Consider the following 90,597-nt stretch of genomic DNA (forward strand, 5'->3'; position numbering starts at 1 on the left):
AGCGGGATCATCATCATCCCGCCGAACATGCCCATGCCGATCAGCACGGACATCAGGCTCATCTTGCTGAACACCGCGCCGCGGAACAGCCGCATCGGGATCAGGGCCTCCTCGCCCATGGCCCGTTCGACGAGGACCCACACCAGCAGGCCGACCGCGCCGACCGCGTAGCAGATGTATGCCTTCGGGGAGGTCCAGCCCCAGCTCTGGCCCTGCTCGGCCACGAGCAGCAGCGGCACCACGCCGACGGCGATGGTGAGCGCGCCCCACCAGTCGATGCGGTGCTCGCGCCGGGTGTGCGGGAGGTTCAGGACCTGGGCGACGACGAACAGCGCGATGATGCCGACCGGCACGTTGACCAGGAACACCCAGCGCCAGCCGGCGATGCTCAGGATGCTGCCGCGGCCCGCGAGGAAACCGCCGATCAGCGGGCCGAGCACGCTGGCGGAGCCGAACATGGCGAGCATGTAGCCCTGGTACCGGGCGCGCTCGCGGGGCGGCACGATGTCACCGATGATCGCCAGCGCCAGTGACATCAGACCGCCCGCGCCGATGCCCTGGAAGGCCCGGAAGGCGGACAGCTCCGTCATCGAGGTGGCGAACGAGCAGGCCGCCGAGCCGGCGATGAAGATCGTGATGGCCGCCAGGAAGAAGGGCTTGCGGCCGTAGAGGTCGGACAGCTTTCCGTACAGCGGCGTGCTGATGGTGGAGGTGATCAGGTACGCGGTGGTGACCCACGCCTGCGCGCTGAGCCCGTGCAGATCGTCGGCGATCGTGCGGATCGAGGTGCTGACGATGGTCTGGTCGAGCGCCGCGAGGAACATCCCCAGCATCAGGCCGCTGAGGATCGTCATGATCTGACGGTGCGTCAGCCTGCCGGCCGGCGCCGACGCGGATATCGCTTCGGTTCCCCCACGGGCCGGGGATGCGGACGTGGTCATGCGTGCGGATCTCCTTGCCTCGCCTCGCCGGCCGGGCCCGGCCCGGCTTCGAGACTCTGTGTGGGTGCGGTCGACCGGATCGTCGTCGAGGCGCGGCAGCGGACGGGTGAGACGGTCGACACGCACGTTCCGTTGCTTGCGGCTACCAACTGAGTGTAGATCCTGGCTGCGGCGGGCTGTGCCACACCCATGTCAGGTGGAGTGTCGCGCGCGGACGGCCCTTCCCCGTCGTGGTGGCGGGTGACCCGGTCAGCACCTCCCCGCGCCGGACAGTCCCCCCGGTCGCCCGCCCCCGCTCGCCCGGCGCGCACGAATTCCTCACTGCGGCATCCGGACGAGCCGCCCGACGTCAGTAGCGCTGGGCCTTGGCGAGGACTGCTGTCAGCTTCGTCTCCGGTGGCTGGTGGCTGGAGGCGATGGGTTGGTCCTTCTTCCCGGGTTCCAGGTGCTCCGCCCCGACGTACCGCGTCTCGACCACCTTGCCGGCCGCGTCCTTGAAGTCGACCTGTACCGCGTAGGAGGCCGCGCTGCCGGTCTTGTTGGTGATGGTGACCAGGACGGCGAGCACTCCGCCGGTCCGTGACCTGGGGATGCCCGTCATGGCGACCTCGGAGAGCGCGTTGCCCCGGCCTTTGACGTTCTTCAGCTCCTTTTCCGCCGCCGCACTCCTGCGCTGGGTCTCGGCGTCCACCGAGGCCTCGAACTCGGAGGCGCGAGCCGAGGCGGAGGATGCCGCGGCGGAGGCGGACGCCCGGGCCGAGCCGATCGCCGAGGAGGCCGAGGACGCCAGAGCCGACGGTGGCGCACCGGAGAACGACGAGACGTTCGGTGTACGGGGAGTGCCGGCCGGGGTCGCGGAGCCGGCGCTCCCGCCGTTGCCGCTGCCGCAGCCGACGAGACCGCCGGCAAGGAGCAGGCCGCCGAGCGCGCTTCCCACGATGATCCGGCGCCGGGCCCTCGCGGAGCCTTCGGGGCGAGTCACGGACATGGTGCCGTCCAAGGGGTCGATGGTCTGGGTCTTCCATCGTGAGACCCCGATTTACCCCTCGCGAGTCGACTCCGAAGCCCCGCCGGAGGGGCTCTGCGTGTGATGCCACCCATAGGAGCCAGATCACATCCTAGCGAGGGCCGTACCAGCTCCACTCAGCCGACCTGCATAGAAGTCACCATTTAACAGCTCATTTCGGACATTGCTACGGAGTTAGGTAGTACGTCACATCATTGCGCCGCGCTCAACCGGCCCGTAAACATTGCTGTCGTCGCCGGGACACACCGGCCGGACCGAGCGGGACACCGCCGGATCGGCCCGCTCGCGACGCAGCCCGGGGCATCGCCCCACGCCACCGCGACCGACAGCGGCCGGCACCGACTACGTCCTTTCGTGGAGAGTTCCTTCCGTATGACCATGATCAACCGCACCCGCATCGCTCGCCTGCGCACCCTCGCCCTCACCGGCATCACCACGACCGGCGCGGCGGCCGTCGCCCTCACTCTGATGCCCGCGAACGCCCAGGCCGCCGAAGCGACGCAGGTGTCGGCCTCCTCCGTGGTCAAGACGTCCTCGCACGACAGCAGCGCCGGCACCCGGTCCACGGCCGGCACCGCCAACAGCCTCGACGGCTGGATCAAGCAGTCTCTGCAGATCATGAAGGCCAAGGGCATCCCCGGCAGCTACGAGGGCCTCAAGCGCAACATCCTGCGCGAGTCCGGTGGCAACCCCAACGCCCAGAACAACTGGGACGTCAACGCCAAGCAGGGCACCCCCTCCAAGGGCCTGCTCCAGGTCATCGACCCGACCTTCAACACCTACCACGTCGCCGGTACCGCCAAGAGCGTCACCGACCCGGTGGCCAACATCACCGCGGCCGCCAACTACGCGGCCCACCGCTACGGCTCCATCGACAACGTGAACTCCGCGTACTGAGCCGACGCACCCCAGCACCGGAAGGCCGGTGCCGGCAGCGACAACCGCTGCCGGCACCGGCCTTCCCGCGTCACAGCGGTCAGACGTCGTCGGGTGTGCCGAGGCCGGTCAGGGCGCCCACCGGGTCCAGGTCGGGCGTGCCGCGGGGCCACCAGTCGTCCCGGCCCGGCTCCGACTCGTACGCGTACCACAGGCCGTCGCGGCCCAGCCGGAGCTGGACATGGCCGCGGGGATGGGTGAGGCGGTTGCGCCAGGGCCGGAACGCCGGAAGGTCGGCGGCGAGCAGCAGCGGGCGGGCCCGGTCGAAGCGGCCGGCCGGGGGGTCCCACGGCTCCTCCAGCACGGCCAGCCCGGCGGCCCCGCCCTGGCGCCAGGCCGCGACGGCCCGCGCGAGGTCGGCCGGGGGGCGGCCCACGGCCGTGGCGAGCGTGGCGTAGAGGGTGCGGGTGGTGGCCGTGAGGCCGGAGCCGGGGCGGGCGGCGGCCAGGCGCACCGCGTCCTGCCACAGGGTCAGCTCGCCCACCGGATCGCGTCCGGTGCCGAGCAGCGCGTGGGCGCGGGCGGCGGCGTCGGTCGCGAGCTGGTCCAGCGCGAAGGGGTCGGGACCGCCGGGCGCCGCCGGATAGACCGGGGGCTGCTCGGGGTGCGGGGGCGCCGGCAACGGCGGGGGCAGCGGCGGGAGTTCGCGCGGGGCCAGGACGTCAGCGGCGCGTACGCCCGGCAGGGACTGCGGCTGTCGCTCCTGGGCGGCGCGGGCCGCATGGGCGGCGCTGCGCCGGGACAGCGCGTCGAGCAGGCTTCTCTCGCCCCGGCCGCGCAGCAGGAGCAGCACGAAGGGGTCGGCGTCGAGCAGCCGCGCCGTCTGGTAGCAGAGCGCCGCCGCGTGTTTGCAGGGGTGCCCGGAGTCGGGGCAGCTGCAGCGCGGCACGAGGTCGCCGGGGCCGGGCAGCAGGGGCACCCCGCAGTCGGCGAGGGACTGGGGCAGTTCCTTGTCGAGCAGCGCGGCGATGTGGCCCGGCCGGTCGGCGGCCGCGTCCAGGAAGCGCGCCCAGTCCGCGTCCTCCAGCGTGCGGACCCGCACCTGCACCCGGTACGGGCGGGGCCGGCTGCCGCGGACGTACGCCAGCACTAGCCCCGGCGTCACGGTGATCGCGTCGACATGCCCCTGCTCGGCGTAACCGCGGCCCCGCGCCAGCCTCTTGGGGTCCAGCGCGCCCTGCTCCAGCGCGGCCACCCAGGCATTGCCCCACCAGGTCCCGGCGAACGGCGCGCCCTCGGCGGTGGCCTCACGGGGCGCGAACTCCGGGAAGGTGCGCCGCAGTTCGGAGTCGCGGTGCGGGGTGGCCATGGTGGCGGGCAGGTAGGGGGACGCCTGTGCGGGGGCCGTGTGGTGCGGTTCGGTGGGAGTGGCGAGGGTGGCGGGGGGTGTGTGCGGGGACACCGGCTCGTCCCGCGTCGGCCCCGATCCCGCGGGAGTGGGGTCCGGCTCGGCGGGGGCGGTGCCGGGGCGCGGCTCGGCGAGAGTCGTGCTGTCGTCGCTGCCGCTGGTGCCGGTGCCCGGGGGCTCGTCCTCCGGGGTGTCGGACCACGTCGGCATCCGGAAGGCGTTGGCCAGGTAGTGCCGGATCTCCTGGGCAGCCTTGACGCGGGCCGCCGCGGATTCCGGTCCGGGGCCGGTCGCGGGGCGCGGCACCGCGGCGGCGGTGCCACCGGTCGCGCGCGTCCCGCGTCGGGTACGGGGGTCCTGCGACCGCTTGCCGCGCGCCTCGGCCTCGGCCTCGGCACGCAGCGCCTCCCGGCGGGCGGCCCGGAGCGCTTCCCTGGCCACGTCGGCGGGACGCGCCCCGGGCCGTCCTGCCCGGGCGCCCCCGGACACGTCTCCCTCACCGGCACGGGCGGCGCCGGGCACATCTCCCTCTCCCGCACGGCCAGGCTCTGGCACGTCCCGGCCCCCTGCAGGGACGCCCCCGGGCAAACCCCCCTCTCCCGCACGGCCAGCACCGGGCACATCTCGCGTCCCAGCACGGGCGCCCCCGGGCTCGTCCCCCTCTCCCGCACGGCCAGCCTCTGGCACGCCCCGGTCCCCCGCAGGGGCGCCCCCGGCACCCGCATCCGCGGACCGCTCCGTGGCACGGGTCCCGCCTTCGTCGGCGGGCCGCGCGGCGGCACCGAGTGTGCCTTCGTCGGCAGGCTGTGCCCGGGCCTCCGCTGGCCTGCGGTCTGCGGCGGCGGCGGAGTCGCCGGGGCCGTCCGGCGTGCCGGGCGTATCCGACCCGGCGGGCACGGGGGGCATGGCCGTCGCCCGGAGGGCGGCGCGCGCGAGGTCCGCGGGCCTCGGTTCCGCGGTGCCCGTCCCGTCGACCACGCGCCCGGACGCCGCCTGCTCCTCCGCGGTCTCCCGCCCTGCTTCCGCCCGCTCGGCCTCCGCGCGCTGCCGCGCCTCCCGCAGGGCGCGGCGCGCGGCGTCGCCGGGGCGCTGTTCGCCGGTCGTCACGACGGCCTCCGCAGGGAGACGAGGTCGGACAGTTCACGGTCGGTCAGTTCGGTGAGGGCCGCCTCGCCGGAGCCCAGGATGGCGTCGGCCAGGGCGCGCTTGGCGGTGAGCATCTCGGCGATGCGGTCCTCGACCGTGCCCTCGGTGACCAGGCGGTGGACCTGGACCGGCTGGGTCTGGCCGATGCGGTACGCGCGGTCGGTGGCCTGTTCCTCGACCGCCGGGTTCCACCAGCGGTCGAAGTGAATGACATGGCCCGCGCGGGTGAGGTTCAGGCCGGTGCCGGCGGCCTTCAGGGAGAGCACCAGGACCGGGGTCTCGCCGCTCTGGAAGCGGTCGACCATGCGCTCGCGCTCCGGGACCGGGGTGCCGCCGTGCAGCAGGTCGATCGGGATCGCGCGTGCGGACAAATGCGCGGTGATCAGGCGGGCCATGCCGACGTACTGGGTGAAGACGAGCGCCGAGCCGTCCTCGGCGAGGAGGGTGTCCAACAGTTCGTCCAGCAGGGCGAGTTTGCCGGAGCGGGCCAGGAGCCGGTCGGCGTGCGGGTCCTCCTTCAGGTACAGCGCCGGGTGGTCGCAGATCTGCTTCAGGGCGCCCAGCAGCTTCAGCACCAGGCCCCGCCGGGCGATGCCCTCGGCGGTCTCGATGGCCAGCATCGACTCGCGCACCACCGCCTCGTACAGCGCGGCCTGTTCGCGGGTGAGCGGCACCGGGTGGTCCGTCTCGGTCTTGGGCGGCAGCTCGGGGACGATGCCCGGGTCGGACTTCTTGCGGCGCAGCAGGAACGGCCGTACCAGACGGGCCAGGCGCTCGATCGCCTCCTGGTCCTCGCCGTTCTCCACCGCGCGGGCGTGCCGGGCGCGGAAGGACTTCAGGGGGCCCAGGAGTCCGGGGGTGGTCCAGTCGAGCAGGGCCCAGAGCTCGGAGAGGTTGTTCTCCACGGGGGTGCCGGTCAGCGCCACGCGCGCGGGGGCCGGGATGGTGCGCAGCGCCTTGGCGGTGGCCGAGAAGGGGTTCTTCACATGCTGGGCCTCGTCGGCGACGACCATGCCCCAGGCCTGTTCGGCCAGGCGGGCCGCGGCCGAGCGCATGGTGCCGTACGTGGTGAGGACGAAGCCGCCGTCGAGGCCGTCCAGCGTCCGGTCGGGGCCGTGGAAGCGGCGGACGGGGACACCGGGGGCGAACCGGGTGATCTCCCGCTGCCAGTTGCCCAGGAGGGACGCGGGGCACACGACCAGGGTCGGCTCGGTGCGGGCGCGTTTCAGGTGCAGGGCGATGAGAGTGACGGTCTTGCCGAGGCCCATGTCGTCGGCGAGGCAGCCGCCGAGGCCGAGGGAGGTCATCAGGTCCAGCCAGCCGAGTCCGCGCAGTTGGTAGTCGCGGAGGGTGGCAGCCAGCCCCGCGGGCGGTTCGGCGGGGCGCAGGCCCGCGGTGAGCCGGTCGCGCAGGGCTGCCAGCGCGCCGACCGGGACGGCCTCGACGGTCTCCCCGTCGACCTCGGCGGTGCCGGTGAGCGCGACGGACAGGGCGTCCACCGGGTCGAGCAGGCCCAGTTCGCGCTTGCGGGCCTTGCGGACGAGGGCCGGGTCGACCAGCACCCAGCGGTCCCGGAGCCGGACGACCGGGCGATGGGCCTCGGCCAGGGCGTCCATCTCGGCCTCGCTGAGCGGATCCCCGCCGAGAGCCAACTGCCAGCGGAACCGGAGCAGTTCCTCGCTCTCGAAGAAGCCGGTGCCGTCGGTCGCCGAACCGGGCGCCGGGCGGACCACCGCGGCGGCCGTCAGGTCGCGGGCGAGGTCCCGCGGCCAGTGCACGGCGACGCCGGCGGCGGCCAGTCGCGGGGCAGCGACGCCGAGCAGCTCGCCCAGCTCCTCCTCGGACAGGGCGAGCACATCGGGCACGTCCTGTCCGGCGAGCCGGTCCAGGGGCGGCCACACGCGGGCCGCGCGCCGCACCGCGAGGGCGGCGTCCACCCGCGAGCGGGGCCCGAACGCCGTGTCGGCCTCCCCCGCCCACAGGGCCGCCGCGTCGGCCACCAGGGTGGGGTCGGCGAGGCTGTGCACCTGCACGATCGCGGCTCCGGCGGCGCGCGCGCCGTCGTGCTCACCAGCGTCGAAGACGTCGTAGGCCGACAGGTCCAGGCGGAGCGAGATCCGCACGCCCGCGTCCATGCCGGCGGCGACCTCGGCCGCCCATTCATGGGCCTGGGGCAGCGCCACGGGCTCCCGGGCGGCGAAGGGCCGGCCGGAGGTGTAGGGGGCGGCCGGGGTGCGGGGCAGGGTGTCGGCGACCGCGTCCAGGAAGGAGCGGATCAGGGCCTCCGGCTCGGGCAGCCGGAGCGGGCCCGGGTCCGGGAGCGGCACGGCGTGGCCTTCCGGGGGCAGGGCCGCGGCGACCGCGCGCAGGTGGGCGATGTCGGCGGGCTCCAGTGGGCCGGCCCGCCAGGCGTCGTGGCCGGCCGGGGTCAGGCCCGGCAGCAGGCGGCCGCGGGCCACCAGCCGCAGCGCGTGCAGTGCGGCGGCGCCCCAGCAGGCCGTGGCCGGATGGGCGGCCGGGTCGCGGCGGGCCCGGACCAGCAGCGGCAGGGCCTCGGCGAGCGGGAGGGCCAGCGCGGGCACCTGCCGGCGGCGCACGCCCGCACCGTGGCGTCGTACGACCGTGATCTCGGTGGTGTCGCCCTCGACGGACCCGCCGTCGGGGTCCCAGAAGGCGATGCGGCCCTCGCGCGGGAGGGGCGCCGGAAGGTAGACGGACGCGAGGCGCACCGGGAGCCGGTCCCCGGCCTGCCCGGATCCTCCCGCGCGCTCCGCCACCGCTGCCGTGCCGCCGCTCATACGTCCGCCATCTCCCGCCCGTGCATCGGATCAGACGTCTTCGACTCTACGGGCGGGGTCTGACAATCGGCCCCGGGGCCGCCCAGGGCCCGCGACTACGGGACCGTGCGGGAGACGACGTAGACCATCGGGTTCTTCGGGTCGGACATGTTCACGACCACGTCCTGGGTCGGCGCCGGGTTCTTCTGCCGGTGGGTCAGTCCCCACCAGGGCCCGGTGCCGGTGAAGCGCCAGCCGCTGACCTTCTGGTCGCGGGCGCCGATGGCGATGTCGCTCTTCTTCAGTTCGTCCCGGCGTGCGCCCATGGTCTGCAGGAAGCTGTCCAGGCCGGCGGCGTTGGTGCGGAACTGCACGTAGAGGCGGCTGGTCTTCCAGTTGTTCGTCTCGTAGGAGGCGATGTAGTCGGCCGGGTGCGGGACCGTCACCTGGTAGAGGCGGCGCTGCACGTTCGACGGCCAGCCCGAGGTCAGGCCGGTCGCCGAGTACTTCGCCTCCTTGTCCTTGCCGCTGTTGCGGCTCTGGTTCGCGGAGATCACCAGATAGCCGGCCGGGACGCCGATCAGCAGGCCGATGATCAGCAGGGTGAGCGCGCGGCGCCTGGCCTTGTGCCCGGGGTTCTCGGCGGGGCGGCGCGGCTCGTCCGGCGGGGCGGCCTGGCGCGGCAGGGAGGCGGTCATGCGGTGTCCCGGTCCCGGCGGGCCTGGGTGTACCGCTCGTAGCGTTCGAACCGCTCCACCCGGCGGCGCTTGGCCCGGCGGAACCGGCGGGCGACCAGCCGGGCCAGGTCGGCGGCGCCCACCATGCCGGCCTCGGGGCCGAGCTGGGCGCGGGTGATGCGGGCCTCGGGGCGGTAGCCGCGGCCGGTGAGGTGGCGCTTGAAGGCGTCCCGGGCCGGGCCGATGAGCAGGTCGTCGGCGGCCGAGACCCCGCCGCCGATGACGAAGCAGGAGGGGTCGAGGGCGGCGGCGAGGTTGGCGATGCCGACGCCGAGCCACTGACCGATGTCCTGGAGCAGCTCGACGCACATCGCGTCGCCCTCGCGGGCCAGCTCGGTGATCATCGGGCCGGTGATGTCGCCGATCTGGCCCTTGACGTGCTCGATGATGCCGTAGGCCACCGGGGAGTCGGCGGCGGCCAGCTCCTTGGCCTCGCGGACCAGCGCGTTGCCCGAGCTGTACTGCTCCCAGCAGCCGCGGTTGCCGCACGGGCAGCGGTGGCCGCCGGGCACGACCTGCATATGGCCGAACTCGCCGGCGACGCCGTACTTGCCGCGCTTGACCTGACCGTCCTCCAGGATGGCGCCGCCGATGCCGGTGCCGAGGGTGATCATGACGAGGTGGTCCTCGCCGCGTCCCGCGCCGAAGCGCCACTCCGCCCAGGCGGCGGTGTTGGCGTCGTTGTCCACGAGGACCGGCACGGAGAGGCGGCCGCTCAGGCGGTCGCGCAGCGGTTCGTTGCGCCACGACAGGTGGGGGGCGAACAGGACGCGGTTGCGGTCGGCGTCGACCCAGCCGGCCGCGCCGATGCCGACCGCGTGCACGTCGTGCCGGTCGGACAGGTCCAGGACCAGCTCGACGATGGTGTCCTCGACGACCTTGGGGCTCTTGGACTTGTCCGGGGTCTCCGCGCGGAGCTTCTCCAGGATGTTGCCGTCGGCGTCCACGACGCCCGCCATGACCTTGGTGCCGCCGATGTCGATGCCCACCGTCGGCACCCGGGGTGCTGTCAGATGGGAGCGGCGTTCCCTGGTACCGACCGTACGGAGCACGGGGGCCCTGCGGGAGCCGATGGGGGCGGTGAGGTCGCGGTAGGTGCTCATCGTTTGTCGATTCTGCCTCACCGTGGGTGTGGGTCGCGTACGGGACGGGAGAGGCTGGTGCGCGAGCGTCGCCGACCGCGGGTGCGTTGTGGCTCGTCGCACGGTTCCCCGCGCCCCTCAACCACGCTGCAGTTCATGGCGCAGGGCGTCCAGGTCGGATCCTCCCGCCATCTGCCGGGTCAGCTCGTCCAGAGTGATCTCGTCCCGTGTGCAATTGCCCACCATTGTGCCGCGGCGCAGCAGGACGAATCTGTCGCCGACCAGGTACGCGTGATGCGGGTTGTGGGTGATCAAGACAACGCCCAGGCCTTCGTCGCGTGCCGCGGCCACATATTTGAGGACCACACCGGACTGCTTCACCCCCAGTGCCGCCGTCGGCTCGTCCAGGACCAGGACCTTCGCGCCGAAGTGGACCGCGCGGGCGATCGCCACGCACTGGCGCTCGCCGCCGGAGAGGGTGCCGATGGGCTGGTCGACGTCCCTGAGGTCGATGCCCATGCGGAGCAGTGCCTCGCGGGTGGTGCGGCGCATGAGGTCGGTGTCCAGGCGCTTGAAGGGGCCCTTGCCCTTGCGGGGCTCGGAACCGAGGAAGAAGTTGCGCCAGACCGGCATGAGGGGGACGACCGCCAGGTCCTGGTAGACCGTGGCGATGCCGCGGTCGAGGGCCTCGCGCGGGGAGGAGAAGGTCGTCTCCTCCCCCTCGATGCTCAGGGTGCCGCCGTCGTGCCGGTGCAGACCCGCGACGATCTTGATCAGGGTGGACTTGCCGGCTCCGTTGTCGCCGAGGACGCAGGTGATCTCGCCGGGGTGGACCTCCAGCGAGACGCCTTCGAGGGCGCGGACGGTGCCGTAGTGCTTGCTGACGTCGGTCAGCTCAACCAGAGTCACTTGCTGACCTCCGCGCGCTTCTTGACCCAGGCGTTGAGCAGGGTCGCGAGGAGCAGCATCGCTCCGAGGAAGAACTTGAACCAGTCGGGGTTCCACTCGGCGAAGACGATGCCCTTGCTGGTCATGCCGAAGAGCAGGGCGCCCACGGCGGAGCCGATCGCGCTGCCGTAGCCGCCGGTGATCAGGCAGCCGCCGATCACGGCCGCGATGATGTAGATCAGCTCGTTGCCGACGCCCTCGCCGGACTGGACGGCGTCGAAGGAGAAGAGCAGGTGCTGGCCGGAGATCCAGGCGCCGAAGGCCACGCCCATGTAGAGCCCGATCTTGGTCCTGGCGACCGGGACGCCGACCGCGCGGGCCGCGTCCTGGTTGCCGCCGACGGCGAAGATCCAGTTGCCGGCGCGGGTGCGCAGCAGGATCCAGGAGGCCATCGCCACCAGGCCGAGCCACCACAGGATCGTGACCTTGAAGTCGACCCCGCCGATCGTGAGCGTCGAGGCGAAGAGCGCGTGGGCGGAGGGGAAGCCCTCCATGTCCCCGATGGTCTTCGTCGACACCGTGCCGTCGATCAGCTTGGTGAAGCCGAGGTTCATGCCGGTCAGCATCAGGAAGGTGCCCAGCGTCACGATGAAGCTGGGCAGCTTGGTGCGGGTGAGCATGAAGCCGTTGAACGCGCCGATGGCCAGCGTCACGAGGAGGGACACCCCTACGCCGACCCAGGTGTTCGCCGTCATCTGGTAGCTGAACATCGAGGAGACCAGCGCCGAGGACGTCACCAGGACACCGGCCGACAGGTCGAACTCGCCGCCGATCATCAGCAGGGCCACGGGTACGGCCATGATGCCGATGGTCGAGGAGGCGTACAGGATCGTGCTGAGGCTGGCGGCGCGCAGGAAACCGTCGGCGGCGCAGGCGAAGAAGACGAAGACGGCGAGGGCGCCGACCACCGAGCCCAGTTCCGGCCGGGAGAGCAGCTTCTTCGCCGGCGAGCTCTGCAGAACCCTTTCATCAATGGTTGCGCTCATCGCGTGCCCCGCTCGGTGTACGCGGCCAGCGCGGCGGCCTGGTCCTTGGTGATGATCTGCGGACCGGTCAGCACCGGCCGGCCGCCGCCGAGGACGTCGCCGTTGTACTTGTAGGCCCACAGCAGGTCGACCGCCTCGTAGCCCTGGAGGTACGGCTGCTGGTCCACGGCGAAGCCCAGGGTGCCGTTCTTCAGCTCGGCGGCGACCTGTGCGTTGAGGTCGAAGGTGTCGATCTCGGCCTTGCTGCCCGCGTCACCCCTGGCCTTCACGGCGGTGTCGGCGTACGGGGCGCCCAGGGTGACAACCGAGTCGATGGAGTCGTCGGCCTGGAGCTTGGCCTCGATGGCGGACTGCACGTCCGGCATGTCGGTGCCGTTGACGTACAGCTTCTGCAGCGTGCCGTGGAAGGTCTTGGCGACGCCGTCGCAGCGCTGCTCGTGGCCCACGTTGCCCTGCTCGTGCAGCACGCACAGGGCCTTCTTCCTCCCGCGCTTGTTCAGCTCGTCGCCGACGGCCTCGCCGGCGATCGTCTCGTCCTGGCCGATGTGGGTGAGGGCGCCGAAGGCCTTGGACTCCGCGGAGCCGGAGTTCACCGTGATCACCGGGATTCCGGCCTTCTCGGCGCGGGCCACGGCTGCCTTCATGGCGTCCGGCTTGGCGAGGGTGACGATGATGCCGTCGACCTTCTTGTCGACCGCCGCGTCCACCAGCTGCGCCTGCTGCTGGGCCTGGTCGTCGTGCGAGTACAGGAAGTTGATGTTGTCCTTGACGGCGGCCTGCCTGGCGCCGCTCTGCACGATGTCCCAGAAGGTGTCGCCGTCTCCCGAGTGGGTGATCATCGCGAAGGTCCAGCGGGGCGTGTTCACCGCCGCCCTCCCCTGGGCCGCGGCGGCCTTGCGGGCGTCCTCGGCCCGCTTGCCTCCCGTGCTGCTGCATGCCGCGAGGGACAGCGAAAGTGCCCCTGTCAGCGAGATGACCGCCCAGGTCCTGAACCGTGCCACGAGGCAGTGCCCCTTCTTGCTGTGTTCGTACGTGCGGAAGGGGCCGGTGATCAGCTCAGCGGCCCCAAACGCTCCAGTATCGAACACAGGTGACACTCATGACACAGCCGGGGAGCACGCACCCGTCCGAATGTCCGGACATTACAACGAACGCGGTCGCCGGTCAGGGCCGGACGAGCAGCTGGAACTCGAAGGAGTAACGCGTCGGCCGGTAGGTGTGGTCGCCGAACTCGACCGCGCGGCCGGTGTCGTCGAAGGTGGTGCGCTGCATGGTGAGCAGCGGGGCGCCCTCGTCCTCGGCGAGCCGCTCGGCCTCGGCCGCCGTGGCACCGCGGGCGCCGATGGACTGGCGGGCGCTGTGCAGGGTGATCCCGGCCGAGCGCATCAGCCGGTACAGGCCGGTGGCCTCCAGCTGGGCGGTGTCCAGGTCGAGCAGGCCGGACGGGAGGTGGTTGATCAGGTACGCCATCGGCTCGCCGTGCGCGAGGCGCAGCCGCTCGATGCGGTGCACGTCGCCGCCCTCGGGCACGCCGAGCGCGGCGGCGACCTCGGCGGAGGCCGGTACGACGGTGTTGACCAGCACCTTGGTCGCGGGGCGCTGACCGGCCGCCTCCAGGTCGTCGTACAGACTGCTCAGCTCCAGCGGGCGCTTGACCTGGCTGTGCACCACCTGTGTGCCGACGCCGCGGCGGCGCACGAGGAGCCCCTTGTCGACGAGGGACTGGATGGCCTGGCGGACGGTCGGCCGGGACAGACCGAGCCGCGCGGCCAGCTCGATCTCGTTGCCCAGCAGGCTGCCCGGAGTGAGGCTGCCGTGCTCGATGGCGGCTTCCAGCTGCTGGGAGAGCTGGAAGTACAACGGCACCGGGGAGCTACGGTCCACATGGAGGTCGAGCGACACGGTGGGGTCCACATCTGGTTTCGGCACGGCCCGAGCGTAGTCCCGTGGCCGGTTGACGGGAAGTTGTGTAGTCCGATTGTCCGGACATACGCATTGACAGGGCACGGGCTCCGCCCTCACTTTGTTTCCATGCGCATCGGGGTCATCGGTACGGGCCGCATCGGCAGCCTCCACGCGAGAACGCTCAGCCGCCACCGGGAGGTCGGGTCACTGATCCTGACCGACGCGGATCCGGCGCGGGCGCAGGGACTGGCGCACCGGCTGGGTGAGACGGCGGCGCCGGGTGTGGACGAGATCTTCAAGTGGGGCGTGGACGCGGTGGTGATCACCACGGCGACGTCGGCCCACGCCGAACTGATCGGTCGGGCAGCCCGCTCGGGCCTGCCGGTCTTCTGCGAGAAGCCGATCGCGCTCGACCTGCCGGGCACACTGCAGGCGCTCGCCGAGGTGGAGACGGCGGGCACGATTCTGCAGATGGGGTTCCAGCGGCGCTTCGACGCGGGATACGCCGGCGCCCGCGAGGCCGTGCGCTCGGGACGCCTCGGCCGACTGCACACCGTGCGCGCGATGACCTGCGACCAGTCCCCTCCCCCGGCCGACTGGCTGCCGCTGTCCGGTGGGCTGTTCCGGGACACGCTGATCCATGACTTCGACGTGCTGCGGTGGGTGACGGGCCGTGAGGTGGCCGACGTCTACGCCACCGGGTCCGACGCCGGGCCCGCGATGTTCCGCGAGGCCGGGGACGTCGACACGGGCGCGGTACTGCTCACGCTGGACGACGGCACGCTGGCCACGGCCACGGCGACCCGGCTGAACGGCGCCGGGTACGACGTGCGCATGGAGCTGGCCGGGGAAGCGGACACGGTCGTGGTGGGCCTGGACGACCGTACGCCGCTCGCGTCCACCGAGCCGACCGGGCCGCCGCCCGCGGACAAGCCGTGGCCGGGCTTCCTGGAGCGGTTCGGCCCCGCGTACGAGGCCGAGCTGAACGCCTTCCTGGAGGTGGTGCGCGGCGAGCGCCCCAACCCGTGCGACGGCCACGAGGCCCTGCAGGCTCTGCGGGTGGCCGAGGCCTGCGAGCTCTCCCGCCGGGAGCGGCGCCCGGTGCCCCTGGCCGAGATCCCGGACCGGGCACGGCCCTCGTAGCCGATGCCCGGCACGGGTGCCCGGCGGCCGAAGAGCTACCAGCGCACCGGCAGGGTGCGGACGCCTCTCATCAGGAGGCCCGGAAGCCACTCGCCGGGTGCGCCGTCGAGGGTGAGGTCGGGGGCGCGGCGCAGGAGGGTGCCGATGGCCGTGCGGCCCTCCAGGCGGGCCAGGGGTGCGCCCAGGCAGTAGTGGACGCCGTGACCGAAGGCGAGATGGCCACGGGGGTCGCGGCGGATGTCGAAGCGGTCCGGCTCGGCGTAGCGGGCGCCGTCACGCTGGGCCGCGGTGAGGCCGATCATCACATGCTCGCCCCGCTCGATCCGGATGCCGCCGATGTCCAGGGGCTCGGCGGCATACCGGAAGGTGGCGGTCTCCACCGGGCCCTCGTAGCGCAGCATCTCCTCCATCGCGCCGTCCAGCAGGCCCATGTCGGCGCGCAGGGCGGCGAGTTGGCCGGGATGAGTGAGCAGCGCCAGGACGCCGTTGCCGATGAGGTTGACCGTGGTCTCGTGGCCGGCGATCAGCAGCACGTAGGCCATGCCGCGCAGTTCTTCCGCCGAAAGCCGGTCGCCGTCCTCGGCGGTGGTGCGGATCAGGTCGCTGAGCAGGTCGTCGGCCGGACCGGCGCACCGCTTGTCCTCGATCAGCTCCGTCAGGTACTCGGCGAGGCTGACCACCGCGTCGTACTCGCGCTGCGAGCTGGTCGGGGCGACCACCTCCGTCGACAGTTTGCGGAACTCGTCGCGGTCCATCTCCGGGACGCCGAGGAGTTCGCAGATGACGGTGATGGGCAGCGGGTAGGCGAGGGAGCCGATGAGGTCGGCGCGGCCGGCCGGGAGCATCTCGTCCAGCAGGTCGTCGGTGATCTGCTGGACGCGCGGGCGCAGCCGCTCGACCCGGCGCATGGTGAAGGCCCGGGCGACGAGGCCGCGCAGGCGGGTGTGCTGCGGCGGGTCGGTGGCCAGCAGGTGCCGGCCGATCAGGTCCTCGTCGAGGAAGGTCACGCCGATCCTGCTGCCGTCCTTGGCCAGACGCGGGTCGGCGAGCGCGGCGCGGGCCTCCTCGTACCCGACGACGAGCCAGGTCTCGTAGCCGTCGTCGGAACCCGGTGGCCGGACGCGGTGGACCGGGCCGCGCTCCAGCAGGCGCGCGTACACCGCGTGCGGGTCGCGGCGCAGTTCGTCGCCGTACTCCCCCAGATCGATCAGCTCCATGACCTTCCCGTCCTCCCCTTGCGGCCCCCGAGGCCAGGACAGCAGCACCCTGTGTGCGGACAACGCCCCGGACGCCCGGTTAGTGCCCGTCGTCCCCGAGGAGCCCGGCGTCGTAGGCGAGCAGGGCGACCTGGACGCGGTTGTCGAGGCCGAGTTTGGCGAGGATGCGGGAGACGTGGGTCTTGACGGTGGCCACGCTCATGAACAGCTCGGTGGCGATGGCCGCGTTGGGCAGGCCGCGGCCGACGGCGACGGCGACCTCGCGTTCGCGGTCGTTGAGGACGGCGAGCCGTTCACGCGCGCGTGCCTGGCGCGCGTCGGCGGCGCCGCCGGCCGCGTGCCGCATCACCTGCCGGGTGACGGCGGGCGACAGCACGGGGTCGCCGGCCGCGACCCGGCGCACGGCGTCGACGATCTCGGTGGGCGGGGTGTCCTTCAGCACGAATCCGGCGGCGCCCGCGCGCAGGGCGTGCAGCACCTGCTCGTCGGCGTGGAAGGTGGTGAGCACCACGACCTGCGGGGCGTCGGCCCGCGCACGCAACCGCTCGGTCGCGGTGAGCCCGTCCACCGACGGCATCCGGATGTCCATGAGGACGACGTCCGGCCGGGTGCGCGAGACGAGCTCCTCGGCCTCGGCGCCGTCCGCGGCCTCCCCGACGATCTCGATGTCCTCGGCCCCGCCGATCATCAGGGCCAGTCCGGCCCGTACGAGCGGATCGTCGTCGACGAGGAGCAGTCTGATCGGGGTCATGGGCCATACGTAACCACGGTTGGGCGCCCCGCGGTGCCGGGCCTCGGCACCGGGGCGGGGCGGCGCGACCGGATGCCGTGCCGGGGCGGGTACGACGATGACGGCAACCTGGTGCGCGAGGTCACGGTCGGCACCCACCGGCCGACAGTCACCACGGCCACGCCGGGCTGCGGCGGACCGGCGTACGAGGGGTAAGTACGCGGGGCGTGCTCAGGCCGTCGGTGCCGGCCGGTCCCAGGGCAGCCAGGCCCGTACCTCGAAGCCGCCGTCCGCCGTGGTGCCGTGGTCCAGTCGGCCGCCGGTGAGGGTCGCGCGTTCGGTGAGGCCGATCAGGCCCTGGCCGGAACCCGGCACGGGCGTGGGCTCGTCGGTGGGCGGCGGGTTGGTGACCGTGACGGTGAGGCCCTCGCCCGGTGCGCCGGTGAGGTGCAGGGTGACCTCGGCGCCGGGGGCGTGTTTGCGGGCGTTGGTCAGGGCCTCCTGGGCGATGCGGTAGGCGGTGCGGCCGACGGAGGCGGGAACGGCGGCCGGGTCGGCGACGCGGTGCTCCAGGGTGACCTTCATGCCGGCCTCGCGGCACTCGGCGACCAGGTCGTCCAGCGCGGCCAGCGTCGGCCGGCGCCGCTCGCCGGCGGCGTCCTCGGCCTCGCCGGCCCGCAGCACGCCGATGATCTCCCGCAGGTCCTGGAGCGCCTCGTGCGCGCTCTCCCGGATCACCCCCGCGGCCCGGGCGACCTCCTCGCGCGGCGCGTCCGGCCGGAACTCCAGCGCGCCCGCGTGCACACTCAGCAGCGTGAGCCGATGGGCGAGGACGTCGTGCATCTCCCGGGCGATGGCCTCGCGGGCGAGCCGCTGCGCCTGCTCGGCACGCAGCCGTGCCTCGGTCTCCGCCCGGCGGGCCCGCTCCCGCAGACTGAGCATCAGCAGCCGCTTGGAGCGCACGAACATGCCCCAGCCGATGACGGACACCGCGAACAGCACGGCGAACACGACGGAACCCGCGTAGGGCAGATCCCGGTCCGGGCGCAGCCAGTAGTAGACGGGTACGAGGGCGAGGTCGGCCCCGCCGATCCAGGCGACGTGGCGGAAGGGCCGGTGCACGGCGAGGGTGAACAGGGCGACCATGGCGGCGCCGCCCGCAGTGGAGGACACGAAGCCGACGACGACCATCGCGGCAGCGAGGCCCACGGGCAGGCGTCGGCGCAGCCAGACGGCGCCGCAGGACAGGGCGCCGAGCAGTACGTCGACGGCGGCGAGGCCCCGGGGCGTGTGCTGTTGCCGGAGCAGGACGGTGGCGGTCGCGAGGAACAGGAACACCGCCAGCAGGAAGCAGCAGGTGTCGACGACCCAGTCCCGTGCGGTGCGCCGGGGCCGCCGGCCGGCCGGGCCGGAGTCCGGGTCGAGCCCGTGCAGCAGCGCGGAGGGCAGCATCCACCGGCGCAGCTCCGCCCCGCGCGCCACGGTGTGGTCGAGCCCGTTGTCTGTCACGGTCGACAAATCTACGGTCGGCGCGGGGTGCCTGACGCGCCGTGGACGTGATCGGCTACCAAAGTCGCGGACTCATGGACTTTCGGCGGACGTGGACACAGCAGAGCACACACGCCGCGCCTGGTTCGAAACGATGTGTGGGAGCGACGTGGTGACGCCAGGTCGCAAGTTAACTCCGCGAAAACTCATCGGACTGGACGGGAAACTCTCGGAGTTGTCATTGACATGCCACCTTCTACGCGCGTCATCATGGCGGCATGAGATTCCCCCCACGAATCACCCCCATCGGCGCCGCAGCCGCCGTCCTGTCCGCCCTCCTCATCGGCGGCACCGTCACCGCCACCCCGGCGTCCGCCGCAGTCGGCAGCATCTGCTATAGCGACCTGCCCTCCCAGGCGCACGACACGCTCGACCTGATCGCGTCGGACGGCCCGTTCCCGTACTCGCAGGACGGCACCGTCTTCTCCAACCGCGAAGACGTCCTGCCCAGCCAGCCGTCGGCCTACTATCACGAGTACACCGTGATCACGCCGGGCTCCTCCACGCGCGGCGCACGTCGGATCGTCACGGGTGAGGAGTCCCAGGAGGACTACTACACCTCCGACCACTACGCCACGTTCGATCTCATCGACTTCGGTTGCTGAGGTCTGGCCGTCCGTCACCAGAACCGGCTGGAGGCCCGGTCTGCGCTCAGCCGGGCCACCAGCTCATTGCTCTCAGCGGGGCCGATGACGCTACCGGGGCCCTCCGTGGTCATGGGCCCCGGTCGGTGTGCTGCCGTGGGGCCGGGTCAGCTCGACAGTTCCATGAGACGGCTCATCAGGCGCTGTTCCTCCTCGGCGGCCTCGTGCACCAGCTTCGACGCGCTGTGGAGGGATTCCCGCGACGACGCGACTCCCGTCTCGTGCAGAAGCGCGGCCACCCCGGTCCACTTCTCCGACACCTCACGGTACGCGTCCGAGATCTCCCGGAACCCGGCGACACCGGTGAGTTCGGCGGTCTCCGCCAGGAACTCCGCCCACATCATGCGGAACAGGCCCCCGCCCGTTCCCGCGTCCTCCATGATCGTGGCGATCTCGGGAAGGCTGTCCGCGGGCGATTCCAGGTCGTCGAGCCACTGCGGCATGAGGTCGGCGACTTTGTGCATGCCCTTGAACCCGAAGTTGGAAATCGGCGGATTCAAAAAGTCCTCTGCCGCCCTTTTGACGCCTTTGCGGGCGGCTTCCCCCAGGTCAGGAAGGCCGCCCTTCAGACGATGGAGGGTGAAGGCGCGGTTACGTGAACTCATCGGGCCGCGTGCGTTTCGCGCGGTCGCGAGGGATTCGCCGGAGGCCCATTTCAGGCCGAGCGGCTGAGTTTCGACCAGGGCGAAACGATCGTCGTCGTGCCCGACGCAGGCGACATAGTGCGCCGCGAAACGGAAGTCGTCGGTGGAGTAGTCGAGGAAGTAGCGGTCGAGCTTGAGCCCGACAACGGTTCCGGAATCAAGCTCTGCCAGCAGCTGTTCCCTCGCCCGTTTCACCGAGGAGGTCTCGTGAACGGACAGCCGCAAGTTCAGCGCATTCGCGAGATTGGCGGAGAGCGTGTCGGGTTTGATGCGGCCACCGACGAACGGCGTCGGCATCTGCTTCGTCCGCCAGTAGATGAACGACAGGCCACCGGCGAGGCCGAAGACGAGTGACTCCGACAAGTTGATCTCTTGCTGCCGCAACAGATTCACGAGGGTGGTCGACTCGCAGTGTTTGCCGACGAACGGATCTGCCTCTAAAAGCGACACTTGCTCACCTGTCCCTTCCTTCGCGTGGATCGTAGCGCAGCCTCCTTGAGTGCGGTTGCGGGTGGCCAGTACCGGAAGGGATTTCACTCGCTCACATCGCGCGCGACACCAGGAAGTTGCCGAGGAACAGATGATCCATCTCCGTCTTGAGGAAGCAGGCCAGAGCATCCTCGGGTGAGCAGACGATGGGTTCGCCGGCGACGTTGAACGACGTGTTGATCAGACAGGGAATCCCGGTGAGCTCGGTGAACTCACGCAGCAGTTCGGCGAGCAGCGGATTGCTCTGCTCGGTGACCGTCTGGATCCGCGAGGTGCCGTCGACGTGGCAGGCACCCTGGATCATCTCCTGGTACTCGGGCCGCACCGGAACCACGAAGGTCATGTACGGCGAGGACTTCTTCTTGCCGAGTTCGAAGACGTCGGACGCCAGGTGTTCGAGGACCACGGGGGCGAAGGGCCGGAACTGCTCGCGGTGCTTGATGCGTTCGTTGATGATGTCCTTGATGTCGGGGAACTTCGGATTGGCCAGGATGCTGCGGTTGCCCAGGGCGCGCGGTCCGTACTCAAGACGCCCCTGGAACCACCCGATGACGCATCGCTCCTGCATCAGCGTCGCGGCCTCCCGCGGCACGTCCTCGGCGTCCAGTTCCCGCCAGGTGACTTGGCCGGCGTACTGCCGGAGGGCCGCCCGGATCTCCTGGCCGCCGTAGCTGGGGCCCAGGTACGGCGATGTGCTGACCCGGGGCGGTGTGCCGGCCTGTTGGCTGGCGAACAGAGCCGCCCCGATGGCCACGCCGACGTCGCTGGCGCCAAAGCTGACGTCCATCTCGGTGAAGCGTGAACGCTCCAGCAGCTTGCTGTTGTTGACACAGTTCAGGGCGAGTCCGCCCTCGAAGATCACACGTGGGAGGTCGCTCCGGGCTTCGAGCGTGCGGATCTGGCCGGCGGTCACCGTTTCGAGCATGTGCTGTGCCGCACTGGCCACGCGCACCCGGTAGTCGAAGTCCTCCCGGCATTCCGCGTCTCCGCCGAAAATACGATCGAAGAGTTCGTAGTAGGCGGGTACGGCGTTCGCCGGATAGGGAATCCGGTAGGTGCCGTCGGGGCACACCTCGACCACGTGGGTGAGGAACGGGTTCGGCTCGGGAGGCGCGCCATAGCCGGCCAGCCCCATCACCTTGTACTCGTCGTTGTTCGGGACAAATCCGAGGTATCGCGTCACCACGGAGAAAAGCATCGCCAGCGAGTGCCGCGAGTCGATGGTGACGTCGTCGAATATCTTCGCCTCGCCTTCGCGTACCTCGCCCATGATCGACGACAGCCATTCGGCGCGACCGTCACTGACCAGGAACGCCGCGTCCCCACCGCCCGACAGGTGGTAGCCGGTCATCAGGTGCGCGATGTGGTGCGGGACCCGGACCAGCTTCTCCGGGTTCAAGCTGTGGCCCGTGTGCTCGAGGAAGTCGGCCTGCGTCGCGTCCTCGCTGAACATCGCCGCATGGGTCTCCGCCAGGCGCTGCAAGCGCGCGAACTTCTGTTCCACGGTCGCCGCGCCGTCCTCGGTGATCTCGGCGATCATCTTGTTCACCACGTCCTGGGAGAACTGCCAGGAGAAAGCGAAGGTGTCGACGTCGTCGAAGGAGAGCCCGGCCGATTCCAGGCACCAGCGCATCGCCTTGACCGGGAATTTCGACGTCTTCTTCTCCCGGTTGAGCCGTTCTTCCTCGACGGCGGCGACCAGCTTTCCGTCGATGACGAGGGCGGCGGACGAGTCGTGGCCGTACAGCAGGTGACGGTCGATGCCGGTGGCGCGAAAGAGGCGCCCGAAGATTTCCGCAGACTTGCCAAATCCGTTGTAGCCCAGAATGATCACGAGGGGCTCCTTTCGCTATGGCCAGATCGTGAGGTAGTCCGATATCACAGCCGACCGCCGGAAACTCGCGTCCAGCACCGCGCCGGTCAGATCAGCACCGCTGAGGTCCGCGCCCTCCAGGTTCGCGCCGACGAGCCGGCAGTCGTTCAGCTCGGCCAGGATGAGGTACGCCTCGCACAGATTGGCGCCTTCGAGATTCGCGCCCCGCAGGTCGGCGGACATCAGGTACGACTCCGTCAGCACGGCGTCGGTGAGGTCCGCGCCGGCGAGTTCGGCGCCCCGCAGGTCGGCGCCGTGCAGCGCCGCCTTGCGCAGGTCGGGCCGGAAGGGGCCCTGCGCCCGGCGCCGGCGGGCATGTTCGTTCCAGCGTTCGGGGCCCTGGAGCAGTACGGACTCGTCCTCGGTGGGCATGTCTCGACCTCGCGGCTACAGGGTGGTGAGCGCGGTGAGCGCCCGCTTCTCGATGTCCATCGCGGACCGCGCCGTGTCCGCCACGGCGTCCACGAGCGTCTTGAGATCGTCGCGCGCGGTGGCGGTTGCCCCAGCTGTCAGCAGGGCGGATCCCAGGTTCGACCACAACCGGCCGCTTTCGCGGAACTGCCCGGCCGCATCGGCGTAGCGTGCGTCGCCGGTGCTGTCGGCCATCCTCGTCAGGTACCGGCCGATCATCGGGCGGAACAGCCCGCCGCCGGTGCCGAACGACTCGATCTGCCGTCCCAGATGCAGTAGTTGACGTGCCAGTGCGTCGGTCCGCACCACGTGGCCGGCCAGGTCCACGTCCTCGACCTCGCCGTGCTTGGACTGCGGCCATGACGCCGCCGTCGTGGCCAGCAGCCTCATCCCGGGAATGCCCAGGTGCCGGCTGCCCGGTCTGAGGATCTCGCGGCACAGGTTCCGGACGGCCACCGGCCCGACGAGGTTCAGCTGCGGTGTCCTCCGCGGCGCGCCGAAGACGTACACCTTCCAGTCCGGGGTCAGCGGCGGCGAGTTGCGGCTGGACCGGGCCGCCTGCAACTCGGCCGCACTCACGGACACGGGCTCGTCGAACGCCGGATCCGACACCTCGAACGCGTCGGCCCCGAGGGGGCGGACCACGTTGACGAAGTACCCGCCGAAGGAGGAGCGCCCGTCCAGACCCCAGTACGGGAGCAGACCGAGGTCCACCCGGGTCATGACGGCCGGCGCCGACTCCAGCAGCTTGGCCAGGCCCGCGCCGGACTTCGGCGTGTGCACGGCGACCTCGACGCCCATCAGCCGCGCCGCCCGAAGCGGCATGATCGCCTGCTTGCCGACGGCGATGTCCGGCGCGTTGCCGTTCGCCGGGAAGAACGAGAAGCCGAAGCCTCCGTCCAGTCCGAACACGACCTCCTCGTCGACCGTGTATCCGCCGGCGGCGAGAAGGGCGCATTGGCAGGCCGTCTCGCAGTGGATGCCCCGACGGTGGACGTAGCGGCCGGTCGCGTTCATCGCGTCACCCCTGTCCCAGTGCCATCAAGGACCGCCGCATCCGCGGGTCCATCTTCTCCACCGCGTACCGGAAGGTGTCGCGGGGCATCTCGGTGTGCCAGGTGCGCAGGAACTCGGCCACCTCCGCGGGATGGACCTCTGCTGTGACCTTGAGCAGCCAGCCGCAGCCCTTTTGCACATAGACGTCGTGGTCGTGCATCAGCCGGACGCAGTTGTCGAAGACGTGCGACGGCGGCAGTTCGAAGACCGTCCGGCCCACCTTGCGCCGGACGAACTTCACGACCGCCACGTTCGCGGCACGCCTGGCCCACGGGGAGGTGGACTGGACCCAGCGCCGCGTCCGCGGGATCAGTTCCAGATGCCCGAGGAAGAACGGATACAGCAGTTTCAGGCACATGTCGTCGCACTGCGCCCAGTTGGACACGTAGGTCTGCAGCCAGTGCTCGCAGCGGTCCAGCAACTCGTCGCCGAATCCGGTCCTGGCGACCTTGTGCAGGACAGCGAAGCCCAGCAGCACCTCCTCGTGGTGCTCGGCGCGCGCCAGCACCGCCTCCGCCAGGAGCAGCCGCGTCGCCGCGGAGATGTCGCGCCGGTCACGGAAGTAGTCGGTGGCGATCTCGGCGACCGCGGCGTTGCCGACCCCGAGCGCCCGGATCTCGTGCGGGAAGTACCGCTGCATTCCCGCCGCGAAGTCCGGGTCCGCTCGGTCCGTGAGCGTCTTCAACAACTCTTCGGCGATCGCTGGAACGTCTGTCATGAGGTGCCGATCGTGAGTTTGAGCGGCTGGGTGGTCATGGGCCGTGGTGCGCGTTCCAGCCGCGGCTTGCTCTGCATGACGTACTCGTACTCCTGCTGCATCTCGTCCACGGCCCGGATCGTGTCCTGCGAGCGGTCCGCCAGGTTCTGCCCGCCCAGGCCCCACCACAGGTACCAGTTCTTGTGGCTCAGGTAGGCGTTGCGGACGAAGTCGAGCGTGTCCCGATCGGCGAGGATGGCCGGCTCCACATAGAAGGCGGGGACGAAGGTGCCCTGCCCCTCCCGCAGGATCCCCGCCTTGACGGCCTGGCGCTGCAGCTTGGTGCCGCTGAGTATCCGGATGCCGAGGTTGGCGTAGATCTGGGCCGGATTCAGATGCCGCTCGGTGAACCGGATCGACTCCCTCAGCGCCTGGGGGGTCTCCCCCGGCCCGCCGAGGAAGATGCAGTGGGTGTGCTCGATCGGGCTGGCCGTGAAGAGGCGGTCGATTTCGAGGACCCGTGCCATGTCGAAGCCCTTCATCAGGTCCGACAGGGCTTCGTCGGTGAGCGCGTCGGTGCCGAGGTCCACCCGGATGCAGCCGGCCGCGTGCAGCAGCTCGACGAACTCCGGCGTGACCGCGTTCGGCGTCAACTGGCAGTACCAGGGCACGTCGAGCTTGGCGCGGATCATCTCCTCGCACACTTCGGCCGCGTACTCCATCGGGTAGTTGAAGGTCGCGTCGACGATCTCGAACTCCCGCACGGCCGGGTTGTCCGCCATGGCCCGCTGAATCTCGCCGACGACCTCGGCCGGGTCCTTGAACCGGTCGCCCTTGCCTTCGGTCTTGCGGATGATGCAGTACGAGCAGAACAGCTTGCAGCCCCGCTTGGTCTGCAGGGTCTCGATGGCCGGCTGGTGGTCTCGGGTGAGGTCGGAGGCCGCCGAGACGCCCTCCTCGAAATACCGGGGGTCGTAGACGGACCGGTCGGGCTCCAACGCCCCTAGGTCGAAGGCGGAGTTCGACTGGTTCTGGCAGAACCTCCCGTTCTCGTCGAGGTAGCAGAGGCCCGAGATCGACTCCAGACGCCCGCCGGACTGGAGGTAGTCGAGCAGTTGGACGATGCCGGCCTCGCCCTCACCCGCGATGCCGTAGTCCGGCTGGGCGTACTCGAAGAACGACAACGGCTCCACCGAGAAGCCGGATCCGCCGAGGACGACCGTGGCACTGGTGTACTTGCGTACGCACTGGACGATCTTCTCGGTCATCGGGCCGAAGAAGACCGGGTCGATGAACGTGAGGTTGTCCAGGTTGCGTACGGCGATGCCGACCACGTCGTAGGTGCCGGTGGTCAGCCTTTCCCGGACCGCCTTCAGCTCCCGGGACTCCCAGAGGAGGTCCAGGACGTCGACGTCGTGTCCGGCGTGCTTGAGGGCGGCGCTGATGTAGGCCATGCCGATCGGCAGCGCCGGCCGCGGCACCCTGATCTTGTTGGTGGAGATGAGCAGCACTCGCATGGGATGTCACTCTCGTTCGAGCTGCCAGTACGTCGCCGGCTGCAGATCGCCGCGCAGGGTGGCCTTCGTGCGGTAGCGGCGCATGCGGTCCAGGTCGATCTCGACGACGCCGACGCCCGCCTCCTTGCCGAGGTCCACCATCCGTTCGTCGCCGTCGACGAAGTCGAAGCGTTCGGCCTCGAGGAACAGCGGGTCCGCCAGGATCTGACTGCACCCCATGTAGCCGAATCCGGCGTACAGATTGGTGCCGATCCCGGACGCGAACGCGACGATGCATTCGGCGTCCACCGCCCGGACCGGCAGTCGCATGTTCGCCACGTACGCGAACATCTCGGGCACCAGCGCGGAGCACACGATGATGTCGACTCCTCGGCGGCAGTACTCCCGCGCGACCTCGGGGAAGTTGATGTCGTAACCCTGCATCAGGCCGAGGCGCCCGAACTCGACGTCGAAGACCGGGTATTCGGATCCGCAGGCGAGGTAGCGGGCCTCCAGTTCGTGGCAGTGCACGCGCCGGTAGCGGCCGAGCAGGGTGCCCTCCGGGCCGACGAGAACCGATGTGCTGTAGTACTTGCCGTCGTCGCCGCGCTCCAGCAGACCGGCCACGATGTGCACGCCCGCCTGCTTCGCCTGCTCGCACAGGAAGTCGGTCTCCGGCCCCGGGATGGGCACGGCCACGTCCGCCACCTCGAGGATGTTGCCGGAGGTGGAGAAGGCCTCGGGCAGGCAGATCAGGTTGGCCTTCCGCTCGACGGCCTCGCGGATGTACCGCTCGGCCCGGCGCAGGTTCTGGGCCGGCTTGCCGAGCTTCGACTCCATCTGGATGACGGCGATCGATGTCCCGGGCATCACGGGCTCACCGGCTCTAGGGGGCGCGAGGAGATCACCAGGCCGAGGTCCTCCTCCACCACCTGCCAGTCGGTCAGGCCGGCCTCCCGGAGCAACTCGGCCGCCTCCTCGCGGGTGTACGCGGCCTGCAACGACCGCATGAACTCGTCACCACCCTCCTTCACGAACTGCAGGATGAAGGTGATGTGCCCCTCCTCGGCGTGCCGGTTCATGTCCTCGATGATCACGACGCCGTCGGGTTTGCAGATGCGGGCGCATTCCTTCAGCGTCTCGACCGGCCTGCGCCAGCGGTGCAGCGAGGAGAACGAGAACACGATGTCCGCGGAATCGTCCGGGAACGGCAGCCGGTTCAGCTTGGCCATCTCGAACTCGACGTCGCCGGCGGTGTTCGCCCACACCGCCAGCGTCAGGTTGTCCTCGGCGACGTCAACGAGGTTCTGGTTCTCCTCCACCCCGGACACGGCCAGGTCCGGCAGTTTGCCGGCCACGTGCAGCGACAGCAGGCCGGTGTTGAAACCGACCTCGACCAGGTCGGTCATCCCGTCGCGGACGTTGGCCAGGATGCGGTCGCTGGGCCGCTTGTACGCCATCAGCGCGGACCGGCGCATGCCCAGGTCGTAGAAGCGCACCTTCTCGATGTCCTCGTGCGGGGACGGCTGCGGCACTCGGTCGGTCAGGTTGAGCAGTCGGGTCTCAGTGGTCATGGCGGGCCTCCTCGGCCTTGGGCCGGGGGGTGATCTGCACGGGGATCGGCTGCTGGGCGATGAAGTTGGAGATGTCCGCCCCCAGATGCTGCGGGTAGCGCCGGTACTCCGGCGAGTAGAACGCCTTGGAGATGTTGTCCAGGTAGTACCAGCCCTTCGGGCCGGTCACCTCGATGCCGTCCTCGTCGGCGGTGATCAGGCCCTTCTCGATCAGGTCGTCGATCTCGGCGCGGAACATCTCCATGAAGTCGACGCCGTGGATCCGGCGGAACCGGTCCCGGTTGACCCGACCGGCCTTGACGCCGAGGACCATCGATCGCCGGATCGCCTCCGACTTGGTGATGTGCTTGCCCATGGAGATCGGCAGCCGGCCCTCCATCACCGTCTGGATGTAGCGGCCGATGTCGGGCTCGTTGAAGTACCAGTGGTCGCGCAGGTGCCCGGTCGCGGTGGGGCCGAGCGGGATGATGGGGACGTCCTCGCTCCACGACGTCTCGCCGTACTTCGGCTGGTAGCCGGGTTTGGCGAAGCAGTCGCCGTAGTAGCCCAGGAAGCCGCTCTTGGAGAGCTTCTCCGCGGCGAACAGGAACATCTCGTCGACCACGGCCTTCTCCGGGACCGGCGGCAGCTTCCTGCGCTTCGTGGAGACCTGCGCGAACTCCATGTACGTGTAGAACGAGATGCAGGTGACCCCGAGCTCGATGGCGGTGTCGAGGCTGTGCTCCCAGCTCTCCATCGTCTGTCCGTTGATGCCGTGCATGAGGTCGATGTTGATGTTCTCGAATCCGCACCGGCGCAGCAGCCGGATGCTCTCCTTGAGCATCTCCGGGTCGTTCGGGCGGCCGATGTTCTTCAGTTCCTCCGGCACGAAGGTCTGCACGCCGAGGCTGATGCGGCGCACTCCGCGTTCCAGCAGGACGTTGGCCTTGCGCTCGGTGATGTCGACCGGCGTGGTCTCGATGGAGAAGTCGGCGTCCTCGTCGACGTTCAGGCTGCCGAACAGGTGGCCCAGCAGTTCGTCGAGCTGCGGGGCGGTGAGCGCGGTCGGGGTGCCGCCGCCGATGTAGCCGAGGGTGATGACGTGGTCCTGGATGTACGGCCGGTCGGCGTAGTTGGTGATCTCCGTCTTCAGCGCTTCCAGGTACGTGCGGGTCAGGTCCCGGTCGGTCTGGTGCTTGATGTACGGGCAGCTGAAGCAGAGCCGGTTGCAGAACGGGATGTGGACGTACACCCCCATGGGCTTGCGGGCGAACACCTCCTCCTCGTTCACCGGCACGTGCTTCGTCGGGTACTGCCGCACCCACTCGTTGTCGCGCTCCGGGTATTCCTTCCAGAACGGCATGCTCGTGGTCGTGGTGGTGATGCTCATGCGATGTCCCCCAGTTCGACTTGATCGACGATGGAACGGACGACGTCCGCCAGGGTGGGCTGGAAGTAGGACGCGGAGCGCAGTGCGAGGCCGGCGGCGTGGGCATCGGCGACCATCTCGGCCAGAGTGCCTTGGTGATCACCGTCGGACAGGTCGAGCTTCACGCCGTGATCGACGTCGTGGACGGAACGGATCAGGCCGCAGGTCGTCGCCTGCCGCTGCGCCCAGTCGTGCAGCTGCGTGAGATGCGCGTCGGTGAAGGCCTCCAGGATCAGGCTGGAGCGCTCCCCCCAGCGGGTGACGGCGTCGAGCGAGGCATCCTCGACCTGATGGCCCTGGTGCAGAACCACGACCGAGTCGGCGAGCGCGAGGAGTTCGTCGCGGTGATGGCTGGCGAACAGCACGCCGACGCCGTCCTTCTTCAGGCCCCGCAGCAGTTCCAGCAGCGTCTCGCGGGCCGTCGGGTCGAGGCCCGTGGTCGGCTCGTCGAGGATCAGCAGGTCGGGCCGGTGCGCCACGGCGCAGATGACGTGCAGCTTGCGCTGGCTGCCGCCGGAGAGGCTGCGGACGTACTGGTGGCGGTACTGCTCGAGGTCCGCCAGCGCGATCAGCTCCTCGTAGCGGCCAGGGTCGGCCCGTCGGAGCTTGAGCTGATGCTTGACGTACGTCTCCACGGTGACGCCGTCCGGCAGGTCCTTGGCCTGCTGGACGTACCCGATGTGGCGGCTGACCTGTCCCCAGCGGCGGGGCGGGGTGCCGCAGATGCGCACCGCTCCGTCGGCCGGGCGCAGCAGGCCGGCCACCAGCCGGATCAGTGTGGTCTTGCCGGCGCCGTTGGTGCCGATGATGGCCACGCCTTCGCCTGCGTCCACCGTGAACTCGACGGAGCGCAGGGCGAAGTCGGGGCTCACCCGGTAGTCGAGTCGGGAAACCGACAGCACCGGAGTTCCGGCGCCCGTGGTGTCAGCCATGGCCGATCCTCCTGCGAAATGCCCATGAGGCGACGCCGACGGTCAGGAACGAGTAGACGACCGCGAGGGCCGTCGACGACCCGGAGGCCGAGACGTGCGGCGAGGTGGCGGCGCGGAAGATCTCGACGTGCACCGCGAGCGGAAGCTTGGCGAAGACGTCGCCCAGCGTCCCGAGGTTGGCGAGCGGGAAGAAGATCCCGGCGAAGTACATGAGCGGGATGACGATGATGTTCACGACCGCCGGGAAGGAGATCTCGTTGGTGTATGTCGCGACGAGGATCCCGATCCCGGCGAAGGCCGTGCACGCGGTGAAGAAGCCGAACAGGAACAGCGGCACCGACTCGATCCGGGCGTCGAAGACCCCGACGCCGAGCACGACCACCAGGACGAACTGGAACAGGCACTTGAGCACGACGCCGACGACCCGGGCGAGCAGGAACCCCGAGTAGGACAGGGGCGACAGGATCAGGTCCTCGATCGTCCGGCGGTTGCGGTCGATGATGACCGTGTAGCCGACGGTGTAGGTACAGCTGAACATGATCCCGGCGCCGATGATGCCGGGGAAGACGAAGCCGAAGTAGTTGGCGGCCGTCGGCGCCGGACTCACCATCTGGTCGGTCGCTGCCCCGAAGGCCAGCACCATCGACACCGACGTCAGCAGCGTCGAGATCGCGAACAGGCGGTTGTCGAAGAACTGCCGCATGTCGATGGCGACCAGCCCGAGCACGTCGCCGAGCCAGCTGGACTCCGGTTGCACACGCATTGCTGTCATCGAACGCGACTCCCGTGGCTCGTGGTCCAGGTCGAGCGCAGGTCGTCGTGGAAGGGCAGGGCAGCGCGGATCTTCCGCCGCTGCCGCCAGTGCACTTCCGCATCGATCACCGTTTCGCGCGTGCCCGGGCCGGCTTCGGCGAGGATGTCCGCCTCCGGGTCCTGCCGGGCGTCCTGCACCAGACCGTCGACGATCATGCTGCGGCCGAGGTAGCTCATGTTCGCGAAGCGGTTCTCCCCGACTCCGCTGGCGAACACCAGCGCGCACTCGTTGTCGGCGGCCCGGGCGCGGCAGATGGAACGCAGTGGGTGCGAGAACGGCCCGAAGAGGTTCGCCACGCAGACGACGAGGTCGGCGTCCTGGGCGAGGTAGTGCCGGCTCGCCTCCGGGAACCGCAGGTCGTAACTCACCAACAGGCCGATCCGCCCGACCGGGGTGTCGATCACCTCGCCCGGAGAGCCGGTGGACACGTAGGCGGACTCGCCCGCCCACACGCAGGCGCGGCGATACCAGCCGAGAGGATCGCCGGCGGGGCCGACGAGCACGGCGGCGTCGAAGACGTCACGCCCGGACGAGAGCAGCACACCCGCGGCGATGTGCATCCCGAGGGTGCGGGCCTGCTCGGCGAGGAACTGCACGACGGGACCGTCCTCGGCGGTCGCGTCGGTGCGCAGCGTGGGGAAGTTCAGGCCGGTGGCGAACGTCGCCGGCAGACACGCCAGGTCGGCCTCGCGTTCGCGCGCGGTGGACAGCAGCTTGGCGGCTCGCGCCAGGTTCTCGTCCCGCTGCCCGGGCTCGATCCGCATCTGCAGGGCGGCGAGCCGGGTACCGGGGCCACGGAAGAGGCTCATCGCAGCGCCACCTCGGCCGTGACTTCCCGACGGGCCCGTTCCAGCACCGGAAGGAACTCGTCCACCATTTCCGCTGTCACGTGCCGGGTGACGACCAGGCGCAGGGTTTCGCCGAACCGCTTCGAGGTGGAGACGATCCAGCCCCGGGATTCCAGCAGCTGCGAGATCCGGGCCGCATGCGGCATCTTGACCACCACGATGTTCAGCTGCGGTTCGGCGAACAACTCGTGTCCGGCCGCGCGCAGCCCGGCCACCAGGTGCCTCGTCACCTCGAAGTTGGCCCGGGTGATGGCCCGGAAGCCATCACGCCCGAGGTGCTCCAGGACCGCGTAGGTCGACACCGCGGCGGAGCCCGGACGGGTGCCGAGCAGCGTGTTGTGCACCGGTGTGTCGACGAAGAACGAATCGACCGCGAACCGTCCGGCGTCCTGTGCGCCCCGGAACAGGATCGCGCCGGCCGGGACGTTGGCCAGTCCGTACTTGTGCGGGTCGATGGTGATCGAGTCGACGCCCTCGACGGTGAAGTCGAACTGGGGCAGGTCGTGGCCGAGTTCGCGGGCGAACGGGATGATGAAGCCGCCGGTGGCCGCGTCCACGTGCAGGTGCACGTCCCGTCCGGACACCGCCGGTCCGATCTCGTCGACCGCGTCGACGACCCCGAACTCGCTGCTGCCCGCGGTCGCGACGACCGCGACGGTGTGCTCGCCGATGCGCCGGGCGGTTTCGTCGGCCGGCAACCGCAGACAGTCGTCGACCGGCACGACGACCGGGGTCAGCCCCAGCAGGCCGAAGACCTTGGTGAAGGAGAAGTGCACGGTGCTGCTGACGACGACTTCGGGCCGGTCGGTCAGCCGCCCCCGGGCGCGCGCCGACTCGCGGGCCACCAGCATCGCGATCAGGTTCGCCTCGGTTCCTCCGGACACCAGACTCCCCGACCCGCCGGGACGGCCCAGCAGATCGAGCAGCAGCTGGACGACCTTGCGCTCGATCCGCTTGGTACCGCGGAAGATACGCACGTCGCCGAGGTTGGTGTGCGCCGCGGCGGACGCCATCTGAACACCCAGCGGGTGGGGTTCGGTGCAGATGGAGTTGAGCACCCGGTTCCACGGCACGTCGTCTGCGAGCTCCGTCGCGATCCGTCGTCGGACGTCGGAGGCGGGAGCGCCGGCCATTCGCATCTCAGCTCACCTGCGCCGTGAGGTCGGTGTACAGCTCCGTGCGGCGCGCCCACAGTCCGAACCAGAGCGTCTGCTGGAAGCGCAGGTCGGGTTCGCGCAGGTGCCGGATCCTCTCGACGTCCCAGGGCGTCTCGAGGATGCCCTCGTGGGTGCCCGCCTCGGCGACGAATCCCTCGGGCATCGCCACCGCGCTGCCCCCGCCGCAGCGCTCGCTCAGCGAACCGGCGAAGGCGACCGCGACGGTGTTGAGGGTCGCGATACCCCACACCGCGGCGCGCTGCGCGGCCTGCTGCGTGCCGTCGAGGGACCCGGCCACCAGCAGCAGTTCCGCGCCGGCCAGGCATTGGATACGTGGCGGTTCGACCAGCCAGAAGTCGGGTCCGAGGAGCACTCCGACATGACCGAACGGCGTCTCGACGACCGGGAAGTCGTCGCCGGTGCCGGTCGTCCGGTCGGGCAGGACGGCCCGCTCCACCTGGGCGCACACCGATCCGCTCGGGTCCAGCAGCCGGGCCACCTGCGTCAACCCGCCCGGCCGTTCCTCCGGCCAGGAGCCGGTGAGCACGTAGGCACCATGGGTGCGCGCCAGTGCCGTCAGGCGGTCCAGGCACTGCTCACGCAGCCGCGGGGGCAGCGCCGAGACGTCGTCGCCGGTGGTGAACGCGTTCTCGGGGAGGACGACGAACGACGCCTCGTCGGTCACCCGGCTGTCGAGATCGTCGAGCACGGCAGCGGCCGTCGCCTCGGGGTTCGCCCGGCGGGCGTGTTGCGCTACGAAGATGGTCACGGACGGGTCCCCTCACTTGCACTGGTCGCGGCGACGGTCCGGCCCCGATCCGGGCCGCCGCCCCCGGTCAGGCTCGCCCGCAGTTCCGCGGCGAGATCCCGGTTCACTCCGATGTACGGGGTGAGCAGCGCCTGGTAGGCGTCCGGCCGGCGCAGCTGCTGCCAGCGGCGGCCGTCTCCAGCCGCGGGCTCGTCGATGTCGACGACGAGCACCTCCGGCTTGTCGCTGCCGGCCTGCGCGATCACGCCCTCCGGGAGGGCGACCAGGCTGGTGCCGGCGAAGTGGATCTCCACCAGCCTGTCTCCGCGCTTGCCGCGGACGACGCCGACCGAGCTCGCGTAGACGATGTTGACGTCGTTCAGGTACGCCGCCGTGCGCAACGCGTTCACCATCAGCGGCTGGTTCTGCCCCAGCGTGCCGCCCGGCACGAAGATCGTTCGGGCGCCGGCCAGCGCCAGCATGCGGATGACCTCCGGGATCCAGAAGTCCGAGCACACGGCGATGCCGATCTTCCCGAACTCGGTCGACATGACGCCGAGCGAGTCCGCCTGACGGCACACCACCATCTCGTTGCCGAAGGCGTGCGCCTTGATGGCGCGTCCGGTGATGACGCCCTGCCGTCCGATCAGCAGGGACGTGTTGCGGTACATGCCGTCCTGCAGGTCCTCGACGATCGAGCCCAGCAGGATGTGGGTGCCGAGCTCGCGGGCCAGAGACTGGAAGCCGTCGACGACCGGCCCTGGGATCGGCGTGTCGGTGCGCCCTTTCAGGCCGTCCTGGCCCGGCATGTACCACGGCGGGCCGAGCAGGAACTCGGGAAAGCACACCAGGTCGATGTCGCCGCCGCTGCAGACGTCCTCGATCGCCTGGTACGCGTTGCGCAGGCCGTCCTCATGATCGTCGACCCATTGGGTCTGTACTACCGCTACCCTCATACGTCTTGTCTCCTCGAGATGCCACCGGGGGATCGGCCACCGCGACGGCTCGCCGCGGCCGGGTGCAGGTCATGACGTGGCGGTACTCCAGTCCTTCGCGTCGACGATCGTGACCTCGGCCTCGACGCCGAGCGCGTCGACGATCTCGCTGCGGAGCAACCGCTGCATCGCGCCGTCGGCGACCGATTCCGGGTCGGCCACGGCGCAGGTCACATGGAAGGTGCCGTCCCGGACCTCGCAGGCGAAGTGCGGCGCGAGCCCGGCGTGGCCGAACACGATCCGCTCCACGTCCACCGCCGAGACCGGGGCGTCCGGTCCGGGCAGCGCCGCGGCCACGCTCCCGAGCGGAACCAGGACCCGGCTCGCGGCACCGCAGTCACATCCGCGGTCCGCCGGCCACAGCTCGACGAGTTCGCCGGTCGGTGAGCCCTCCAGCACCAGCTCGCCGCGCCGACCGCCACGGACCTCGGCCCGTAGCCGGTTCTCGCACAGGTGCAGTGCGCCGTACTCGCAGGCGACGGCCGCCGTCGGCGTCGACGGCGTCCCGTAGAGGGCGGAGGTCTTCGCCGCCCAGGCGGCGCCGATGCGATCGAGGCGCTCGGCGGAGCATGCCTCCCCCGCGCAGATGATGGTCCGGATCGCCGAGTGCTGCGGCCGGTGCCCCAGCGAGACCGCGAGGCTCGCCAGCTCGGCGGCGAAGCTCGGCGAGCACACCAGGGCCGTCACCTCGTACTGCTCGATCAGCCCGAGCAGCCGCTCCATCGGGCAGATGGTCCCGCTCGTCCCGACGCTGATCACCGAGGCGCCGACCATCTCGATCACGCGGTCCATCTCGGCGCCGACGAAGGACAGCTCGTACGGTACGGCCGAGACCACGACGTCGTCCTCGGTCAGCAGCCGGCCCAGCGCCAGCGCCAGGTCGATCTGATTGCGGATCCACTCGTCGCGGCTCATCACGATCGCCTGTGATCCGCCCGAGGAGTCGACCCGTTCGCCGTAGCGCGCGTGGACCGCGCCGCGGCCGTCCGCCGTGTCGCCGGTATCACGGGTGAGCAGTTCCAGGAACTGCTCGTAGTGCGTCGCGATGGGCGTGGTCGTCGTCACCTGACCTCCGTTTCCCGGGCGAATCGGCGCCACCCGTGGTCGTCGAGAGCGCTGTCGTCCCGTTCGGCGCGAAGCAGGGGCCGGCGGTCGGTGCCGGCGTCGATGTCGACGTCGAGGACCTTCGCCAGGACGAACTGGTGGTCGCCGATCTGATAGGTCGACTCCACGGCGCAGTCGATCGTGCCGACGGCGCCGGGGAGCCGGGGGCAGCCGTTGGGGGACGGGGTCCACGAGAGGGTGTCGAAGCGGCTGTCCGGCCTGCCCTGCGAGAACGCGTCGGACAGGTCCTTCTGATCCTCGCCGAGGATGTTGACGCAGAACCGGCCGGTGTCCGCGATGGCGACCCAGCTGGTGCTGCGCGAACGTACCAGGAAGCCGATCAGGGCGAGTTCCTCGGAGACGACGGTGAGCGAGCCGATCACCAGTCCGTACGGCGACGGCCCGTTCTGCCCGGACTGAGGCGCCGTGCCGGCGACCACCGTGACGGCTCGCGGCAGGAGCTCGCCGATGACGCCGAGGTCCGGCACCGCACTCGGCTGCCCGCCTCCGGCGGGTTCGGGCCCGGGCGTGATCGCGCCGGGTTCGTCGCGAAGCCGACGTACGAACCGGCCGGTCACGCTGGCCGGGTTGTCGGCGAGTTCCTCCGGGGGCCCGCTGTGCACCACCCGGCCACCGTCGCGGCCCGCACCGGGCCCGAGATCGATCACCCAGTCGGCGATGGCGATCACCTTCACGTTGTGCTCGATGACCACGATGGTGTTGCCGGTGGAGATCAACCGTTCGAACAGGGCCAGCAGATGGCGGATGTCGGCGGCGTGCAGGCCGCGCGTCGGCTCGTCGAAGATGAACAGTGTGCGGCTCCGGCGTTGCTTGAGCAGTTCGCCGGCCAGGTTGAGCCGCTGCGCCTCGCCACCGGAGAGCGTGGTCGTCGAGCAGCCGAGCTGCAGGTAGCCCAGGCCGAACTCGCCCAGCACGCCGAGGGCCTGGACGACCTTGGGGTAGCTCTTCGCGTCGAACCATTCGAGGGCGTCCTCGACGGTCATCGACAGCACGTCGTAGATGTTCTTGCCGCCCAGCCGTACCTCGAGGACGTGCTCCTGGAACCGGCGGCCGTCGCACTCGGGGCAGACGATGAACTCGCTCTTGAACAGGGTCATCTCGATCTCGGCCAGCCCGAGTCCCTTGCAGGACTCGCACCGCCCGCCGGCCACGTTCGGGCTGAACTCGGCGCGGCCGAGGCCGCGTTCGGCCGCGTCGGGGCTGGCGGCGAAGGCGTCGCGGAGGTGGTCGCTGATGCCGATGTACGTGACGAGTGTGCTGCGGCTGGAGCGGCCGATCGGGCGCTGCTCGACGTAGATGACGTCGTCCAGGGCTTCGGCTCCGTCGATGCCGGTGCTGCCGGCCGCCGTGCCCGTCGACCGCTGGGCGATGGCCCGGGAGACGGAGTCGTGGATGCCGGCCACCAGTGAGCTCTTGCCCGCGCCGGACACGCCGGAGACGCAGGTCAGCCCGCCGAGCGGGAACTTCGCGGTCAGGTCCACGACGTTGTTGCGCGTGATGCCGCGTACCTCGAGCCAGGGTGCGCCGGTGAGGTCGGCCTTCGCCCGCGACGGCCCGTTCGACAGCATCGCGGTCGCCGTCGGCGAGTCACCGGAGTTCAGCAGGTCGGCGTACCGGCCCTCGAAGACGATCTCGCCGCCGCGGGTTCCGGCCCCGGGCCCCAGTTCGACGATCCAGTCGGCGGCACGGATCACCGACTCGTCGTGCTCGATGACGATGACGGTGTTGCCGAGATCGCGCAGCCGCCGCAGTGAGTTGAGGATCTTCCCGGTGTCGGCCTCGTGTAGACCGGCGGTCGGTTCGTCGAGGACGTACATGACCCCGGTCAGGTCACTGGCCAGGTGCTGCGCCAGCAGCAGCCGCTGCAGTTCACCACCGGACAGGGTGGTGACCGGCCGCCGCAGCTGGAGGTGGCCCAGGCCGACCTCCTCGATGTTCGCGCTCTGCCTGGCGATCGCGGAGGCGAGCTCGCGGACCTGCGGCGGCAGGTCACCGGTCGAGAGCGCGTCGCGCAACCGGCTGATGGAACTCGACAGTTCGTCGCTCTGGAAGTCGTGGAAGGTGTGCCCGGCCACCGTCGCCCTGAGCGACTCGGGGCGCAGCCGTCCTCCGTTGCACGCGGAGCAGACCTCCCGGCCGAGGTAGTTGGTGAAGGCGTTCTTGCGGGCGGCCGACGACGCGTTCCGGTAGGCGCGTTCCAGGAAGTCCAGGATGCCCTCGAAGCGGAAGTCGTTGGTGACCTTGCGGATCTTGAGCGTGTAGATCGTGTCCGAGCCGTGCAGCACCCGCTCGGTCTGCTCCGGGCTCAGCTTCTCGAAGGGCAGGTCGAGGTCCAGGCCGATGTCCGCGGCCATCGCCTCGAAGGCCTTGCGCACGTTGGGAACGGCGAACGTGCCGGGGTCGGCGCCGTCCCAGATCTCGGTGAGCGTCTTCGACCGGTCCGGGATGATCTTGTCCAGCGAGAAGCCGACGAGTTCGCCGATGCCGTCACACGGAAGGCACTTGCCTTCCTTGCGGTTCGGGCTGAAGTGCTTCGCGGAGTGTGGTTCCGCGAAACAGCCGCAGTCGTCGCAGAACAGGTCCGGGCCGGTCGGGCCGAGACAGGCCGGGCAGACCGGCCGCGAGCCGGCGCCGAACAGCAGCCGGTACAGCCCGTCGAGGCCGGTGAGCGTCCCCACGGTCGAGCGGGGATTGGAGTAGCCGCCGTCGCGCTGGCGCAGGGCCACCGGCGGCTGCGTCCCCGCGATCCGGTCGAACTGGTAGTCGCCGTCGCCCATGTCGAGGGACTTGCTGGACAGGGCACCCAGGTACAGCGTCTTGGAGTGTTCGAAGAGGGTGTCGATGACCAGGGACGACTTGCCCGATCCCGAGACGCCCGCGGCGACGACCAGCTTCCCCTTGGGGAAGGAGACGTCGACCGACTTCAGGTTGTGGGTCGTGACTCCCTCGAGTCGAATGCTGTCGAGACTCATGTGTTGTCGTTCCGCCCTTCGGCCAGCTTTCGGGCCTGGGTTTCGCAGCGCTGCAGGTCGGGATAGCGGGCGTAGAGCATCGAGCGGACCCGGGCGGGATCACCGCGGTTCCACGTCTCGTAGAGCTCCTGGCGCATCCCGAAACGGTCGACGACCAGATCGGCGGCGAGCCGGAAGAGCCTGGCCTTCTCCGCCACCCGCATCTCGCGCCCGCACATGTAGGTGTCCAGCACCGTGCGCAGCTCGGGCGTCGCCAGATCGGCCTCCGAGGGCTGCACGATCAGACCCGACGCGCCGATCTGCCGGATGATCGCCGAGCCTCGCGTGGAGAAGCCGCCGGCGACGGCGTCGAGCGCAGCCGTCGAACCTGGGGCGAGCAGCCCCGAGGGGGTGGGGCGGCACTCGGCGTCGATGGCGGCCAGGCCGAGCCGTACGATCTCCACGTACGAGGTGAGTTCGCCGAGAAGGTCCGTGACCTGCCGGAACTTGTCGACACCGATCGCCTGGGCCAGCAGCGACGCGACGCCGAGCATGGTGCGCAGCCGGTGGTAGTAGCGCAGTTGGCCGGTGTAGAGCGACCACTTGTTCAGCTCGGCGAAGCCACGCACGGCCGTGTCGGAGTCGTCGAGCAGGAAGACCCGGTCCATCGGGATGAACGCGTCGTCGAACACCAGCATGGCGTCCTGCTCGTCGTAGTGCGCGGAGAGTCCGCCGGAGCCGTCGGCGTAGGACTGGCGGCACAGGACGCGAAGGCCCGGCGTCGCCAGCGGAGCGGCGAACCAGCAGACGTAACTGGGGTCTTCGCGCAGGTAGTTCGCGGGCGAGAGGTAGATGAGCACCTCGTGGGCGTACGGCGCCAGGGTGGCGATCTGCTTGGCTCCCCGCACGACGATCCCGTCGGCGCCGCGCCGCACCACCCTCAGCCCCAGTTCCGGCCGGTCGGTGAGGGTCGAGGAACGATCGATCTGCGGGTCACCCAGGCCATGGGTCAGCGTGAGGTCGTTCTCGCGGCAGTAGCGGTAGTAGTTCTCCGCGTTGCGCCCGAACCGCGGGTCCACCTTGGCCAGTTCGAACCGGAAGTCGTACAGGCCGACCACGACGTTCGACATGAAGTCGGGCACCCGGGAGAGCTGGCCGTAGGAGGACTCCACCCACCGGTGGGAGTTGACCCACTTGCGGCTGAGCTCGTCCCGGTCGGCCGGGGCCAGGTACGACAGGCTGACCAGGTTGCCGGAAGTCTCCGACCGGTAGAGCATCTCGTCCGCCCGGTCGGGCAGATGCTGGGCGTCGTAGAGGCCGGCCAGCGTGGACAGCATCGGCTGAAAGCTCGGGTCGCCGGTCACGTCGACCCGGCGCCCGTCGCACCAGACTTCCCGCTCGTCCTTGATGCTGGCCACGTACTCCGGCCCGCGCCAGGCTCCGCCGGAGAAGCCGGGCAGAAGGGCTGTCTCGTCAGTGGGCATGACGCCGTCAGAGGCGTGAGGTTCTCGGGTGGTCACCGTCCGCGCTCCTACGGGTTCCGCTCGGCCGCACCGGAACGGAACGGCTGATAGCTCTGCTCTTGCACCTGGGGGAAGTACTCGCGTGTCGCCTCACCCACGATCCGCATCAGCTCGGAGTCGAGCGAGCTCGGATCGGTGATGAGCTTGGCCAGTGGTGAGTCCGGCACGGCGTTGGCCAGGCTCGTCCGGCGCGCCCGGTGGATCGCGGCCAACGAGTGCTGGGCGTTGGCCGCGTCCCGCATCTTGTAGACCGCCTGGGGCCCGTCCGGGACGCCGATCATGGACTTGGTGCCGCCGCTGCCCAGGCAGTTGCGGGGCATGTGCAGATGCTCATGCCGCCACTGCTGGTGGGCGGAGTGCAGTTGGAACGCCTGGTCGACCACGGTGTGCCGCAGCCATGCCTCCGGGTCGTCGTGGCGGCGTGTGTCGATGTCCCGCACGGTCTCCTCCAGGGAGGACCCACCGAGCGAGCACAGCCAGGCCTGGAGGTCGTTCCACATGTGCTTGAACAGGTCCCGGAACATGTGCTGCTTGATCGACAGCGAGTGCGTGCCGCTCGCGGGTCCCAGATTGGTCCGGAACTCGTGGTACTCGCCGGTCGCCAGGTGCTCGGCCATCACGCGCTGCGCCTCGACCACCGGATCGAGCAGCCACCGGCAGGCCGTAAGGTGCTGCGCCGCCTGGCTCAGAGCCGACGCCCGGATCGCCCGGATGGCGACCTCCAGGTGGTCGTTCGCCTCGGCGCAGAGGATCTCCGGGACCTGGTGCAGGGCGACGAACTCGCCATGCAGGGTCCCCCCGTTCAACTCGGTCGCGGCGACCGCTCGCGCCAGCGTCTCGGCGGAGATCAACTCGTCGGTGCTCCGGCACACCCCGATGGGTACGGCGGTGAGGTCGCTCTCCCACTTGGTCGCGTCGTGACATCCGATGCGGATGCCGTGCAGCAGGCGGTACAACGAGTCGTCGATGCTCTTGGTGGCGATGGTGGAGCGGGTCACCTCGGGGGCGCCGGCCAGCAGCGGGCCCCTGGCCGCCTCCTCCAGCCCCCGCAGCGCGTCGACGTAGGCCGCGTAACCGGCGGACTCCGAGATGCTCAGGGCCGAGGTCCCGGCGGACACGCCGGATCCGAAGACGCTGCGGGCGTGGAACATCACGGTGCCGAGCTTGCGCAGCAACCGGTGGAACCCGACGGCCCATTGGACATACCGGGAGGCGGCCGGGATGTCGTCGGCCAGCACCCGCGCCTGGGTCCTGCCCGCCAGCCGGGCCAGGTTGAGCAGGCACACCTCCGACGCTTGGAAGACCGCGCACACCGTGGAGTCGTACGTGCCCTCCGGCACCGCTCGTGCGGCCCGCGCCTCGGCGAGCAGGTCGATGCGGTGCAGCTGGTCGTAACTTTCGGCCACCGGCCCCAGTTCGGTCGTCTGCCGCGGGCCGGCGCACGTGTCGGCCGTGGCCGGGTCGTCCAGGCTTGACATTGCGCCATCACTCCTCAGTAGGCCCCGCTGTGTACCGGATCGATTCGGTGGGGCAGGATTCGAATGCGTCGAGGACCCGCTCCAGCTCGTCGGGCGTCTCGGGCTGTTTGCACACGTAGTGGACGTCGTTGTCGAGGTCTGCGTCGAAGTTCTCGGGCGCCAGGTCGTTGCAGAGCTTGCAGTCGATGCACGTGTCGTCGATCTCGAAGCGGCCTGCGATCGGAAGGCGCGTGGGAAGCGGCAGCTCCACCCTCACCGTCAGCTCCTCCCTCCCACGTAGGCGCTGAAGTTGCGCATCGTCGGTTTGGCCGAGGTGCGCAGCGCCGTCTCGAACCGCTCGGTGTCCAGTCGGCGGAATCGTGTGGACGCGCCGAGGCGGTCACGGACACCGGCCGCGATCGATGTCCGGGTCGCGTCGTCGCCGCTCGACGGCGGCAGGGCGATCTCCAGGGCGTCCCCGTCGACGTCGAAGGCGAAGTAGTACGGCGCGGTGGTCATGGCGCCCAGGACGATGTCCTCGATCTCCAGCTGGGAGGTCCAGCGGTCACCGACCGGTATCCGGTCACCGATCCGGCCGCGGTGGCGCAGCCGGCGCAACGGGGAACCACAGCCGCACGGCGCCGCCTCGATCTGGCACACGTCACCGGTCCGGTACCGCAGCAGCGGCATGGCCCGGCTGGCCAGCGTCGTCACGGCCAGCTCACCGACACAGCCGTCCGGCAGCCGTTCGCCGGATCCCGGATCCACCACCTCGAAGAACGATCGTGTCTCGACCAGGTGCAGCTCACGGTCCCGGCAGAACATGGCCAGCGTGTTGGTCTCGGTCATGCCGAACATCGAGTACGCCACGGCGTCCCACTGATCGGCCAGGCGCCGCTTCTTGGCCGGCGACGCGCCCTCCCCCGCCATGAGGATCTTCGAGACCGCGAGGTCGCGGCGCGGGTCGATGCCGCGGCGGCGGGCGATCTCGCCGAGGAACAGGGCGCGCGTTCCGGAGCACACCAGTGCGGTGGCGCCCGAACGCAGCAGGGCGTCGACCATCCGGTCCGGAGTGCAGGACGGTGAGGCCGCGCCGAGCGGCACGATGGTGCACCCGAGGATCTCGATGGCGCGGTCGAGGTCCTGGCCCACCCCGGCGAGCTCGTACGGCACGGCGATGGCCGCGACGTCCCGTTCGTCCAGCACGGCGGCGAGCAGGCCGGCGACGGTGAGGTTGTTCTCCAGCCAGTCCGCCATCGTGAAGAACGCCGCGATCGGGCGTCCGTTGCCGGTGCCGGAACTCTCGTCGAACCGGATGACCTCACGCCGCGGCACGGCGAGCATGCCGAGCGGGTAGGCGGCGGAGAGATGTTCACGGGTTGTGAAGGGGATGGCCTCGAACGCGTGCGGACGGCCCTGCGCAACCGCCCTGGCGACATCGGCGGGAACGAAGTCGGCGTAGAACGGCGAGTTGTGGCACGCGTGCTCCACGGTCGCGGTGAGCGCCTCCGCCGCCCACGCGTCGAGCGCCTGCCGGTCCAGTGACGTCACCGCGGCGACCTTCCGTGCGATGTCGACGCGGGAGAGGAGGGTGTCGTGCAGCCTGCTTCGCGGGTCGTGGCCGGCCGGCCGGGCGAGCGTGGTCATCGGGACGCCTCCTCCAGCCGCATCATGGCCCTGCGCTCGTCGGCCGCGAGACCGTTGACGATCGACGCCGCCTCGTCGAGTGCTCGCCGGGCACTGGCGTCGTCGGCGTCGCGCAGCAGGTTCGCCACTTCCGTCCACCGCTTGGAGATGCGGCGGTACTCGACGGCGAGCTCGTCGTAGGCCTCGATGCCGGTCAGCTCGTGCGCCTCTTCCAGGAATTGCGCCCACAGCGTCCGGAAGAGTCCGCCGCCCGTTCCGCCTTCCTCCATGCTGATGCCGACGGTGCTCATCGCCTCGGCGGGACGGTCGAGCCGGTCGCGCCATGTCGGCAGGAGCGAGCCGGTCTTCGCGATCCCCTTGAATCCCATGTTGGTGATCGGCGGGTTCAGGAACTCCTGCGCGGTGGCCAGAATCGATGACCGGCAGGCCTTCGCGAGGATCGACTCGTCGTACCCGCGCGGGTCCACTCGGACCGACAGGCTGCGCGAGCACATCGGCCCCCTGGCGGACCGGGCCCGCGTCAGGCTTTCCCGCGATGTCGACTGAACGCCGAGCGATCGGGTCTCGACGAGGACGAACCTGTCGTCCTCGTAGCCGATGCAGGCGACGTAGTGCGCGGCGAAGTGGTGGTTCTCGTGTGCGTAGTCGAGGTGGTAGCGGTCGAGCTTGAGTCCCACCACGTCGCCCTCGTCGAGGGCCTTGAGCAGGGTGGCCTCGGCCTTCGACGGTGACGCCGTCTCCTGCGTCTGCAAGTCGAGGGTGAGGGCGTCCGCCACGTTGCGTATGAGATGGTCCGGCTTGACCCGGCCGGCGAGGAACGGGTTGGGCATCTGCTTGGAGTGCCAGTACAGGAACGACAGGCCTTGTCCCAGCCCGAAGATCAGCGGCTCGCTCAGCTCGATGTCATGGTTGCGGAGCATGTTGAGCAACGTGGTGGATTCGCAGTGGTCACCGGAGTACGGCGAGATGTCAATGACTGCCATCGTTGTGCCCCATCCCGCCGCGCGGCGACTCGTACACGATCTCGAGCACGGAGCTGCTGTCGTTGTTGCGCAGGTGCCCGTAGGTGTGGCCGAGTTCGTCCGCCTCGGTGAACGCGATGTTTTCCAGGTGGTCGACGCTCCGATGCAGGACCTCCAGGACGTAGCGGACGTCGGCGTCGGTGCGCACATCGATGGCGACATGCGACATGAGCCGTCCCCGCTCGTCGGCGGAACGCTCCGCCCACGGGCCGAATCGGCGGCAGGCGAACATCTCGATGGCACGTCCGTCGGGGAGGACGATCGAGTTCCACCATCCCGGCGTGCCGTACTGCCGGGGTGAGATGTACGACGGCCCCATCTCGATGGTGGCGATCCGACCGGAGGCGCGGAGGTCGTTGAGGTAGGCGTGCCAGTCGAACACCTCGTCGTCACTGTCGTAGTCACCCATGTAGATGCCGACGTGATTGACCCCGGCGAACCTCTCGACGACGTCGTCCGGCGCGTATCCGCACCATGCCGACAGGTACTGCCCGCAGTCGAGGTCCTGCCACGTGCTCGACGTCTCGAGGATCTCTTCCCAGGAGCGGCCGAATCCGGGACGGTCGGGGAAGCGCCCGTCACGAGTGGCGGTGATGGCCGGCAACCTTCCCGCGAGTGCATTCATGGCGCGTCCTTCCTGCCCGTGATGACGATTCCCATCTGCACTTCCGTCACGGTGGCCGTCGCGAGCGCGGTGCCTTTCAGCATTTCCTCGACCTCGCTCTTGATGTACGAGGACCGGATCGAGGTCCGGAAACCCGGGCGCATGTCGGCCGCGATGTTCGCCTTCATGAACTGAAATGTCGTCCGGTCGACGTCCCTGCGCAGATCGGAGATGACATACCGTCCGCCCGGCCTGAGCACGCGATGCATTTCCGCCAGGGCGGTCACCGGGTCCGCCCATTCGTGCAACGAGGAGGCGCTGATGGCGTGATCGAAGCGCTGGTCCCCGAACGGCAGCGCCAGCACGGTGCCGCATTCATAGGTGCATTGACCGGTGACGCCGTAGCCGTCCGCGTTGGCGCTCGCCCGCCGGAGCATCGCCGGCGAGATGTCGAGGCCGACGAGCCGGGCGGAGCCGTCGGCCTGGGCGATCCATTCCAGGCCGAGGTAGCCCGGACCGCATCCGAGCTCCAGGACCTCCCCGGAGTTGATCCCTGCCCGCAGGATGTCGTCGACCTTCTCCTGGAGCCAGCCGTTGTCCCGGATGTGGCGCTGCATCTCGTCGTACTTGAAGGCCAGTTCGTCGCCCTGCAGGCCTTCGTCGGTCTCCGGCACGCGGGCGTCGACGGTGCCTCGCGCCCTAGCCACGGCCGGGCTCCAGCCGCCGAATTCCCACTGCTACACCTCTCATCGTCGCGCTCCCCATATGCACGTCGGAACGGTCGTTGTTGGTCACGAGATTGACCGAGGATCTGAGCGACTCATCGACCGAGGACTCACTCGGATACCACCAGCCGGCATCCGCCATCACGACGTTCGGTGCGACGGAATCGGAGATTCTGACCGTCATGCGCACCCCGCGCGCACCGGCCCGCGAAAAGATGTCCACCTCTTCACCGTCTGTCAGTCCTTCCCGCTCCGCGGTCTTCGGATTGACGGTCACCCGCGCCGTCGTCTGAGTGCGCGATGTGGTCGGCAGCTGGTGGAACTCGGTGTTGTAGAACTGGCGCGGATGGGCGCTGGTCATGACGTACGGCAGATCCGGGTCCGCCTCCGGCGGAAATCGGAAGGCCGGGAACGGCTCGTAGCCCATGGCGCGCAGCCCGTTGTTCAGCAGGTTCACGCGTCCGGACCGGGTGGCGAATCCGCGGTCGCGATACTTGTGATATCGCTTTTCGTTGCGGATGTAGCCGATCTTCTTGAACTGTTCCCAGGTGAGTTCGAGGCCGGCCAGCTTGGCGTCGAGAGCGGCTTCCAGCGAGGGGAAGAAGTGCCGGCTCAGGCCGAGCCGCTTCGCGAGTTCGAGGATGATCTCCTCGTCCGAGCGGCAGCCGTCGACAGTGGCGATCTTCTGCCGGGCCGCGATGTAGGAGTTGAACTCGACGATCTGGTCCCGCTCGAGCCAGCTCGAGGTCGGCAGAATCACGTCGGCGTGCCGGGCGGTCGGCGTCATGAACAGGTCGCACACGACGACCAGGTCCAGCTTGGCGATCGCCTTGCGGACCAGCTCGGTGTTCTCGTGCGAGGCCAGGATGTTGCTGCCGAAGATCACCATGGAGGTGATCGGGTACGGCGACCCGGTCACGATGGCTTCGTGCAGGTCTCCCGGCGCGACCCAGCCCGACATCGACAGGATCTTGTGCTTGTCGCCGCCGATCCGCTTCTTCGACTGTTCCTCGGGGAGCAGATCCGAGCGGGGAAAGGCACGCCGGCCCTCGATCGGCATCGGGTCCCAGATCACATCGCCACCGGGAGCGTCGATGTTTCCGCAGAGCGCGGCGAGGATGGCGATCGCGCGGTGCGTGTCGAAGGAGTTCTCGTTCTGCGACAGCCCGGTTCCGGCCTCGATGCACGCCCGTGACGCGAGGGCGTAGGCACGGGTCGCGTCGTGGATGAGCTCGGGTGCCAGGCCGGTGATCCGCGCGACCCGGTCGAGGCCGTACGCCCGCACGTGCTCGGCGAGTTCGTCGAATCCGGAGGTGTGCGCGGCGACGAAATCGCGGTCGTACCAGCCCTCGTCGATGACGATCCTGATCATGCCGAGTGCCAGTGCGCAGTCGGTTCCCGGCTGGACGGCCAGATGCAGACTGGACCGGGCCGCGGTCTGCGTCCGTCGCGGATCGACAGTGATGACGCGGCTGCCCCGTTCCACGGCTCGCAGCAGCTTGACACCGATCACGCCGTCGGAGTGGGTGCTCGGCTTGTTGCTGCCCCAGAGCAGGACCACCTCGGGATCGCCCTCGTAGTCGCAGAAGGTGAATCCGCCGTACGTCATGATCGAGGCCATGACCCGGGGGTAGAAGCACACGTGGGCCGGACCGACCACGTTCGGCGTCCCGATCGCGTTCGCGAGCCGGAACACCCACTCCTGGTAGTTGCGGTCGGTCCCTTGGCCGAGGACGACGGACTCGGGGCCGTGCCGGCTGATGGTCGTGGCGAGTTCGCCGGCGATCCGGTCGAGGGCGGCTTCCCAGCTGACTGGCTCGAACGTCCCCGAGCCGCGCGGACCGGTCCGCACCAGCGGCGTCGTCAGCCGGTCCGGGCTGCGCAGCAGGTCGAGTGACGCCTTGCCCTTGATGCAGAAGTAGCCCTCGCTGGTGGGGTTGTCCGGGTCCCCGTGGATGTCGGTGGGGACGCCGTCCACGAGTTCGACGATGGCGCCGCAGCCGCCGTGGCACATGCGGCAGACGGTCTTCACCTGAGTGCTCGTCAAGCCGGCTCACCTGCCCATTTGGTGGCCGGCACGAGCAGCCTCTCGAAGACGGACTGTTCGGCGTCGGCGATGGTGTTCAGCCGGGCCGCTACGGCTTCCAGCTGCCTTCGCCCGTCGTCCGCACCGCGGTAGGCCATCAGCATCTCGATCGCCTGGTCCCACTGCCGCTGTACGTCGCCGAAGTCGTCGATGAACGGGTCGAGTTCGGCGTCGCCGCAGCGCTGCCGCGCCTCGAGCAGGAAGTCGCGGTAGAGCTTGCGGAAGTTCGCTCCGCCGGTTCCCGCGAAGCGCCAGAAGCGGCCGACGCCCGGCACCATCTCGTCGGCGGAGGTGAGTGTGTCGCTCCATTCGGCGATCTCGGAAGCGGCCCGCCGCAGGGCGCCGATGCCGAAGCGCGGTCCGCGGTCGGCGATCATCCTCTCCGCGGTCGGCCGGATGGCCTTCCAGATCTGCTCGCGCAGGACGGCATCGGTCGCGGTGGTCAGCCGCGCCGGCAGTTCCTCCACGTACATCTGCAGATTCGGCGACGGCATGAACCCCTCGTCGGAACCGCGGGCCCGGCGCAGCGACTCCGCCGGAATCGTCTGCGCCCCACCCTGCTGATCGGTGTCGACCACGTAGGCGAGGGAGTCGTCGAGCCCGTACAGCGCGATGTAGTGCGCCGCGAAATGGCTTCGGGAGGAGAAGTAGTCGAGGTAGAAGATGTCGACGGACATTCCCACGACATGTCCGGCTTCGAGCAGCTTCGCCGCCGCGGCGCGAGCCGATTCCGGGTCGGGCGCCCGCGATTCGCGCAATTCCACACCGAGGGCCGAGCAGGCGTTGCGGGACAGCAGGGCAGGACCGATGCGGCCGGTGAGCATGGGTGTGCTTCGCCCAGGATCGGGGGCATCCCAGTACTGGAAGTCGATGCCCTGGCCGAGGCCGAACAACATGGGTTCGGAGATGTCGACGCCGGCATGGTGGATCATGTTCCGAAGGGTGGTCGTCTCACAATGAACGCCGAGCTGGGGCTGAAATGTCGCCAAGTGCATATGGCTTCCCAATCGCAAGGTGCGAAGACGCCGTGAGATGGTGGCGCGGCCACGTGTGGCGTGGCCACGTGTGGCGTGGCCACGTGTGGTGTGGCTACGCGTCGAGCAGAACTTCGTCGTAGCCCTGCAGATCGAGGAAACCGGAGCCACTGGCCAGGACGACGATCACCGGTTCGAGGTCTTCCGCGTCGGCCTTGGCCACGACATCCAGGGCCGCGGCGACCGCGTGACTTGCCTCGGGTGCGAGCAACAGGCCCTCGGTCTGCAGCAGGAGCCGACCGGCCTCCAGCGCCGTCCGCTGGTCGAAGGCGACGGCATCCAGGACGCCCTCGCGTCGCAGCAGGCTGACCAGGGCGGAACTGTGATGGTTGCGCAGGCCGCCGACGTGGTTGGGCGGTGGGATGAAGCTCTCCCCCATCGTGTAGCCCAGCACCTCGGGCGTGAATCCGCCCAGGTCGGTGCGGCCGTACTCGTATACCCCCCGGGTGAGCCGGGGCGCCGCGGTGGATTCCGCGGCGAGGAAGCGAAGGTCCGCTCCGTCGGCCCTGGCCCGCAGGTGAGGGCCGATGAGACCGCAGAGATTGCTTCCGCCGCCCGAGCACGCGATGAGGTGGTCGCCGCGCCCTTCGACGCCGAGGTCCTCGCCGTGGGTCTCCTTGAGTTGCTGCGCGACCTCGAGCCCGAGCAACGTCTGGTGGAGGTAGACGTGCGGCATCCCGCTGCCGGCGAGATACGCGGCGGACGGAATGCCCAGGGCATGCTCGATCGCGTCGCTGATCGCGGTGCCGAGGCTGCCGGGGTGGCCCGGGACCTCGCCCAGGATCTTTCGTCCGATCGCCGTGTGCGTCGACGGCGACGGCCGCACCTTGGCCCCCAGGAGCTCCATGTAGTGACGCCGGTAGGGCTTTTGCTCGAGCGAGCACCTCACCATGAAGATCTCGGCCCGCAGACCGAACATCTTCGCCGCCAGCGCGACACTCATGCCCCATTGACCGGCTCCGGTCTCGGTGACGAGGGTGGTCCGCCCCTCCTCGGCCGCGTAGTACGCCTGGGCTATCGCCGTGTTCAGCTTGAAGCTGCCGCTGGGAAGGACGTCTTCACGCTTGAGGTAGATCCTCGCGCCCGTACCGAGATGCTCCTCGAGCCGGTGCGCTCGGTGCAGCGGTGTCGGCCGGCCGCATTGCCGCAGCCGCTCCACGACCGGTTCGGGTATCGCGATCCATTGCTCGTTCGGACTGTTCTGTTCAACGAGCACTCGTGGCCGGACCTTCGCGGATATCTCCGCGGCGGTAGGGCTTCCGGAGTCCCTGACCTCGGGCATGGGGCCGGGCAGATCTCCGAGGAAGTTGTACCAATGTGTGGGCATCCCCGGTGATGGCGTATCGCTACGAGTGGTGGGTTGAGGCGCGGTCGACTGCTCATCCCCCACACGGTTTGGGCTGTACGAAGTCACGTTCCCCCGCTTCGAATTTGTGAGAGCCATCGTATGAAAGCGAACGGATCGAAATCAGCGGATCTCGCGGGAAAATGCCTACGGAAGAGTCTGGAAGAAGTAGGACGACGATATCGGCGGAATCAACCGGAGGTGCCGCACCGAAGGTGTCGGAAACGGCACCTGCCGAACCGGCCGAAAACCTATGCGTCAGTCTCTCGGGAATTAATCCGTTCCGTCAACGACTCCGCCAGGAGCTGCCAGCTCTCGGCGTGGTGCCGAGCCAGCTCGGCGATCAATGGCGCGCAGTGCATCGGGAGGCTGCCGGCCATCGCCGCCCAGTCGTGCGGCTGCGTGGCCGAGGGGTCGAGTGTCCGCAGCAGCTTCCGGCCGACCTCGGTGAACCGAAGCGAGGGATCGGCCCGCAACCGCCGGACCGCCAGTGACAGGTCGGCACACGTGGGGTGCGCCCTGGGACGTTTCACGATCGCGGGGTGGCAGGGTCCGCCCTCCTGGACCGACCCGACAGTCGGCTCGACCGCGGGGTGGCCGGCTCCGCACTCCTGGGCCGACCCGTCGTCCCGCTGCATCGTCGTCCGGGGTTCGCCTTGGGCAGCGCGCGCCCGCTTCCGCGCATCCTTCGCCGTGGTGAGCGAGATGCCCGCGGCACGCGCCAACTCCTGCGCGGACGCGTCGGGATGCGCGGCGAGGTACACCAGCGCGCGACTGCGGCCCTCGCCGGCCGCAAGCGGGTAGGCCACCCCGTCACGGCCGAGTCGCACGGCGGTCGGGTGCGGAAGTTCCGCACCCGACCGCCGCCTGAGCGCCGCGACTGTCTTGTCCGACAGACCGACGACCCCCGCCAGCCGCCGGTTGGACCACTCCGGGAAGTCGGCAAGCATGTGGAGGGCCGCGGCCTTGCGGTCGGCCAGGGAGAGGGGGAGTCCGTGGTTGCTGTTCAGCTTGACCGCAAGCACGAAGGCTTCACGCTCGTCACCGTTGAACAGCACAGCACTTATGTGCGTGGCGCCGCTGTTCTCCACCGCCCTGAGCCGGTGCACGCCGTCGATGACGGTCATCGTCTTGCGGTGGATCACGATCGGCGGGAGTTCGGAGCACACTTCGGCAAGCGCATCGATGTGCCGTGGATCAACCCCGCCCGCACGGAGTGAACCCCCGACCGTGATTCGGCTTATCGGTACCTGGATGATCTCCGATAAGAGTCCACCGGGGTACGGGTCCGGACGCCGGAAGTGACGTTGTATCGGCTTGTGTGTGGATGCAGAGATTTGGTCCATCGCTCTCCCTCCCCAGCGAACTCCCGGGCGGACCTACCAGCTGTCGTACGACGCATCCAGCTGCGAATGATCAGACAACTCGGCGAACCACGGATCAAGGAAGGGTAAAGCGGTCATGAGCGATCGGAAAGGCATAGCACATCGAGTCCCCCCGCGACGCAATGTCGAGAACCGACCATCGAACACTGTCAGGAGGTTCGAGTCGACGCAAGACCTTGGCCATGTGGTCCTTTGAGAACGTCGATGCCTCTTCTTGATTGTTTATTGAGAAACTAAGCGAGTACAAAGCTCCCCGGGAGCGGAATGATCGGCTCCCCGGAGGCGGACGTGGGATATATCCGCTGACGAAGAGAACTCCACACCTCATCTTGCCGTCCTGCGCCCCCACGCGGTGCCCATGAGTACCAGCGCACCGCCCGCGAGAGCGAGCGCGCCGAGCCGTTCCCCGCCCAGCGCGATCCCCGCCGCGGCGGCCCACAGCGGCTCGGTGCCGAGCAGCAGGCCGACCCGGGAGGGCGAGGTACGGCGGACCGCCCACATCTGCACGAAGAAGGCGAACACCGTGCACAGCGCGGACAGGAAGAGCAGCCCCGCCCAGTCCCGGGCGGTGAACCCGGCCGCGACCCGCCAGGGCGCCGGACCGCCCGAGACGGCCGACAGCAGGGCGAAGACGGCGACGGACGCGCCGAGTTGGACCGTGGTCAGCGGCAGCGCGTCGGCGCCCTGTACGGCCCTGAGCCGGGACATGGCGAGGACGTGCAGCGTACGGGCGAGCGCGGCGAGCAGCATCAGCAGATCCCCGGTGCTCGGCCGGGTGAAGCCGCCGCCCTGGGTGAGCAGGACGACACCGAGCACCGACAGCAGTGCCGCGCCGAGGAAGGCCGGGGTGGGCCGGGTGCGGGTGACGGCGGCCTCGGCGAGCGGGGTGAAGACCATGGTGAGGCTGATGATCAGACCCGCGTTGGTCGCCGAGGTGTGGACCACGCCGTAGGTCTCCAGCAGGAAGATTCCGCTGAGGATCAGGCCGAGCAGGGCCGCGCCGCGCCACTGGGCGCCGGTGAGCGTCCGCAGGGCGCGGCGGCCGGCGATGGCCAGGACGGGCACGGCGAGCGCGAACCGCAGCACCAGCACCGCGAGGACCGTACGGGCGGTGGTGATGTCCTTGGCCGCGAGATAGCTGGCACCCCAGCAGACGGCGACGAGGAGGACGGGCACGTCGGTGCGCCAGGCACGGCGGGGCGCGACGGCGGCACCCGGTACGGCGATCGACGACATGGGGCGGCTCTCCCGGTCTCCGGAAGGGGGTGCGGAGACGGCGGCGGCTCGCACGGGGCGCGATCACCGTACCGGCGAGGACGATCTTCGGCTAGGCGTTTTCCGGGAGGTCGTACGTGCCGTAGCGCGGCCTCCCGGCCAGGTCGTAGGACTGGATGGAGACACCGGCGGCGGTGATGCGGCCGCCCGCGTGCCGGAACCTCGTCGGCAGCGCGCCCTCCGCGAAGAAGCGGAGGCCCGAGCCGAGCACCACCGGGAAGGTCAGCAGGTGCAGGGTGTCGATCAGGCCGAGCGCCAGCAGCGACTGGACGAGGGCGCCGCTGCCGTGCACCTGGAGCTCGCCGTCGATGCGCTCCTTGAGGGCGGTGACCTCCTTGGCGAGGTCGCCGCCGAGCACCGTGGTACCGGACCAGGAGGGATCGGTGAGGGTGGACGAGGGGAGGTACTTCGGCAGGGCGTTCAGCTTGGAGGCGATGGGGTGGGCCGGGTCGGTCACCTTCGGCCAGTACGCCGAGAAGATGTCGTAGGTACGGCGGCCGAGGAGGAACGCGGCGGGGCGGTCGAAGACCTCGTTGATGAACCGGCCGAAGTCGTCGTCGCCGAACGGGAAACTCCAGCCGCCGTGCTCGAAGCCGCCCCGGGTGTCCTCCTGGGGGCCGCCGGGCGCCTGGTAGACGCCGTCGAGCGTGACGAAGATCGTGGAGACGAGCTTGCCCATGACGGGTGCCTGCTTCCTGGTGCGGGGTCTGTGTCACCACCTCAGACCCCGTCCGCACCCGCAACTCATCGGTGGTCCGTACGGCTCACCCGGCGTGCGTCGAGAACAGTCCGCCGGTCGGGCCCTGCTTGTCGCCGCCCTGGGCCTTCTTCAGGGCGTTGGCGAGGCTCTCGATGGTGAGGGACTGCAGGATCACCCGGCCGTTTCCCTCCAGGGTGGCCAGGGACAGGCCCTCGCCGCCGAACACCGCGTTCATGATCCCCTGGCGGTTGAGGCCGCCGACGCGCTGGACGCCGTACTGGATGCCCTCCTCGAAGGCCACCACGCAACCGGTGTCCACCTCTATGCGCCCGCCGAAGTCGGCCGGGTTGAGGTCGATGAAGTTGCCCGCGCCGGCGATGATCACCGTGCCGTACCCGGTGAACTTCTCCAGGATGAAGCCCTCGCCGCCGCTCATGCCGGTGCGGGCGCCGGCGAAGGCGATGCCGAAGTCGACGGTGGACTCGGCGGCCACGAAGGCGTCCTTCTCGGCGAACCACGCGCGTGTGCCGTCGAGTTCCAGGGCCCGCATCTCGCCCGGGAGCACGCCGGCGAAGCCGACCGTGCCCTGGCCGCCCTGGGAGGTGAAGTACTGGAACGCCAGCGATTCGCCCGCGAGCATGCGCTGGCCCACCTGCATGGCGGTGCCCATGGCCTGGCGGAGCAGTCCGCCCATGCCGCCGCCCCCGCCGCCCTGGCCCTGCTGCCCGCCGTTTGCGGACGGGCCGGACAGGCGCGTCTCCATGGTCACGTTCGTCGTCTTGAACAGGAACTTTCCGGCCTCGCAGTACACGGTCTGGCCGGGCTGCAGGTTGACGACCGCCATCTGCATGGCGTTGCCGACGATCTCTTGCTGAAGGGTCACGCGGGGAGAACGCGGGAGACGGACCCGTAAGTTCCAGGGGGCCGGAAACGGGCCCTTGTGGGTGACGCGCGGAGCGCCCCGGTGCTGTCCGGGCCGGGGCGCCCCACGCGGGTACGGGGTGGGTCAGCCGCCCAGTTCCTGGTGCCGGGCGGCGAGGCCGGCCGCGCCCTGCTCGGTCAGGGAGCCGAACAGGCGCAGGCGGGAGATGCCGCCGTCGGGGAAGATGTCGATCCGCGCGTGCGTGCCGACCGCGGGCTCCGGGAGGACGAAGCGGTGGTTGGTGTCGGGCTGCAGACGGGTGCGCGGCAGGATCTCGGTCCAGTCGCCCTGCTCGCCGTCCTTCACCGACACCGACGCCCAGCCCGCGCTGTTGCCCTTCAGACAGGCGGTGTCGATCTCGATCGCGCGGATCTGCGACCGGGCGGCCAGCTGGTAGCGGATCCAGTCGTTGCCCTGGTCGCGGCGGCGGCGGGTCTCCCAGCCGTCGTCCATCTTGCGGGAGCGGCCCGGCTGGATGGTGTTGGTGGCCGGGGAGTAGAAGAGGTTGGAGGCGTCCTCGACCCGCCCGCCGTTCTCCAGCGCGACCACGTCGAAGGTGCCGAGGACCGCCAGCCACTCCGGGTCCGGGACCACCTCGCCGTACACCCGCAGACGGGCGATGCCGCCGTCGGGGTGCTGGTTGACCCGCAGGTGGGTGAAGCGCTGCTCGACGGTGACCTCGAAGCCGTTGGCCGCGTGACCGCCGACGGCGGTGCGCGGGACGATCGTCGTCCACTTCACGCCCTCGCCCAGCAGCTCCTCCGGGGACGGCGAGCCGGGTACGGACGTGCCCTCGATCGAGACGGCCTGCGGGTAGTTGCCGCGGAAGTGGGCGGTGTCGACGACGATCCCGCGGATCACCCCGGGCGCGCCGAGGCGGACCAGCGCCCAGTCGTGGTCCTCGGCGGTCGGCCAGGGGTGCTCGCCGGAGACCCCGCGCCGGCGGCGGGTCTCCCAGCCGTCCATGACCTTGCCCTTGTGCCCGTAGTCCGCGACGTCGAACTCGGCCGGCTCGGGCACCAGCAGGTTCTCCCGCTGGGCGAAGAACTCGTCGTTGGCGGCGATGACACCGGCGCCGAGCTGCCGGTCGGCGAGGTTGGCGTACTGGGTGAAGGGGAAATCGGCGGTGCGGTAGTCCGCGTACGGGTCGCCGCCTCCGTAGGGGTTCGCGTCGCCGGTGAAGCGAGCCGAAGAAGATTGATGCAGCGCCGTCACGGTGATCAGGGGGTCCTTTCGGGAGTCGGCCGGTTCGGGTGGTGGGGGTGGCTACTGGGGGCGGGCGAGCAGGGTGCCCTTCGGCTCGGTGAACTCGCCGTCCGCGACGATGCGTTCGCCGCGCAGCCAGGTGGACTTCACGACGCCGTACAGGGTCTTGCCGGCGTACGCGGTGACCCGGTTGCGGTGCTGGAGGCCGGCCGGGTCGACGGTGAAGGTCTCGTCGGGGGCGAGGACGGCGAAGTCGGCGTCACGGCCGGGGGCGATGGCGCCCTTGCGCGCGTCGAGGCCGACCAGGGCGGCGGTCTGCGCGGACATCCAGCGCACGACGTCCTCCAGGCCGTAGCCACGCGCGCGTGCCTCGGTCCACACGGCGGAGAGGCTGAGCTGGAGGCCGGAGATGCCGCCCCAGGCGGTGGCGAAGTCGTCGGTCTTCAGGTCGGCGGTGGAGGGCGAGTGGTCGGTGACGACACAGTCGATGGTGCCGTCGGCCAGCGCCTGCCACAGCAGATCCTGGTTGGCGGCCTCGCGGATGGGCGGGCAGCACTTGAACTCGCTGGCGCCGTCCGGGACTTCCTCTGCGGTCAGGGTGAGGTAGTGCGGGCAGGTCTCCACGGTGATCCGGACGCCCTCGGCGCGGGCGGCGCGGATCAGCGGCAGCGCGTCGCTGGAGGACAGGTGCAGCACGTGCACGCGCGCGTGGAGGCGGCGGGCCTGCGCGATGAGGTTCGCGATGGCCGTGTCCTCGGCGTCGCGCGGGCGGGAGGCGAGGAAGTCGGCGTACTTGGGGCCGCCGTGCTGCGGGGCGGCGGCGAGGTGGTGCGGGTCCTCGGCGTGCACGATCAGCAGGCCGTCGAAGCCGGCGATCTCCGCCATGGACTGTGCGAGCTGGTCCTGGTCGAGGTGCGGGAACTCGTCCACGCCGGACGGGGACAGGAACGCCTTGAAGCCGAAGACACCGGCGTCGTGCAGCGGGCGCAGGTCCTTGACGTTGTCCGGCAGGGCGCCGCCCCAGAAGCCCACGTCGATGTGCGCCTTGCCGGCGGCCACCTCCTGCTTCACGCGCAGGTTCTCGACGGTCGTGGTCGGCGGGAGGGAGTTGAGCGGCATGTCGACCAGCGTGGTGATGCCACCGGCCGCCGCCGCGCGGGTGGCGGTCCAGAAGCCCTCCCACTCGGTGCGGCCCGGGTCGTTGACGTGCACGTGGGTGTCGACCAGGCCGGGCAGCAGCACGTGGTCGCCGAGGTCCTCCAGCCGGGCACCGGCCGGAGCCTCCGCGTCGTACGGCAGGACGGCCGTGATCCGCCCGGCGGACACGGTGACCGTGGCGGCCCGCGCCCCTTCCGGAGTGATGACGCGCGTCGAACGCAGGACCAGTTCAGCCTCGGACACCCGAACCCCTCTCTGTACCGCCGTTTTACGCCTCGGAAACGGGATGTACACCCACGTAACGAATTTCAACGTTCTGTTGAAGGAGTCTTCACTCCCGCTCTCCCGCCGTCAAGGGCACACTTCTGGGCGGCGCCCGACCCGCACCCACTCTGGACGTTTCCACAAAGCGGAATTACAATTCCAGTAGACAGAACGTAGCTACGTACAAGCAGGGAGTCAACCGGCCGCCGGGTAGGCTTCTCATCTCTTGCCAGTCCCGAAAGGAACGCGCCGTGCCGACGTCCAGCGCCAGCACCACCGACTCCGCCAAGTCCTCCGCCGCGGGCGGGGTCCAGTCCCTGGAGCGCGCCTTCGACCTGCTCGAGCGGATGGCGGACGCGGGCGGCGAGGTCGGCCTGAGCGAGCTGTCCGCGACCAGCGGGCTGCCGCTGCCGACGATCCACCGGCTGATGCGCACGCTGGTCGCCTGCGGCTACGTCCGCCAGCAACCGAACCGGCGCTACGCGCTCGGCCCCCGGCTCATCCGCCTCGGCGAGTCGGCGTCCCGGCTGCTCGGCACGTGGGCGCGGCCGTATCTCGCACAGCTGGTCGAGGAGACCGGCGAGACGGCGAACATGGCGCTGCTGGACGGCGACGAGATCGTGTACGTGGCTCAGGTGCCGTCGAAGCACTCGATGCGGATGTTCACGGAAGTGGGCCGACGGGTGCTGCCGCACTCGACCGGCGTGGGCAAGGCGCTGCTGGCGGGGGTGCCGGACGACGAGGTGCGGGCGCTGCTGTCCCGTACGGGGATGCCCGCCGCGACGGAGAAGACCATCACCACGCCCGAGGGGTTCCTGGCCGCGCTGGAGGACGTACGGCGGACGGGGTACGCCGTCGACGACAACGAGCAGGAGATAGGGGTTCGGTGCCTCGCGGTGTCCGTACCGGAGTCCCCGACGGCTGCGGCGATCTCCATCTCCGGGCCGGCCGGGCGGGTCACCGAAGAGGCGACCGAGAAGATCGTGCCTGTGCTGCAGCAGATCGCCCGTGAGCTGTCTCAGGCACTTGCGAGTTCGGGCACCTAGGCAGAGGCACTCACCCCCGCTGCATCGGCTCCCCGAAGAGGTCCACTGCCTCCCGGACCCCACTCAGACCTCTCGCCAGGGCGCTGACCGAGCCGATCGCGCCCGCGATCAGTAACAGGGAGCTGCGCAGGCGGGGGATCTCAGGGCGGCCGCCCGCGGCCATCGCCGCGAGGGCCGCCAGTTCGTCCTCGGCTATGGCCCGGTCGGGGAAGTCGGCCGGGAGCGCCGCGAGTTCGCGGCGCAGCCGGGACACCGCGGTCCGCAGTTCCGCCACTCGCAGGTCCTCGTCGCTGCCGGTCACTGGCCTCTGCCCCAAGCTCCGCAACACAGCCCTCCCCCTCACACGCCGTCGTGCGCGGGCCAGTAAACGCCACCGCGTCCGGGAGCGCCACCGCGCGGACCGAAATTCAGCCCAAGGAAACCGGCCGCCGCCTCCCCCGTCAGGTATGCAGGACGCATGACGGACAACCATCGTGGGGAGGTCGCCGGGCTGCTGCTCGCCGCCGGCGGGGGCAGACGGCTCGGCGGGCGGCCCAAGGCACTGCTGGAGCACCGGGGGCGCCTCCTGGTCGAACACGCGGTCGGAGTGCTGCGCGCGGCCGGCTGCGGCCGGATCCACGTCGTCCTGGGAGCGCGGGCGGAGGACGTCCACGAGCGGGCCGACCTGAGCGGCTGTGTGCTCGTGGACAACCCCGACTGGGCCGAGGGCATGGGCTCCTCGCTGCGGACGGGGCTGGCCTCGCTGGCCGGTACGGGGGCCAGGGCGGCACTGGTCAGCCTGGTCGACCAGCCGGGCATCGGGGCGGCGGCCGTGGCGCGGGTGCTCGGCGCCTACGAGGACGAGAAATCGCTGGTCTCGGCCGCCTACGACGGCATGCGCGGGCATCCCGTCCTCTTCGGCGCGGCCCACTGGGCGGGCATCACGGCGAGCGCCACGGGGGATCGCGGGGCGCGGGACTACCTGAAGGAGCACGCCGGCCGGATCCGGCTCGTGGAGTGCGCGGACGTGGCCGAGCCGTACGACATCGACACCGAGGCCGACCTGCGCCACCTTGAGTGAAGGGGGCGGCACTGGGCGCCACCTTGCCTCGACTCAGAGAATCTCGATATCAACAAACCATTGAAGTTCCACAATGAGGAAACTACTATCCACTGCTCAGAAGCGCCTGACCGCACAGCGGGCGCTGTTCGCCCTATTCGTGCCACTAGGCACCCGGTGCCACCGCTGAAGGAAGTGACAGCTCATGTCCGCACCAGCGCCGTCCCCGCTGGCCATCGTCGACGCCGAGCCCCTGCCCCGGCAGGAAGAGGTCCTCACGGACGCGGCGCTCGCCTTCGTGGCGGAGCTGCACCGGCGGTTCACCCCGCGCCGTGACGAACTCCTCGCCCGCCGGGCCGAGCGCCGCGCCGAGATCGCCCGCACCTCCACGCTCGACTTCCTCCCCGAGACGGCCGCGATCCGCGCGGACGACTCCTGGAAGGTCGCCCCGGCCCCGGCCGCGTTGAACGACCGGCGAGTCGAGATCACCGGCCCCACCGACCGCAAGATGACCATCAACGCGCTCAACTCGGGCGCGAAGGTCTGGCTCGCCGACTTCGAGGACGCCTCCGCGCCCACCTGGGAGAACGTGATCCTCGGCCAGCTCAACCTGATCGACGCCTACACGCGGAACATCGACTTCACCGACCGGCAGTCCGGGAAGTCGTACGCCCTGCGGCCGAACGAGGAGCTGGCGACCGTCGTCATGCGCCCGCGCGGCTGGCACCTCGACGAGCGGCACCTGGCCGACGCCGACGGCACGCCGGTCCCGGGTGCCCTCGTCGACTTCGGCCTGTACTTCTTCCACAACGCCCAGCGGCTGCTGGACCTCGGCAAGGGCCCGTACTTCTACCTGCCGAAGACCGAGTCGCACCTGGAGGCGCGCCTCTGGAACGACGTGTTCGTCTTCGCGCAGGACTACGTCGGCATCCCGCAGGGCACCATCCGCGCCACCGTCCTGATCGAGACGATCACGGCGGCGTACGAGATGGAGGAGATCCTCTACGAACTCCGCGACCACGCCTCGGGGTTGAACGCCGGCCGCTGGGACTACCTGTTCTCCATCGTCAAGAACTTCCGTGACGGCGGCGCCAGGTTCGTCCTGCCGGACCGCAACGCGGTCACCATGACGGCCCCGTTCATGCGGGCGTACACCGAACTCCTCGTCCGCACCTGCCACAAGCGCGGCGCGCACGCGATCGGCGGCATGGCGGCGTTCATCCCGTCCCGCCGGGACGCCGAGGTCAACAAGGTGGCCTTCGAGAAGGTCCGCGCCGACAAGGACCGCGAGGCGAACGACGGCTTCGACGGCTCCTGGGTCGCCCACCCCGACCTGGTCCCGATCGCCATGGAGTCCTTCGACAAGGTCCTCGGCGACAGGCCGAACCAGAAGGACCGGCTGCGCGAGGACGTCCACGTCGAGGCGGCCGACCTGATCGCCGTCGACTCGCTGGAGGCGAAGCCGACGTACCACGGTCTCGTCAACGCCGTCCAGGTCGGCATGCGGTACATCGAGGCCTGGCTCCGCGGGCTCGGCGCGGTCGCCATCTTCAACCTGATGGAGGACGCGGCCACCGCCGAGATCTCCCGCTCCCAGATCTGGCAGTGGATCAACGCGGGCGTCGAGTTCGAGAACGGCGACAGGGCCACGCCGGAGCTGGCCCGCAAGGTCGCCGCCGAGGAGCTGTCCACCATCCGCCAGGAGATCGGCGAGCAGGCCTTCGCCGCGGGCCACTGGCAGGAGGCCCACGACCTGCTGCTGAGGGTCTCCCTGGACGAGAACTACGCCGACTTCCTCACCCTGCCGGCGTACGAGCAGCTCAAGGGCTGACGCCTACGCCGTCCGGTCCGAGTGGCCCAGGGGCTTTCCCGGGGCCACTCGGTCGCGTACGAGGCGCTTGACCGCCGTGGGCTCCGGGAAGCCCTGCTCGCGCCGGTCCCAGACGACCTCGTCGTTCACCCGGACGACGAAGACGCCCCCGGTGCCGGGCTTGAGCGACAGCTCGGTCAGCTCGGCCTCGAAGGTGGTGAGCAGTTCCTGCGCCAGCCAGGCGGCACGGGGCAGCCAGCGGCACTGTGTGCAGTACTCGATCTGAACGCGCCAAGTCATCCGATGTGCCTCATCCCAGGTGAACCGACCAGTCCTGTTCCGCCGCCGGCTTGCCGTGCAGGTCGGGGACGCGCTTGAGCCAGTCCGGGCGGCCCGCCTGTGTCTTCTCCGCGCGGGCGGCCTCCTCGGCCGCGAGCTGCTCGCGGCTCGGGAAGTCGGTGGGCAGCCACTCGGGCGACAGGCGCACCCGGGCCAGGAGGTAGTCGACATAGGCGGCGCGGACGTCGTCCGGGCTCGCGAAGCCGGCGTCCTCGGCGAGCCACGCGTCCGGCACCTCGGCGACGATCCCGCGCAGCAGGTCCTCGGTCACCTTCGGGGCGAGTTCGGCGTCGGCGGCGCGGACGTCGGGGGCGTAGTGGCCGAGGGCGTGCCGGCGGAAGTCGTACTTCTTGCCCGGGGTGGTGGTGTCCCAGCGGTGGTGGAAGACCAGTGCGGCGCCGTGGTCGATGAGCCACAGGCGGGGCGGTGCGGTGCCGAGCGTCGGCCAGACCATGAGGTTGGAGCTGTGGACGGTGCGGTCCACGTTGACGGTCAGCGCGTCCAGCCAGACGATCCGGCCCGCCTCCAGCGGGTCCACGCGGAAGCTCCCCGCGATCTTCGGGGTGAAGTCCCGGGCGCCCGGCAGATAGTCCATGCCGAGGTTCACGCCCGCGCTCGCGCCGTGCAGCTCCCGCACCTCCTGGTGCGGCTCGTCGGCGGCGATCGCGGGGTCGAAGTGGACGAGGACCAGCTCGGGGAAGCGCAGGCCGAGCGCGCGGGCGAGCTCTCCGACGATCACCTCGGCGACCAGCGCCTTGTGGCCCTGCGCGGAACCGGTGAACTTCACGACGTACGTGCCGAGGTCGTCGGCCTCGACGACTCCGGGGACGGAGCCGCCGGAGCGCAAGGGTTCGACATAGCGGGTTGCGGCTACCTCTCTCAACATTTTCGAAGGCTCCACCGCTCGTCATGCTTGTATTCCATGACACCTCCACGGCGCTGCAATCCAGGGAAATGTCCACGACCAGCCTTGGGGAGAATCTGGGGAGCTTCGACCGGCACGCTCGTCTCCCTCTCTCCCCAGCAGTCCGTCGATGGCGGTGCGACCCCTGCTTCCGGCCTCCGGCATGAAGTGAGCATAGTAACCAAGCGTGACAGCCGGGGAGGAATGCCCGAGCCATCGCGCCGGCGTCACCACGGACTCCCCCGCCTCCAGCATGATCGGCGTAAGTGGTGCGCAGCGACGCCGCCGTTCCGACGGTGATCATCCGGCGGGCGCCGAGGGCGATGAGCTGCTCGAGTCCTTTGGCGGCGAAGGCATGGCAGAGAGGCACGGCCGGCTTCGCATGTTGTCGCGGCCATGGCCCGGCTGGGTGGTCACTGTGCCGTCATGGGCTCCGGTGCGTTGTGGGCGCGACGGTAGGCCAGTGGTGACAGGCCCAGGTGCGTGTGGAAGTGCTTGCGCAGTGCGACGGGGTCGCCGAAGCCGCACGCGGTGGCGATCCGCGCGACGGTGAGGTCGGTGGACTCCAGCAGCAGGCGCGCGTGGGCCAGCCGCCGCTGCGCCAGCCACTTCAGCGGGCTGCTGCCCACCTCGCTGCGGAACCGCCGGGTAAAGGTGCGCACGCTCATGTGCGCGTGCCGGGCCATGTCCTCCAGTGTGATCGGCTCGGCGAGCCGGTCCAGCGCCCACTGCCGGGTCGCCGAAGTGGAACGGTCGGTGTCCTGCGGAACCGGGTGCTCAATGAACTGTGCCTGCCCGCCCTCGCGCCACGGCGCCACCACGCAGCGGCGCGCGGCGGCCGAGGCGACCGCCGCCCCGTGGTCCAGACGGACCAGGTGCAGGCACAGGTCGATGCCTGCTGCTCCGCCGGCGGACGTCAGGATGCGTCCGTTGTCGACGAACAGGACGTCCGGATCGACGTCGACGTCGGGGAACAGCCGCGCCAGCGCGTCACACAGCGCCCAGTGCGTCGTGGCCCGCCGACCGTCCAGCAGACCGGCCGCCGCGAGCAGGAAGGCCGACGTGCACAGGCTGACGACGCGGGTCCGCGGCCCTATCCGGTCCAGCGCCGCAGCGAGTTCCTCGGGGAGCGTGCCGGTCGCGAGCAGCCGCTCGCTGGGTTCCTGCGTGGCCAGAACGACGGTGTCCGCAGTCTCCAGCGCCGACTCGTCGTGGTCGACGACGATCCGGTAGTCCTCGTGCGTGCGTACCGGCCGGCCGCCGAGGGAGCAGGTGACGACGGAGTACAGACGAGTTCCGTCCGGTTCACAGGCCTCGTTGAACACCCGCGCCGGGATGCCCAGGTCCAGCGGCAGGACTCCGTCGAGGGCGAGAACGGCAACACGATGCGGCATGGCCGGAATGGTACGACAGGTGGCTCTCCGGCCACTCACCCGCCTCCGCGAGCACACGCCACTGTTTCTTTTGCCGGGACCGCGGTCCCGGCAAAAGAAATGACACGGACATGAGCGAGGGCAAAATGAGTGAGCACACCATGCGGGCTGTCACCGTCACGGAGTTCGGCGGGCCGGAGGTGCTGACCGTCGAGGAGGTCGTGCGCCCCGAGCCGCTGCCGACCGAGGTGCTGGTGCGAGTGCACGCCGCCGGCGTCAACCCGGTGGACTGGAAGACCCGCGAGGGTCAGGGCATGGCGGGGCTGCAGACCTTCCCGCTGATCCTGGGCTGGGACGTCTCCGGTGTCGTCGAGGAGGTCGGCTTCGGCGTCACCACGCTCGCGCCCGGCGACGAGGTGTACGGCATGCCGTGGTTCCCGCGCGCCGCCGGCGGCTACGCCGAGTACGTGACCGCCCCGGCCCGCCAGTGGGCCCGCAAGCCGGCCACCCTGGACCACGTGCACGCGGCCGCCGTGCCGCTGGCGGCGCTGACCGCCTGGCAGACCGTGGTCGACACCGCCCACGTGCAGGCCGGCCAGCGCGTCCTGATCACGGCCGCCGCCGGCGGGGTGGGCCACTTCGCGGTCCAGTTCGCCCGGCACCTGGGCGCCCACGTGATCGCCACCGCCAGCGCCGCTCGCCACCCCTGGCTCAAGGAGCTCGGCGCCGACGAGACCATCGACTACACCACCACCCGCTTCGAGGACGCCACCAAGGACATCGACGTCGTCATCGACCTGGTGGGCGACGCCCACGACCAGACCAGCACCCGCTCGCTCAAGGTCCTTCGCCTGGGCGGCCTGCTGGTCGCCGTCCCGGCCGGTGTCTCCCCAGAACTGGCCCAGGCCGCCGAGGCGGCAGGCGTGCGGGTCACCCCGTACCTGGTCGAGCCGGACGGCGCGGGGCTGACCACGATCGCAGGCCTGATCGACGCCGGCGAGGTCGCCGTCGAGGTGGAGGAAACGTTCCCGCTGGAGCAGGCCGGCGCGGCGCACGCCCGCGTCGAGGCCGGCCGCACCCGCGGCAAGGTCGTCCTCACCGTCGCCGACTGACCCTGGGCTCGGGACCACCGCAGGCTTGCAGGGGTGACCGTGGTGCAGGGATGGCGGGGACCTCACCGGACAAACCTGATCTGTGGGTAGCGGGGTGAGGGGTGCTGGAGCAGGTGGTTGTCGAGGTGGCCTAGATGGAGGTCGAAGAAGGCTCGTACGTAGTCGCGTTGCGTGTGGATGGCGCGGTTCGGGTCGAGGGTGCCGATTGCTTGCGTCACCTGACTGGGCGTCAACCCGAGGGCGGGCGCGGCTTGGGGTAGCAGTGTTTCCAGGTCGGTGAACGAGGTGTGGGTGGAGCCGATGAGGGCCTCTGCGCAGGACAACCTGGGGTGCCACCACATTGCCGCAGGTCAGTGCCACCAACCGGTGAATTCCACGACGTACGTGCCGAGGTCGTCGGCCTCGACGACGCCGGGGACGGAGCCACCGGAGCGGAGAAGTGCGACGTAGCGGGTTGCAGCGACCTCTCTCAGCAGCCTCGAAGGTCCCCTCGCCCATCTGTCTCGCATTCATGAGCCTAGTACCCAAGCGTGACAGCCGGGAGGAGTGCCGGAGCCGTCTTCGGCGGGTGTTACTTGGCCCCCCAGCGGGCCGGACCCATCTGACGGGACATGATCGTGACGAGTTCGTAGGCGACGTGGGAGGCGGCGACGGAGGTGATCTCGGCGTGGTCGTAGGCGGGGGCAACCTCGACGAGGTCGGCGGAGACCAGGCGGCAGTCGGACAGACCGCGGATGATCTCGAGCAGTTCGCGTGAGGTGAGACCGCCGGCCTCCGGGGTGCCGGTTCCCGGGGCGTGCGAGGGATCGAGGACGTCGATGTCGACGGAGATGTAGAGCGGGCGTTCGCCGACGCGCTCGCGCAGCTGCTGGACCACCTCGTCGACGCCGCGTCGCATCACGTCCGCGGAGCTCACGATGCCGAAGCCCAGCTTGGCGTCCTCGGCCAGGTCGTCCTGGTGGTAGATCGGCCCTCGGATGCCCACGTGGGACAGGGCCGAGGTGTCGAGGATGCCCTCTTCGACCGCGCGGCGGAACGGCGTGCCGTGGGCGTACTGCACGCCGAAGATGGAGTCCCAGGTGTCCAGGTGGGCGTCGAAGTGCAGCAGAGCCACGGGACCGTGCCGGCGCGCCACGGCACGCAGCAGGGGCAGGGCGATGGTGTGGTCGCCGCCCAGCGTCATCAACCGCGCGCCGGTGCCGAGCAGTTCGTCCGCGGCGGCCTCGATGGTCTCCACCGCCTCCTCGACGTTGTACGGGTTGGCGGTGATGTCTCCGGCGTCCGCCACCTGGGCGAAGTGGAACGGGTAGACCTGCTGGGCCGGATTGTACGGGCGCAGCTGGCGCGACGCCTCGCGGATGGCGTTGCCGCCGAAGCGGGCCCCGGGCCGGTAGGAGACGCCCGAGTCGTACGGTACGCCGACCACGGCGATGTCGGTGTTGTCGACCTCGTCCAGCCGGGGCACTCGGCCGAAGGTCGCCGGACCGGCGTAGTGGAGGGTCCGGTCGGACTCCTCCGGGCCGCGCGGCGGGACGATGCCGTTGGGGTGGGCGTTCATGGTGGGTCCAGGGCCTTTCTCGGGGTGGTCGGTGCGGTGGCGGGCCTGGGCGGGGCCGGCTACGAAGTGCGCCGTCAGATCGGGGGGTTGCCGTGCTTGCGGGCCGGCAGGTCGGCGTGCTTCGTGCGCAGCACGGCGAGAGCACGAATCAGCACCTCGCGGGTGTCGGCGGGGTCGATGACGTCGTCGACCAGACCGCGTTCCGCCGCGTAATAGGGGTGCATCAGCTCGGCCTTGTACTCCTTGACCATGCGCTCGCGCATGGCCTCGGGGTCTTCGGCCTCGGCGATCTGGCGGCGGAAGACGACGTTCGCCGCGCCTTCCGCACCCATCACGGCGATCTCGTTGGTCGGCCAGGCATAGGTCAGGTCCGCGCCGATGGACTGGGAGTCCATGACGATGTAGGCACCTCCGTACGCCTTGCGCAGGATCAGCGAGATCCTCGGCACCGTCGCGTTGCAGTACGCGTACAGCAGCTTGGCACCGTGCCGGATGATGCCGTTGTGCTCCTGATCGACGCCCGGGAGGAACCCCGGTACGTCCAGCAGCGTGATCAGCGGGATGTTGAAGGCATCGCACATCTGGACGAAGCGGGCCGCCTTCTCGGACGCCTCGATGTCCAGGACGCCCGCCAGCACCCGGGGCTGGTTGGCGACGACACCGACGACCTGACCGTCGAGGCGGGCCAGGGCGACGATGACGTTGGCCGCCCAGCGTTCGTGGACCTCCATGAACTCGCCGTCGTCGGCGATCTCCTGGATGACCTCGCGCATGTCGTACGGCCGGCTGCCGTCCACCGGCACGAGCTTCAGCAGGACGTCGGAGCGGCGGTCGGCGGGGTCGTCACCGGCTACGTCCGGTGGCATCTCGCGGTTGTTCTGCGGCAGGAGCGAGAGGAGGTACCGCACCTCGGCGATGCAGGTCTCCTCGTCGTCGTACGCGAAGTGGCAGACGCCGGAGGTCTCGGCGTGGACGTCGGCGCCGCCGAGCCCGTTCTGGGTGATCTCCTCACCCGTGACCGCCTTGACCACGTCCGGGCCCGTGATGAACATCTGCGAGGTCTCACGGACCATGAACACGAAGTCCGTCAGGGCGGGGCTGTACGCCGCGCCGCCCGCGCACGGGCCGAGCATCACCGAGATCTGCGGGATGACACCCGACGCCTTGGTGTTGCGCTGGAAGATGCCGCCGTAGCCGGCCAGGGCGCTGACGCCCTCCTGGATGCGGGCGCCGGCGCCGTCGTTCAGCGACACGAGGGGCGCGCCGGCGGCGATGGCCATGTCCATGATCTTGTGGATCTTGGTGGCGTGGGCCTCGCCCAGCGCGCCGCCGAAGATCCGGAAGTCATGCGCGTAGACGAAGACCGTACGGCCCTCCACCGTGCCCCAGCCGGTGATGACACCGTCGGTGTACGGCTTCTTCGCCTCAAGGCCGAAGCCGGTCGCCCGGTGCCGGCGCAGCTGCTCGACCTCCTGGAAGGACCCCGGGTCCAGGAGCAGCTCGATCCGCTCCCGCGCCGTCAGCTTGCCCTTGGCGTGCTGCGCCTCGGTCGCCTTCTCGCTGGGGCCGGCCACGGCCTGGGCACGAATCGCGTGCAGCTCGGCGACCCGGCCGCGGGCATCGCCGGCGGCGGTCTTCGGGGCCGCCGTCGACTGCGTCGCCTCTGTCGTCGTCATTGAACCAGCTCCACCCCGGGCCCGGCAGCAGTCCGGGCGACATCATGGTCCGCGGCCCCGGCGGGCTCGCGCTCGATGATTGAATCCCGTACCCGCCGACGGTTCCACCTGCAACTCCCCCTAACCTTCGCCGGCAACCCCTAATCGTCGCCGCGCCGCCCGGAGGAGCGGCGACCGGCGAGCGGGCCGCCGCGGAACACAGGACGTCACAGTTTGTGAATATCCTCTTACATAACACGCCGTCACCGCCAGGAGGATTTTCTTCACGGGGCCCAGTCGTTGCTAGAGTCACCACCGCGGGCCTCGCGCAGAGGTTCGGAACCGACGTAACCGTCCCACCGTAAAAGCAACTGACCAGTGCTTTCCGGACATTGACGTCGACTTCGAGGCCCATGGGGAAGTGCCGGGCAGCCGCGGTCATCCGCTTCGCCCGGGTGAAGACACATGAGGTGCAAGCATTCTTACTGACGATCATTCGGACCCACCGCACACCACCCTTCGATGTCTACGAGCCTTTCTACTGATCGGTAGCGGACCAGTGCCCGGCGACATCTCTCGGGAGCTACCTCAATTCTTTGCGCGCAATTAACGGGAAGGAATTGACGATGTTGCTGGAACGGGATAAGGAGACCGCGAGACTCACCCGGTTCCTCGCTGGTGAGGCGCACGGCCGGGGCCGGGTCGGCGTCGTCGCCGGCGCCGTCGGATCGGGGAAGACCGCCTTGCTGCACCGTGTGGCGGAACACGTCACGTCCCGCGGTGCGCGTCTGCTGAGCGCGGTCGGGGCCCCTGATGAACAGGCCTTTCCCTACGCGGTCGTGGAGCAGCTGATCCATGGGCTTCCGCCGGCGCCGTCGGGCCACCCGGCGGCCGCCGCACAGGGTTCGCCACCGCAGCCGGTGGCAGCTCGGACCGAGGCGGCCCGCCACCACGCCCTCCACCCGGCGTTCCGGCAGCGGCTGGCCCGGGCGGCGTCGGCCGGGCCGGTGCTCATCGTCATCGACGACGTGCAGTTCGCGGACCCGGAGTCGCTGGCCTGCCTGACGCACACCTGGGAGCTGATGCCTGCCGAAACGTTCTCGCTGCTGGTCGCGCTGGGCTCCCCGGAGGCCGCGATGCCCGCCGCGCTCGCGGAACTCCCGCACCGGGCCGAGGTATGCGACGTCCGGCTCGGCCCGCTGACGGTGACGGGCGTCGAGGGCCTGCTGGCCGGGACGTACGATACGGCGCACGCCGCGCGGTTCGCGCCCGCATGGCATGCCGCGACCGGCGGCAGTCCCCTGCTGGTGCACGCGCTGCTGGACGACGCCTCGGGCCGCCCCCGCACCTCGGGCGCCTCCGCGGTCCGGGACGGGGCGGCCCCCGAGACCGGTGAGATGTTCCGGCAGGCCACGCTGGCCTGTGTGCACCGTCATGGTGCGGCGGGGGTGCGGGTCGCCCGGGCCGTCGCCGTGCTGGGCGGTGCCGAACGAGTGCGGCTGTTGTGCGCGTTGACCTCGCTCGAGGAGCCGGCGGTCCGCGGATGCCTGGTCTCCCTCACCCGGGCGGGCATCCTGGACGGCACCGGCTTCCGGCACGAGGCCGCCCGACGTGCCGTGCTGCAGAACGTACCCGCGGAGCAGGCCGGCCGGTTCCGTTCGGACGCCGCGCGGTGGCTCCACGAGAACGGGGCCCCGGCGCTGGAGACGGCCCGCCAGCTGATCGCGCACGAGTCGGCCGTGCCCCACGAGGCATGGGCGGTCGCGGTCCTGCGGGAGGCGACGCGGCAGGCGCTCGACGAGGACGACACCGCCCTCGCCACGCAGTGCCTGCAGGCAGCCGAACGCTGCAGCACCGACGAGCAGGAGCGGCTCACGATCCAGGCGGACCTGGCCCAGCTCATCTGGCGGCTCAAGCCCTCGGCGTCCGGCCCCTGGATGCAGTCGCTGACCGAGCCGGCCCGGGCCGGCCTGCTGGCGCCCGCCCAGACGCTGCGCCTCGCGGTGGGGCTGCTGTGGAACGGGCGCACGGACGATGCCGCGGCACTGATCCGCCAGGTCGACGAGGCCATGTCGGGCAGGCCCGACCCGGTCCTCGACACCCAGGTGCGGACCGTCCAGATGATGCTGGCCACCACTTATCCCGACGCCCTCGGGGCGATCCGGGAGTTGTTGCAACGACTGGACGGCGCACAGCGTTCGCCGGCGGACACGGCCGGCAGCGACTCACTGCGGTCGTTCCGCCTGCTGCGCGCCGCGCTCTACCAGGAGTGGGACGAGTCCGCGACCGCCGAGGCGGACCGGCTCCTCGAGGCGAACCAGCCGACGGAGCAGGGATTCGACCAGGTTCGGGTGGCACTGCTGGCGCTGGTGTACGCCGACCGGCTGGAGCAGGCCAGGCGATGGTGCCAGCGGTTCCTGGCCGGGGCGGAGGGCCGGTCCTTCCCGGGCTGGCAGACGGCGCTCAACGCGATGCGCGGTCAGATCTCGTTGCGCCAGGGCCGGTTGAGCGAGGCCGCGGAGCTCGTCGAGCGCGCGCTGGAGCAGCTGCCGGCCCACGCATGGGGGGTGGCCGTCGGCATGCCGCTGGGCACGCTGGTGGAGGCCAGGACCGCGATGGGCCACCACAACCGCGCGGCCGAGCTGCTCGAGACCCCGATGGCGTCGACCATGTTCGCCACCCGGTACGGGGTGCACTACCTGTACGCGCGCGGCCGTCACCAGCTGGCCACCGGCCGCCACGACGCCGCCCTCGCCGACTTCCTGGCCTGTGGCGAGCGGATGACCGCCTGGCGGATGGACACCGCCTCCCTCGCGCCCTGGCGGCTGGGCGCGGCCGAGACCTGGCTGGCCCTGGGCGACCACACCAAGGCCGCCGCCCTGGCCAAGGAGCAACTGAACCGGCCCGGACAGCCGGCCGCCCGCGGCCCGGCGCTGCGGATCCTGGCCGCCACCCGGCCGCCCTGGGAGCGCATCGGGCTGCTCGGCCGGGCCCTGACCGCGCTGCGGGAGTCCGGGGACCGCTACGAGAGCGCTCGCGCCCTCGCCGATCTGGGTCAGGCGCACCGGCGGGTCGGCAATACCGCGCAGGGCAGGCAACTGGCCCGCAAAGCAAGGGAGTCGGCCGACTCGTGCGGCGCCGAGGAGCTGAGCCGCTCCCTGCAGCCGGAGCCGGGGCGCGGCGCCGCGCCGGAGACCGGGCGGGACGGCGCGGACGCGGTGCGGCCGGACGCCGCGGCGCTGGCCTCCCTGACCGACGCCGAGCGGCGGGTCGCGGCGCTGGCCGTCTACGGCCACACCAACCGGGAGATCGCCGCGAAGCTGTTCATCACGGTCAGCACGGTCGAACAACACCTCACCCGGGTCTACCGCAAGATGAACATCAGTCACCGACAGGACCTCCCGGTCAGTTTGGACAGCGATGTCGCACACAGCGCATGACACACCGGCGCAGCCCGCCGAGCCGGCGAGATCCGGCGGGCAGTTGCTCGCCGTGAGCGATCTGCACATCGGTATGGCGGACAACCGGCCCATCACCGAGTCGCTGCGGCCGGGCTCGGACGGTGACTGGCTCCTGGTCGCCGGAGACGTGGGCGAGCTGACCACGGACATCGAGTGGGCGCTGCGGCTGCTGTCGCAGCGGTTCGCGAAGGTGGTGTGGGCTCCGGGCAACCACGAGCTGTGGACACCGCGCGAGGACCCCGTCCAGCTGCGCGGCGAGCGGCGGTACCGGTACCTGGTGGAGATGTGCCGGGGCCTCGGCGTGGTCACCCCGGAGGACCCGTACCCGGTGTGGGAAGGGGAGGACGGGCCGGTCGCGGTGGCCCCGCTGTTCCTGCTCTACGACTACTCCTTCCGGGCGCCGGGCGCCGCCACCAAGGAGGAGTCGCTGGCCCGGGCGCACGCCACGGGGGTGGTGTGCAGCGACGAGTACCTGCTGCATCCGGACCCCTACCCCACCCGGGAGGCGTGGTGCGCCGCCCGGGTCGAGGCCACCGAACGGCGGCTCGCGGCGCACGATCCGTCCGTGCCGCTGGTGCTGGTCAATCACTATCCGCTGCTGCGCGAGCCCACCGAGGTGCTGTGGTACCCGGAGTTCGCCCAGTGGTGCGGCACCGTGCGGACGGCGGACTGGCACCGCAGGTTCCGCACCGCGGCGGTGGTCTACGGCCATCTGCACATCCCCCGGACGACCTGGCACGACGGGGTGCGGCACGAGGAGGTCTCGGTCGGCTACCCGCGTGAGTGGCGGCGCCGGGGACATCCGCGGGGGCTGCTGCGGCGGATCCTGCCGCATCCTCCCGCCCCCGCCGGAAGCGGCGCGGACGGTGTCGGGCAGCGGGAGAGCGTGTGATCGGCGAGCTGATGCCGGGGACGGTCGTGTGCTCCGAGGCGTTCGAGGACCGGGACGAGGAGGCGCTGTTTCCCGAGGAGCGCCGGGTGCTGGGGCATGCGGTCGAACGCAGGCGCCGGGAGTTCGCCACCGTACGGGCGTGTGCCCGGCAGGCGCTGGCCGGTCTGGGCCTGCCCCCGGCGCCGGTGCTGCCCGGGGTGCGCAACATCCCGCAGTGGCCCGCCGGGGTGGTGGGCAGCATGACGCACTGCGACGGCTACCGCGCCGCCGCGCTGGCCCGGGCGTCGGACGTGACCGCCGTCGGCATCGACGCGGAGCCCGACGGGCCGCTGCGGCAAGGGGTGCTGGAGTCCATCGCGCTGCCCCGGGAACTGGCCTGGGCGCGGACTGCGTCGCCGGTCCCGGTGCACCGGGACCGGCTGCTGTTCAGCGCCAAGGAGTGCGTGTACAAGGCGTGGTTCCCGATGATGCGCAGCGAACTGGACTTCGGCGACGCGGAGATCATCTTCTCCGGGACCGCGGGGGCGGGGCCGGAACAGGGCGCTCACGGTGCCTTCCACGCGCGGATCCTGCGCCCGGCACGCAACGCCGCGGGGCAACATGTGGGGGCCTTCTCGGGACGCTGGGCGGCCCGGCGCGGGCTGCTGGTCACGGCGATCGTGCTGGCGGCCGCGCCCTGAAGTCGCCGCGGCGGCCCCGGAGAGGGCGGCCCGGGGTCGGTAGGGGTTGTCCGCCCGGAGCGGCCCTCCCTAGCGTGAGAGCGCCGGGGCGATCTGCGATTCCGCGGCCCCGTTGCCGACACGGCCGAGAGGTTTTTCCACCATGTCGACTGCCGGCCCCTCCCCGACCACCATGCTGGTGCCGGACTTCCCCTTCTCCTACGACCGCTGGTTGAGCCATCCGGCCGGGCTGGGTGTGCTCCCCGAAGCACTGCGAGGCACCGAAGTCGCGGTCGTCGGAGGTGGCATGGCCGGGATGACGGCGGCGTACGAGCTGATGCGGCTCGGGCTGCGGCCCGTGGTGTACGAGACCGGGCAACTGGGCGGCAGGATGCGTTCGGTGCCCTTCCCGGAGGATCCGCGGTACGTGGCCGAGATGGGCGCCATGCGCTTCCCGCTGTCGGCCCGGTCGCTGTTCCACTACGTCGGCATGCTCGGTCTCGCCACCCGTCCCTTCCCCAACCCGCTGGCCGCGTGCACCCCGAGCACCGTCGTCGATCTGGGCGGCAGCCGGCACCTGGTGCGGTCCGCGGACGAACTGCCCGGGCTCTACCAGGAGGTGGCCGAGGCCTGGGCCAAGGCGCTGCAGGAGCGTGCCGAGTTGTCCACCGTGCGGGACGCCATCCAGCGGCGGGACACGGAGACCCTGAAAGCCGTGTGGAACCGGCTGGTCACCGAATTCGACGACCAGTCCTTCTACGGCTTCCTCGCCACGACCCCGGCCTTCCAGTCGTTCCGGTACCGGGAGACGTTCGGCCAGGTCGGGTTCGGCACGGGCGGCTGGGACACGGACTTCCCCAACTCCTTCCTGGAGATCCTCCGCGTGGTGTTCACCGAGGCGGACGACAACCAGGTGCTGATCGACGGTGGCGCCCAGCAGGTGCCGCTGGGCCTGTGGCAGCACGTTCCCGCCGATCCGGTGCACTGGCCGGCGGGAACGTCCCTGGCGGCCCTGCACGGCGGGTCGCCGCGTCCGGGAGCGGTCGGGCTGAGGCGCACCGCGGGCGGCATAGCGGTACGGGACGCCGGCCAGGAGGAGCGCGAGTACCCGGCGGTCGTGTACACCCCGCACGTGTGGACGCTGCTGCACCGCGTCGACTGCGACCCGGCGCTGCTGCCGGCCGCGCACTGGACGGCGGTCGAGCGCACCCACTACATGGGGGCGTCCAAGCTGTTCGTGCTGGTGGACCGCCCGTTCTGGCGGGACGTCGACCCGGTGACCGGGCAGCACGTGATGAGCATGACGCTCACCGACCGGCTGCCGCGCGGTGTCTACCTGTTCGAGGAGGGCCCCGACCGGCCGGCCGTGATGTGCCTGTCGTACACCTGGAACGACGACTCGCTGAAGGTCGCCACCCTCTCCGCGGAGGAGCGGCTGCGGGCGCTGCTGGCGCGCCTGTCGGAGATCTACCCGGACACCGACATCCGCTCGCACATCATCAGCGAGCCGATCACCGTCACGTGGGAGACCGAACCCCACTTCATGGGCGCGTTCAAGTCCAACCTGCCGGGCCAGTACCGCTACCAGCGGCGGCTGTTCACCCAGTTCGTGCAGGAGGGCATGACCCCCGCGCAGCGAGGGTTCTTCCTGTGCGGGGACGACGTCTCGTGGACGGCCGGCTTCGCCGAGGGTGCGGTGACCACGGCTCTCAACGCCGTGTGGGGAGTCCTGCACCACCTGGGCGGTGCCGCACACCCCGCCAACCCGGGGCCGGGTGACCTCTTCGAGGCGCTCGCTCCCGTGGAGCTGCCGTACGCCTGAGGCGATGGTGCGGCCGGCCGGTGCTGATCAGCCCGGCCGGCCGTGCCGCGATCGACGAGCGCGCCGGGAAGCCGCCGATGCCGCCGGCCTCACGGCCGGCGGCGCGTCCGCGTCTCACCGCACTGCGGGACGCCGACGGCGAGGACGCCCTCGCGCTCTCCGGCGGCGAAGACGTCCTCGCACTCGCCGGCCTCACCGGCGCTCTCATCCGCTGCCGGCGCACCGCTGGCCGGGACGTTGCCCTACTGCTGGGCGAGCTCGGCCAGGCGGTGCTTGTCGGGCTTGCCGTTGCGGTTGAGCGGGAAGCTGTCGAGAACCAGGACGCGGTTGGGCTGCTCGAAGGCGGGCAGCAGGCCCGCCAGCACCTCGCGCCAGTGTGCGGCGTCCCGCCCCTCCTCGTCCTCCACGAAGAACACCAGCTGGGTACCGCGCCGCTCGTCCGGCAGCGGAACGATCCGCACCGGGCAGTCGGCGGCTTCCGCCTTCCGTTCGATCATCTCGGGATAGAGGGTGTAGCCGTTGCGGTGCACGGCGAGCTTGCGGCCCAGGACGAACAGGTTGCGGTGCTCGTCGAGGAAGCCGAGGTCGCCGGTCGCCTGCCAGCCGGACGGCACGCGGGCAACGGTTCCGTCCTCGTCCAGATGGCCCTCCAGGCCGTCGGGGGTGTCGACCTCGATCTCCCCCGGCTCGCCCGCGGCCAGCGGGAGCCCCGCCTCGTCGACGATCCTCACCTCGATGCCGTCCATGGCCCGGCCGCAGGCGACCGGGTTGTCCAGGGTGGCGAAGGCGATGTTGCCGAGTTCGGTGCTTCCGTAGCTGTCCAGCAGCGGCAGGCCGAACTCGGCCTGGTAGCGCGCCACCAGCGGAGCGTCCAGCGGGGCGGCGCCGACGCAGAACATCCGCACCGACTCCAGGTGGGTGCGCAGCGCCGGCTTGCGGGTGACCAGGTTGAGCATGCTGCGGTAGCTCGACGGCGTGGCGTCGATGACGGTGGTACCGGTCTGCCCGGCCATCCGCAGCGCGTGGTCGAGCCGCCGGTAGGGGGCGATCACCAGTGAGCAGCGGGTCAGCCAGGCGATCAGGACCATCGACAGTCCGTACTGGTGCGCGAAGGGCAGCAGCGGCAGCAGTACGTCGTCGGGGCGGTGGCCCACCTGTGCGGCGTTGCGTTCCAGGTTGCGCAGGAACTTCGCGCCGTTCTTGACGACGCCCTTGGGGGAGCCGGTGGAGCCGGACGTCCACATGATGAGTCCGTCGGGCAGGCGGCCCCAGGTGTCGAAGTCGAGTCGGTCCTCCATGCCGGTGAGGCCGGCGGAGGGCACCAGCAACTCGTAGAGATGCACCGGATCGGCCTCGCGGTCGACGGGCGCGTCGTCGTCCACGAAGACGACTTTCGTACCGGTCCGCAGGGCGATGCGGCGGGTTTCCTCGGCGCGCTCCTGCTGGTCGACCAGCACGATGGAGGCGCCGACGTGCATCAGGGCGAACAGCACCGACAGGTAGGCGGTGGAGTTCCCCGCCTTCAGCATGACCCGGTCTCCGGGGCCGACGCCGCGGTCCCGGATCACGCTGGCGACGCGCAGCGCGTCCTGCTCGAAAGCGTCGAGGGTCTGCACCGAGTCGGCACCGAATATTTTCGCTGTCATCGTAGGCTCCCTGTCCTACTCGGCGTCCATGGTCCTTGCGTTGCGCGGGTGGTGGGTCGGGTCGAGCAGCCGCAGCTCTCCCCCGGGTCCCGGCGGTTCCGGCGGGTCGAAGGGCGAGAGGGACATGAGTTGGTCGTGCACGATGTTGACGACCTCGCGTTTGTGCGATTCCAGGCAGCCGCGGGCCCCGGAGAGCGTCTCCAGGTCGAAGCGGCCGCTGGTGCAGCGCCGCCAGGCGCGGACCCCCGCCGGGGTGAGGCGGGGATCGCGGTCGGCGGCCAGTGCCACGATGCGGCAGCGGAGCGTCGGGGGGCCGAGCGGTGCGTGCACGCACGGTGCGTTGCTGCCGGAGACGAACAGGGTCTGCAGCAGTGCGGCGGTCTCCCGCTCCAGCCGTTCGGCCACCCGGTAGGCGAGCCGGGCACCCGCGCGGTGCCCGAGGAACGCGAGCCGGGAGCCGGTGAAGCCGGCGAGTGTCTCGAATATCCTGGAGGCCATTTCCTCGGAGTCGCAGACGGGTTCGGGCCTGTGGTCGCCGAGGTCGCCGGAGTCGCCGGGGTACTGGATCAGCAGCACCTCGACGGTGGGCAGCAGCAGTTCCGCCAGTCCGAGGTAGCGCCCGGTGGCACGCGTGTGGCCCGGAAAGCAGATGAGTCGGAAACTGCTCGGGGTCTCCGGTTGCAGAATCCTGATGAGCCCGATGTCGTCGGGTGTTTTCTCGTGGGTCATGGAATGGGTCATGGAGTCGGCAGCCCCTGCCTGAGCGGGGTCCACACCTTGTGGTTGTTGCGGTACCACTCGACCGTCTCGGTGATCCCGAGGGCGAAGTCGACCATCGGCCGGTAGCCGAGGTCGTCACGGATCCTCGACCAGTCGACGCAGTAGCGGCGGTCGTGTCCCTTGCGGTCGGTGACCGGCTCGACGCGGTCCCAGTCCGCACCGCACGCCTTCAGCAGGATCTCCGTTAGCTGACGGTTCGCCAGTTGCGTGCCGCCGCCGATGTTGTAGACCGCTCCCGGGGTGCCGCGGGTGAGCACCGCGAGGAGGGCACGGCAGTGGTCGTCGACGTGCAGCCAGTCGCGCACGTTCTCGCCGTCGCCGTACAGCGGGACCGTGCCGCCGCCGAGCAGGCGGGAGACGAAGAGCGGGATCACCTTCTCCGGGTACTGGTAGGGGCCGTAGTTGTTGGAGCAGCGGGTCACCCGCACGTCGAGGCCGTGGGTACGGTGGTGGGCGAGGGCCAGCAGGTCGCTGGACGCCTTGGACGCGGCGTAGGGGGAGCTGGGCCGCAGGGGATCGTCCTCGCGGGAGGCGCCGGTGGGCACCGAGCCGTAGACCTCGTCGGTCGACACGTGCACGAACGGTCCGACGCCGTGCCGCAGTGCGGCCTCCAGCAGCACCGAGGTGCCCAGCACGTTGGTGGTCACGAAGTCCCCGGCCGCCGCGATGGAGCGGTCGACGTGCGACTCGGCAGCCAGGTGGACGACGGCGTCGTGTTCCGGCATCACCCGGTTCACCAGCTCCGCGTCGGTGATGTCACCGTGGACGAACGCGAAACCGGGTTCGTCCGCCACCGGTGCGAGGTTCTCCCGGCGGCCCGCGTAGGTGAGTTTGTCGAGGGCGGTGACATGCACGTCGTCACCGAGCGGTCTGCCGGCCCCGAGGATCGTACGGACCAGGTGGGAGCCGATGAAGCCGGCGGCGCCGGTGATCAGAAGTCTCATGAACGGATCTGCACTTTGCTGTGGTCGCCGAGGATCAGGCGGTGGGCTTGGGGGACGCGCGGCGCGGGGGTGACCTGGACGTGCCGTCCGATCATGGACGCCTCGATGCGGCGTACGCCGTCGATGCCGGCGCCGGTCAGGACGATGGAGTACTCGATCTCGCTGTCCGCGATGGTGCAGTGGTCGGCGACCGAGGTGAACGGGCCGATGTAGGAGTCCTCGACGCGGCTGCCCCGTCCGATGATCGCCGGTCCCACGATCCGGGACCGCGCAACTGTGGCGCCGGCTTCCACGACCACCCTGCCGACGAGCTCGCTGGCCTCGTCGACCGTGCCGTCGCAACGCGGGTCCAGCCGGTCCAGGACCGAGCGGTTGACCTCCAGCATGTCGGCCGCGTTGCCGGTGTCCTTCCAGTAGCCGGTGACCACCGAGGAGCGGACGTCGGTGCCGTGGTCGATGAGCCACTGGATGGCGTCGGTGATCTCCAGTTCGCCGCGCGCGGAGGGCCGGATCGCGGCGACCGCGTCGTGGATGGCGGGGGTGAAGAAGTACACCCCGACCAGGGCCAGGTCTCCCTTGGGGAACCGCGGTTTCTCCTCGAGCCGGATGACGCGGCCGGCGTCGTCCAGTTCGGCCACGCCGAAGGCCGACGGGTCAGCGACCCGGGTGAGCATGATCTGCGCGTCGGGCCCCGCCCGCCGGAAGTCGGCCAGTTGCGCGCGGATACCGCCGACCAGGAAGTTGTCCCCCAGGTACATCACGAAGTCGTCGTCGCCGAGCCAGTCGCGTGCGGTGCGCACGGCGTGCGCCAGGCCCAGCGGGCGGTCCTGCGGGATGTAGGTGACGCGGATGCCGAAGGTCGTGCCGTCGCCGACCGCGCCGCGGATCTCCTGCGCGGTGTCGCCGACGATGATGCCGACGTCCGTGATGCCGGCCTCCGCGATGCCCTCCAGCACGTAGAAGAGGATCGGTTTGTTGGCGACCGGGACGAGTTGTTTCGCCGAGGTGTGGGTCAGGGGCCGCAGGCGGGTGCCGGACCCCCCGGCCAGGACGAGCGCCTTCACTCAGGCCTCCAGGACGGTTGTGGGCGCCGCGGGACGCGGCGGGAGGGAGCGCAGGTGGCGTCGGCACTCCTCGTACGAGGGCAGTAGGCCGGCGGCCTCCAGCTGGGCGAGCCCGGGTGCGGCGGCGTCCTTCTCGGAGAGCACCGGTGGGATGTCCGGCCACTGGATCCCGAGGTCCGCGTCGAGCGGGTGGACGCCGTGCTCGCGGCTCGGCTGGTAGCCGGTGGAGCACAGGTAGACGACGGTGGCGTCGTCGGTGAGCGCCTGGAACGCGTGGCCGAGGCCCTCGGTGAGGAACACGGCGTCGCGGTCGCGGTCGTCGAGTTCGACGGCCTCCCACTGTCCGAAGGTGGGTGAGCCGGTGCGCAGGTCCACCACCACGTCGCGCACCGCGCCGCGCACGCAGGTGACGTACTTGGCCTGGCCGGGCGGGACGTCGGCGTAGTGCACCCCGCGCAGCACGCCGCGGCGCGAGACGGAGCAGTTGGCCTGGGCCGGGTCGAGGTCGCGGCCGGTGGCCTCGCGAAACAGGTCGCCGCGGAACCACTCGAGGAAGGTGCCGCGCGGGTCTCCGAACTGGCGCGGGCGGTACCGCCAGGCGCCTTCGATGGACAGGGGTTCCATGGTTCAGCCGACCTCCGTCGCCGCGGCACGCGCGTGCTGTGCCGGTGACCCGCTCTGTGTGATCGCCTCGTGGAGCGCCGCCCGCCAGGGGCGCGGGGCGGGCAGGCCGGCCTCGGCCCAGCGGTCGTGGCCGAGCACGCTCCAGGCCGGCCGTCGTGCGGGGCACACCAGTTGGTCGCTGCCGATCGGCCGTACCCGCAGCGGGTCGGCGCCCAGCAGCCGGAAGACCTCCTGCGCCAGTTCGTACCAGGTGGTCCGCCCGGCGCCGGTGGCGTGGAAGACACCGCACGTCCGGTCCCGGGGCAGCGAGCCGAGGGCGACCAGGGCTTCGGCGACGTCGGGCGCCCAACTGGGCTGTCCGTGCTGGTCGTCGACCACGTCGACGGTCCGGGCCGGCTCGGCCGCGAACCGGGCCATGGTGCCCACGAAGCCGGTGATCGGGAGACCCCCGGGCGGGGTGTCCCCGTCGGCGGCCGGCCCGTACAGCCAGGAGGTGCGCACGACGGTGGCCTGCGGGAGCTCCGCCAGCACGGCGCGCTCACCCGCCAGCTTGGTACGCCCGTAGGCGGTAAGGGGCTGCGGTGGCGCGTCCTCCGCGTACGGCGTGCCCCGGTGCTCGGGGTCGCCGCCGAACACGTAGTCGGTGGAGACGTGCAGCAGCCGGGCAGCGGAGCCGGCGCAGGCCCGGGCGAGGTGGCGCGGGCCCGTGACATTGACCAGGGCGGCGGCGCTCTCGTCGCGCTCCGCGGCGTCGACGTCCGTCCACGCGGCGCAGTTGACGACCGTGTGCGGACGATGTGCGGCGACGGCTTCCGAGACGGCGCGCCGGTCCGTGATGTCCAGGTCACCGTGTCCCAGCGCCACCGTCTCGGCGCCCGCCGTCTCCAGCAGCGCCCGCACCGCGCGTCCCAGCGTGCCGCCCGCGCCCACCAGCAGCCACCCGAATCCGGCCGGCGACCGCGCTGATATGTGCGAAGAATCCTTCGAGGCGATCACACGGCGATGCTACGGGTTATTCGGGTATTGCCATACCCGCCTTTTCCCCCTACGCACCCCTAACCCCCCGCACTCACCCCTGACTTGGGGCCCGTGCGGGCCACGGGAAAAGAAACCGTGCTACACATGGCGGGCACCTTTGTCACGTTCCTTTCCGTCGGCGCACACATCGCGCAGCCAGGCCGCACGCGACCCTCGCGGCAGAACGCCGGTGCGGCGGTGTCGCGTCCAGCTTGATTCACAGGTTTCATGAATACAACACGTGCCGCGGATTCCGCCGTCCTCGTCGACGGACTGGTCAAAAAATATCCCGACCGAGAACAATTCGCCGTCGAAGACCTCAGCTTCAGCGTGAACCACGGGGAAGTCTTCGGCTTCCTCGGTCCGAACGGAGCGGGGAAGACCACCACGATCGGCATTCTCACCACCCGGGTGGCCCCCACCGCGGGGCGCGCCTTCGTGATGGGTGTCGACGTGGTGGCCAAGCCCGCGCTGGCCCGCCAGTCGTTCGCCGTCGTACCGCAACGCAACAACCTCGACCGCTCACTGACCATCCGGCAGAACCTCGTCTTCCACGCCGGATACCACGGGCTCCCCCGCTCCGAACGCAACCGACTGGCGGACGAGAGCCTGGAGTTCGTCGGACTGACCGACCACGGCGAGGCGCGCGCCGACGAGGTGTCCGGCGGCCAGGCCCAGCGCGTCATGATCGCCCGGGCGCTGATGCACCGGCCACGGGTGCTGTTCCTCGACGAGCCCGCCACCGGCCTGGACCCCCAGTCGCAGCTGTTCGTGCACGACCGGGTGGCCGAACTCAGCGGCCGGGGCGTCACCGTGGTCATCACCACCCACAACATGGACGAGGCCGAGAAGCTGTGCGACCGGGTGGGCATCGTCGACCACGGCAAGCTCCTCGCCCTCGACACCCCGCAGGCCCTGATGAAGACGCTCAGCAACACCTCGGTCTCCGTCACGGTGGCACCGCCGCCGAACGGGGTCGAGGAGGTCCTGGCGCGTCTGAAGCGGATCGAGTCCGTGGCGGGCGTCGAGGTTCTGCACCAGGACGGGGACGACGAACTCGACCTCGACCTCGACTTCCGTCCGAAGGACGTACGACTGAAGGTCTACAGCGACGCCGCTTCCTCGACGATCCTCCCGACCGTGATCCGCGCCCTCGCCGAAGCCGGCTGCGAGGTCAAGGACATGAGCGTCGGCAACTCCACCCTCGAAGACGTCTTCGTCGAGCTGACCGGCAGGGAGCTGCGATGACCACCGCCGCCACGTCCGCGCCCACCGAGGACACCGCCCCCGAGGCGGACGACCCGACGGCCACCGCCGAGCCCCAGGCACAGCCGACCGCCCGCGGCGGCCGGCACCGGCGCCGGGCCACCCGCTGGCGGACCTTCTGGTTCATCCTGTGGCGGGACATCTTCGTCACCGGCCGTGAGATCGCGCCGTTCCTCGGCCAGGTCCTCGTGGAGCCCTTCTTCATCCTCTTCGTCTTCGGCAAGGTGCTCGGCAACCTCGGCTACACCACGCCGGGGTTCGAACAGGTGCTGCTGCCGGGCGTCGTCGCGCTCAACAGCTTCCTGGTGAGCCTGCAGAACACCGCCCTGCCGCTGGCCATCGACTTCTCCTACACCAAGGAGATCGAGGACCGGCTGCTGGCGCCGATCCCCGTGGTGCTGGTCGCGATCGAGAAGGTGCTGTTCGGTGCCATACGCGGGCTGATCGGCTCGCTGGTCATGATCCCGATCGGCCTGCTCCTCCTCGACCACGTCTCCTGGCCGCTGCACACCCTGCCGGCCACCCTGGGCATCCTGTCGCTGGGCGGTCTGGTCGGCGGCACGGTGGGCCTGACCCTGGGCACGCTGGCCCCGGCGCGGCACATCAGCATCGTCTTCGCCATGACGCTCACGCCGATCATGTTCACCGGCGCCACCCAGTTCCCCTGGGCGAGCCTGTCCCACATCCGCTGGTTCCAGATCCTGTGCACCCTCAACCCGCTGACCTACGTCAGCGAGGCGATGCGCGGCCTGCTGCTGCCGTCCGGCGGACCGCACTCGATTCCGCTGCCCATCTGCATAGGCGCCATCGCCGCGGGATGCCTGGTGTACGGATTCATCGGAATCCGCGGTTTCCACCGCCGCGCGCAGGACTAGGCACGTGCACCCGGTGGGAATCGACGGAATTCAGCACCACCCCCGAGCAGCAAAGGGCGTTCACACGACCATGACGACGACATCCACGGCGTCCCGCACCGCGATCGTGTTTCCCGGAATGGGACCTTCCAAGTTCGCCGAAGTGGGGAAGTTCCTGCTCCTGGACCCCTTCGCACGGGCCCGTCTCGCCGAGGCCGACCAGGCTCTGGGCACCTCGGTCTTCGACAACTTCAGGGAACAGACGGACGACTACTCCGAATTCAGCCAGGTGGCCTTTCTGGTCAACTCCATGGCCATGGCCGACCGCGCCGAGGAGACCCTCGGTGTCGTACCGGACATCTGCGTGGGCCCGAGCTTCGGGCAGAAGGCGGCGGCGGCCTACGTCGGCTCGCTGCCGTTCGCGGAGGTGGTCCGGCTCACGGCGGAACTCGCCCGGCTCGAGGAGGACTTCTTCGGCCGGGAGTACACCGACGTGGTCACCCACTCCTTCGTGCGCACCCCCGAGGAGCGCCTCGCCGAGATCCTCGCCGACTTCGACGAGCGCGGTGTGTGGTACGAGTTCTCCGGCCACCTCGACCGCGGCTTCACGATGCTCTCGCTGCGGGAGACCGAACTGGAGGAGTTGAAGGAGCGGATCGGCAAGGCGGGCGGCTACTCGATGTACAGCATGCGCCCGCCGGTGCACGCCCCGGCCTTCGCCGCCCTGCGCCGCCGGGCCGAGGAGGAGGTCTTCTCCCGCTACGCGTTCGCCGATCCGAAGCTGCCCGTGGTGACCGACCAGGACGGCACGGTGATCAACTCGGCGGACGAGCTGCGCACCATGATGCTGGACACCTTCGACCGGCCCATCAACTGGCCGGCCGTCGTGGCCGCGTTGAAGGACTCCGGTGTGTCCAGGGTGTGCGTGACAGGACCGGACAACCTCTTCCACCGCCTGGACTGCACCAAGGACAACTTCGAGGTCGAGGCCGTGGGCCTGCCCAAGCGATCGCGCCCCCGCAGGTCCTCGTGATCTGACGCACCCGACGCCCGGAACTCTCCGGCACCGAAACCCAAGGGCCGGCCCCGCCTCTCGGCGGGGCCGGCCCTCGGCCGTGCGGGGCGCGCCGCTACCGCAGCCGCGCGACCCAGTCGTCCACGGCTCCTGCCGTGGCGTCCGCGTGCTGCTCCATCATCGTGAAGTGGTTGCCCGGTGCGTCCACGGCGGTGTGCTCCAGCTCCCAGTACGACCGCCAGTCCCCGTCCCTCGTCCAGTCGAAGAGCCGTTCCCCGGCCCGGACGAGCAGCGTGGGGGCGCCGATGGACCGCGGTTTCCACCCGCCGAACAACCGGAAGTAGGCGCCCATGGCCAGCAGCCGGGTGTCGTCGACCGGCACGTAGCTCTCCTGCCGCTCGTTCATGCCCGAGGACAGCCCGGGCTGGATACCGACGATGGCGTCGTCGTCGTGCGAGTAGATGTCGATCAGCACCACCGCACGCGGTGCGGTCCCGGCGCTCTCCAGCCGCTCGGCGACCGCGTGCGCGAGCATGCCGCCGGAGGAGTGGCCGAGCAGCACGAACGGCCTGCCGTCGGCCTGCCGCAACACCGCCTCGGCCTGCGCCTCGATCACCGCCTCCGGACCGGCCGGTACCTGCTCCCCGATGAGGAAGCCGGGCGCGGCCAGCGCCCACACGTCACGCCGGCCCCGGAAGGCGGCGGCGAACCGGGCGTACTGGTGCGGCCCGGAGATCGACAGGATGGAGGAGAAACACACCAGCGCCGGCTGCCGGTCACCGGTGGCGAGCCGCACCAGCCGTGGCGGGGTGCGCAGTTCGGCGGCGGAGGCGAACGACGGCCGGAACCGCGAGGCCTCCATCAGCAGGCCCATGAACTCGCCGGACGCGTCGAGTTCGGCGGCGCGCCGCAGCATCTGCCCGAACATTCCGCTGCTCGTCCCACCGTCCGGCGCCTGGTCCGCGCCGGCCGGCCCGCCTTCGCGGGGTGCCTCCTCACCGGGCGCCCCGGCGCCGGACGTCCGGGCGGCCAGTTCGGCGCGCAGATGCCGGGCGACGAGTTGCGGGGTGGGGTGGTCGAACAGCAGGGTGGGCGCCAGCCGCAGCCCTGTCGCCGCGACCAGGTGATTGCGCAGCTCCACGGCGGTCAGCGAGTCGACGCCCAGTTCGAGGAACTCGCGTGTCTCACCCACTTCCCCGGGATCGGCGAATCCCAGCACGGCTGCCGCCTGGGTACGCACCACGTCGAGCAGCGTCCGCTCCTGCTCCCCCGCCGTCAGTGCGGCCAGCCGCCGGACGAGGTCCGCCGCGCCCGCCACCGCGGCCTGGGCGGTCCGCGCGGTACGGCGTGGCACCGCCCGCACCAAGCCGCGCAGCAGCGCGGGCAGCACGCCGGCCGCCGCCTGGGATCGCAGGGGCTCGGTGTCGAGGCGCACCGCCACCAGCACGGCCCGTGCGGAGTCGGCGCCGACCCGGCAGGCGGTGTCGAACAGGGCCAGGCCCTGCGCGGAGGACAGCGGCAGCAGGCCGGACCTGGCCATCCGCCGCAGGTCCGCCTCCGCCAGCTCCCCGGTCATGGCACTGCGCTGCTCCCACAGCCCCCAGGCGACCGACACCGCCGGCAGACCCTCGGCCCGGCGGTGCTCGGCGAGCGCGTCCAGGAAGGCGTTGGCGGCCGCGTAGTTGGCCTGACCCGGCGTGCCGAAGGTACCGGCGGCCGAGGAGAACAGGACGAACGCCGACAGGCCGAGGTCCCGGGTAGCCTCGTGGAGGTTCAGGGCCGCGTCGGTCTTCGGCCGGAACACGGTGTCGATCCGGTCCGGGGTGAGCGACGGTACGAGCCCGTCGTCCAGCACGCCCGCGGTGTGGACGACGGCGGTCAGCGGATGGTCCTGGGGCACCTCGGCGAGCAGGGCCCGCAGCGCGTCCCGGTCGGCCACGTCGCAGGCGGCGACGCGCACACTCGCTCCGCGTCCGGTGAGCTCCGCGACCAACTCGGCCGCGCCGTCGGCGCTCATCCCGCGCCGGCTGGTGAGCAGCAAGTGCCGGACACCCCGCTCCGCCACCAGATGCCGGGCGACGAGGCCGCCGAGCGCCCCCGTTCCGCCGGTGACGAGCACGGTTCCGTCCGGGTCGAGCGCGGCCGTGGCGTCACCCTCGGCCTCGGTCACCGGGACCCTGGCCAGCCGGGGGGCGTACTGGGCTCCTTCCCGGACGGCCAGTTGGTTCTCGCCGCCGGCCACCGCGCCGGGCAGGGCCCGGTACGAGAGGTCGTGCTCGTCGACGTCCAGCAGCAGGAAGCGGTCCGGGTTCTCCGTCTGAGCCGAACGCAGCAGGCCCCACAGCGACGCCTGCGTCAGGTCACCGACCGTGTCGCCCGTCGACGCGGCGACGGCGCCGCGGGTGACGAACGCGAGCCGAGCACCGTCGAACACCTCCTCGGAGAGCCAGGACTGCACCAGCTCCAGGGCCTCGTGGGCCGCCTGTCGCACCGCGTCGGCGAGGTCGCCGGCGGCCTGCGGAGCCCGGGGTACCAGGACCAGGTCGGGCAGGGGCTTGCCCGCCGCCACGACCCCCGCGAGCGCCGCGAGGTCGGCGTACGCGTCGACGGACACCCCCGCCGCCTCCAGCGCGGCACCCAGCTTGAGGGGGTCGGCGCCGACGACGGCCCACTGCCCGGCCGGCACCCGCGTGCCGGCGGACGCCGGAACCCGCGCCCACTCCACCTGGAAGAGGGAGTCGTGGAACCCGCCCCTGGCCGTTCCCAGCCGGGCCGGGTCGACCGGCCGCAGCGTCAAGGCGTCCACGGACGCGACCGCGCCCCCCGTCTCGTCGACTGCTCGCAGGGCGACCGAGCCGTCACCGGCGGGGCTGATCCGCACCCGGAGCGCCGTGGCACCGGCCGCCTGCAGCCCGACCCCGCTCCACGAGAAGGGCAGGCGGAGCGCACCCGGCGCGGTGCCGGTGGAACCGGTGAACTCGCCCAGCGCCAAACCATGCAGTGCCGAGTCGAGCAGGGCGGGATGGAGCGCGAACCGCGCGGCCTCGTCGTGCTGGTCCCGCGGCAGCGCCAGCTCGGCGAAGATGTCGTCCCCGCGTCGCCAGGCGGCCTGCAGCCCCTGGAAGGCCGGGCCGTACCCGAACCCGCCCTCGGCGAACCGCTCGTAGAGTCCGGACACGTCCAGCGGCGTGGCGTCGGCGGGCGGCCAGACGGTGAAGCCGGGGTCGGTCTGCGCCTCGCTTGCGTGCGCAGCGGCGTCCTCCGCGTCCTCGGTGGCGAGCACGCCGCCGGCGTGCCGCAGCCAGGTCCCGTCCTCGGCGTCCTCGGGCCGCGAGTACAAGGTCACCTCCCGGCGACCGGAACCGTCCGGCTCGCCCACCGACATGCGCAGCACCACACCGCCCCGCGGGGGCAGCACCAGCGGCGCCTCGAGGGTCAGCTCCTCCAGCCGGTCACAGCCGACCTGGTCCCCGGCACGGATCGCCAGCTCGACGAACGCCGTACCCGGCAGGATCACGGTGCCGGCCACCGCATGGTCGGCCAGCCAGCGGTGACTGTCCAGGGAGAGCCGCCCGGTGAACACGTAACCGCCCTGGTCGGGCAGTTCCACAGCCGCGCCCAGCAGCGGATGGTCCGCCGAGCCGAGTCCGGCGGAGGTCACGTCGCCGACGGTCGCCGGTACGTCGATCCAGTAGCGCTGGTGCTGGAAGGCGTAGGTGGGCAGGTCGACGCGTCGGGCGCCGGTGCCGGCGTAGTAGGCCTGCCAGTCCACCGGGATGCCCCGGGTGTGGGCGTGCGCGAGGGCCGTGGTCAGGGTTTCCGGCTCCGGACGGCCCGCGCGGAGCACCGGTACGAACGCATGGTCCTCGCCGGTGACGCAGTCCTGGCCCATCGCCGAGAGCACACCGTCCGGGCCGAGCTCGATGAACGTGCTGACGTTCTGGGCCTCGAGGGTGCGGATGCCGTCGTGGAAGCGGACCGCCTCACGGACATGGCGGACCCAGAAGTCGGGGCTGGTGATCTCGTCCGCGGTTGCGATCATGCCGGTGAGGTTGGAGACGAGCGGGATGCGCGGGGCCTCGTAGGTCAGGCCCTCGGCGACCTCGCGGAAGGCCTCCAGCATGCCGTCCATGTGCGGCGAGTGGAACGCGTGACTGACCGTCAGGCGCTTGGTCTTGCGGCCCTGTTCCTCGAAGCGGGCGGCGATCTCCAGTACGGCGTCCTCGTCACCGGCGACCACCACGGAGGCGGGGCCGTTGACCGCGGCGATGCTCACCGCGTCGGTCAGGTACGGGGTGACCTCGTCCTCAGTCGCCTGCACCGCCACCATCGCACCACCGGACGGCAGCTCCTGCATCAAACGGCCACGCGCCGCGACCAGCGTGCACGCGTCCTCCAGCGACAGCACACCCGCACAATGCGCCGCCGCGATCTCACCGATCGAATGACCGGAGACGAAGTCCGGCCTGATGCCCCATGATTCGAGGAGACGGAACAGCGCCACCTCGATCGCGAACAGCGCGGGCTGTGTGTAAGCAGTCTGGTCCAGCATCCCGGACTCGTCACCGAACATCGCCTCACGCAGCGGGAGTTCGAACCGCTCGAAGACCTCGTCCAGCGCCCGGGCGAACACGGGATAGGCGTCGTACGACTCCCGGCCCATGCCGAGCCGCTGGCTGCCCTGCCCGGTGAACAGAAAGGCGAGCTTGCCGCCGACCGGACCGCCCTCGGCCAGTCCAGCCGAGGGTTCGCCCGCGGCCAGCGCGTCGAGTGAGCGGATGAATGCGTCCCTGTCCCCCGCCACCACGACCGCGCGATGGTCGAAGGTGCCACGATGGACGGCCAGCGAATAGCCGATGTCCGCCGGGCTGAACTCGGGGTGGTCCGACACGTGGGCACGCAGGCGTTCGGCCTGCACACGCAGGGCCTCGACAGTCCTGCCCGACACCGGCCAAGGCAGCACCTTGGGCGCCTGCGGGGAACTGTCATCGGTCTCTGTTTCGAGCGCGGGGGCCTCTTCGACGATGGTGTGGGCGTTGGTGCCGCTGATGCCGAAGGACGAGACCGCCGCCCGGCGGGGACGGCCGGTCTCCGGCCACTCCCGCGCCTCGGTCAGCAACTCCACCGCACCCGCAGACCAGTCCACGTGCGGGGACGGCTCGTCCACGTGCAGGGTCCGCGGCAGCACACCGTGCCGTATCGCCATCACCATCTTGATGATCCCGGCGACACCGGCCGCGGCCTGCGTATGACCGAAGTTGGACTTGACGGAGCCCAGCCACAGTGGCTCGTCCTCGGCCCGGGCCTTGCCGTAGGTGGCCAGCAGCGCCTGCGCCTCGATCGGGTCGCCCAGCGTCGTACCCGTACCATGCGCCTCCACCACGTCCACCTCGGACGCCGAGAGCCCGGCGTTGGCCAGTGCCTGCCGGATCACCCGCTGCTGCGACGGCCCGTTCGGCGCCGTCAGGCCGTTGCTGGCACCGTCCTGGTTGACCGCCGAGCCGCGGACCACCGCCAGCACCGGGTGACCGTTCTTGCGGGCGTCGGACAGCCGCTCCACCAGCAGCATGCCCACACCTTCACCCCACGCCGTGCCGTCCGCCGCGGCGGCGAAGGGCTTGCAGCGGCCGTCGGCCGCGAGGCCGCGCTGACGGCTGAACGCCACGAACGTTCCCGGCGTGGCCATCACCGTCACACCGCCGGCGAGCGCCAGCGAGCACTCGCCGTTGCGCAGCGCCTGGACGGCCAGGTGCAGGGTGACGAGGGACGACGAGCAGGCGGTGTCGACGGTGACCGCCGGGCCTTCCAGGCCGAACGTGTAGGCCACACGGCCGGAAACGACGCTCCCGGAACTGGCCGTGCCCATGTAGCCCTCGAGGCCGTCGGGTGCGCGGTGCAGCAGCGTGCCGTAGTCGTTGTACATCACGCCGGCGAACACACCGGTACGGCTGCCGCGGAGTGACGCCGGGTCGATGCCCGCGCGTTCGAACGCTTCCCAGGTGGTCTCCAGGAGCAGCCGCTGTTGCGGGTCGGTGGCCAGTGCCTCGCGCGGGCTCATCCCAAAGAAGACCGGGTCGAAGTGGTGTGCGTCGTGCAGGAAGCCGCCCTCGCGCGTGTAGCTCGTGCCGGGCCGGTCGGGGTCCGGGTCGAAGAGCCCTTCCACGTCCCAGCCCCGGTCCGTGGGGAGGTCCGAGATGGCGTCGCGGCCTTCGGTCACCAGTGTCCACAGATCCTCGGGAGAACGGACGTCTCCGGGGTACCGGCAGGCCATGCCGACGATGGCGATCGGATCGTCGTACGCCGCCGCTCCCGCCGCGACGACCGGGGCGGCGGCCTCGGCCGAGGTGCCCAGCACTTCCGTCGTCAGGTATTCGGCCAGGGCGGTGGGCGTGGGGTAGTCGAAGATCAGGGTCGCGGGGAGGCGGACCTCGGTGGCCGCGGTCAGCCGGTTGCGCAGTTCCACCGCGGTCAGCGAGTCGAAGCCGACCTGGTTGAAGGCGCGCAGCGGATCGACCGCCTCGGGTCCGGGGAGGCCGAGTACGGCGGCCACCTGCGTGCGGACCGATTCCAGGACGACCTTGACCCGTTCCGCCGGGGGGAGTGTGGTGAGGCGTTGGGCCAGGGCCCCGGGGGCCGCGGCATCGGCCGCCGCAGCACGACGTACGGGCACCCGGACCAGGGACCGCAGCAACGGCGGCAACATGCCGCTGCCCGCCTGAGCCCGCAAGCCCGCCAGATCCAGCCGCATCGGCACCAGCAGCGCCCCACCGGAACGCTCGGCCGCATCGAACAGCGCAAGCCCCTCCACCGACGACAGGGCCGCAACCCCGCCCCGCCGCAGACGCTCCGCATCGGCCGCCGCACCCATACCCGCCTCACCGGCCGGGGCCGCCTCCCACAGACCCCACGCCAGCGACACCGCCGGCAGACCCTCGGCCCTGCGATGCTCAGCCAGAGCATCCAGGAACGCGTTCGCCGCCGCGTAGCTGCCCTGACCCGCCGCACCGAACACACCGGCAGCCGAGGAGAAC

At 70.5% G+C, this 90,597-nt stretch carries 74 protein-coding genes and 2 pseudogenes (1 of these 76 running past the window's edge); 14 read left to right on the top strand and 62 right to left on the bottom strand.

What is annotated here, in order from left to right; translation table 11 throughout:
• On the bottom strand, nucleotides 1–941 hold the 5' end (the start) of the coding sequence (locus tag ACZ5NH_RS32195) for an MFS transporter (RefSeq protein ID WP_468780243.1). The gene continues 1,699 nt to the left of window position 1, outside the view; 941 of the gene's 2,640 nt are visible here — the first part of the coding sequence; the start codon lies at nucleotides 939–941; its stop codon lies beyond the left edge, outside the window.
• Nucleotides 942–1,290: 349 nt separating this feature from the next.
• A complete protein-coding gene (locus tag ACZ5NH_RS32200) occupies nucleotides 1,291–1,929 on the bottom strand; it encodes a hypothetical protein (RefSeq protein WP_468780245.1) in 639 nt (212 codons plus the stop codon).
• A gap of 411 nt (nucleotides 1,930–2,340) precedes the next feature.
• On the opposite strand from ACZ5NH_RS32200, the gene ACZ5NH_RS32205 reads away from it, so the two are divergent.
• Complete coding sequence (locus ACZ5NH_RS32205; RefSeq protein ID WP_468780247.1) at nucleotides 2,341–2,865, top strand: transglycosylase SLT domain-containing protein; 525 nt, start codon at nucleotides 2,341–2,343, stop codon at nucleotides 2,863–2,865.
• Between the two features lie 79 nt (nucleotides 2,866–2,944).
• On the opposite strand, the gene ACZ5NH_RS32210 is transcribed toward ACZ5NH_RS32205, so the two are convergent.
• The 8 genes from ACZ5NH_RS32210 to ACZ5NH_RS32245 all read right to left on the bottom strand — a co-directional run bounded on the left by ACZ5NH_RS32210 (nucleotide 2,945) and on the right by ACZ5NH_RS32245 (nucleotide 13,830).
• Nucleotides 2,945–5,158, bottom strand: coding sequence for an SWIM zinc finger family protein (locus ACZ5NH_RS32210; RefSeq protein WP_468780352.1), 2,214 nt, complete (start codon nucleotides 5,156–5,158; stop codon nucleotides 2,945–2,947).
• A 197-nt stretch (nucleotides 5,159–5,355) separates the two neighbouring features.
• Nucleotides 5,356–8,196, bottom strand: a complete 2,841-nt coding sequence (locus ACZ5NH_RS32215; protein WP_468780249.1) for an SNF2-related protein — start codon at nucleotides 8,194–8,196, stop codon at nucleotides 5,356–5,358.
• A gap of 95 nt (nucleotides 8,197–8,291) precedes the next feature.
• Nucleotides 8,292–8,873 (bottom strand): sugar kinase, encoded by a 582-nt coding sequence (locus ACZ5NH_RS32220; protein WP_468780251.1) that lies wholly within the window; start codon nucleotides 8,871–8,873, stop codon nucleotides 8,292–8,294.
• Nucleotides 8,870–10,015, bottom strand: coding sequence for an ROK family glucokinase (locus ACZ5NH_RS32225; RefSeq protein ID WP_450986604.1), 1,146 nt, complete (start codon nucleotides 10,013–10,015; stop codon nucleotides 8,870–8,872). Before ACZ5NH_RS32225 ends, ACZ5NH_RS32220 begins: the two co-directional genes overlap by 4 nt.
• 117 nt (nucleotides 10,016–10,132) lie before the next feature.
• Nucleotides 10,133–10,903, bottom strand: coding sequence for an ATP-binding cassette domain-containing protein (locus ACZ5NH_RS32230; RefSeq protein WP_468780253.1), 771 nt, complete (start codon nucleotides 10,901–10,903; stop codon nucleotides 10,133–10,135).
• Nucleotides 10,900–11,928: an ABC transporter permease gene (locus tag ACZ5NH_RS32235; RefSeq protein ID WP_468780255.1), complete on the bottom strand. Its 1,029-nt coding sequence runs from the start codon at nucleotides 11,926–11,928 to the stop codon at nucleotides 10,900–10,902. The genes ACZ5NH_RS32230 and ACZ5NH_RS32235 overlap by 4 nt, the downstream gene beginning before the upstream one ends.
• Nucleotides 11,925–12,929, bottom strand: a complete 1,005-nt coding sequence (locus ACZ5NH_RS32240; RefSeq protein ID WP_468780257.1) for a sugar ABC transporter substrate-binding protein — start codon at nucleotides 12,927–12,929, stop codon at nucleotides 11,925–11,927. Before ACZ5NH_RS32240 ends, ACZ5NH_RS32235 begins: the two co-directional genes overlap by 4 nt.
• A 163-nt stretch (nucleotides 12,930–13,092) precedes the next feature.
• On the bottom strand, nucleotides 13,093–13,830 hold the full coding sequence (locus tag ACZ5NH_RS32245) for a GntR family transcriptional regulator (protein ID WP_468780354.1): 738 nt from the start codon (nucleotides 13,828–13,830) through the stop codon (nucleotides 13,093–13,095).
• A gap of 129 nt (nucleotides 13,831–13,959) precedes the next feature.
• Here ACZ5NH_RS32245 and ACZ5NH_RS32250 point away from each other — a divergent pair, with 129 nt between their 5' ends.
• The gene (locus tag ACZ5NH_RS32250; RefSeq protein WP_468780259.1) at nucleotides 13,960–14,976 is read left to right on the top strand and encodes a Gfo/Idh/MocA family protein; all 1,017 of its coding nucleotides are present in this window, start codon (nucleotides 13,960–13,962) and stop codon (nucleotides 14,974–14,976) included.
• A gap of 35 nt (nucleotides 14,977–15,011) precedes the next feature.
• Here ACZ5NH_RS32250 and ACZ5NH_RS32255 read toward each other — a convergent pair whose 3' ends face one another.
• From ACZ5NH_RS32255 to ACZ5NH_RS32265, 3 genes are all read right to left on the bottom strand, one after another.
• Nucleotides 15,012–16,193, bottom strand: coding sequence for a cytochrome P450 family protein (locus tag ACZ5NH_RS32255; protein WP_468780261.1), 1,182 nt, complete (start codon nucleotides 16,191–16,193; stop codon nucleotides 15,012–15,014).
• A 79-nt stretch (nucleotides 16,194–16,272) separates the two neighbouring features.
• Complete coding sequence (locus tag ACZ5NH_RS32260) at nucleotides 16,273–16,944, bottom strand: response regulator (protein ID WP_468780356.1); 672 nt, start codon at nucleotides 16,942–16,944, stop codon at nucleotides 16,273–16,275.
• A gap of 210 nt (nucleotides 16,945–17,154) precedes the next feature.
• Nucleotides 17,155–18,375: a sensor histidine kinase gene (locus ACZ5NH_RS32265; protein ID WP_468780358.1), complete on the bottom strand. Its 1,221-nt coding sequence runs from the start codon at nucleotides 18,373–18,375 to the stop codon at nucleotides 17,155–17,157.
• Nucleotides 18,376–18,689: 314 nt separating this feature from the next.
• Between ACZ5NH_RS32265 and ACZ5NH_RS32270 the strand changes: the two genes are divergently transcribed.
• Nucleotides 18,690–19,076 (top strand): ribonuclease domain-containing protein, encoded by a 387-nt coding sequence (locus ACZ5NH_RS32270; protein ID WP_468780263.1) that lies wholly within the window; start codon nucleotides 18,690–18,692, stop codon nucleotides 19,074–19,076.
• Nucleotides 19,077–19,222: 146 nt separating this feature from the next.
• Here ACZ5NH_RS32270 and ACZ5NH_RS32275 read toward each other — a convergent pair whose 3' ends face one another.
• From ACZ5NH_RS32275 to allB, 33 genes are all read right to left on the bottom strand, one after another.
• On the bottom strand, nucleotides 19,223–20,209 hold the full coding sequence (locus tag ACZ5NH_RS32275; protein WP_468780265.1) for a BtrH N-terminal domain-containing protein: 987 nt from the start codon (nucleotides 20,207–20,209) through the stop codon (nucleotides 19,223–19,225).
• Between the two features lie 91 nt (nucleotides 20,210–20,300).
• Nucleotides 20,301–22,082, bottom strand: coding sequence for a carbamoyltransferase family protein (locus ACZ5NH_RS32280; protein WP_468780267.1), 1,782 nt, complete (start codon nucleotides 22,080–22,082; stop codon nucleotides 20,301–20,303).
• Nucleotides 22,083–22,097: 15 nt separating this feature from the next.
• Nucleotides 22,098–22,493: a pentapeptide repeat-containing protein gene (locus ACZ5NH_RS32285; protein WP_388635373.1), complete on the bottom strand. Its 396-nt coding sequence runs from the start codon at nucleotides 22,491–22,493 to the stop codon at nucleotides 22,098–22,100.
• A 15-nt stretch (nucleotides 22,494–22,508) separates the two neighbouring features.
• On the bottom strand, nucleotides 22,509–23,549 hold the full coding sequence (locus ACZ5NH_RS32290; protein ID WP_468780269.1) for a BtrH N-terminal domain-containing protein: 1,041 nt from the start codon (nucleotides 23,547–23,549) through the stop codon (nucleotides 22,509–22,511).
• 4 nt (nucleotides 23,550–23,553) lie between these two features.
• A complete protein-coding gene (locus ACZ5NH_RS32295) occupies nucleotides 23,554–24,306 on the bottom strand; it encodes a DNA alkylation repair protein (RefSeq protein ID WP_468780271.1) in 753 nt (250 codons plus the stop codon).
• Nucleotides 24,303–25,802, bottom strand: a complete 1,500-nt coding sequence (locus tag ACZ5NH_RS32300; protein WP_468780273.1) for a B12-binding domain-containing radical SAM protein — start codon at nucleotides 25,800–25,802, stop codon at nucleotides 24,303–24,305. The genes ACZ5NH_RS32295 and ACZ5NH_RS32300 overlap by 4 nt, the downstream gene beginning before the upstream one ends.
• A gap of 6 nt (nucleotides 25,803–25,808) precedes the next feature.
• Nucleotides 25,809–26,651, bottom strand: coding sequence for a carbon-nitrogen hydrolase family protein (locus tag ACZ5NH_RS32305; RefSeq protein ID WP_468780275.1), 843 nt, complete (start codon nucleotides 26,649–26,651; stop codon nucleotides 25,809–25,811).
• Nucleotides 26,651–27,355, bottom strand: a complete 705-nt coding sequence (locus tag ACZ5NH_RS32310) for a class I SAM-dependent methyltransferase (RefSeq protein ID WP_468780277.1) — start codon at nucleotides 27,353–27,355, stop codon at nucleotides 26,651–26,653. The genes ACZ5NH_RS32305 and ACZ5NH_RS32310 overlap by 1 nt, the downstream gene beginning before the upstream one ends.
• Nucleotides 27,345–28,724, bottom strand: a complete 1,380-nt coding sequence (locus ACZ5NH_RS32315) for a coproporphyrinogen-III oxidase family protein (protein ID WP_388635382.1) — start codon at nucleotides 28,722–28,724, stop codon at nucleotides 27,345–27,347. Before ACZ5NH_RS32315 ends, ACZ5NH_RS32310 begins: the two co-directional genes overlap by 11 nt.
• Complete coding sequence (locus tag ACZ5NH_RS32320) at nucleotides 28,721–29,695, bottom strand: ABC transporter ATP-binding protein (RefSeq protein WP_388635384.1); 975 nt, start codon at nucleotides 29,693–29,695, stop codon at nucleotides 28,721–28,723. Before ACZ5NH_RS32320 ends, ACZ5NH_RS32315 begins: the two co-directional genes overlap by 4 nt.
• Complete coding sequence (locus ACZ5NH_RS32325) at nucleotides 29,688–30,458, bottom strand: ABC transporter permease (RefSeq protein ID WP_468780279.1); 771 nt, start codon at nucleotides 30,456–30,458, stop codon at nucleotides 29,688–29,690. Before ACZ5NH_RS32325 ends, ACZ5NH_RS32320 begins: the two co-directional genes overlap by 8 nt.
• A 5-nt stretch (nucleotides 30,459–30,463) precedes the next feature.
• Nucleotides 30,464–31,318, bottom strand: a complete 855-nt coding sequence (locus ACZ5NH_RS32330; RefSeq protein WP_388635388.1) for a carbon-nitrogen hydrolase family protein — start codon at nucleotides 31,316–31,318, stop codon at nucleotides 30,464–30,466.
• Entirely contained in the window at nucleotides 31,315–32,496 is a 1,182-nt protein-coding gene (mfnA, locus tag ACZ5NH_RS32335; protein WP_468780281.1) for a tyrosine decarboxylase MfnA, read from the bottom strand. Before mfnA ends, ACZ5NH_RS32330 begins: the two co-directional genes overlap by 4 nt.
• A 1-nt stretch (nucleotide 32,497) precedes the next feature.
• Complete coding sequence (locus ACZ5NH_RS32340; RefSeq protein ID WP_468780283.1) at nucleotides 32,498–33,283, bottom strand: carbon-nitrogen hydrolase family protein; 786 nt, start codon at nucleotides 33,281–33,283, stop codon at nucleotides 32,498–32,500.
• The gene (locus ACZ5NH_RS32345) at nucleotides 33,280–34,218 is read right to left on the bottom strand and encodes a carbon-nitrogen hydrolase family protein (RefSeq protein ID WP_451552178.1); all 939 of its coding nucleotides are present in this window, start codon (nucleotides 34,216–34,218) and stop codon (nucleotides 33,280–33,282) included. The genes ACZ5NH_RS32340 and ACZ5NH_RS32345 overlap by 4 nt, the downstream gene beginning before the upstream one ends.
• A gap of 69 nt (nucleotides 34,219–34,287) precedes the next feature.
• The gene (locus ACZ5NH_RS32350) at nucleotides 34,288–35,322 is read right to left on the bottom strand and encodes a phenylacetate--CoA ligase family protein (protein ID WP_468780285.1); all 1,035 of its coding nucleotides are present in this window, start codon (nucleotides 35,320–35,322) and stop codon (nucleotides 34,288–34,290) included.
• The gene (locus ACZ5NH_RS32355) at nucleotides 35,319–38,354 is read right to left on the bottom strand and encodes a flavin reductase (protein ID WP_468780287.1); all 3,036 of its coding nucleotides are present in this window, start codon (nucleotides 38,352–38,354) and stop codon (nucleotides 35,319–35,321) included. The genes ACZ5NH_RS32350 and ACZ5NH_RS32355 overlap by 4 nt, the downstream gene beginning before the upstream one ends.
• Nucleotides 38,351–39,817: a 4-hydroxyphenylacetate 3-hydroxylase N-terminal domain-containing protein gene (locus ACZ5NH_RS32360; RefSeq protein WP_468780289.1), complete on the bottom strand. Its 1,467-nt coding sequence runs from the start codon at nucleotides 39,815–39,817 to the stop codon at nucleotides 38,351–38,353. The genes ACZ5NH_RS32355 and ACZ5NH_RS32360 overlap by 4 nt, the downstream gene beginning before the upstream one ends.
• A gap of 47 nt (nucleotides 39,818–39,864) precedes the next feature.
• Nucleotides 39,865–41,334, bottom strand: a complete 1,470-nt coding sequence (locus ACZ5NH_RS32365) for a hypothetical protein (RefSeq protein ID WP_468780291.1) — start codon at nucleotides 41,332–41,334, stop codon at nucleotides 39,865–39,867.
• Between the two features lie 7 nt (nucleotides 41,335–41,341).
• Nucleotides 41,342–41,590: a ferredoxin gene (locus ACZ5NH_RS32370; protein WP_388635404.1), complete on the bottom strand. Its 249-nt coding sequence runs from the start codon at nucleotides 41,588–41,590 to the stop codon at nucleotides 41,342–41,344.
• 2 nt (nucleotides 41,591–41,592) lie between these two features.
• On the bottom strand, nucleotides 41,593–42,960 hold the full coding sequence (locus tag ACZ5NH_RS32375) for a phenylacetate--CoA ligase family protein (RefSeq protein ID WP_468780293.1): 1,368 nt from the start codon (nucleotides 42,958–42,960) through the stop codon (nucleotides 41,593–41,595).
• Nucleotides 42,957–43,943 carry a BtrH N-terminal domain-containing protein gene (locus ACZ5NH_RS32380; protein ID WP_468780295.1) on the bottom strand — a complete coding sequence of 329 codons (987 nt, stop codon included), beginning with the start codon at nucleotides 43,941–43,943 and terminating at the stop codon, nucleotides 42,957–42,959. Before ACZ5NH_RS32380 ends, ACZ5NH_RS32375 begins: the two co-directional genes overlap by 4 nt.
• Entirely contained in the window at nucleotides 43,930–44,607 is a 678-nt protein-coding gene (locus ACZ5NH_RS32385) for a hypothetical protein (protein WP_468780297.1), read from the bottom strand. The genes ACZ5NH_RS32380 and ACZ5NH_RS32385 overlap by 14 nt, the downstream gene beginning before the upstream one ends.
• On the bottom strand, nucleotides 44,604–45,260 hold the full coding sequence (locus ACZ5NH_RS32390; protein WP_468780299.1) for a class I SAM-dependent methyltransferase: 657 nt from the start codon (nucleotides 45,258–45,260) through the stop codon (nucleotides 44,604–44,606). Before ACZ5NH_RS32390 ends, ACZ5NH_RS32385 begins: the two co-directional genes overlap by 4 nt.
• Nucleotides 45,261–45,285: 25 nt before the next feature.
• A complete protein-coding gene (locus ACZ5NH_RS32395; RefSeq protein WP_468780301.1) occupies nucleotides 45,286–47,358 on the bottom strand; it encodes a molybdopterin-containing oxidoreductase family protein in 2,073 nt (690 codons plus the stop codon).
• On the bottom strand, nucleotides 47,355–48,392 hold the full coding sequence (locus ACZ5NH_RS32400) for a BtrH N-terminal domain-containing protein (protein WP_468780303.1): 1,038 nt from the start codon (nucleotides 48,390–48,392) through the stop codon (nucleotides 47,355–47,357). Before ACZ5NH_RS32400 ends, ACZ5NH_RS32395 begins: the two co-directional genes overlap by 4 nt.
• Nucleotides 48,393–48,486: 94 nt before the next feature.
• Nucleotides 48,487–49,821 (bottom strand): TrpB-like pyridoxal phosphate-dependent enzyme, encoded by a 1,335-nt coding sequence (locus ACZ5NH_RS32405; protein ID WP_468780305.1) that lies wholly within the window; start codon nucleotides 49,819–49,821, stop codon nucleotides 48,487–48,489.
• A 206-nt stretch (nucleotides 49,822–50,027) separates the two neighbouring features.
• Complete coding sequence (locus ACZ5NH_RS32410; protein ID WP_468780307.1) at nucleotides 50,028–50,945, bottom strand: transcriptional regulator; 918 nt, start codon at nucleotides 50,943–50,945, stop codon at nucleotides 50,028–50,030.
• A gap of 540 nt (nucleotides 50,946–51,485) precedes the next feature.
• The gene (locus ACZ5NH_RS32415) at nucleotides 51,486–52,397 is read right to left on the bottom strand and encodes a DMT family transporter (protein WP_468780309.1); all 912 of its coding nucleotides are present in this window, start codon (nucleotides 52,395–52,397) and stop codon (nucleotides 51,486–51,488) included.
• A 91-nt stretch (nucleotides 52,398–52,488) separates the two neighbouring features.
• On the bottom strand, nucleotides 52,489–53,115 hold the full coding sequence (locus tag ACZ5NH_RS32420; protein WP_468780311.1) for a dihydrofolate reductase family protein: 627 nt from the start codon (nucleotides 53,113–53,115) through the stop codon (nucleotides 52,489–52,491).
• Nucleotides 53,116–53,200: 85 nt separating this feature from the next.
• On the bottom strand, nucleotides 53,201–54,019 hold the full coding sequence (locus ACZ5NH_RS32425) for an AIM24 family protein (protein ID WP_468780313.1): 819 nt from the start codon (nucleotides 54,017–54,019) through the stop codon (nucleotides 53,201–53,203).
• A 123-nt stretch (nucleotides 54,020–54,142) separates the two neighbouring features.
• Entirely contained in the window at nucleotides 54,143–55,282 is a 1,140-nt protein-coding gene (gene alc, locus ACZ5NH_RS32430; RefSeq protein WP_468780361.1) for an allantoicase, read from the bottom strand.
• A gap of 42 nt (nucleotides 55,283–55,324) precedes the next feature.
• Nucleotides 55,325–56,665: an allantoinase AllB gene (allB, locus tag ACZ5NH_RS32435; RefSeq protein WP_451552164.1), complete on the bottom strand. Its 1,341-nt coding sequence runs from the start codon at nucleotides 56,663–56,665 to the stop codon at nucleotides 55,325–55,327.
• A 272-nt stretch (nucleotides 56,666–56,937) separates the two neighbouring features.
• Between allB and ACZ5NH_RS32440 the strand changes: the two genes are divergently transcribed.
• Entirely contained in the window at nucleotides 56,938–57,732 is a 795-nt protein-coding gene (locus ACZ5NH_RS32440; RefSeq protein WP_468780315.1) for an IclR family transcriptional regulator, read from the top strand.
• Between the two features lie 10 nt (nucleotides 57,733–57,742).
• Here the strand turns inward: ACZ5NH_RS32440 and ACZ5NH_RS32445 are convergent, their stop codons facing one another.
• The gene (locus ACZ5NH_RS32445) at nucleotides 57,743–58,060 is read right to left on the bottom strand and encodes a DUF5955 family protein (protein ID WP_468780317.1); all 318 of its coding nucleotides are present in this window, start codon (nucleotides 58,058–58,060) and stop codon (nucleotides 57,743–57,745) included.
• 129 nt (nucleotides 58,061–58,189) lie between these two features.
• On the opposite strand from ACZ5NH_RS32445, the gene ACZ5NH_RS32450 reads away from it, so the two are divergent.
• Entirely contained in the window at nucleotides 58,190–58,792 is a 603-nt protein-coding gene (locus ACZ5NH_RS32450; RefSeq protein WP_468780319.1) for a nucleotidyltransferase family protein, read from the top strand.
• Between the two features lie 184 nt (nucleotides 58,793–58,976).
• On the top strand, nucleotides 58,977–60,602 hold the full coding sequence (aceB, locus tag ACZ5NH_RS32455) for a malate synthase A (protein WP_468780321.1): 1,626 nt from the start codon (nucleotides 58,977–58,979) through the stop codon (nucleotides 60,600–60,602).
• Nucleotides 60,603–60,605: 3 nt separating this feature from the next.
• Here the strand turns inward: aceB and ACZ5NH_RS32460 are convergent, their stop codons facing one another.
• The 4 genes and pseudogenes from ACZ5NH_RS32460 to ACZ5NH_RS32475 form a co-directional block, all read right to left on the bottom strand.
• Nucleotides 60,606–60,881, bottom strand: a complete 276-nt coding sequence (locus ACZ5NH_RS32460; RefSeq protein ID WP_388635438.1) for an Rdx family protein — start codon at nucleotides 60,879–60,881, stop codon at nucleotides 60,606–60,608.
• Nucleotides 60,882–60,891: 10 nt separating this feature from the next.
• Complete coding sequence (locus ACZ5NH_RS32465) at nucleotides 60,892–61,806, bottom strand: HipA family kinase (protein WP_468780323.1); 915 nt, start codon at nucleotides 61,804–61,806, stop codon at nucleotides 60,892–60,894.
• 21 nt (nucleotides 61,807–61,827) lie between these two features.
• A pseudogene (locus ACZ5NH_RS32470) lies at nucleotides 61,828–62,082 on the bottom strand (hypothetical protein); the annotation flags it as partial.
• A 155-nt stretch (nucleotides 62,083–62,237) separates the two neighbouring features.
• Complete coding sequence (locus ACZ5NH_RS32475) at nucleotides 62,238–63,218, bottom strand: GlxA family transcriptional regulator (protein WP_388635444.1); 981 nt, start codon at nucleotides 63,216–63,218, stop codon at nucleotides 62,238–62,240.
• Nucleotides 63,219–63,343: 125 nt separating this feature from the next.
• On the opposite strand from ACZ5NH_RS32475, the gene ACZ5NH_RS32480 reads away from it, so the two are divergent.
• Entirely contained in the window at nucleotides 63,344–64,309 is a 966-nt protein-coding gene (locus ACZ5NH_RS32480; protein WP_468780363.1) for an NADP-dependent oxidoreductase, read from the top strand.
• Nucleotides 64,310–64,371: 62 nt separating this feature from the next.
• Here ACZ5NH_RS32480 and ACZ5NH_RS32485 read toward each other — a convergent pair whose 3' ends face one another.
• The 4 genes and pseudogenes from ACZ5NH_RS32485 to ACZ5NH_RS32500 all read right to left on the bottom strand — a co-directional run bounded on the left by ACZ5NH_RS32485 (nucleotide 64,372) and on the right by ACZ5NH_RS32500 (nucleotide 67,543).
• Nucleotides 64,372–64,632 carry a hypothetical protein gene (locus ACZ5NH_RS32485; protein WP_468780325.1) on the bottom strand — a complete coding sequence of 87 codons (261 nt, stop codon included), beginning with the start codon at nucleotides 64,630–64,632 and terminating at the stop codon, nucleotides 64,372–64,374.
• Between the two features lie 39 nt (nucleotides 64,633–64,671).
• Nucleotides 64,672–64,785, bottom strand: a pseudogene (locus tag ACZ5NH_RS32490) (HipA family kinase); the annotation flags it as partial.
• A 95-nt stretch (nucleotides 64,786–64,880) separates the two neighbouring features.
• Entirely contained in the window at nucleotides 64,881–65,867 is a 987-nt protein-coding gene (gene speB, locus ACZ5NH_RS32495; protein WP_388635456.1) for an agmatinase, read from the bottom strand.
• Between the two features lie 74 nt (nucleotides 65,868–65,941).
• Nucleotides 65,942–67,543, bottom strand: a complete 1,602-nt coding sequence (locus ACZ5NH_RS32500) for an acyl-CoA carboxylase subunit beta (RefSeq protein WP_468780328.1) — start codon at nucleotides 67,541–67,543, stop codon at nucleotides 65,942–65,944.
• Between the two features lie 605 nt (nucleotides 67,544–68,148).
• Between ACZ5NH_RS32500 and ACZ5NH_RS32505 the strand changes: the two genes are divergently transcribed.
• From ACZ5NH_RS32505 to ACZ5NH_RS32520, 4 genes are all read left to right on the top strand, one after another.
• Nucleotides 68,149–70,962: a helix-turn-helix transcriptional regulator gene (locus tag ACZ5NH_RS32505; protein ID WP_468780330.1), complete on the top strand. Its 2,814-nt coding sequence runs from the start codon at nucleotides 68,149–68,151 to the stop codon at nucleotides 70,960–70,962.
• Nucleotides 70,943–71,875, top strand: coding sequence for a metallophosphoesterase family protein (locus ACZ5NH_RS32510; protein ID WP_468780332.1), 933 nt, complete (start codon nucleotides 70,943–70,945; stop codon nucleotides 71,873–71,875). Before ACZ5NH_RS32505 ends, ACZ5NH_RS32510 begins: the two co-directional genes overlap by 20 nt.
• Entirely contained in the window at nucleotides 71,872–72,555 is a 684-nt protein-coding gene (locus tag ACZ5NH_RS32515; RefSeq protein ID WP_468780334.1) for a 4'-phosphopantetheinyl transferase family protein, read from the top strand. Before ACZ5NH_RS32510 ends, ACZ5NH_RS32515 begins: the two co-directional genes overlap by 4 nt.
• Before the next feature lie 142 nt (nucleotides 72,556–72,697).
• The gene (locus ACZ5NH_RS32520; RefSeq protein WP_468780336.1) at nucleotides 72,698–74,356 is read left to right on the top strand and encodes a flavin monoamine oxidase family protein; all 1,659 of its coding nucleotides are present in this window, start codon (nucleotides 72,698–72,700) and stop codon (nucleotides 74,354–74,356) included.
• Between the two features lie 242 nt (nucleotides 74,357–74,598).
• Here ACZ5NH_RS32520 and ACZ5NH_RS32525 read toward each other — a convergent pair whose 3' ends face one another.
• From ACZ5NH_RS32525 to rfbD, 6 genes are read right to left on the bottom strand one after another with little or no spacing between them, the layout of a single operon-like run.
• On the bottom strand, nucleotides 74,599–76,002 hold the full coding sequence (locus tag ACZ5NH_RS32525) for a class I adenylate-forming enzyme family protein (RefSeq protein ID WP_468780338.1): 1,404 nt from the start codon (nucleotides 76,000–76,002) through the stop codon (nucleotides 74,599–74,601).
• 15 nt (nucleotides 76,003–76,017) lie between these two features.
• A complete protein-coding gene (locus ACZ5NH_RS32530; protein WP_388635470.1) occupies nucleotides 76,018–76,731 on the bottom strand; it encodes a thioesterase II family protein in 714 nt (237 codons plus the stop codon).
• 8 nt (nucleotides 76,732–76,739) lie between these two features.
• On the bottom strand, nucleotides 76,740–77,726 hold the full coding sequence (rfbB, locus tag ACZ5NH_RS32535) for a dTDP-glucose 4,6-dehydratase (protein ID WP_468780340.1): 987 nt from the start codon (nucleotides 77,724–77,726) through the stop codon (nucleotides 76,740–76,742).
• Nucleotides 77,723–78,790, bottom strand: a complete 1,068-nt coding sequence (locus ACZ5NH_RS32540; protein ID WP_388635474.1) for a glucose-1-phosphate thymidylyltransferase — start codon at nucleotides 78,788–78,790, stop codon at nucleotides 77,723–77,725. The genes rfbB and ACZ5NH_RS32540 overlap by 4 nt, the downstream gene beginning before the upstream one ends.
• Nucleotides 78,791–79,414: a dTDP-4-dehydrorhamnose 3,5-epimerase family protein gene (locus ACZ5NH_RS32545; RefSeq protein ID WP_388635476.1), complete on the bottom strand. Its 624-nt coding sequence runs from the start codon at nucleotides 79,412–79,414 to the stop codon at nucleotides 78,791–78,793.
• Between the two features lie 3 nt (nucleotides 79,415–79,417).
• Nucleotides 79,418–80,410, bottom strand: coding sequence for a dTDP-4-dehydrorhamnose reductase (rfbD, locus tag ACZ5NH_RS32550; protein WP_468780342.1), 993 nt, complete (start codon nucleotides 80,408–80,410; stop codon nucleotides 79,418–79,420).
• Nucleotides 80,411–80,659: 249 nt separating this feature from the next.
• On the opposite strand from rfbD, the gene ACZ5NH_RS32555 reads away from it, so the two are divergent.
• From ACZ5NH_RS32555 to ACZ5NH_RS32565, 3 genes are all read left to right on the top strand, one after another.
• The gene (locus tag ACZ5NH_RS32555; protein ID WP_468780344.1) at nucleotides 80,660–81,679 is read left to right on the top strand and encodes an ABC transporter ATP-binding protein; all 1,020 of its coding nucleotides are present in this window, start codon (nucleotides 80,660–80,662) and stop codon (nucleotides 81,677–81,679) included.
• Nucleotides 81,676–82,572 carry an ABC transporter permease gene (locus ACZ5NH_RS32560; RefSeq protein WP_451008600.1) on the top strand — a complete coding sequence of 299 codons (897 nt, stop codon included), beginning with the start codon at nucleotides 81,676–81,678 and terminating at the stop codon, nucleotides 82,570–82,572. The genes ACZ5NH_RS32555 and ACZ5NH_RS32560 overlap by 4 nt, the downstream gene beginning before the upstream one ends.
• Nucleotides 82,573–82,690: 118 nt before the next feature.
• Nucleotides 82,691–83,584, top strand: coding sequence for an ACP S-malonyltransferase (locus tag ACZ5NH_RS32565; protein ID WP_468780346.1), 894 nt, complete (start codon nucleotides 82,691–82,693; stop codon nucleotides 83,582–83,584).
• Between the two features lie 97 nt (nucleotides 83,585–83,681).
• Here ACZ5NH_RS32565 and ACZ5NH_RS32570 read toward each other — a convergent pair.
• On the bottom strand, nucleotides 83,682–90,597 hold a 6,916-nt coding region (locus tag ACZ5NH_RS32570; protein WP_468780348.1), incomplete at its 5' end, for an SDR family NAD(P)-dependent oxidoreductase.

The sequence above is a fragment of the Streptomyces sp. NPDC031426 genome, assembly GCF_055581585.1.

Bases quoted from the DNA above. Each gene is read 5' to 3' on its own strand.
- ACZ5NH_RS32285 (WP_388635373.1), bottom strand. From the start codon at position 22,493: ATGCCCACCGAGGACGAGTCCGTACTGCTCCAGGGCCCCGAACGCTGG.
- ACZ5NH_RS32320 (WP_388635384.1), bottom strand. From the start codon at position 29,695: ATGGCTGACACCACGGGCGCCGGAACTCCGGTGCTGTCGGTTTCCCGA.
- ACZ5NH_RS32380 (WP_468780295.1), bottom strand. From the start codon at position 43,943: ATGGCAGTCATTGACATCTCGCCGTACTCCGGTGACCACTGCGAATCC.
- ACZ5NH_RS32255 (WP_468780261.1), bottom strand. From the start codon at position 16,193: ATGGAGCTGATCGATCTGGGGGAGTACGGCGACGAACTGCGCCGCGAC.
- ACZ5NH_RS32480 (WP_468780363.1), top strand. From the start codon at position 63,344: ATGAGTGAGCACACCATGCGGGCTGTCACCGTCACGGAGTTCGGCGGG.
- ACZ5NH_RS32310 (WP_468780277.1), bottom strand. From the start codon at position 27,355: ATGACCACTGAGACCCGACTGCTCAACCTGACCGACCGAGTGCCGCAG.
- ACZ5NH_RS32200 (WP_468780245.1), bottom strand. From the start codon at position 1,929: ATGTCCGTGACTCGCCCCGAAGGCTCCGCGAGGGCCCGGCGCCGGATC.
- ACZ5NH_RS32300 (WP_468780273.1), bottom strand. From the start codon at position 25,802: ATGCGAGTGCTGCTCATCTCCACCAACAAGATCAGGGTGCCGCGGCCG.
- ACZ5NH_RS32360 (WP_468780289.1), bottom strand. From the start codon at position 39,817: ATGCCCACTGACGAGACAGCCCTTCTGCCCGGCTTCTCCGGCGGAGCC.
- ACZ5NH_RS32265 (WP_468780358.1), bottom strand. From the start codon at position 18,375: ATGCTGCCCTCCGCGCTGCTGCACGGGCTCGACCCGGACTCCGGCCCG.
- ACZ5NH_RS32225 (WP_450986604.1), bottom strand. From the start codon at position 10,015: ATGAGCACCTACCGCGACCTCACCGCCCCCATCGGCTCCCGCAGGGCC.
- ACZ5NH_RS32345 (WP_451552178.1), bottom strand. From the start codon at position 34,218: ATGAGGGTAGCGGTAGTACAGACCCAATGGGTCGACGATCATGAGGAC.
- ACZ5NH_RS32565 (WP_468780346.1), top strand. From the start codon at position 82,691: ATGGGACCTTCCAAGTTCGCCGAAGTGGGGAAGTTCCTGCTCCTGGAC.
- ACZ5NH_RS32520 (WP_468780336.1), top strand. From the start codon at position 72,698: ATGTCGACTGCCGGCCCCTCCCCGACCACCATGCTGGTGCCGGACTTC.
- ACZ5NH_RS32475 (WP_388635444.1), bottom strand. From the start codon at position 63,218: ATGCCGCATCGTGTTGCCGTTCTCGCCCTCGACGGAGTCCTGCCGCTG.
- ACZ5NH_RS32510 (WP_468780332.1), top strand. From the start codon at position 70,943: ATGTCGCACACAGCGCATGACACACCGGCGCAGCCCGCCGAGCCGGCG.
- ACZ5NH_RS32420 (WP_468780311.1), bottom strand. From the start codon at position 53,115: ATGGGCAAGCTCGTCTCCACGATCTTCGTCACGCTCGACGGCGTCTAC.
- ACZ5NH_RS32220 (WP_468780251.1), bottom strand. From the start codon at position 8,873: ATGACCGCCTCCCTGCCGCGCCAGGCCGCCCCGCCGGACGAGCCGCGC.
- rfbB (WP_468780340.1), bottom strand. From the start codon at position 77,726: ATGAGACTTCTGATCACCGGCGCCGCCGGCTTCATCGGCTCCCACCTG.
- ACZ5NH_RS32250 (WP_468780259.1), top strand. From the start codon at position 13,960: ATGCGCATCGGGGTCATCGGTACGGGCCGCATCGGCAGCCTCCACGCG.
- ACZ5NH_RS32355 (WP_468780287.1), bottom strand. From the start codon at position 38,354: ATGAGTCTCGACAGCATTCGACTCGAGGGAGTCACGACCCACAACCTG.
- ACZ5NH_RS32295 (WP_468780271.1), bottom strand. From the start codon at position 24,306: ATGACAGACGTTCCAGCGATCGCCGAAGAGTTGTTGAAGACGCTCACG.
- ACZ5NH_RS32415 (WP_468780309.1), bottom strand. From the start codon at position 52,397: ATGTCGTCGATCGCCGTACCGGGTGCCGCCGTCGCGCCCCGCCGTGCC.
- ACZ5NH_RS32235 (WP_468780255.1), bottom strand. From the start codon at position 11,928: ATGAGCGCAACCATTGATGAAAGGGTTCTGCAGAGCTCGCCGGCGAAG.
- ACZ5NH_RS32460 (WP_388635438.1), bottom strand. From the start codon at position 60,881: ATGACTTGGCGCGTTCAGATCGAGTACTGCACACAGTGCCGCTGGCTG.
- ACZ5NH_RS32330 (WP_388635388.1), bottom strand. From the start codon at position 31,318: ATGAGCCTCTTCCGTGGCCCCGGTACCCGGCTCGCCGCCCTGCAGATG.
- ACZ5NH_RS32365 (WP_468780291.1), bottom strand. From the start codon at position 41,334: ATGTCAAGCCTGGACGACCCGGCCACGGCCGACACGTGCGCCGGCCCG.
- ACZ5NH_RS32260 (WP_468780356.1), bottom strand. From the start codon at position 16,944: ATGACCCCGATCAGACTGCTCCTCGTCGACGACGATCCGCTCGTACGG.
- ACZ5NH_RS32215 (WP_468780249.1), bottom strand. From the start codon at position 8,196: ATGAGCGGCGGCACGGCAGCGGTGGCGGAGCGCGCGGGAGGATCCGGG.
- ACZ5NH_RS32505 (WP_468780330.1), top strand. From the start codon at position 68,149: ATGTTGCTGGAACGGGATAAGGAGACCGCGAGACTCACCCGGTTCCTC.
- speB (WP_388635456.1), bottom strand. From the start codon at position 65,867: ATGAACGCCCACCCCAACGGCATCGTCCCGCCGCGCGGCCCGGAGGAG.
- ACZ5NH_RS32205 (WP_468780247.1), top strand. From the start codon at position 2,341: ATGACCATGATCAACCGCACCCGCATCGCTCGCCTGCGCACCCTCGCC.
- ACZ5NH_RS32315 (WP_388635382.1), bottom strand. From the start codon at position 28,724: ATGAGCATCACCACCACGACCACGAGCATGCCGTTCTGGAAGGAATAC.
- ACZ5NH_RS32375 (WP_468780293.1), bottom strand. From the start codon at position 42,960: ATGACCACGCTCGCCCGGCCGGCCGGCCACGACCCGCGAAGCAGGCTG.
- ACZ5NH_RS32210 (WP_468780352.1), bottom strand. From the start codon at position 5,158: ATGCCCCCCGTGCCCGCCGGGTCGGATACGCCCGGCACGCCGGACGGC.
- ACZ5NH_RS32385 (WP_468780297.1), bottom strand. From the start codon at position 44,607: ATGAATGCACTCGCGGGAAGGTTGCCGGCCATCACCGCCACTCGTGAC.
- ACZ5NH_RS32525 (WP_468780338.1), bottom strand. From the start codon at position 76,002: ATGACAGCGAAAATATTCGGTGCCGACTCGGTGCAGACCCTCGACGCT.
- ACZ5NH_RS32500 (WP_468780328.1), bottom strand. From the start codon at position 67,543: ATGACGACGACAGAGGCGACGCAGTCGACGGCGGCCCCGAAGACCGCC.
- ACZ5NH_RS32450 (WP_468780319.1), top strand. From the start codon at position 58,190: ATGACGGACAACCATCGTGGGGAGGTCGCCGGGCTGCTGCTCGCCGCC.
- ACZ5NH_RS32530 (WP_388635470.1), bottom strand. From the start codon at position 76,731: ATGACCCACGAGAAAACACCCGACGACATCGGGCTCATCAGGATTCTG.
- aceB (WP_468780321.1), top strand. From the start codon at position 58,977: ATGTCCGCACCAGCGCCGTCCCCGCTGGCCATCGTCGACGCCGAGCCC.
- ACZ5NH_RS32270 (WP_468780263.1), top strand. From the start codon at position 18,690: ATGAGATTCCCCCCACGAATCACCCCCATCGGCGCCGCAGCCGCCGTC.
- ACZ5NH_RS32555 (WP_468780344.1), top strand. From the start codon at position 80,660: ATGAATACAACACGTGCCGCGGATTCCGCCGTCCTCGTCGACGGACTG.
- ACZ5NH_RS32400 (WP_468780303.1), bottom strand. From the start codon at position 48,392: ATGCACTTGGCGACATTTCAGCCCCAGCTCGGCGTTCATTGTGAGACG.
- ACZ5NH_RS32325 (WP_468780279.1), bottom strand. From the start codon at position 30,458: ATGCGTGTGCAACCGGAGTCCAGCTGGCTCGGCGACGTGCTCGGGCTG.
- ACZ5NH_RS32465 (WP_468780323.1), bottom strand. From the start codon at position 61,806: ATGTTGAGAGAGGTAGCCGCAACCCGCTATGTCGAACCCTTGCGCTCC.
- ACZ5NH_RS32305 (WP_468780275.1), bottom strand. From the start codon at position 26,651: ATGCCCGGGACATCGATCGCCGTCATCCAGATGGAGTCGAAGCTCGGC.
- ACZ5NH_RS32290 (WP_468780269.1), bottom strand. From the start codon at position 23,549: ATGAACGCGACCGGCCGCTACGTCCACCGTCGGGGCATCCACTGCGAG.
- ACZ5NH_RS32545 (WP_388635476.1), bottom strand. From the start codon at position 79,414: ATGGAACCCCTGTCCATCGAAGGCGCCTGGCGGTACCGCCCGCGCCAG.
- mfnA (WP_468780281.1), bottom strand. From the start codon at position 32,496: ATGCGAATGGCCGGCGCTCCCGCCTCCGACGTCCGACGACGGATCGCG.
- ACZ5NH_RS32560 (WP_451008600.1), top strand. From the start codon at position 81,676: ATGACCACCGCCGCCACGTCCGCGCCCACCGAGGACACCGCCCCCGAG.